110 protein-coding genes, 1 pseudogene and 1 riboswitch (1 of these 112 running past the window's edge) are annotated in these 115,343 nt (G+C 41.2%); of the genes and pseudogenes, 14 read left to right on the top strand and 97 right to left on the bottom strand.

The annotated features are described in order from the left end of the window. Positions 1 to 37: 37 nt before the first annotated feature. The 33 genes from BLR93_RS08020 to BLR93_RS07865 form a co-directional block, all read right to left on the bottom strand. Positions 38 to 1,150 carry an AI-2E family transporter gene (locus BLR93_RS08020; protein ID WP_093213059.1) on the bottom strand — a complete coding sequence of 371 codons (1,113 nt, stop codon included), beginning with the start codon at positions 1,148 to 1,150 and terminating at the stop codon, positions 38 to 40. A gap of 157 nt (positions 1,151 to 1,307) precedes the next feature. Beyond that, positions 1,308 to 2,406 (bottom strand): peptide chain release factor 2 gene (gene prfB, locus BLR93_RS08015; protein ID WP_245690092.1). Its coding sequence is split into 2 segments (ribosomal slippage): positions 1,308 to 2,342 and positions 2,344 to 2,406, totalling 1,098 coding nucleotides; the frame shifts between segments, so codons are not numbered across the junction. A 97-nt stretch (positions 2,407 to 2,503) separates the two neighbouring features. Next, positions 2,504 to 5,014, bottom strand: coding sequence for a preprotein translocase subunit SecA (secA, locus tag BLR93_RS08010; RefSeq protein ID WP_093213057.1), 2,511 nt, complete (start codon positions 5,012 to 5,014; stop codon positions 2,504 to 2,506). Positions 5,015 to 5,308: 294 nt separating this feature from the next. Next, a complete protein-coding gene (locus BLR93_RS18000) occupies positions 5,309 to 5,476 on the bottom strand; it encodes a hypothetical protein (RefSeq protein WP_175559294.1) in 168 nt (55 codons plus the stop codon). A gap of 395 nt (positions 5,477 to 5,871) precedes the next feature. Then, the gene (gene hpf / locus BLR93_RS08005) at positions 5,872 to 6,444 is read right to left on the bottom strand and encodes a ribosome hibernation-promoting factor, HPF/YfiA family (RefSeq protein WP_093213055.1); all 573 of its coding nucleotides are present in this window, start codon (positions 6,442 to 6,444) and stop codon (positions 5,872 to 5,874) included. 327 nt (positions 6,445 to 6,771) lie between these two features. Further along, positions 6,772 to 7,125, bottom strand: coding sequence for a flagellar protein FliT (fliT, locus tag BLR93_RS08000; RefSeq protein WP_093213053.1), 354 nt, complete (start codon positions 7,123 to 7,125; stop codon positions 6,772 to 6,774). Then, on the bottom strand, positions 7,125 to 7,526 hold the full coding sequence (gene fliS, locus BLR93_RS07995) for a flagellar export chaperone FliS (protein WP_093213051.1): 402 nt from the start codon (positions 7,524 to 7,526) through the stop codon (positions 7,125 to 7,127). Before fliS ends, fliT begins: the two co-directional genes overlap by 1 nt. A 32-nt stretch (positions 7,527 to 7,558) precedes the next feature. Continuing rightward, the gene (locus BLR93_RS07990) at positions 7,559 to 9,067 is read right to left on the bottom strand and encodes a flagellar hook-associated protein 2 (RefSeq protein ID WP_342720353.1); all 1,509 of its coding nucleotides are present in this window, start codon (positions 9,065 to 9,067) and stop codon (positions 7,559 to 7,561) included. Between the two features lie 18 nt (positions 9,068 to 9,085). Further along, positions 9,086 to 9,463 carry a flagellar protein FlaG gene (gene flaG, locus BLR93_RS07985; protein WP_093213049.1) on the bottom strand — a complete coding sequence of 126 codons (378 nt, stop codon included), beginning with the start codon at positions 9,461 to 9,463 and terminating at the stop codon, positions 9,086 to 9,088. A gap of 131 nt (positions 9,464 to 9,594) precedes the next feature. Beyond that, positions 9,595 to 10,656 (bottom strand): NAD(P)/FAD-dependent oxidoreductase, encoded by a 1,062-nt coding sequence (locus tag BLR93_RS07980; protein ID WP_093213047.1) that lies wholly within the window; start codon positions 10,654 to 10,656, stop codon positions 9,595 to 9,597. A gap of 221 nt (positions 10,657 to 10,877) precedes the next feature. Further along, on the bottom strand, positions 10,878 to 11,933 hold the full coding sequence (gene pseI, locus BLR93_RS07975; RefSeq protein ID WP_093213045.1) for a pseudaminic acid synthase: 1,056 nt from the start codon (positions 11,931 to 11,933) through the stop codon (positions 10,878 to 10,880). A gap of 33 nt (positions 11,934 to 11,966) precedes the next feature. Then, the gene (locus BLR93_RS07970) at positions 11,967 to 13,082 is read right to left on the bottom strand and encodes a D-alanyl-lipoteichoic acid biosynthesis protein DltD (protein WP_093213043.1); all 1,116 of its coding nucleotides are present in this window, start codon (positions 13,080 to 13,082) and stop codon (positions 11,967 to 11,969) included. 38 nt (positions 13,083 to 13,120) lie between these two features. Continuing rightward, positions 13,121 to 14,332: an ATP-grasp domain-containing protein gene (locus tag BLR93_RS07965; protein WP_093213041.1), complete on the bottom strand. Its 1,212-nt coding sequence runs from the start codon at positions 14,330 to 14,332 to the stop codon at positions 13,121 to 13,123. Beyond that, positions 14,325 to 15,377, bottom strand: a complete 1,053-nt coding sequence (gene pseG / locus BLR93_RS07960; protein WP_093213039.1) for a UDP-2,4-diacetamido-2,4,6-trideoxy-beta-L-altropyranose hydrolase — start codon at positions 15,375 to 15,377, stop codon at positions 14,325 to 14,327. Before pseG ends, BLR93_RS07965 begins: the two co-directional genes overlap by 8 nt. 58 nt (positions 15,378 to 15,435) lie before the next feature. Beyond that, positions 15,436 to 16,167 carry a cytidylyltransferase domain-containing protein gene (locus BLR93_RS07955; protein WP_093213037.1) on the bottom strand — a complete coding sequence of 244 codons (732 nt, stop codon included), beginning with the start codon at positions 16,165 to 16,167 and terminating at the stop codon, positions 15,436 to 15,438. A gap of 12 nt (positions 16,168 to 16,179) precedes the next feature. Further along, positions 16,180 to 17,379: a UDP-4-amino-4,6-dideoxy-N-acetyl-beta-L-altrosamine transaminase gene (gene pseC / locus BLR93_RS07950; RefSeq protein ID WP_093213036.1), complete on the bottom strand. Its 1,200-nt coding sequence runs from the start codon at positions 17,377 to 17,379 to the stop codon at positions 16,180 to 16,182. Then, complete coding sequence (gene pseB, locus BLR93_RS07945) at positions 17,380 to 18,351, bottom strand: UDP-N-acetylglucosamine 4,6-dehydratase (inverting) (RefSeq protein ID WP_093213034.1); 972 nt, start codon at positions 18,349 to 18,351, stop codon at positions 17,380 to 17,382. Then, entirely contained in the window at positions 18,335 to 20,221 is a 1,887-nt protein-coding gene (locus BLR93_RS07940; RefSeq protein ID WP_093213032.1) for a motility associated factor glycosyltransferase family protein, read from the bottom strand. Before BLR93_RS07940 ends, pseB begins: the two co-directional genes overlap by 17 nt. Further along, positions 20,211 to 20,819, bottom strand: a complete 609-nt coding sequence (locus BLR93_RS07935) for a hypothetical protein (RefSeq protein WP_093213030.1) — start codon at positions 20,817 to 20,819, stop codon at positions 20,211 to 20,213. The genes BLR93_RS07940 and BLR93_RS07935 overlap by 11 nt, the downstream gene beginning before the upstream one ends. 151 nt (positions 20,820 to 20,970) lie before the next feature. After that, complete coding sequence (locus tag BLR93_RS07930; protein ID WP_093213028.1) at positions 20,971 to 21,792, bottom strand: flagellin N-terminal helical domain-containing protein; 822 nt, start codon at positions 21,790 to 21,792, stop codon at positions 20,971 to 20,973. A gap of 129 nt (positions 21,793 to 21,921) precedes the next feature. Continuing rightward, positions 21,922 to 22,152, bottom strand: coding sequence for a carbon storage regulator CsrA (gene csrA, locus BLR93_RS07925; RefSeq protein WP_093213026.1), 231 nt, complete (start codon positions 22,150 to 22,152; stop codon positions 21,922 to 21,924). Positions 22,153 to 22,156: 4 nt separating this feature from the next. Continuing rightward, a complete protein-coding gene (gene fliW / locus BLR93_RS07920; RefSeq protein WP_093213024.1) occupies positions 22,157 to 22,603 on the bottom strand; it encodes a flagellar assembly protein FliW in 447 nt (148 codons plus the stop codon). A gap of 16 nt (positions 22,604 to 22,619) precedes the next feature. Beyond that, a complete protein-coding gene (locus BLR93_RS07915) occupies positions 22,620 to 23,210 on the bottom strand; it encodes a DUF6470 family protein (RefSeq protein WP_093213022.1) in 591 nt (196 codons plus the stop codon). Positions 23,211 to 23,284: 74 nt separating this feature from the next. Further along, entirely contained in the window at positions 23,285 to 24,157 is an 873-nt protein-coding gene (gene flgL, locus BLR93_RS07910; protein ID WP_093213020.1) for a flagellar hook-associated protein FlgL, read from the bottom strand. Positions 24,158 to 24,167: 10 nt separating this feature from the next. Next, positions 24,168 to 25,700: a flagellar hook-associated protein FlgK gene (gene flgK / locus BLR93_RS07905; RefSeq protein WP_093213018.1), complete on the bottom strand. Its 1,533-nt coding sequence runs from the start codon at positions 25,698 to 25,700 to the stop codon at positions 24,168 to 24,170. A 21-nt stretch (positions 25,701 to 25,721) separates the two neighbouring features. Then, positions 25,722 to 26,219: a flagellar protein FlgN gene (locus BLR93_RS07900; RefSeq protein ID WP_093213016.1), complete on the bottom strand. Its 498-nt coding sequence runs from the start codon at positions 26,217 to 26,219 to the stop codon at positions 25,722 to 25,724. A gap of 14 nt (positions 26,220 to 26,233) precedes the next feature. Continuing rightward, on the bottom strand, positions 26,234 to 26,503 hold the full coding sequence (gene flgM, locus BLR93_RS07895; RefSeq protein ID WP_093213014.1) for a flagellar biosynthesis anti-sigma factor FlgM: 270 nt from the start codon (positions 26,501 to 26,503) through the stop codon (positions 26,234 to 26,236). An 84-nt stretch (positions 26,504 to 26,587) separates the two neighbouring features. Continuing rightward, positions 26,588 to 27,004, bottom strand: a complete 417-nt coding sequence (locus tag BLR93_RS07890) for a TIGR03826 family flagellar region protein (RefSeq protein WP_093213012.1) — start codon at positions 27,002 to 27,004, stop codon at positions 26,588 to 26,590. A gap of 120 nt (positions 27,005 to 27,124) precedes the next feature. Next, positions 27,125 to 27,814, bottom strand: coding sequence for a ComF family protein (locus tag BLR93_RS07885; RefSeq protein ID WP_093213010.1), 690 nt, complete (start codon positions 27,812 to 27,814; stop codon positions 27,125 to 27,127). Beyond that, positions 27,815 to 29,320: an ATP-dependent helicase ComFA gene (locus BLR93_RS07880; RefSeq protein WP_093213008.1), complete on the bottom strand. Its 1,506-nt coding sequence runs from the start codon at positions 29,318 to 29,320 to the stop codon at positions 27,815 to 27,817. A gap of 71 nt (positions 29,321 to 29,391) precedes the next feature. Continuing rightward, positions 29,392 to 30,234, bottom strand: a complete 843-nt coding sequence (locus BLR93_RS07875) for a DegV family protein (RefSeq protein WP_093213006.1) — start codon at positions 30,232 to 30,234, stop codon at positions 29,392 to 29,394. Between the two features lie 203 nt (positions 30,235 to 30,437). Beyond that, a complete protein-coding gene (locus BLR93_RS07870; protein ID WP_093213004.1) occupies positions 30,438 to 31,118 on the bottom strand; it encodes a response regulator in 681 nt (226 codons plus the stop codon). A gap of 281 nt (positions 31,119 to 31,399) precedes the next feature. Continuing rightward, positions 31,400 to 32,566, bottom strand: a complete 1,167-nt coding sequence (locus BLR93_RS07865) for a sensor histidine kinase (protein ID WP_093213002.1) — start codon at positions 32,564 to 32,566, stop codon at positions 31,400 to 31,402. 241 nt (positions 32,567 to 32,807) lie between these two features. Between BLR93_RS07865 and BLR93_RS07860 the strand changes: the two genes are divergently transcribed. Further along, entirely contained in the window at positions 32,808 to 33,440 is a 633-nt protein-coding gene (locus BLR93_RS07860; protein WP_093213000.1) for a YigZ family protein, read from the top strand. A gap of 95 nt (positions 33,441 to 33,535) precedes the next feature. On the opposite strand, the gene nagB is transcribed toward BLR93_RS07860, so the two are convergent. Beyond that, positions 33,536 to 34,267 carry a glucosamine-6-phosphate deaminase gene (gene nagB / locus BLR93_RS07855; protein ID WP_093212998.1) on the bottom strand — a complete coding sequence of 244 codons (732 nt, stop codon included), beginning with the start codon at positions 34,265 to 34,267 and terminating at the stop codon, positions 33,536 to 33,538. After that, positions 34,227 to 35,450, bottom strand: coding sequence for an N-acetylglucosamine-6-phosphate deacetylase (gene nagA, locus BLR93_RS07850; RefSeq protein WP_245690091.1), 1,224 nt, complete (start codon positions 35,448 to 35,450; stop codon positions 34,227 to 34,229). The genes nagB and nagA overlap by 41 nt, the downstream gene beginning before the upstream one ends. 210 nt (positions 35,451 to 35,660) lie before the next feature. On the opposite strand from nagA, the gene BLR93_RS07845 reads away from it, so the two are divergent. Next, positions 35,661 to 36,383, top strand: coding sequence for a GntR family transcriptional regulator (locus tag BLR93_RS07845; protein ID WP_093212994.1), 723 nt, complete (start codon positions 35,661 to 35,663; stop codon positions 36,381 to 36,383). Between the two features lie 499 nt (positions 36,384 to 36,882). On the opposite strand, the gene BLR93_RS07840 is transcribed toward BLR93_RS07845, so the two are convergent. The 6 genes and pseudogenes from BLR93_RS07840 to sinI form a co-directional block, all read right to left on the bottom strand. Next, positions 36,883 to 37,413 carry an AAA family ATPase gene (locus tag BLR93_RS07840; protein WP_093212992.1) on the bottom strand — a complete coding sequence of 177 codons (531 nt, stop codon included), beginning with the start codon at positions 37,411 to 37,413 and terminating at the stop codon, positions 36,883 to 36,885. A 50-nt stretch (positions 37,414 to 37,463) separates the two neighbouring features. Then, positions 37,464 to 38,168 (bottom strand): annotated as a pseudogene (locus tag BLR93_RS07835) (IS1595 family transposase); the annotation flags it as partial. 84 nt (positions 38,169 to 38,252) lie between these two features. Beyond that, the gene (nagE, locus tag BLR93_RS07830; protein WP_093212990.1) at positions 38,253 to 40,190 is read right to left on the bottom strand and encodes an N-acetylglucosamine-specific PTS transporter subunit IIBC; all 1,938 of its coding nucleotides are present in this window, start codon (positions 40,188 to 40,190) and stop codon (positions 38,253 to 38,255) included. Positions 40,191 to 40,546: 356 nt separating this feature from the next. Further along, positions 40,547 to 40,693, bottom strand: a complete 147-nt coding sequence (locus BLR93_RS17995; RefSeq protein ID WP_175559272.1) for a hypothetical protein — start codon at positions 40,691 to 40,693, stop codon at positions 40,547 to 40,549. A gap of 500 nt (positions 40,694 to 41,193) precedes the next feature. Next, positions 41,194 to 41,532 (bottom strand): helix-turn-helix domain-containing protein, encoded by a 339-nt coding sequence (locus BLR93_RS07825; protein ID WP_093212988.1) that lies wholly within the window; start codon positions 41,530 to 41,532, stop codon positions 41,194 to 41,196. Between the two features lie 78 nt (positions 41,533 to 41,610). Further along, positions 41,611 to 41,745, bottom strand: coding sequence for a DNA-binding anti-repressor SinI (gene sinI, locus BLR93_RS07820; protein WP_093212986.1), 135 nt, complete (start codon positions 41,743 to 41,745; stop codon positions 41,611 to 41,613). Between the two features lie 24 nt (positions 41,746 to 41,769). After that, a riboswitch (cyclic di-GMP riboswitch) is annotated at positions 41,770 to 41,855 on the bottom strand. 368 nt (positions 41,856 to 42,223) lie between these two features. On the opposite strand from sinI, the gene BLR93_RS07815 reads away from it, so the two are divergent. Beyond that, a complete protein-coding gene (locus BLR93_RS07815; protein WP_093212984.1) occupies positions 42,224 to 42,823 on the top strand; it encodes a class D sortase in 600 nt (199 codons plus the stop codon). A gap of 187 nt (positions 42,824 to 43,010) precedes the next feature. After that, positions 43,011 to 45,029 carry a penicillin-binding transpeptidase domain-containing protein gene (locus BLR93_RS07810; RefSeq protein WP_093212982.1) on the top strand — a complete coding sequence of 673 codons (2,019 nt, stop codon included), beginning with the start codon at positions 43,011 to 43,013 and terminating at the stop codon, positions 45,027 to 45,029. Positions 45,030 to 45,080: 51 nt separating this feature from the next. On the opposite strand, the gene BLR93_RS07805 is transcribed toward BLR93_RS07810, so the two are convergent. The 28 genes from BLR93_RS07805 to BLR93_RS07665 all read right to left on the bottom strand — a co-directional run bounded on the left by BLR93_RS07805 (position 45,081) and on the right by BLR93_RS07665 (position 74,398). Further along, positions 45,081 to 45,707: a bifunctional 4-hydroxy-2-oxoglutarate aldolase/2-dehydro-3-deoxy-phosphogluconate aldolase gene (locus BLR93_RS07805; protein WP_175559293.1), complete on the bottom strand. Its 627-nt coding sequence runs from the start codon at positions 45,705 to 45,707 to the stop codon at positions 45,081 to 45,083. 91 nt (positions 45,708 to 45,798) lie between these two features. After that, positions 45,799 to 46,362 carry a 6-phospho-3-hexuloisomerase gene (gene hxlB, locus BLR93_RS07800; RefSeq protein ID WP_245690090.1) on the bottom strand — a complete coding sequence of 188 codons (564 nt, stop codon included), beginning with the start codon at positions 46,360 to 46,362 and terminating at the stop codon, positions 45,799 to 45,801. Further along, positions 46,363 to 46,980: a 3-hexulose-6-phosphate synthase gene (hxlA, locus tag BLR93_RS07795; protein WP_093212978.1), complete on the bottom strand. Its 618-nt coding sequence runs from the start codon at positions 46,978 to 46,980 to the stop codon at positions 46,363 to 46,365. It abuts the gene before it with no gap. Between the two features lie 44 nt (positions 46,981 to 47,024). Next, positions 47,025 to 47,978 carry a sugar kinase gene (locus BLR93_RS07790; protein ID WP_093212976.1) on the bottom strand — a complete coding sequence of 318 codons (954 nt, stop codon included), beginning with the start codon at positions 47,976 to 47,978 and terminating at the stop codon, positions 47,025 to 47,027. Positions 47,979 to 48,057: 79 nt separating this feature from the next. Then, positions 48,058 to 49,338 (bottom strand): TRAP transporter large permease, encoded by a 1,281-nt coding sequence (locus BLR93_RS07785; protein ID WP_093212974.1) that lies wholly within the window; start codon positions 49,336 to 49,338, stop codon positions 48,058 to 48,060. After that, positions 49,335 to 49,829 (bottom strand): TRAP transporter small permease, encoded by a 495-nt coding sequence (locus tag BLR93_RS07780; protein ID WP_093212972.1) that lies wholly within the window; start codon positions 49,827 to 49,829, stop codon positions 49,335 to 49,337. The genes BLR93_RS07785 and BLR93_RS07780 overlap by 4 nt, the downstream gene beginning before the upstream one ends. A gap of 231 nt (positions 49,830 to 50,060) precedes the next feature. Continuing rightward, entirely contained in the window at positions 50,061 to 51,071 is a 1,011-nt protein-coding gene (locus BLR93_RS07775) for a TRAP transporter substrate-binding protein (RefSeq protein WP_175559292.1), read from the bottom strand. Position 51,072: 1 nt separating this feature from the next. Continuing rightward, positions 51,073 to 52,080 carry a LacI family DNA-binding transcriptional regulator gene (locus BLR93_RS07770; RefSeq protein ID WP_281241692.1) on the bottom strand — a complete coding sequence of 336 codons (1,008 nt, stop codon included), beginning with the start codon at positions 52,078 to 52,080 and terminating at the stop codon, positions 51,073 to 51,075. A gap of 793 nt (positions 52,081 to 52,873) precedes the next feature. Beyond that, positions 52,874 to 53,038: a dihydrofolate reductase family protein gene (locus tag BLR93_RS18265; protein ID WP_245690104.1), complete on the bottom strand. Its 165-nt coding sequence runs from the start codon at positions 53,036 to 53,038 to the stop codon at positions 52,874 to 52,876. Between the two features lie 82 nt (positions 53,039 to 53,120). After that, the gene (locus BLR93_RS07760) at positions 53,121 to 54,371 is read right to left on the bottom strand and encodes an RNA polymerase sigma factor (RefSeq protein WP_093213473.1); all 1,251 of its coding nucleotides are present in this window, start codon (positions 54,369 to 54,371) and stop codon (positions 53,121 to 53,123) included. After that, a complete protein-coding gene (locus tag BLR93_RS07755; RefSeq protein ID WP_093212964.1) occupies positions 54,368 to 54,805 on the bottom strand; it encodes a YciI family protein in 438 nt (145 codons plus the stop codon). The genes BLR93_RS07760 and BLR93_RS07755 overlap by 4 nt, the downstream gene beginning before the upstream one ends. A gap of 349 nt (positions 54,806 to 55,154) precedes the next feature. Further along, on the bottom strand, positions 55,155 to 55,826 hold the full coding sequence (locus tag BLR93_RS07750; protein WP_093212962.1) for a class I SAM-dependent methyltransferase: 672 nt from the start codon (positions 55,824 to 55,826) through the stop codon (positions 55,155 to 55,157). Between the two features lie 51 nt (positions 55,827 to 55,877). Then, entirely contained in the window at positions 55,878 to 56,852 is a 975-nt protein-coding gene (locus BLR93_RS07745; RefSeq protein ID WP_093212960.1) for an ABC transporter ATP-binding protein, read from the bottom strand. Further along, positions 56,845 to 57,831 (bottom strand): ABC transporter ATP-binding protein, encoded by a 987-nt coding sequence (locus tag BLR93_RS07740; protein WP_093212958.1) that lies wholly within the window; start codon positions 57,829 to 57,831, stop codon positions 56,845 to 56,847. The genes BLR93_RS07745 and BLR93_RS07740 overlap by 8 nt, the downstream gene beginning before the upstream one ends. A gap of 2 nt (positions 57,832 to 57,833) precedes the next feature. Continuing rightward, positions 57,834 to 59,036 (bottom strand): anhydro-N-acetylmuramic acid kinase, encoded by a 1,203-nt coding sequence (locus BLR93_RS07735; protein ID WP_217629279.1) that lies wholly within the window; start codon positions 59,034 to 59,036, stop codon positions 57,834 to 57,836. 5 nt (positions 59,037 to 59,041) lie between these two features. Next, positions 59,042 to 59,950, bottom strand: coding sequence for an N-acetylmuramic acid 6-phosphate etherase (gene murQ / locus BLR93_RS07730; RefSeq protein ID WP_093212954.1), 909 nt, complete (start codon positions 59,948 to 59,950; stop codon positions 59,042 to 59,044). Positions 59,951 to 59,974: 24 nt separating this feature from the next. Continuing rightward, positions 59,975 to 60,802 carry an ABC transporter permease gene (locus BLR93_RS07725; protein WP_093212952.1) on the bottom strand — a complete coding sequence of 276 codons (828 nt, stop codon included), beginning with the start codon at positions 60,800 to 60,802 and terminating at the stop codon, positions 59,975 to 59,977. Between the two features lie 35 nt (positions 60,803 to 60,837). Next, complete coding sequence (locus BLR93_RS07720) at positions 60,838 to 61,782, bottom strand: ABC transporter permease (RefSeq protein ID WP_093212950.1); 945 nt, start codon at positions 61,780 to 61,782, stop codon at positions 60,838 to 60,840. A 57-nt stretch (positions 61,783 to 61,839) separates the two neighbouring features. Continuing rightward, entirely contained in the window at positions 61,840 to 63,402 is a 1,563-nt protein-coding gene (locus BLR93_RS07715; RefSeq protein ID WP_093212948.1) for an ABC transporter substrate-binding protein, read from the bottom strand. Positions 63,403 to 63,431: 29 nt separating this feature from the next. Then, positions 63,432 to 64,478 carry a serine hydrolase domain-containing protein gene (locus BLR93_RS07710; protein WP_175559291.1) on the bottom strand — a complete coding sequence of 349 codons (1,047 nt, stop codon included), beginning with the start codon at positions 64,476 to 64,478 and terminating at the stop codon, positions 63,432 to 63,434. A gap of 16 nt (positions 64,479 to 64,494) precedes the next feature. Next, entirely contained in the window at positions 64,495 to 65,340 is an 846-nt protein-coding gene (locus BLR93_RS07705; RefSeq protein WP_093212945.1) for a MurR/RpiR family transcriptional regulator, read from the bottom strand. 665 nt (positions 65,341 to 66,005) lie between these two features. After that, entirely contained in the window at positions 66,006 to 67,016 is a 1,011-nt protein-coding gene (locus BLR93_RS07695) for a Gfo/Idh/MocA family protein (protein WP_342720338.1), read from the bottom strand. Between the two features lie 66 nt (positions 67,017 to 67,082). After that, a complete protein-coding gene (locus tag BLR93_RS07690) occupies positions 67,083 to 67,853 on the bottom strand; it encodes a carbohydrate ABC transporter permease (RefSeq protein WP_425440931.1) in 771 nt (256 codons plus the stop codon). 50 nt (positions 67,854 to 67,903) lie between these two features. After that, on the bottom strand, positions 67,904 to 68,902 hold the full coding sequence (locus BLR93_RS07685; RefSeq protein ID WP_093212937.1) for a carbohydrate ABC transporter permease: 999 nt from the start codon (positions 68,900 to 68,902) through the stop codon (positions 67,904 to 67,906). Positions 68,903 to 69,083: 181 nt separating this feature from the next. Further along, positions 69,084 to 70,376: an ABC transporter substrate-binding protein gene (locus BLR93_RS07680; protein ID WP_093213471.1), complete on the bottom strand. Its 1,293-nt coding sequence runs from the start codon at positions 70,374 to 70,376 to the stop codon at positions 69,084 to 69,086. A gap of 149 nt (positions 70,377 to 70,525) precedes the next feature. Next, entirely contained in the window at positions 70,526 to 71,950 is a 1,425-nt protein-coding gene (locus BLR93_RS07675) for a response regulator (RefSeq protein WP_093212935.1), read from the bottom strand. Further along, entirely contained in the window at positions 71,925 to 73,403 is a 1,479-nt protein-coding gene (locus BLR93_RS07670) for a sensor histidine kinase (RefSeq protein WP_093212933.1), read from the bottom strand. Before BLR93_RS07670 ends, BLR93_RS07675 begins: the two co-directional genes overlap by 26 nt. After that, a complete protein-coding gene (locus BLR93_RS07665; RefSeq protein WP_093212931.1) occupies positions 73,400 to 74,398 on the bottom strand; it encodes a sugar-binding protein in 999 nt (332 codons plus the stop codon). The genes BLR93_RS07670 and BLR93_RS07665 overlap by 4 nt, the downstream gene beginning before the upstream one ends. Before the next feature lie 525 nt (positions 74,399 to 74,923). On the opposite strand from BLR93_RS07665, the gene BLR93_RS07660 reads away from it, so the two are divergent. The 3 genes from BLR93_RS07660 to BLR93_RS07655 all read left to right on the top strand — a co-directional run bounded on the left by BLR93_RS07660 (position 74,924) and on the right by BLR93_RS07655 (position 75,982). Next, complete coding sequence (locus BLR93_RS07660) at positions 74,924 to 75,361, top strand: NAD(P)-binding domain-containing protein (protein WP_093212928.1); 438 nt, start codon at positions 74,924 to 74,926, stop codon at positions 75,359 to 75,361. Positions 75,362 to 75,461: 100 nt separating this feature from the next. Continuing rightward, entirely contained in the window at positions 75,462 to 75,752 is a 291-nt protein-coding gene (locus tag BLR93_RS17750; RefSeq protein WP_139184403.1) for a hypothetical protein, read from the top strand. 23 nt (positions 75,753 to 75,775) lie between these two features. Continuing rightward, a complete protein-coding gene (locus BLR93_RS07655; protein ID WP_093212926.1) occupies positions 75,776 to 75,982 on the top strand; it encodes a hypothetical protein in 207 nt (68 codons plus the stop codon). A 330-nt stretch (positions 75,983 to 76,312) separates the two neighbouring features. Here BLR93_RS07655 and BLR93_RS07650 read toward each other — a convergent pair whose 3' ends face one another. The 3 genes from BLR93_RS07650 to BLR93_RS07640 all read right to left on the bottom strand — a co-directional run bounded on the left by BLR93_RS07650 (position 76,313) and on the right by BLR93_RS07640 (position 78,680). Further along, positions 76,313 to 77,158 carry an aldo/keto reductase gene (locus BLR93_RS07650; RefSeq protein ID WP_093212924.1) on the bottom strand — a complete coding sequence of 282 codons (846 nt, stop codon included), beginning with the start codon at positions 77,156 to 77,158 and terminating at the stop codon, positions 76,313 to 76,315. A gap of 96 nt (positions 77,159 to 77,254) precedes the next feature. After that, positions 77,255 to 78,046 (bottom strand): SDR family oxidoreductase, encoded by a 792-nt coding sequence (locus tag BLR93_RS07645; protein WP_093212923.1) that lies wholly within the window; start codon positions 78,044 to 78,046, stop codon positions 77,255 to 77,257. Positions 78,047 to 78,227: 181 nt separating this feature from the next. After that, positions 78,228 to 78,680 (bottom strand): IDEAL domain-containing protein, encoded by a 453-nt coding sequence (locus tag BLR93_RS07640; RefSeq protein WP_093212921.1) that lies wholly within the window; start codon positions 78,678 to 78,680, stop codon positions 78,228 to 78,230. 259 nt (positions 78,681 to 78,939) lie between these two features. On the opposite strand from BLR93_RS07640, the gene BLR93_RS07635 reads away from it, so the two are divergent. The 4 genes from BLR93_RS07635 to BLR93_RS07620 all read left to right on the top strand — a co-directional run bounded on the left by BLR93_RS07635 (position 78,940) and on the right by BLR93_RS07620 (position 82,542). Then, on the top strand, positions 78,940 to 79,995 hold the full coding sequence (locus BLR93_RS07635; protein WP_093212919.1) for an aromatic acid exporter family protein: 1,056 nt from the start codon (positions 78,940 to 78,942) through the stop codon (positions 79,993 to 79,995). Positions 79,996 to 80,123: 128 nt separating this feature from the next. Continuing rightward, a complete protein-coding gene (gene pxpB / locus BLR93_RS07630; RefSeq protein WP_093212917.1) occupies positions 80,124 to 80,825 on the top strand; it encodes a 5-oxoprolinase subunit PxpB in 702 nt (233 codons plus the stop codon). Next, complete coding sequence (locus BLR93_RS07625) at positions 80,816 to 81,778, top strand: 5-oxoprolinase subunit C family protein (RefSeq protein ID WP_175559290.1); 963 nt, start codon at positions 80,816 to 80,818, stop codon at positions 81,776 to 81,778. Before pxpB ends, BLR93_RS07625 begins: the two co-directional genes overlap by 10 nt. 2 nt (positions 81,779 to 81,780) lie before the next feature. Then, positions 81,781 to 82,542, top strand: a complete 762-nt coding sequence (locus BLR93_RS07620; RefSeq protein ID WP_093212913.1) for a LamB/YcsF family protein — start codon at positions 81,781 to 81,783, stop codon at positions 82,540 to 82,542. Between the two features lie 64 nt (positions 82,543 to 82,606). On the opposite strand, the gene BLR93_RS07615 is transcribed toward BLR93_RS07620, so the two are convergent. The 12 genes from BLR93_RS07615 to xylA form a co-directional block, all read right to left on the bottom strand. Beyond that, positions 82,607 to 83,356, bottom strand: coding sequence for a SurA N-terminal domain-containing protein (locus BLR93_RS07615; RefSeq protein ID WP_093212911.1), 750 nt, complete (start codon positions 83,354 to 83,356; stop codon positions 82,607 to 82,609). A gap of 259 nt (positions 83,357 to 83,615) precedes the next feature. Then, positions 83,616 to 84,959: a GH1 family beta-glucosidase gene (locus tag BLR93_RS07610; protein ID WP_093212909.1), complete on the bottom strand. Its 1,344-nt coding sequence runs from the start codon at positions 84,957 to 84,959 to the stop codon at positions 83,616 to 83,618. A 106-nt stretch (positions 84,960 to 85,065) separates the two neighbouring features. Beyond that, complete coding sequence (locus tag BLR93_RS07605) at positions 85,066 to 85,671, bottom strand: YesL family protein (RefSeq protein WP_093212907.1); 606 nt, start codon at positions 85,669 to 85,671, stop codon at positions 85,066 to 85,068. A gap of 1 nt (position 85,672) precedes the next feature. Then, on the bottom strand, positions 85,673 to 86,713 hold the full coding sequence (locus BLR93_RS07600) for a LacI family DNA-binding transcriptional regulator (protein ID WP_093212905.1): 1,041 nt from the start codon (positions 86,711 to 86,713) through the stop codon (positions 85,673 to 85,675). 35 nt (positions 86,714 to 86,748) lie between these two features. Further along, positions 86,749 to 87,531, bottom strand: a complete 783-nt coding sequence (locus tag BLR93_RS07595) for a carbohydrate ABC transporter permease (protein ID WP_425440930.1) — start codon at positions 87,529 to 87,531, stop codon at positions 86,749 to 86,751. A 78-nt stretch (positions 87,532 to 87,609) separates the two neighbouring features. Continuing rightward, a complete protein-coding gene (locus BLR93_RS07590; RefSeq protein ID WP_245690088.1) occupies positions 87,610 to 88,572 on the bottom strand; it encodes a carbohydrate ABC transporter permease in 963 nt (320 codons plus the stop codon). 63 nt (positions 88,573 to 88,635) lie between these two features. Continuing rightward, the gene (locus tag BLR93_RS07585) at positions 88,636 to 89,925 is read right to left on the bottom strand and encodes an ABC transporter substrate-binding protein (RefSeq protein WP_175559289.1); all 1,290 of its coding nucleotides are present in this window, start codon (positions 89,923 to 89,925) and stop codon (positions 88,636 to 88,638) included. Positions 89,926 to 90,255: 330 nt separating this feature from the next. After that, a complete protein-coding gene (locus tag BLR93_RS07580; protein WP_093212899.1) occupies positions 90,256 to 90,612 on the bottom strand; it encodes a DUF779 domain-containing protein in 357 nt (118 codons plus the stop codon). Positions 90,613 to 90,640: 28 nt separating this feature from the next. Then, positions 90,641 to 92,161 carry an aldehyde dehydrogenase gene (gene adh, locus BLR93_RS07575; protein WP_093212897.1) on the bottom strand — a complete coding sequence of 507 codons (1,521 nt, stop codon included), beginning with the start codon at positions 92,159 to 92,161 and terminating at the stop codon, positions 90,641 to 90,643. Between the two features lie 231 nt (positions 92,162 to 92,392). After that, positions 92,393 to 92,575, bottom strand: a complete 183-nt coding sequence (locus BLR93_RS07570) for a cold-shock protein (protein WP_093212895.1) — start codon at positions 92,573 to 92,575, stop codon at positions 92,393 to 92,395. 203 nt (positions 92,576 to 92,778) lie between these two features. Further along, positions 92,779 to 94,278 (bottom strand): xylulokinase, encoded by a 1,500-nt coding sequence (gene xylB / locus BLR93_RS07565; protein ID WP_093212893.1) that lies wholly within the window; start codon positions 94,276 to 94,278, stop codon positions 92,779 to 92,781. A gap of 39 nt (positions 94,279 to 94,317) precedes the next feature. Continuing rightward, positions 94,318 to 95,640 carry a xylose isomerase gene (gene xylA / locus BLR93_RS07560; RefSeq protein ID WP_093212891.1) on the bottom strand — a complete coding sequence of 441 codons (1,323 nt, stop codon included), beginning with the start codon at positions 95,638 to 95,640 and terminating at the stop codon, positions 94,318 to 94,320. A gap of 305 nt (positions 95,641 to 95,945) precedes the next feature. Between xylA and BLR93_RS07555 the strand changes: the two genes are divergently transcribed. Then, a complete protein-coding gene (locus tag BLR93_RS07555; RefSeq protein WP_093212889.1) occupies positions 95,946 to 96,551 on the top strand; it encodes a YesL family protein in 606 nt (201 codons plus the stop codon). A 65-nt stretch (positions 96,552 to 96,616) separates the two neighbouring features. Here BLR93_RS07555 and BLR93_RS07550 read toward each other — a convergent pair whose 3' ends face one another. From BLR93_RS07550 to BLR93_RS07535, 4 genes are all read right to left on the bottom strand, one after another. Next, positions 96,617 to 98,728 (bottom strand): glycoside hydrolase family 52 protein, encoded by a 2,112-nt coding sequence (locus BLR93_RS07550; RefSeq protein ID WP_093212887.1) that lies wholly within the window; start codon positions 98,726 to 98,728, stop codon positions 96,617 to 96,619. A gap of 46 nt (positions 98,729 to 98,774) precedes the next feature. After that, positions 98,775 to 99,596 (bottom strand): carbohydrate ABC transporter permease, encoded by an 822-nt coding sequence (locus BLR93_RS07545; protein ID WP_093212885.1) that lies wholly within the window; start codon positions 99,594 to 99,596, stop codon positions 98,775 to 98,777. 20 nt (positions 99,597 to 99,616) lie between these two features. Then, complete coding sequence (locus tag BLR93_RS07540) at positions 99,617 to 100,495, bottom strand: carbohydrate ABC transporter permease (RefSeq protein WP_093213467.1); 879 nt, start codon at positions 100,493 to 100,495, stop codon at positions 99,617 to 99,619. A 459-nt stretch (positions 100,496 to 100,954) separates the two neighbouring features. Then, complete coding sequence (locus tag BLR93_RS07535; protein WP_093212883.1) at positions 100,955 to 102,256, bottom strand: extracellular solute-binding protein; 1,302 nt, start codon at positions 102,254 to 102,256, stop codon at positions 100,955 to 100,957. Between the two features lie 150 nt (positions 102,257 to 102,406). Between BLR93_RS07535 and BLR93_RS07530 the strand changes: the two genes are divergently transcribed. Further along, entirely contained in the window at positions 102,407 to 103,609 is a 1,203-nt protein-coding gene (locus BLR93_RS07530) for an ROK family transcriptional regulator (RefSeq protein ID WP_093212881.1), read from the top strand. A gap of 226 nt (positions 103,610 to 103,835) precedes the next feature. On the opposite strand, the gene BLR93_RS07525 is transcribed toward BLR93_RS07530, so the two are convergent. The 7 genes from BLR93_RS07525 to gntK all read right to left on the bottom strand — a co-directional run bounded on the left by BLR93_RS07525 (position 103,836) and on the right by gntK (position 112,979). Further along, the gene (locus BLR93_RS07525) at positions 103,836 to 105,416 is read right to left on the bottom strand and encodes a glycoside hydrolase family 43 protein (protein ID WP_093212879.1); all 1,581 of its coding nucleotides are present in this window, start codon (positions 105,414 to 105,416) and stop codon (positions 103,836 to 103,838) included. A 682-nt stretch (positions 105,417 to 106,098) separates the two neighbouring features. After that, positions 106,099 to 107,247, bottom strand: a complete 1,149-nt coding sequence (gene dgoD / locus BLR93_RS07520; RefSeq protein ID WP_093212877.1) for a galactonate dehydratase — start codon at positions 107,245 to 107,247, stop codon at positions 106,099 to 106,101. Positions 107,248 to 107,283: 36 nt separating this feature from the next. Then, the gene (locus BLR93_RS07515; protein ID WP_093212875.1) at positions 107,284 to 108,291 is read right to left on the bottom strand and encodes a 2-dehydro-3-deoxygalactonokinase; all 1,008 of its coding nucleotides are present in this window, start codon (positions 108,289 to 108,291) and stop codon (positions 107,284 to 107,286) included. A gap of 24 nt (positions 108,292 to 108,315) precedes the next feature. Beyond that, the gene (locus tag BLR93_RS07510; RefSeq protein WP_093212873.1) at positions 108,316 to 108,951 is read right to left on the bottom strand and encodes a bifunctional 4-hydroxy-2-oxoglutarate aldolase/2-dehydro-3-deoxy-phosphogluconate aldolase; all 636 of its coding nucleotides are present in this window, start codon (positions 108,949 to 108,951) and stop codon (positions 108,316 to 108,318) included. A gap of 28 nt (positions 108,952 to 108,979) precedes the next feature. After that, the gene (gnd, locus tag BLR93_RS07505; RefSeq protein ID WP_093212871.1) at positions 108,980 to 109,876 is read right to left on the bottom strand and encodes a phosphogluconate dehydrogenase (NAD(+)-dependent, decarboxylating); all 897 of its coding nucleotides are present in this window, start codon (positions 109,874 to 109,876) and stop codon (positions 108,980 to 108,982) included. A gap of 27 nt (positions 109,877 to 109,903) precedes the next feature. Further along, positions 109,904 to 111,253 (bottom strand): GntP family permease, encoded by a 1,350-nt coding sequence (locus tag BLR93_RS07500; RefSeq protein ID WP_093212869.1) that lies wholly within the window; start codon positions 111,251 to 111,253, stop codon positions 109,904 to 109,906. 169 nt (positions 111,254 to 111,422) lie between these two features. After that, positions 111,423 to 112,979 carry a gluconokinase gene (gene gntK, locus BLR93_RS07495; protein WP_093212867.1) on the bottom strand — a complete coding sequence of 519 codons (1,557 nt, stop codon included), beginning with the start codon at positions 112,977 to 112,979 and terminating at the stop codon, positions 111,423 to 111,425. A 244-nt stretch (positions 112,980 to 113,223) separates the two neighbouring features. Between gntK and BLR93_RS07490 the strand changes: the two genes are divergently transcribed. Next, entirely contained in the window at positions 113,224 to 114,081 is an 858-nt protein-coding gene (locus BLR93_RS07490) for a MurR/RpiR family transcriptional regulator (RefSeq protein ID WP_093212865.1), read from the top strand. 101 nt (positions 114,082 to 114,182) lie between these two features. Here the strand turns inward: BLR93_RS07490 and BLR93_RS07485 are convergent, their stop codons facing one another. Together BLR93_RS07485 and BLR93_RS07480 are read right to left on the bottom strand one after the other, a co-directional pair. Further along, complete coding sequence (locus tag BLR93_RS07485) at positions 114,183 to 114,986, bottom strand: alpha/beta fold hydrolase (protein WP_093212863.1); 804 nt, start codon at positions 114,984 to 114,986, stop codon at positions 114,183 to 114,185. Positions 114,987 to 115,185: 199 nt separating this feature from the next. Continuing rightward, positions 115,186 to 115,343: the 3' portion of a hypothetical protein gene (locus BLR93_RS07480; RefSeq protein WP_245690087.1), read on the bottom strand. It continues 295 nt past the right edge of the window; only the last 158 of its 453 coding nucleotides appear in the window; its start codon lies beyond the right edge, outside the window; it ends in the stop codon at positions 115,186 to 115,188.

The raw sequence follows: 115,343 nt of genomic DNA, 5'->3' as shown, positions 1-115,343 counted from the left end.
GATTTAACTTTACAAACTTAAATCGGTGTTTAAGCAATCAGAGCCGATTTGCGGCTTCGTATTTCGCTTTTCGGCGGATTAAGATGAAGCGGTACATGTTGACAACGATTGTTTTACCGACAGCATAGACAGGAACACCTAAAATTAAGCCGATGATGCCGCCAAAATTGGCTGCCACAAGCAAGATTAAAATGACAGTAAGCGGGTGGATGTCCAATTTTCTCCCCATCACTTGCGGGGAAATGAAGTTACTGTCGATTTGCTGTACAATAACAATCACTACCAATACCAGCAGTCCCTTTAGCGGCGATTCAACCAGTCCAACGATGACAGCTGGCGCCGTTCCGATAAACGGTCCGATAAAGGGAACGACATTGGTCACAGTGGCCACTAAACCTAAAACAAGCGGATATTTCAAGCCTAAAATAAAGTACCCAATCGTCAGCAGCGTACCGACACACAGGCTTACTAATAGCTGCCCTTGAATATAGGAGCTTAAAGCATGGTCCATATCTTTTAATACTTTTGCTCCTTCATCCTCATATTTGTCTGGAGTGAAAGTCAGCAAACGTTTCGGCAGTTTATATCCTTCTTTCAGCATATAAAAAAGAATGAACGGCACTGTGACAATCAATACAGCAATATTTGTTATCGTACTGATCACATTAATAATATTGGCGCCAATCGATTCCAGGGAAGTGCTCAGGCTTTCAGCCGCCCTGCTGGCCAATTGATCAGAGGACATATTCCCGTTCTCTTGGAACCGTTGGATCCAGCTGTTGTTTTGCACACTCTTCAGCCATGCCTGGACACCATCGATAAATTGCGGGATATTATCTATTAATGTAGAGAACTGCCGCTGCAGGGGCGGCCCTATGAGAAAAACCAACCCGGTCAGAAAACCAGCAGCTAACAAATAGCCTAATAAAATCGCCAGTGACTTTGGCATATATCTATTTGCCAAAATAACAACCGGCCTCATTAAATAGTAAAGCACGCCAGCTACAATAATCGGCGCAGCCAAGGTAGTGAAAATAATCGCCAATGGTGTAAATATGTAACTTACTAAATCAAGCAAGTAAATAATTAATAATAAAAGAGCAATGCCAACTCCGGGAACAAACCACTTTCTTTTCGTTAATTCAGTCACTATACCACTTCTCCTGTCTTATTTGCCAAATAGAATTATATTGCTTTACTACAATAAATAGCCTTAATGGAGAACTTATAAACGTTTTTGGCAGGGCGAGCTTTTATAAAAAAAGAGACCGGAGAATGCCTTCAAGCATTTTCTCCAGTCCCCTTTTTTACATCTGTGAACGCAGGTAAGAATCGATAAATGGATCCAGATCGCCATCCATAACTCCTTGGGTATTGCCGATTTCATGATTGGTTCTATGGTCTTTGACCATAGAATATGGATGGAAAACATAGGAACGAATCTGGCTGCCCCATCCAATTTCCTTTTGTTCCCCGCGAATTTCATTCAATTCTTGCTGCTGTTTTTCAATTTCAAGCTGATACAGTTTTGCCTTGAGCATTTTCATCGCTTGCTCTCTGTTTTTAATTTGTGAACGCTCGGATTGGCAGGTAACCACCGTGTTCGTCGGAAGATGGGTAATTCTTACCGCCGAGTCCGTCGTATTGACGTGCTGTCCACCTGCACCGCTGGACCGATACGTATCAATTTTTAAGTCCTCTGTTTGGACTTCGATATCAATCTCATCATCCAGCTCCGGCATTACTTCACAGGAAACAAACGATGTGTGCCTGCGTCCGGATGAATCGAATGGCGATATCCTTACCAATCGATGAACGCCTTTTTCGGCTTTTAAATAGCCATAAGCATTGTGGCCTTTGATCATTAAAGTCACACTTTTTACGCCTGCTTCTTCCCCTGGCAGGTAATCCAACGTTTCCACTTTGAAATTTTTCCGTTCCGCCCACCGGGTGTACATGCGCAGAAGCATACTTGCCCAGTCCTGTGACTCTGTACCACCTGCCCCGGGGTGTAACTCAAGGATGGCGTTATTTTTGTCATAAGGCTCTGATAATAAAATAAATAACTCAAAATTATTCAGTCCTTCTGTCAACTCGAGAACCTCTGATTCCAATTCCTCGCGAAGATCAGCATCGTCCTCTTCTTTAACCAGTTCGTAGGATACTTCAAGGTTTTCGTGTTTTTCCTGGTGATCATCAAATGTATGAACCAATTCTTTTAATCCGTTGGCTTCATTAATTACTTTTTGGGCCGTTTGCTGGTCATCCCAGAAGGCAGGATCGGTCATTTCTTCTTCCAGCTCGGCAATACGGGCTCTCTTTTGTTCTAAGTCAAAGAGACCCCCTGAAGTCCGCTAAACGTACAGCCATTTTATCTAATTCTTGCTTTATCTCTACTAATTCCATTTTCGTCACCTCTTGGATAGTTTGCCTACTGTCTTGATACGATAGAGGAAAAACACTCCCGCAAAGGAAGTGTCTTCCGTTTATATCTGCCTGTTTTTTAACGTCCGTGGCAGTTTTTATATTTTTTGCCGCTGCCGCATGGACAAGGGTCGTTTCTGCCGACCGATTCTCCTTTGACAAAAGGCTTTTTCACTTTCTTCTTTTCTTCCTGATTCCCCGAGACAGCCTGCGTATCTTTTACCACTTGCTCACGCTGGAGGTTTTCTCGTATCTGGGCCTTCATTACATATTTAGAAACCTCTTCTTCAATAGCGGCAATCATTTGTTCAAACATTGCAAAGCCTTCCATCTGATACTCGCGCAACGGATCATTCTGTCCGTATGCCCGCAAATGGATACCTTGGCGCAATTGATCCATTTGGTCGATATGGTCCATCCATTTCGTATCAACGGAACGAAGCAAAATAACCTTTTCAAATTCCCGCATTTGTTCGGAAGTAAGCTCTTCCTCTTTTAAGTCGTATCGTTTTTTGGCTTTTTCAATAATTATATCTGTCATTTCCTCTGGATCCTTGCCAGCAAGCTCATCGACAGAGATATCCTCTTGCTCCAGCAAATTGGCGTGAAGATATTCAACAAGCGATTGTAAATCCCAATCTTCTTCTACCTCATCTGCTGTATAAGATTGAACAGTACGTTCAATGACAGACTGCATCATTTGCTCAATGATTTCTCGCAAATTATCGGAATCAATTACATCAAAACGCTGCTTATAGATGATTTCACGCTGCTGACGCAGGACATCGTCATAAGAAAGGATTGTTTTACGGGCATCAAAGTTATTCCCTTCGACTCGTTTTTGGGCAGATTCTACAGCACGCGACACCATCTTGCTTTCGATCGGCTGTGTATCGTCCATCCCGAAACGCTCCATCATGGCTTTCATGTTATCCGATCCAAACCGGCGCATCAATTCATCTTCCATGGATAGATAGAATTGTGTTACACCTGGGTCCCCTTGCCGGCCGGAACGTCCGCGCAGCTGATTATCGATCCGCCGCGATTCATGGCGTTCCGTGCCAATAACAGCAAGTCCGCCAAGTTCTTTTACACCATCACCTAGTTTAATATCAGTACCGCGGCCAGCCATGTTAGTGGCAATCGTAACAGAGCCCTTTTGCCCGGCACCTTCAATGATTTCTGCTTCACGGTAATGATTTTTTGCATTGAGGACATTATGGGTAACGCCAGCCTTTTTCAAAAGCTTGGAAATTAATTCAGACGTTTCCACCGCAACTGTACCAACTAATACCGGTTGTCCCCTTTCATAGCGTTCCTTAATTTCCTCTACAACAGCATGGAATTTGCCCTGCATAGATTGATAAATTAAATCCGGCCTGTCATCACGGACAATTGGCTTGTTTGTTGGTATCGATACAACATCCATATTGTAAATATTCCGGAACTCTTCTTCCTCTGTCTTTGCTGTACCAGTCATACCGGCGAGCTTTTCATACATACGGAAAAAGTTTTGGAATGTTATCGAAGCCAGGGTCATGCTTTCATTTTGAATTTGCAAGCCTTCTTTTGCTTCAATTGCTTGATGCAGTCCATCGCTGTAACGGCGGCCCTTCATCAGGCGGCCAGTGAATTGGTCAACAATTACCACTTCATTGTCTTCAACAACATAATCGGTGTCACGGTGCATCGACACATGGGCTTTTAAAGCCTGGTTAATATGATGCGTTAATGTGACGTTATTCAAATCAAACAAATTTTCAATGCCAAAGAAACGCTCTGCTTTATTGATTCCTTCTTCCGTCAGCTGGACGCCTTTGGTCTTTTCATCATAGGTATAATCATCTTCGTTTTGCAGTGTCCGTACATATGCATTCGCCTGTTGATACAAGCTCGCTGATTTCTGGGCAGAGCCCGAGATGATCAATGGTGTTCTAGCTTCATCAATCAGAATAGAATCTACCTCATCGATTATTGCAAAATGCAATGGACGCTGTACCATCTGTTCTTTGTATAACACCATGTTATCTCTCAAATAATCAAAGCCATACTCATTGTTGGTACCATAGGTGATATCTGCATGGTATGCTGCCCGCTTTTCCTCTTTATTCATGCCATTGCCATTGATTCCAACGGTCAGCCCCAGAAATTGAAAAAGTTCTCCCATTTGGTTAGCATCACGTTCTGCCAAATATTCATTAACGGTAATGATGTGCACGCCTTTTCCAGTTAATGCATTCAAGTAAGCAGGCATAGTCGAGGCAAGTGTTTTACCTTCCCCTGTTTTCATTTCAGCAATATTACCTTCATGAAGAGCAACTGCTCCTAACAGCTGGACATTAAACGGGCGCATACCTAATACTCGTTTTGCCCCTTCTCTGACAACTGCATATGCTTCAGGCAATAATTGATCCAAGTCCTCGCCATTCTGGTACCGCTCTTTAAATTCTTCCGTTTTATTTCTTAACTCTTCATCGGTTAGTTTCTCATAATCAGGTTCCAGCGCTTCTATCTCATCTGCGATTTTTTGCAGACGGCTAAGTTGACGTTGGTTACCATCCCCGAAAACTTTCTTTAGTAATCCACGCATGTAAAACGCTCCTCTTTATTTAGGAAAGCTTAATAGCCTTCTTTGTTCTCATTTTTATAAAACTCTTAATATAAAGTAATAGTATAGTCCAAACTTAATAATAACACTAGCACATAACGATGACAAGAAATGCCGAAGTACACGTTTTAGATACTGTTACGTTTCCCGAAAGATAAAGGGAAAGAACGAGTGAACGGCTAAAATAAATAAGCAGTCCGAGGATGGACTGCTTATTTAGACGAGGCGAATGGCGGCAGCTTGCGGAGAAGATGAGGATACTGTAAAGCGGGGAAATTATAGCTGGAGGGCTTGCCCCTTGTCATGCGCTGTGTACTTATCATCCAACTCAGATAGCTTTCGATTAGTAACAGCAATAATCTCTAACAACTGGGTAATGGTGTGTTCATGCTGCTTGAGGATACGAGTGACTTGCTCACATTGTTGACAATGGTTACCTGCCAATGATTATTGCCCCTCCCTTTCAAATAGTTAACCACGCTTGCATAGAGAAAAAAAACCTAAGGAGTCAGAAACAATGCTCAGGGCCGGGGTCCCTCCTAAAACTAGTGTTTAGAAGGCCGGCCAATGGTTATTTCCAGTGTTAAGTCATTTATAACACACTATTTAAATTCCATCTATTTCCTATTTTTGTGTAACCAGTGGTAATCAACTCTATAAAATTCTATTTTCATCCATGGAATGATTAAAATTGACCAGAGGACACGCCTCCATTTTCAAAATATATCCAAATAGCAAAAAAAATAAAAAAACGATCCGCAGCAACAATGCCGGATCGCTTTTACTTATATTTTACACTCTCTTTATATTAACTTCATTTTCTTTCTTTATAATAATATTTAAGCCTCAGTAGGTTCGATTAGCCCATACCGTCCATCTCGGCGCCGGTAAACAACATTCGTGTCACCAGTAACTGAATTTGTGAATACGTAGAAAGCATGGCCAAGCATATCCATCTGCAGTACCGCTTCTTCAGAATCCATTGGCTTTAAATCAAACCGCTTTGTCCGTACAATTTCAAACCCTTCATCGTCAAGTTCCTGTTCTTCATTCAGTTGGCTTTCCAATGCTTCCTGCTCCAATTCAGCGAAAACATATTTGGGAGCACCATTTTGCCTGGATTTGCGGTTTACTTTTGTTTTGTATTTTCGGATTTGACGTTCTAATTTATCGACGACAAGGTCAATGGCAGCATATAAATCCCCATGTTGCTCCTCAGCTCTCAGCAACAAGTTTGTCATCGGGATAGTTACCTCGATTTCCTGCTCATCATTATAGACACCTAGATTAACATATACATCGGATGTTGGCGGTTTTTCAAAGTACCGTTCTAGCTTACTGATCTTCTTTTCCACATAATTGCTGATGGATTCAGTCACTTCTAGATTCTCACCACGAATGTTGAACTTCATATCAAGTGTCCTCCTTTTCATCCTTATGTATTTACTATTCCACCATACCCCGTCCAATTCCTGCTTAAACAAAGAAAAAATTTGTCGAACTTGTGTCGAAAAAGATGAAAAACAGCAATTCATGTAGATGGAAATGCTGTCTGCTAGCATTCTGCCGAGCAACTGACCGTTAGCCAGTAAACCTAATACTCCATCCCCACTATATATGTGCCAAAAAACAATCCTATGCCTTTCTGGGTTCAGGTAAACAAATGCTAAAAAACCCACCTGCCTTCTAGCAGATGGGTTCGTGTATGATTTGAAGAGTGGTATAAATTGATTGCACATTTATTTTTTATGGTCTAAAAACATGCCATCAAAGTTTGATACGTTTTTATATGGGTTTTTATACTTACTGCTTGAACTTCTTTGTTTTTTAACTGTCTTCATTTCCGTCCGCAAAAGAATCAGCAGTTGCTTTAATTTATCTTGAATGTCTCTGTTCAATGGCAGGAGCGCCCGTCCAGTCTCCATTTCCTCTTCAGAATATGGGGGTTTAATGTCTTTTAACAACTCTTCTCGTTCTTCGAGCACTTGTTCTATCCTGGCAATTGCTTCCTCCCGCTTGTCAATAGGAATATCATCGCTTATTTGTTGATGAAGTTCCTCTGTCACATCATAAAAAGACTGAAGTCGGTTCATCAAATATTAGCACCTTGCCCATACTGTTTCTGGCGGTTTAGCTTAATTACTTCCTTCCAAGTATCTCTGAATTCAGTAACAAGTCCCGAAGCTTCCTCCAAAATCGCTCGATCGTTATTGATATTAGCCTCCATTAAACGGTTATTAATGTAGTCATAAAGCGGCATAATTTCCTTCGTAATTTCTGCTTTCGGATCCAAAGTTACCATCAATTCCTGAATAATTTTCTGGGCTTTTTGAATGTTAACATTCTTTTGCTCATGATTGTCCTTTTCAATATTACGAGTGGCCTGCTTAATAAACTTAAGACAACCATTATAAAGCATCAGCGTCAATTCTCCAGGTGACGCTGTGGTCACAGAATTATTTTTGTACGTTTGATACTGCTGTTGTATAGACATTCGCGAAAAAACACTCCCTATTTTATTACATGTTAACCATTGAATTGCTGCATTAAGTAAGATGATTGTTCATTCATCCGCTGAATTGCTTTTTCCATCGCGGTAAACTGTCTCCAATAACGATCCTCAATTTGTGTCAGCTTGTCTTGAAAACGGTCAATCTGGTTATCCACATCTTTTAACCGTTTACCAAGGGTGTACTGCTCTAGTGTCTGCAGGCCTCGCCCTGCCCGTTCCTCAATACTTCTCATGGTTGAATTGATAGCATCATCCATCCGGTGCATAATACCGCGGCCTGCTCCCTCTGTATCATTAGAAAATAGCTGATAAACGGAATCAGAATCTTCTTTTAACGCATCGCGCAGTTTATCTTCATTCACAATTAACTTCCCTGCATCCAAATAGTTGGAAGATGTCTTAATGCCAATTTCTGATAAATGGGAGAACTGGCTGCCATTATCCACTTGCGCATACAAGCCTTGCCTCATATCAAATAAACCAGAAGAAAGCATTGATTCGCCTTTGAGCAGTCCGCTCTTCGCCTTTTCTTCCCAAAGTTCAATTTCTTTTTCGGACATATCTTTCTTTTGAGCTTCTGTTAAAGGCTTATAATCGCGGTAGCGTGGTTCATTTAAGCTTCCGTTCACTTTTTCGATAACTTCATTATACTTATCGACAAACGCCATGATTTTGTCCACAGAAGCATCTACGTCATTGCTGACAGTCACCTGGGCAGCACCCGTCGTTTCTTCAAGAAAGTTAAAGGTAACTCCATTAAGAGTTGTCGAATTTGTTTTTGACGTCAGCTCTACTGCCCCATTATATATAAAGGTTGCATCTGTACCATTTTGCTCCCCTGCTTGTGTTAACTGCAGCGTATCTGTAAAGAAACCAGAATTACCGTTAAATACAATTTCTTCTCCACCCGGGTTGTAGTCTCCGGCTTCCGTTCGTTCAAGGACAACCTTATCCGTTTGCACATCATAGAAAGCCCGTACGCCATTATCTTGATCCGTTACTTTCGTTAATACACTACTAAGCGTATCTCCTGCTTCAATGGCAATTTGGTGGGTTTCCTCTCCATTATGATAAGTGGTGAACTCCAACGTATCCGGTACTGTTACTCCACCAGCAAAGTTTTGCTCAGACAGCTTCCCTAAAGGGTCAATTTTAGCGGTACTGTCTGCAGAAATTCCGGTACTACTAACGTTTATTGCAGCTGTTGCCAGCTGCGTTACCTCCATAGTATAGGTACCACTTGATGCGCTAGCTGACGCAGTTGCCGTTACTCCACTTTGCGAAGAAGATGTCTCCTTCGTACTGTATGTCTTTTGCAGTCTCATATCCCTGACCAAATCATCCAGTTCTGAAAGACTTTTACTTACATCGCGGAATGCATCACGCTGCCAAGTCATCCAGGCTTTGTCCTGTTCCATTTTATTAAGCGGAATTCGTTCCGCTTCCATTAAATCGCTGACTATCTGGTCGATGTCCATTCCGGAAGCAAGACCGCCGATCCGCATGCTATTTACACTGTTCACCATATGTTTCACCAGCCTTTAGATTTTTTCATCTACAATGAAGCCCATGAACTCAGCCATTGCTGCATAGACATCAAGAAGCTTCTTCGGAGGTATCTCCTTGATAACTTCCTTGGTATCCGTGTCTATTACTGTCACATAATATTTATCAAGCTTATCATGTATTTCAAACTTGAGTCCTGTATGCGTCGGTTCTAAAAATTCATTCATTGCTTCCATTGTTTCTAATACTCGTTGTTTTTCGATTGTTTCTTTTTCGGTACCATTAATTACTTCTACGCTAGTTTGGTTATTATTAAATTCATTAATGGATCTTTCTCTTGCAGTTGAAGGAATCTCGGGATGATTAGTCTTTTGCAGGAGTTGGGATCCAGATATCATCTTCCCAACGTTCATGACAAAAGCCAACTCCTATTCTATGTATTTTCTTTTTATATCGGTCATAGCAGAAACAAAGTGAAGGAGACTGCATAAAAAATTTCTATAAAAAACGGATAGTCTGCTGCTATCCGTTTTGCTCTATGCTATCAATGTCGTTTGTTCAGCCACAAAACACCCGATTTGGCCAGACGCGGCAGCAACCCTGTCACTGGCTGTTGCATCATGTTGCCGAAGCCATCTGATTTCCCTAAAGAACCGAGGGCGCCTTTCAGTTTGATTTCCTTTGGTTTTTGCGGTGCATTATCATTCAATATTGCTGATAAAACATCAGCAATTTGTTCCCCCTGTTGGCCTGCCAACTGAGCGCTTGGAGAATGGATAGAAGAAGCGCAGTCCCCTACCACATAAACTTCAGGATGGGAAGGAACCTGGTAAAAGTCGTTAAGGATGACTTTATCCTGACGATCCTTTGCAAAAGGAAGCTCCCTTACCAAATAGTTAGGCCGGACTCCAGCAGTCCAAACCGTGACGTCATTAACAAAGCAAACTCCATTGTTGCAGACCCCATCTTTTTCTACATATTCGACGTTTGCCTTGTGAATAACTTCTACATCATTTTTGACAAACCATTCTTCCACATAATTTTGTATTTTTGTATCAAATGCACTTAATACTGTTTCCCCGCGGTCAAGCAGCCGCACATTCAAATCAGGGCGGCTCTCCCTTACCTCGGATGCGACTTCAATTCCACTTAACCCGGCTCCGACAATAGCTACCTTTCCATATGCCTTCAAATCACCGACGGCTAGGCTGGCATACCGTGCACGCGATATTGTCTGAACGCTTTCCGTATATTGCTCTGCTCCCTCAATGCCATGGTAATTATCTTCACAGCCCAGGCCAATAATCAAAAAATCATATTCGACAGGTTCATCGACATCTCTCAATTCGATATGTCGATGATCGACAGCAATTTTTTCAACTTCTCCGTACACATAATCTACTTGTTCATGATCAGGAAATTCCATTCGTACTTCTCTATCTGCTTTCGTACCGGCAGCTATCGCATAAAATTCTGTCTTTAAAGAATGGTAGGGATTCCGGTCAACCAGCGTTATCCGGATATCATCAGGCAACCCGCCATCCAGTAATTTATTGAGAATTTTAACCCCTCCGTAGCCGCCTCCTAATATCACTAATCTCCTCATAGATTTACCCCTTATCTTTTCTAATCATAGCTAATAAAACGACTAATCAATCAAAAGCGCTTACAGTATTACCCCACTTAAAGACTACCAAAAAAGCTGTCGAATGACTACAGGAAAATGAAGATTAAAATAATATTAAAAGATACTATGCATTGATGAATTTTATTGTCTTCTGCTTAATACCATCTGTCCTATTAATCCATATTATTTTTTAACTAGAGTTATTCTAATAAATATTCCCACTGTAACGGAGTGCCCTTAACAGCACTTTTTTGGGCTTTTTTTCCTAGTACTAAATCATAATATTTTGGAGGGATTCCCAATCCCGGTCGGATAGCTTTCAAATTCTCTTTGGTAAATACATCTCCTGCTTGTATGTCCTTCGTTATATATAATGATCTCCTCCGGGTGCGCGAGCTTTTTTCTTTCTCAGAGGGACCAAAAGTAATCTGCCCTAAAGCTTCCCAAGCTTTATTTGTTTCATTTACTAATTGCCTTAATTCTTTTGGTTCTAATGAAAAAACAGAATCTACACCACCATCTTCACGCGATAATGTAAAGTGTTTTTCGATAACTGTTGCTCCTAAAGCTACACTTGCAATTGCAACACCTATTCCTTGCGTATGGTCAGACAAACCGACGTTGCTATTAAATACCTGGCTCATGTATGGAATTGTTTTAATATTGGTGTCAATAGCAGGAGCTGGATAAGTACTGGTGCATTTTAATAAAATTATGTCTTTACAACCGGATTCTTTTACAGCCCTTATAGTTTCATCGAGTTCAGATAAAGTTGCCATCCCTGTGGAAATTATTACTGGTTTTCCTGTACTGGCAACTTTTCGAAGAAGTGGCATATCCGTATTTTCAAACGAAGCTATTTTATAACATGGAACATCTAACTCTTCCAAAAAATCAACCGCAGTTTCATCAAAAGGACTACTAAAGACAATTAAATCCAGTTCTCGACATCTATTAAAAATGGCTTCATGCCACTCCCAAGGTGTGTGGGCTTCCTGATATAAATTGTAAAGACTTTTCCCATTCCATAAGTTAGCGGGATCATTTATAACAAATTCTCTCTCGTCTACATCTATTGTCATTGTATCAGGTGTGTAAGTTTGTAACTTCACTGCATCAGCGCCTGCTTTAGCTGCTTCTTCCACGATTTTTAAAGCATTATCTAGAGATTGGTTATGATTTCCAGACATCTCAGCAATAATAAAAGGAGGGTAGCCAGGTCCAATTTTTCTATTTTCTATAATTACTTCCTTCATATATTGGAACAACCTTTCAGTTAATCTAAATATTTATATCAGTTTATTTATTAATTGAGTTACTTTATAGGCGCCACTTTGATTTAAGTGATGTACATCAAAAAAATCACGGTCAGATACTACATCTGAGTCAAATAAATCTATCAAATCAAAAGAATGGTCTTTATTCAGTTGTTTAAGATAGTCCGTAATGTTTTCTCTTATCGTTTTAGAGAAATATGTTGTATAGTCTTTATGCTGTGGAAGAATAACAATTATAGGTTTTATTTCTTCTTCTTTTAGTAAGTTTAAATACTGCTCTAGTATCTGGGCATTTTTTTCAACAGTCTTTGGATAGTTTTTATTAGAATGTCTTAATGCTAACCGTTTCCTCTCCAATTGAGCAATGTTATTATCTTTTTTATACTGATCTTCAAAACTATCAATATGCTCTATATAATTATCTATCAGAATAGTATCTAATAAAGTTTGTAAGTGGGGAACCTTATTCATGAATTTATCATCAGCAAAAACGGTGCGTAAATCCTTATACGTTTTGTAATAATCTTTATCATCCTTTAATTTCTCTTCTATAGGATGGTATCTAGTAACTAAATGCTTTTCACGTGATTTTATCAGTTCAAATTCAAGACTATAATTAGCCAATCCTACAATGATTGTTTTAATACTAGCAAGTTGGTTTCTATTGCTTAAATACTTTACGATTGAATAATCATGGAATAAATCTTGGCTGTTTAATGCAAAGTTAAAAGCTTTTCTATTTAATTCCTTAAGATCTAATCCATATTTTGCATATGACATACCAGTAATTAAACAATTGTATTCAGAGAAATCTTCTGAGTATTTCTCTAATTTTGTTTGTAAGGAAATGAAATTATGATACTTATAGTATTCAAGTATCTTTTCTTCTGGTATACCTATTTTTAAAAGCTGTTCCCTTATTTCTTCAAAATAAATACTGCCAATTAATATATAATCGTACTCTTTACTTTTAAGTTCCGAAGGCGAAATGACTGGTATATCTTTAATTCGACTGCCGACCTTATCTTTATTATTATCTGCATAAGCGATAATCTTTACTTTATGTTTATTGATTACTCTTCTAATCTTTTCCGCACTACTCCCACTCCCGAAGATAATAATATTCACTATACTCTCACCCCCCGAATCCGAAAACTAAATGATGATTATTTAAGATAAGTTAATCCAGACTTGATTATACCCATTAACTCTGCACAGTTCTCTTCAGCTTCCAGCGAGGTCTCACCTGTACAAATCACATGACCATAAACGTCTACACCTGAATTTAACGGGTGAACAAAATTATTTTCGGGCAAACTAATATGATATTCTAGTGGATTATACGGTTCAATTGCTTCTTTCATTTTTTTACTATTATATTGGATTTCAGAACATGTATTAAAGTAAAGCATTTCAACTGCAACGGGTTTATTTTTTGCCGTTGGCAAATTTATCTTTTCACCTATCGCCATTCTAATTGCTAATTCGATGAGGTCAATACCCGAATTATATTTAACTATTTCAGGAAGTTTGGTTGCGCCAATTCTTGCTCCTATTTCTATAATATACGGGGTGCCAAGATGATCAATAATAATATCGATATTACTTGGACCGTGAGTTATCCCAAGGCTTGCTAAAGCCTTTTGGCATTCCTTCTTAATTTTTATTATTTGTTTTTCGTTAAGAGAAGCTGGCAGGGAATGACCGATCGGTATCATATTTTCGGACAATTTGTCATTATGTATAAAACATAGCTCCATTTCACCGGCAATAGATAAACTTTGTGCTCCTATTTCTAACCCTTGTATAAATTCTTCTATGATGACCATTTTATTACGGGAAAATTTTTGAGCATATTCAATTGCCGCCATTAGTTCACTCATACATGTTATTTTTTGTACTCCCCTGCTTCCAGAACTATCAGACGGTTTTACTATCAACGGGTGTTTTTCCAATATAGGTTTTACTTTATCTTCAATTTCTAAAGGACTATCTTCTCTTGTAACAATGTAATATTCTGGAGAAGAAACCCCGGATTTCTTAAACAATTCTCTCATGACTGTTTTGTCAGTAACTGCTTTAGCGATTCCCCATCCTTGATTAGGAAGCCCTAACTGCTCGTTCACATAACACACAACTGGTACCGCAATGTCACTTGAAATAGTTAATATACCAGATATCCCGTAATCTCTAGCAACCTTTTCAACCCCAAGAAAATCTGTTGTACTAACCACTTCATAATAATCTGCATAACGAAAACCAATGGCATTTGGATTCATATCAACTACCAGTGTGGTTAGGCCTAGTCTCTTTGCAGTCTTAATTGCTTCTAATTGTCCATAGCTGCCGCCTAAAATCATTAATACCTTTTTATTCAAGATTATCACTCATTTTAATATTTAATTTTTCTAATATTCGTTCATTTCCTCGGCCATCTATTAAATTTTGTCCGTTAATAGCCATCTTCTTTCTTACATTTAAGTCATTTATTATCTGTAAAGCTTCTTCGAAATCATGCTGTGTAATCGTGGTATCTCCCCCTAAATACAAGCAAGTTTGATATCTTTCCGCTAAGATTTTAGCCGACTTTTGGTTTTCGGCGATTTGGATAACTATGCTTGGGAGTCCCATGTATGCCATTTCGAAAAGTGTCGTTCCTCCTGCAGTTATAGCAAAGTCAGCCCAGTTTAGTAAGGAAGGCATATCCTCGTCATCTTCTACTATGTGAAGATCCAACTTGGATTTCGTTAAGCTAGCATTTATACGATCTTTGTGATTATTAGCAGGACCAAGTAAAACCTTTATTTCCCTGTTGTAATCATTAACTTTTTCTAACATCCTAATAATGGAGAGTGTGACATTATTAGGATCAGCCCCTCCCATAGAAATTAAAACGTTAGTTGGAGTTGTCTTTATCGCAGGCTTTACACCTTGCCAATTCAGAAATTCTTTACGTAATGTTGTGAATTGTGGACCGATTAACAGCTGCGAATATGTTTCTATGTTTGTGTACATCTCTTCATTTACAAAAGTACCTCTGTTTAAAATTATATCAGCACAATAATAATCAAGGTTAGCAAAATCATCGAAAAGTAACACTTTTAAACCATTTTTCTTCAATTCCGTGATATAACTATCATTAAAATGATAGCCATCAAGGATTATCCAATCTACCTGCTTAATTTTTGCTATCTCTATGGTTTTGTTTAAATCTTCTTCACTGCCTGGAGTGGATGGAAGAACATCTAAACACACATTTTCTTTGTTCAATAGTTTTATAAGACCAGTAGTGATTTCTGAACATACAAATTGGATAGAAGAATATTTTTTTAACGATTGAGCAAGTGCTAGAGTTCTCATGATGTGTCCTGCGCCTATTGCATTTGAAGCATCTGCTCTAATAATAAATTTTACTTTCTTCATGGAACCTCCCTACGGAATATGCAAGTTAATTAGTCCTTGTTAAAGATTGCCCCTTTTATTAAATTTTTTTCTGTTCAACATTCTGATTAATAGTAACGATGGAAGGATGTTGCTTCAAGTACGTTACAATGTCATTCATTTTCAGGTACGAGTTTGCCTTATATAAATTTTCCAGGATGTTAGCTACAACTTCGAAATCCTCTTTTGTATCTACTGTTAATCTAAAATGACTAAAATCCTCTTCGTTTTTTACAGCTAATGTTTTATACTTCCCTGGTACTCTATATAAATATGAAGTCACATGCTCCCTATCACTATCACTAGTTGCATACCTATTAATTTCCTTTAATGTTCTGTAGGATAGAACACCAGTGTCCATTCCTCTTGGGTATGTACGTTCTATCGTGTTCGATACATAATCATAATTCTTTTGATTTTTTAAATACTCTCGAACAACCTTGTCAATTACAAGGGGATCAATTAATGGACAGTCAGAAGTCAATCTAACGATGACATCTCCTTTATACTCGGTTGCTGCTTCATAATATCTAGATAATACATCTTCCTCAGATCCTCTAAAAGCTGGTATGGAAAGTTGCTTACACAAGTCTATAATTATGTCATCCGTTTTATTTTTAGTAGTGGCAACGACTATTTGATCGATTAAAGCAGCCCTTTTCACCTGTTCAAGCTCATATTCCAATAAAGTTTTATTCATTACCTTTTTCATAATCTTCCCCGGAAGTCTGGTAGATCCCATCCTGGCCTGAATGATAGCAATAACTTTCATTATATCCCCCTATTACTTGTTGGAATAATTCAACATAACCTTTTTGACAGCCGTAATAACATCTTCTGCATCTCTTTCTGTCATTGCCGGGAAAAGTGGTAAAGATATAATGCTTTCATACAAATTCTCAGCGTTTGGACATATACCTCTTTTATACCCAAGCTCACTGTAATACGGCTGGAGGTGTACAGGAATATAGTGCACGTTAACACCAATATTCTCGTTTTGCAATGCTTCGAAGATTTCTTTTCTACTACCACAGAGCTTACTTAAATTTAATCTTATTACATATAAGTGCCAGCTGGATTCTATCATCCGATTCTGAAACGGAGTATCTAACATATCCATCCTTGAGAATGCTTCATTATACATAGCAGCATACTTTTTTCTCCATTTCAAAAAACGCTCATTTTTTGTAAGTTGGCTAATACCCAATGCTGCCTGTATATCTGTCATACGATAATTATAGCCAAGAAACTGCATTTCGTAATACCATGGTCCGTGACTATCTTGTACTTTGCTTTTATCCCTGGTAATACCATGTGAGCGAAATTGCAATAACTTTTCGTAAAAAACTCGATTATTGGTAGTAATTATTCCGCCCTCACCAGTCGTTATTTGCTTAACAGGATGAAAACTGAACATTGTCATATCGCTTAATGATCCTACTTTTCGTCCTTTGTAAGTTGCTCCTAAAGCATGGGCGGCATCTTCAATTACAATTAGGTCATTTGCTTTAGCAATCTCAAGAATTTCATCTAAGTCTGCCGGTTGGCCGGTAAAATCAACAGGAATGATAGCTTTCGTCCGGTCTGTGATAGATTTAGGGATCTTTTTTGCATCAATATTATACGTATCTTTATCAATATCCACAAAAACCGGAGTTCCACCTTGATATAATACACAATTAGCGCTAGCTGCAAAGGTCATTGGTGTAGTTATTACTTCATCTCCATCCATAATTCCAGCCGCAAAACAAGCACCATGCAGTGCTGCTGTCCCACTTGAAAATGCTACTGCATATTTGGCATCTACATACTTCGCTATAGATTGTTCAAACTTTTCAATATAGGGGCCAGTTGTTAGGTAATCCCCTCGCAGCACATCGACAACAGCTTGTATATCTTCTTCACTAATCCATTGTTTGGAATAAGGCAAATAGGCCTCACGTGACTTATGATCTTTATGCACGAATTCATCCTCTGAAGACATTTAATTGACCTCTTCCACTAATATTTTTAAATCATCAACTGACAACCAATCCGTATTTGTATCACTAGTGTACTTGAATCCTTCAGGGAGTTTCTCTCCTTCAAGTTCATAAATATTCGACCACCATGAAAACTCCGGTTGAATTACATAGTAAGAATTATACTCCAATGTTCTTCGTGCATCGTCCTCGGTAATCATTGTTTCATGAAGTTTCTCACCAGGCCGAATGCCTACATATTTGATTTCACAATGTGGGGCAATACTTTTAGCCAAATCTACTACATTCATACTTGGAATTTTGGGAACAAAAATTTCTCCTCCCTGCATTCTTAACAGACTGTCTAATACAAATTGCACGCCTTTATCTAAAGTGATCCAGAATCTAGTCATTCTGGCATCTGTAATAGGTATCTCACCTGTAGCTTTAAGTTGTTGGAAAAATGGTACTACGCTGCCTCTGCTACCCACTACGTTTCCGTACCGAACCACCGCAAACCTAGTATCCTTGTCGCCCGCGTATGAATTAGCTGCTACAAACAACTTGTCCGAGGCTAACTTAGTCGCGCCATATAAATTCACCGGGCTAGCTGCTTTGTCAGTGCTTAAGGCAATAACGCGTTTCACTTTACAGTCAATTGCGGCTTCTACAATATTTTGTGCACCGTGTATATTTGTCTTCACGGCTTCAAAAGGATTATACTCACAAGCTCCAACGTGCTTCATAGCAGCAGCATGAATAACAATATCCACTCCGTCAAAGGCCCTGTATAATCTTTCTTTATCCCGAACATCTCCAATAAAAAAACGGATTCTTGAATCTGAATACTCTTGAGCCATTTCATATTGCTTAAGCTCATCGCGGCTAAAAACAATTACTTTTTTCACGCTTTGTTTTAGGATGTTTGAAATAAATTTTTTCCCAAAGGATCCAGTTCCACCTGTAACTAGAATCACTTTATTTTTTAAGTTCATATATATTGCCACCTCGAGTTTTTTTATAGCTTTGTTCCAACGTTGAATAGACAGGTGATATGTTATGAGAATCTAATTTACACTCAGATAAAAACTTATCAAAAATCTTCACAGTGGTTTCACCTTTAATAAGTTGGTCTTCCATAAACCTGATAGATTGTATCTTTTGAATGGTTAACTCCAATGAGATTCGCACCATAGGATTTATGAAAACTTTATAATATTGATTATCTCTAAATCGCTTAAACTCTTTATCAAGTCTATTAAACTGTCTTTCCAGATTGCTCACCTGCTGTTTACTCACCAGTAAGTTTATTTGTTGTAATATTTTCTCTAAATTACCTAAAATAACTCCGAATTCTTTAAAATTAGAGTTCATCGTTTCCTGTTTTTCTTTTACTTTAGCAACGTCATAGTTAATATTAAGCTTTTCAAACCAGTTATCATCTACAACTGGTAAACATAAATGATTTAATATTAAATCATGTAGACGAATGAAAGTAGTTCCTTTGATGCAAGCTCCTCCGACAGTTGTATTAATAACTTTTATATTTGTTAATGAGATATACTGTTCCAGTTCTTGCTTCATGTCGAAGAAACCTTTACTAGTTAAAATGTCATTTCCATTCACATCTTTTATAGTAATAGCTTTATTTTTAACATCCTGTGTTATGGAGTAATCCTTCCCCATGTTACTGTAATCAATTCCTTTGGAATAAAACTCGCTATCTTTATATGCAAGGTTTTGTCCAACAAGGATAATAGAGCTCACTTGCAACTTAACTAATAATTGCAGAGTAATAATCGCTATGGAAGAAGCATCGTTTATTACAGCATCTGTTGCTTCTTCTCCTAAGTAATACTGTGAAACTGTGTCCTGACTCGTAATCATATGGGCTTTTGGTCCTGAATACTTCTTGATGGTTTCATAACCCACACTGCTTCCAAAAATAAGAGGGATTTCCAATCCCTTTTTAATTATCTCTTCGAAAACTTTATAATTATGGCCTTGGGGGTCATAAGTACATACCGCATCAGGAAGGATATCATTATTGATTAAAGCTTTATTGGCTGAACCGACAGCGAAGATGTAGGCCAATTTGTTTTCTTTAATATATCGGAGGTTTTCTATTTCGTTATTCAAAGAAGGCCCAGCAGCAACTAAGATAACCGGTAGTCCCTTTATTATATCTGAATTTCCGGCTTGTAAAATATTTGGCGTATTTAAAACGGCTGGAAAGTTTTTCATACTGTTAATTGTCCAACGTTTTTCAAATGCTAGATTAGTGAAAAATGTGGTGTTCTTATCCTTCATCTTTTTTTTGAATTGAGTTAAAAAGAGTTGATACTCTTTTTGAAATATCTTTTCATAACTAGGAAGGGATACAAAAAGCACATTATCATCCAACTGATTAACAAACTGGTTTAACATTAGATTTTTTTCATTTTCGGATGTTTCTAAATAAATATCTTTTATTTGTTTTTCATTAAGATCTTCTATTTTTTTGTTTGCGAGAAAATGATAAAAAATAGCTGGATTTGGTTCATATAATGTATAAGTAAGGTTGGGGTATTTTTCCATAAATGCTTTCACATGATAGCCGAGCCCTATTCCATAGAAAAAGACTTGTTTATATTGATTCATATCTTCTTCGTATTTACTAATTAATCGCTGTGCTTCTTTTTCAGGATCATACTTGCTATGAATAGAAACTGTTCCCGTTTCAACCGTTATTTCTAAGGAAAGCTGTCCTGTTTTAGACTTCACCACATATATAGGCTGGGTCAATATATCCTCTTCGTTATCTTTTAAATAATCTCGGATTGGTCGATAATATTTTCTCAAATAATTTATATTATCAATTAACATTCAAACGTTCCCCTTGTTGATCAATTGTTGCTGTTGCCTCACCTTTTAAGGATGAAAGGATTTCTAAAATTTCATATTGTAAAATATCGGCAATAAGAATTTGGTCATTTGCCTCCATCGCTGCTTCCAAAGCTGTTAGTTCATTTTCCAGCAAGTTAATAAGCTTCAAATACTTGCTCCAATTATAGGGTTGATACTTACCATTGGCTATTACATCAAATAGCTGGTTAATCCACTGCAGCCCTTCCAGTAACTGTCCAAGCTTTTCCCATGAACTGCTAGTTGGTCCCTGGTATAATTCGTCAATGAGTATTTGAAGTTCAGGAAGTGCTCCGGTCAAGTAACTTTCAGTAGATAGTAACAAATCGTTGACAAACTCCCTGACTGTTTTCATAATTACCTTTACTTGGCTAATGGAAGTGATTTTTTCCTCGAGTTGAAGCTCAAACTGGTCATAAATATCTTCTTCATCTATTATTAAGTGGCTGAAAAATAAACCTGATTCATTAACCTGGTTTTCGATTTCTTTTACTATGAGTTCAATAGAAGACTTCGTGTTTTCAAAATTATAGCTTTTTCCATTTATTTCGACTATCATTAGACAACCTCCGCTTGTAATGACTTTGCTTTTAATTATATTATTTATATCGGCAAAAAACGACACTTTTTTAATGGTCTCAGCCACTATTCCATCTAAATACCCAAATAAAAAAGCCACCGTCTAAATGACGGTGGCTTCGTTTTTTTTCTTATTGAAGTAGTTGTAAAACGCCTTGTGGCTGTTGGTTAGCTTGAGCCAGCATAGACTGGGAAGCTTGAGAAAGGATGTTATTCTTAGTGAATGCCATCATTTCTTTTGCCATATCAACGTCTCTGATACGAGATTCAGCAGCTGTTAGGTTTTCTGAAGAAGTACCTAAGTTATTGATCGTATGCTCTAAACGGTTTTGGTTAGCACCCAACTTAGCTCTTTCAGAAGATACAGTTTCGATTGCTGTATCAATAGTAGAGATTGCAGCATTAGCTCCAGATTGAGAAGAAATATCTACAGCGCCTACTGAAATACCGCTAGCAGACATGTCACTGATTTCTAAAGAAATGTTTTGGTCAGCGTTAGAACCAATATGGAAAGTAACTGCTCCGCTTCCAGCAAGGTCACCATTAAGTAGGTTTTTGCCGTTAAATTGAGTATCGCCTGCGATACGATCGATTTCATCTACTAGCTGATCCACTTCTTTTTGAAGTTCTGCACGGTCTTGTGTGCCGTTCGTGTCGTTGGCAGCTTGAACAGAAAGCTCACGCATACGTTGTAAGATGTCATGAGTTTCGTTTAAAGCACCTTCAGCAGTTTGGATCAAGCTAACGCCGTCTTGAGCGTTTTTAGAAGCCATGTCCAATCCACGGATTTGTCCACGCATTTTTTCAGAGATTGCTAGACCTGCAGCATCGTCTCCTGCTTTATTAATACGAAGTCCTGAAGAAAGTTTCTCCAAAGAATTTTGTGTAGCACCTTGGTTGCTTGATAGTTGGCGGTGTGTGTTTAACGCCGCAATGTTGTGATTAATTCTCATTGTTTATTTTCCTCCTTGAATTTTAAAAAGTTTCCCACATCCTTGTGGTTGGCACCGCCTGAACCAAAGCGGCCGTCTCTGGTTTCATTTGGTGTTACACTTATATTATCGGAGCATTTTAGCGGATGTTTAATCTTTTTTTGTATTATTTTTCAATAAATTTAGCAACTCTGTCGAAACCTGCGCCGCTTCGCTGTTTTCACGCTGTATATCTAAATAAACTTCCTTGCGGTGGATATCAATATGCTTCGGTGCTGATATCCCCAGTTTGACTTGTTCGCCATCAATTTCCAGCACTTTCAACTCAATGTCTTCACCAAGCTGAATTGCTTCATTTATCTTTCTAGTCAACACAAGCATGGTTTTAATCCTCCTTCTTAGAGGATGCTGCAGCTGCAAGAGGTTCTCTTGTACTATAGCTTTTGTGGTTAGTAATATACTGTTTTCCTCTTTGATTTTTCAAGTTGATGACGATTGGCGCCTGTAGGTTCATTGTGCTTTGTTCAAACGGATCCTTCAGTGACAAAATAGAAAATATTGCAACGTCTTGTTGTTTTTCTATTTCCAATGCCCCTAGAATACTTTGATCCAATTCGAATTCATAGTCTTTTCTAAACTGATAAGGATTCGTAACAATAAATGCTAAACTTTGCCTGCCAACAGATTGCAGAACATGAAACACTGGATTATCCGGCAAGTCTAATAAAATAAACTCCTTTTCCTCATTAAATCCGGGAATTCCCTGAGGAAAGAAAATTGCTCTACTGCGGTCTATTTCTAATTCTCCAAAGTACTTTGTAGGTATTTTCATCATATCATTCCTTTTTTCATATCATCATTTCAAAATTGGCACCAGTGAACTTTAAGTTGGTAAAATCAATTTCCAGACTTTCTTTTTGTAATAGACTAGTTTCCACACCGCCAGGCTGATAACCGATTATCGGCTTGTTTGCTCTATTTTCAATAATTGGGGCGTTGGTTTGGACATTAATATCCAATTGGGAAGGCTGGTAATCTGTTTTTACAGCAAAATGGGATGGTATCCAGCCGATATTAAACTGTTTCTCCGGCTTGTGACCGTTTTGTTTAGCCTGAATGGCAAGCGGATTACCGCCATTTTCAATTTTCATCAGCTGGGCGCCCTGCTGGACTCTTCTTCTCATACCTTCAAATACTGCTGATTTGCCTTTTTGAGCTGCTTCTGCAATACTCTTCGCTGCACTTTTTAAATTCATGTCTTCCCAGGCCTTTGATTGATCGATGGTCATGCGGGAAGGAGTACGCCTGATCGAAATCTCGGCGCTCGGCTGGTGGATCGTCTGATCTGCATGCGGCTGCTGTATCGTTTGCCTTGCAGGCGTTTGATTGATTTGGATTTTTGCCTGCTGGGACTGCATCCGCACTTGAGGTAACTGCATGAAACTCACTCCTATTCCATGATAGTAAAAAGCCTTGCCACTCAAACAGAGGACAAGTGCTTTCACGTAATGTATTATCTTAAAAAGTCTGTCAATGTAGGCTGGATAATCCGTGAGCCAGCGCTAAGCGCCGCCCGGTGTATGCTTTCTTGAGTGGTCAGGTTCATGATCACTTTTTCAATATCAACGTCTTCATTATCCGACATGATTTTATTAGCAGTAACTTCTTGCGAAGATAAACGATTTTCAATCAATTCCAATCGATTCATCCTTGCCCCTAAATCGGCACGCTCGTTGACAACTTTATCGATATGACCATCGAGCAATCCAATATTAGCCCCCAGATCTTCGTCAGGTACGTCTGACTTAAGAGAATCGGAGAAAGCTTGAATCTCCGCAAATAAATCTTCGCTGAAAACACTGCCCGCATCAATGTTTGCCTTCAACTTCGTACCGCTTGCTACCTCAATTAAGACATCACCGCCAGCATCCCGCAATTGACCATCATCTGTAACAGGTGCTACGTCCGTTTTTGTCCCGTTGAAAATATATTTACCATTAACTTTCGTGTTGGCGATATCGATTAAATGGTCACGTAGTTGGTCAACTTCATTAGAAATATTTTCCCGCTGTCCTTCTTCATATGTACCATTACTGGATTGTACCGCTAACTCGCGGAGCCGCTGCATCGCCTGTGTCGCTTGATCCATCGCGGAATCCGAGTTATCCATCCAATTGTGCACTTCACTGGTATTACGCTGGAATTGTTCAATCTCTGTTACCTGGGTACGGTAATTCATTCCTTTCATCGCCACGACAGGGTCATCAGAAGGACGGTTGACTTTTTTTCCAGTTGACAGCTGATCCATATATTTCCCCAAACTATTGTAGCTGTTGCTTAAGTTTTTCAACATATTATTCGATAACATACTTTGTGTTACGCGCATTTAAAGCCACCTACCTTCCAACTAATCCCATATTGTTAATGATTCTGTCAAGCATCTCATCTACGGTCGTCATATTTCTGGCTGCTGCATTGTATGCATGCTGAAATTTAATCATATTGGTCATTTCCTCATCCAAAGATACCGCACTGACCGACTGTCTGTTTTCATCAACTTGGTCACGAAGAGTGGTAGCGTTGGTCTGCATACGGGCTGCTTCCTGAGAAATAACAGCCATTTCGCCTATCATTCCTTCATAATATGTTTGGACGGAGGCATTATCTCCTAAACCATCAATGCCTTTTTTCCGCATTGTTTCCGCCAAGGACAAAGCATTTTCACCGTTACCGCTGTCCCCATTTGCACTGGCAGCAATTAAATTGCTGTTTTCCTGAATAGCTTGGGAAACTCCCATGGTTGCAGCAGCGTTTTCTGTATCATCAATGGTAAAGAAATCCTGTCCTTGCTGGCCTTCCATGTCAGTGCCCTGGGTATGGACCTTATTAAATTCTGCTACAAAGGATTCTGCCAAAGTATCGATATCTTTCAGCATATCGGTGTACTCGCCGGAAATCTCGCCATTCCCATCAACATAACCATTAGACTCCATCAATGCTTTTAATTTGCCTTGCGAAGAAAAATCAGCAGCCGCAATTGCTGGTGCGGCAGTTTCATTGCCGTCCCTGTCGACGTTGGTAAACTCAAAGCTGCTTACATTTTCGTTGTCATCATACGCGATGGATAGTTGCTTATATTCACCAGTAGGTTCAACAAGTGTCGTTCCGGTACTTTTCCCCTGGGCATCCGCCAATTCAATCTTCGCTTTTCCCATTGCAAGAGCGCTTGGCTTGCCGCCGCTGCTTTCATACGATACGTTGATGTCTACTAATCCAGAAAGCTTATCAATATAACGGTCACGTTCATCGTATAAGTCGTTGGGAACATAACCGTGTGGTTCAATCTCGCCAATTTGTTTATTGACATTATTTATTTGGCGGACGAGTGAGTTAATTTCTTTTTCGGTAACATTCATCTCTTCCTGGAGATTACTTCTGACGGCATTTAGCGAATCTGATACATAATTAAATGTTTCCGCTACAGCAAGTCCCCGCTGTGCTACAACGGATCGGGCCCCTTCATCCGGGTTAGTCGCTAAATCCTGAAGCGACTGCCAAAAGCGATCCATTGTTTTTGCCAGTCCTTGTTCAGATGGTTCATTCATGATGCTTTCCATCTGCTGCATGGCTGCTGCTTTTGATTCATAATAGCCGAGCTTGGCATTTTCCCCTCGAAATTGTTTATCGAGAAACGAGTCTCTTATTCTTTCGATTGATCCTGCCTGTACTCCGCTCCCGACCTGTCCTGGAATTTCCGGACGGTTTCTCGATGCAGGGGGGTAAGGAGACGTTTGCTCGAAATTAACCCGCTGCCTTGTGTACCCGTCTGTATTCGCATTGGCAATATTATGACTGGTTGTATATAAGGCGGACTGCTGGGTGGTCAATGCCCGTCTGGCTACCTCTAATCCACTAAAAGTTGAACTCACACTGGTTACTCCTCTCTCTTGCTATGCCTTCGAATCGAACAGCGATCGTTTATTCGTCTGCTGTGATTTTGCTTGGCTAGTGTTTCCGTAATTCATATTTTTAAGTGATGGATCCATCATATCAATTGAAATTTCGATGAACTGCAATGACTGTTTTGTCAGTTCCTGATTTAACTTCTCTTGCTGCTTTAGTTCAACCAGGACATTCGTCAATTTTAAGAAATGGCTCTCCAAATCGAGTTTATCTTGTGGATCTTCCATCCGCTCAAGCATCCCGGTTACAGTTGCCTTGTCAGTTGGCACATTATTGCTTTCCGACCAGATTTGGACGATTTGCTGCCGCTTTTCTTCCATCTGGTTAATGGCCTGCACATGTTTCCTCTCTTTAAGCAGCAATGCCTGCAGCTTTTCCGTATCGCCTGCTTTCAGGCATTCCGTTTTTTCGATCGATAATGAGAGTAAGCTTTCGTGCAGTTTAGTTATTGATTCTAAAGATTCAACAATGGGTTGAACGGACATCGGGCGTCCTCCCTTTACGGTTGGTTGTTCCAAAACTCGACCATCTTCCTTGCTGTCTGTTTTGGATCTATTTTGTACTCACCGGATTCGACAGCCTGTTTTATTTCCTGCACCCGCTCTTGGCGTGCAGGGTCTGGTTTAGCCGTTTCCTGCAGTTGTTTTGCTTGGTTGGATATTTGCAACTGATCTGCTTGATTCGTCAATTCCTTTTTTAAATCCGCTTGTTTTTGCATCTGTTTTTGATACGGATTAAAGTTGGAATGATTAGGACCTTGAATTTTCAAGATTAAGCACTCCTTTCATGGATAAAAACGCACACGCTCTTAATTGTAATATCGGTTAAGATTCAGCAATGTTTAATAAAGATTTTAATGTTTTTTTTCGACTGTATAATACGTATTTGCTTGTTCTTTCTCTTTGTTGCGTTTCTCTATATCATTAATTTTCTGCTGTTCAGATAAAGCTCCGGTAATATCTGCTGAGCAATTTTTGCACAGGTTTCCTTCCGCTATTTCCGTTCCGCACCGATCACAAGGATAGCTGAGATTCGGGAACTGGGAAGCCCGCAGCCTTTTTTCTTTCACAAATTTATATATCAAACCTTCATGTACACCAGTAGCCTCGACAATCTCCGGGATGGTAGCTTGTCTGTTTTTCCTGGGGCGCAAATAATTATAAACGGTCGTATAGGCACGTTCCTCTTCTTTGTAACACTCCTGACAAATCGAACGCATTCCAGAAACAAACAAAGCATCACATCTTGGACAGTTAGCTAATTGTCCCATCACCAATTCCTCCCAAAAGCAATTTTTCGTCCATTATAGCACATCCCTTTCTGTTTGAGATAAACCATTTTTTCGAGATGACCGATACTTATCCCAGTTATGGGAATACCCAAAACAGACTCAGCCTCTTGCGAGGGTAAACGCAAACACTTGAGGGCACCTATGTTCTTTCAGCGTACGGGCAGCATGGCGCAGAGTGGTTCCTGTGGTGTAGATGTCATCGATAAGGATAGCTGGCTTGTCAAAAACCGATTGTTTGATGGCAAAAGGATTCTTTGAGGCAAGCCGTTCTTTTCGTGATTTTTTCGACTGTTTCTCTCCATACTGTCTTGACAACGCATTTTCAATCGGTGTTTCTAATAACTCAGCAAGGGCCTCTGCCTGGTTGAAGCCGCGCTCATACAAACGGGCCGGACTAAGCGGAATCGGTACTAATATGGACTGCTTGCGCAACGTTTTACTGAATACCTCATGAAAACGTTGATAATAATCGGGTTGAAAGGCTTCACGCAGCTTATAATCGCCGCGGTACTTCCACTTGGCAAGCATATCCTGCATCCGCTGATTATACACATATACCGAATGATTCTTTTGCAACGACCCTCTCCATTGCGGCTGTGACTCCCAATGCTGGCAATCCGGGCATACCTTGAAAGAAGTACGCCTTCCGCACATCATACACAAGCTCCCCTCCAACTTATCCAACTCAGCCTTGCAAGGGCTGCATAAATTGACAGCAGGTTCAGGGATTAGAAATGTGTTCCAATCTACGACCGGAAGGATTTCTTCGTCACACCATAAACAATGCATTTAAACCTCCCTCGCCTTCTCATTCATCGCTTTCATTGATTTCACCGCGGCAGCCATGGCAGCTGTCTTTCCATCGTGATAGAAAATGACTTCGCCTTCCGGGTCGTATGGGCTTCTTCCAGCCCTTCCGGCAATTTGAATCAGTGCAGCCTGATCAAAAACAGGATGGCCAGCATCGAAAACGATCACATCTACTGAGGGAAAGGTGACACCTCTTTCAAGGATGGTAGTCGTAATTAATAGCATGATTTTTTTATGACGAAAAAGCTGCACTTTTCTGTCTCTGTCTGGATCAGATGCATGGACAGAAGCCATCTTCTTCAGGTCTCCAAGGTATTCCAGATTGTGATGGCTCCTATATTGCTTCAAAGCTGCTTCCATGTTTCGAGCGAGGTTTATGTTGGGAACAAAAATCAACAGCTGGCGATCGGGCTTTTTTCGTTGTTTCATCCATGAAAAGAAAGCAGCTGGCGGCATATGCTTTTTTAGTGCTTTTTTTAGAGAACGAGGCATAATAAGCTGGGGAACCGGTAACGGATGCCCATGGTAGCGAACGGGTACAAACACGGAGGACAGTTGGCCAAATTGTAAGCGCCGGCGCTGTTCTTTTCTAGGTGTGGCGGTTAAATATATGCGGGCAGCTTCCGGCCTTGCTGCCCTGTAGGCCGCAAAAGGCAGTGAGGGATCGTTATGAAAGGGAAAAGCATCAATTTCATCAATCACTATGACATTGAAGGCTGACGCAAAACGGAGCAACTGGTGAGTGGTGGCAATAACTAGCTGCCCCTCCCCTTTGTCCTTACTGCCGCCGTACAAACCACTAATAATTGTGTTCGGATAGGCATGTTGAAATCTTGACAGCAATTCTTTGACTACATCAGTTCGCGGCGTAGCGATGCAAACCCGCTTTCCTGCTGCTAACGATTTGCTTATCCCTTGAAACAGCATCTCTGTTTTTCCTGCTCCACAAACGGCCCAAACCAAAAGCTCGGCAGAACCGGCTTGCATTATCGATTTAATTTTATCGGAAGCTGCTTGCTGGTGAGGCGTTAACTCCCCTTGCCACCTGCAAGGGTTGATCTCTTCTATCCATTGAGGATTTGGTCCTGTCCAGAAATAGAGCGACTCGCATTTGAGCACCCGGCCCATGGCAATACACTTGCGGCAGTACACGTGTGTACGTCGGCAGCGGGCACAGGGGAGATTAGCAAACTGTCTCTTTGCCCTGTTTCCGCAGCGTCGGCAGTGCCAGCCCCGCCAGGTTGTTTGGATTGACTGAACAGGTGTGAATAAGTGGAGAAGGAGCAGCCTTTCAAATATAGAAGGTTCCAGGGGGATTTCTTCCTGTAAAAGGAGTTTACCGGAGAAACGGGTGGCGAGAGCCTTAACGTCAAGCTGATTATATTCATCAGAAGGAAGTGGAGGATTGGTTGATGAAGGGAGCCAGTCATAAGAAGGATGACCGGAAAACCGGAGGAATGCAGGTATCTTGCTAATTGAAATCATCTCCTTTTTTTATAGAGGGCTGACCCTGAATGATCAGGGGCAGCTTTAACATAAGGGTATAATTGCTAAGACTATTTGAAGTACCAGCCAAGGCCAATAGCGCCTTCGCCGAGATGAGTGCCAATTACCGGGCCGAAATAGCTTACTTGGACTTCAGCATTAGGGAACGCTGTTTCAAACTGCTGTTTCAATCCCTCTGCTTCCTGCTCCCGCAGCGAATGGATGACCACAGCCTTTATTGGCTTGCCCGTTTGGGCATCAGCTGAAAACAAATCTTCCATCCGTTTTAGTGCCCGTTTTCTTGTACGGATTTTTTCAAAAGGTACAATCTTTTTATTTTCAAAATATAACAGTGGTTTCACCTGGAGCATGCTGCCAAGAATTGCTTGTGCACCATTTAAACGGCCTCCGCGATGCAAGTTACTTAAGTCATCTACCATAAAATAAGCGATCATTGTTTCTTTCATATTATCAAGCCGCTCCAGAATTTGCTCGACAGTTGCCCCATTTGCTGCCACTTCAGCAGCTTCCAAAGCATAAAAACCTTGAACCATACAACTCATTTCTGAATCGAATGGATATACATCGATTCCCTTGACCATTCTTCCGGCGGAGCTGACAGCCTCAAAGGTACCGCTAATCCCGCTTGACAAGTGGACAGAAATTACAGCATCGTAATCCTCAGCAAGTTGTTCTAACTTCACTGTTATCAGGCCAATCGATGGCTGGGATGTTTTTGGGAGTTCATCGGCAGCTTGGACCATAGGATAAAACTCTTCTGTAGTGATATCTACTTCTTCCTGATAAGATTTATCTTCAAAAATCACATTAAGAGGAACCATATGGATATTCTTCTGAGACCGGACATCAGCCGGTATGTAAGCCGTACTATCAGTCATTACAGCAATTTTCATATCATCGTACCTTTCATGGTCATTTTTACTAGTATTCCTATTCTCTATTCTACAATCAGCCAGTGAGAGAATCTACCGGAAATTTTCTAATTGGTAATACAAGGATGTACAGGATCCCATTTTTTCCACAGGTGCGGATTAACATTTATCGACCTGAGTAAAAACAGCATAAAAAATCCGGGTGCCAATCACCCGGATTTTCCTTACAACACTTCGACCCAGCCGTTGCGTATTGCCGAAACAACAGCTTGTGTCCGATCGTTCACATTCATCTTTTGCAAAATATTGCTAACATGATTTTTCACAGTTTTTTCACTAATATACAAGGATTCAGCTACTCCACGGTTACTCTTACCGTCAGCGAGCAACTGGAGAACCTCGCATTCTCTTCTAGTAAGTAAGTGTAATGGTTTTCGGTAATCTACTTGTTTTTCTGCTGGTTTGTTGGCATTTTCTTCTGCCAGCCTGCGGTATTCCAATACAAGATTGTGGGTTACTTTTGGATGGAGATAAGATCCGCCTTCACTGACGACCTTAATGGCATCGATCAATGCATCGGAGTCCATTTCTTTCAACAAGTATCCTTGTGCACCCGTTTTTAGTGCGTGGGTCACGTAGTTCTCGTCATCATGGATTGATAAAATAATCACGCTGACTTCCGGATGCTTTTCAATCAAATCAGATGTAGCTTGGACACCATTCAGGTTAGGCATGTTAATATCCATCAGGACAACATCAGGGTTATGCTCTTCTACCAATTTTACTGCAGTAGAACCGTCATCTCCTTCGGCGACAACATTGAAAGAAGGCTCGAAATCTAAGATGCGCTTCACACCTTCGCGGAATAACTTGTGGTCATCGACTAATAATATGTTGGTTGTCATACTCTGCTCCTCCTAATTCCAATAAGTGAAACTTCCTTTAGCAGGAATGGACCCGCTAATGGCAAGAATCCCCAAGGCCCGCCTGCATCCCGTTAAAGGCTTGTGCAGACGTATTAGCCATGGCAATTCTCCGTGCTAAGATAATTGCTATAGTTTATTCCCCTACCACCAGTTAAACTAAACCTTTCTGCTGTCGCAGCAGTTCTCTATCTTTATTATACATGATATTACTAGATTTGTATTATTTTGTGCAGGTTAAGATAAAATAAATCCTCTACAAATTATGGCGTACTATCTTCCTCCAATTGATCAGCCTGGTTTAAAGGCACATTGATTATAATGGACGTTCCTTCATTCACCTTGGAATAGATATCTATTTCCCCATCAAGCATCTCCACTCGCTCTTTCATTCCGATAATCCCAAATGACTTTTCTCTGCGCTGAGACATATCAAAGCCCTTCCCGTCATCCTTGATCACTAATCCGACTTTATCTGGCATAACTTCCATTTTCACTTGTATTAAGGAAGCCTCGGAGTGTTTGACGGCATTTTGCACCGATTCCTGCATTAATCGAAATAAGGCAACTTCATATTTCGAATCCAACCGTCTTTGTTCTCCCATCGAAACAAATTTTATCTTCACCCGATTGTATTCTTCCGTGTTAGCCAGGTATTTTTTCATCGTCGGTACCAGGCCAAGGTCATCTAGAGCCATCGGCCGTAAATCATAAATAATCCGGCGGACTTCTGATAAAGAAGTATGTACCATTTTCCGCATGCTTTTCATTTCCTGGATAGCTTCTTCTACGCTCCGCTCCCGGAAAGTCCTATCCACCAGTTCAGAACGCAGAAGGATGTTGGCCAGCATTTGTGCTGGTCCATCATGCATTTCCCGTGACAGGCGCCTTCGCTCCTCTTCTTGTGCTTCGATAATTTTCAATCCGAACTCCTGCTTCTGCTGTGCATCCTGCAGTACCTCAGATACTTGCTTGAAATCGTCATTCAAATAATTTAAAACAACGGATATTTTCCCCACCAATCCTTCTGCCCGCTTTACGGTCAATTCTAAGGATTGCAGCCTGCGTTCAATTTCGTCTCTTTTTTCACGCAAGTTTTTTTCTTTTTCCCTTTTCATGGTAAGCTCAGACTGCATCGTATGTGTCTGATCATAAACTTCCCGAATTTCTTTTTCCGTAAAATTATCAAAGTGTTTACTTACTTCAGATAGTCTGATTCTGGAGAAACGTACTTTTTGTTCGAGGTCATCTCCTTCTTCAATAACATGAATGACTTTACGCTTGGTTTCTGCTAATTCGTTTTGCAGCTGCTCGTATTCATTCCGTGATTCCTCACCTATATAAAACACTTCATCTTTGCTGTTTTCCACCGTTTCAATCATTTCAGTTATAATATGGTCCAATGCTTTCTCATCTGCTTTCTTTGTCATACTTTCTCCACCTATCTCCCCATAGTACATTCGAAGGATAATTATGGTTTATGGGGGTAATATTCCCAAAACACTAGAAAATTGCCGCCCAAAAAGTCCTTCTTTCTCTTTAAATTAACATAATCATTCGCTAAGGATAAACCGCGCAATAAAGCCTTGATTGGAAGCTTAAAAGATTCTTAATTATTTGCGGTGTTTTTACTTACTTAATATAATGAAGTTTTAGGAGGTTAAATGCAAGATGCTAAATAGCTATTTTACCGTGAAATCAGAAGGTTACGATGAGCTCACTATTCAAAAATCACGCTTTATTGGATATGTAAAAAGAGTCGAAACAGAAGAAGACGCACAAGCATTCATTAAAGAAATCAAGAAAAAGCATCATGATGCCACTCACAATTGCTCTGCCTATATGATTGGAGAGACAAATCATATTCAAAAAGCTAACGATGATGGGGAACCAAGCGGCACGGCAGGTGTGCCGATTTTGGAAGTGCTGAAGAAGATGGATTTAAAAGATACTGCTGTAGTGATCACCCGTTACTTCGGCGGAATTAAATTAGGCGCTGGCGGCTTGATCCGCGCATACTCAAGTTCTACTTCACAGGCAATTGAAACTACTGGCATCGTTAAACGACAATTGGTGCAAAAATTCATCGTTACTGCTAATTATTCACTTCTAGGAAAATTAGAAAACCAATTAAGAAATTCCAGCTATCTTTTAGACGAGATTAACTACCAGGAAAATGTAGAATTTTCAGTGTATGTAGAAGCCGGGCAGGAAGAACCGTTCACAAAATGGATAGTCGACCTCACCAGCGACAATGCCACTGTTACACCAAATGGTACAGCTTATCTTGAAATTGATGTATAAGGCGATTGCTACATATTTCGACAACAGCCGTTTTATTTCCCGGGTAATTTTTACACAAAACAGGCAATCCGCCCGTAAGCAACGGGCGGATCGCCTTAAACACGAACCTTGGATAAAGCTGCCTTGTCAGCAATGATTTTAACGTTATCATGTGTTTTTAAGATGGACGCCGGAAATTCCTCAGATACTTCCCCATGAAGCAGCTGATCCAATGCCTTCGCTTTCCTTTCCCCGGAGACTAGCAGCAGGATTTGTTTACTATTCATGATTGTTTCAATGCCCATTGTAATTGCCTGATTCGGTACTTCCTCTATACTGTCAAAAAATCTGGCATTAGCCTCTCTTGTAGATAGAGCTAAATCAACCACATGTGTTCTTGTTTTAAACGAAGTACCTGGTTCATTGAATCCAATATGGCCATTTAAGCCTAAACCAAGGATTTGCAGATCGATTTCCTGGTTATCTTCAAGCAGCTGCTCATACTCCCGGCATTCTTTTGACAAGTCCGTGGCTTTCCCATTTGGAATGAAGGTTTGCTGCTTCGGAATATCAATATGATTGAATAACCTATCGTTCATGTAATAGCGGTAACTGTTAGGATTGTCACCTGCTAAGCCTACGTATTCATCAAGGTTAAAGGTGCACGTATCACGAAATGTGACACGGTTGTTTCTGTTTTCTTCTCTTAAGTAATTGTAAACTCCTTCAGGTGTAGACCCTGTCGCCAGGCCAAGCACAGGATTTTGCAAGCTGTTCACTTTATCAATGATTGCATCGCAAGCGTATTTACTCATTTCCTGGTAATTTTCCACTTGTTCTATCTTCATGTTTATCCTCCTTAAAAGCCATAACCCCGCGGCAAAATGTATATTTAATCTGCACTTGATCGTCCACAAGCAATATATCTGCGTCCTTGCCAGGTGCGAGGCTCCCTTTTCTATCAAATACATTAACCTGTCTGGCAGGATTAACTGCTGCCATATTGATAACATCACGCAAGGTGGCATCAGTGATTTCCAGCATATTTTGTGCACCCTTATACATTTTTAAAATGGATCCCGCTAAAGTTCCATCGCTTAATGTTGCCCGGTCTTCTGTCACAGTGGCTTCCTGGCCGCCCAGGTCATATTTTCCCGGCGTTAAACACTTCGCTCTTAACGCATCAGTTATTAATATCAATCTTTCACTGCCAATGTTTTCATATATAAAATCGATCATTTCCGGTGAAACGTGAATCTTATCTGCAATTAATTCGCTCCGCAGCTCCTTAAGCGTCAAGGCAGCTCCTACCACGCCGATGTCCCGGTGATGAATAGGCGACATCGCATTGCAAATATGAGTTACTTGGCTGACTCCATATTCGACAGCCTTTCGCATCTCCTCTATACCAGCAGCGGTATGTCCTGCTGAAACATTGATTCCATGGCTAGCTAAGTATTGAATCAATGCCCCGTCTTCATCCTTTTCAGGAGCCATCGTTACTGTTTTAATCCGGTGGCCTGAAATTCTCTGCCACTTCTCAAACTGCTCTACCTCAGGAGTAAGAATATGCTCTTTCGGCTGGGCGCCTGCCTTGTCCTCTTCTATAAACGGCCCTTCCAAATGAACCCCGATAATTTCTGCGTATCCTTGTTTATTTTCGTATTCGGCTATATTGGCCAGCGCTTTATGGATGTTATTAGCGGATTGAGTAATGGTTGTAGCCAAAAAGCTGGTAGTACCTTCATAAGGCAGGATGGATGCCATCGTATCAAGGGCTTCGGAGGTTGCATCCATGACATCGGCACCATTAGCGCCGTGAATGTGGCCATCGATGAAGCCGGGGATAGCATTAAGTCCAGCCCCGTCGATGATAGTTATGTCTTCATCCAACTTGGTTATATCCATATCGCCGGTCTTGCCGATTTCTTCTATCTTTCCATTATCCAGCAACAAATATCCAGAGCTTAGCACATCGTTTTCCGCAAAAACTTTCACGTTTTTTATTAGCAAAGCATGCGAATCTGCCACTTTTTTTCGCCTCTCTTCCTTCATTCTCTTTGTTAGATCGACCTTATGATACCAATAAAATAACACAATGATATATAGTTGTCTATACATTAATATAAGTATATACATCATCAGCTGTTTTTGGTAAAATTTTTATAATAGCTTTTCTTGTTTTCACTGAAATAATTCGTAAACAAACGACAAAATAAAGTTAAATGAAAGGAGATTGACATGGTCGATAAAAATTCGCCCTTACCTATATACTACCAATTGGAAGAAGAAATAAAACAGCTGATCAACTCGGAACAGCTTAAGCCTGGGGAACTGCTGCCATCCGAGCGTGAGTATGCAGAAAAACATAACATCAGCAGGATGACAGTCAGACAGGCAATCAATAATTTAGCATCTGAAGGTTTGTTGTTTCGCCAAAAAGGCAAAGGGACATTTGTAGCGGAACAGAAGTTCGAGCAAAACTTGCAGGGATTGACGAGCTTTAGTGAAGATATGCGAGCACGCGGTTTACAGCCATCCAGCAGACTGGTCAGCTTTGCAGAGAAAAGTGCCGATGAAAATATTGCTGCAAAGCTGCAAGTCAATCAAGGAGAAGCTATATTCCAAATAGAGCGCATCCGTATGGCCGATCAATCTCCTTTAGCAGCCGAAACGATATATACACCAAAAAAAATTGCCGGAAACATGACAAAACAGGATTTCGCGCCTTCGTTTTATGAATATATAGAGAACACGCGCGGTTACAAAATTAAGCACGCCAATCAGGAAATTGAATCTGCTTTAGCGACTCAAAAGGAAATTGACCACTTACAACTTGAACCAGGCGATCCAGTCTTATTGATTGAACGTCTAACCTATTTAAATACAGATGAACCCTTTGAATATGTTATTTCTGCATACCGTGCCGATAAATACAAATTCAAACTGCAAATGCCCCGCTGACAAAGCCGGGCGAACCAGTTTAGTTAGAAATACACTAAAAAGACCCGGAATACAGGGGCTTCAGCTTGTAGAGAAAATCTGGGTTTTTCTGCAAGCTATTGTATTGCCCTACCGTCCTTGGGAGTGAATTCTACTCGCTTTCCGCGGACGAACGCCCGAGCCTCCTCGCGGGAAAACCACCCGTCTGCAGGTTCTAGGTTCTCTGTCGATCGTTTTTCCGCAGGAGTCCCGGAAACTTCACTCCCAGGGTCCAATATAATGAAAAATCATGACCATGCCATCTAATTCTCGGATAACAAAATCAGGCAGTTAATTCGTTTATTTCTCTAAATAAAAAAGGATCTGTTAAAGTTTAATGTTGATATATATAGAAAAGAGAGGACTTCTAAATACTTGGAAGTCCTCTTTGGCATTATTGTCTTTATTGAACTAACGCAGCCGTAGCTTAATAAGAAACGAGCTTTTATTAGCTGCTTTTGTTGAAAAACAAAATACTTTTTTAGGGTAGATTTAACTTTTCACCTATATTGTCAACAACGGTATTTATGCTAACGTTCTCAGTGTCTATGTACTCTCCAAAATTGTATTCGTTATATGCTTTTAAACACTTATCAGTTTGTTGAAAACACCAATTTCCTTCTTCTTCACCACGTTCCCGTAGCCTTTCATAAATAGTATCTTTACTAGCTGCTAAACAGAAATGATATGTATGTTCATCAGTACTGTTAAACCCATTAAAAATATAGTTAAAGTATTCCGGCTTTCTAATAGTCATAGGTACAATTAAGTTAACATTGTATTTAGATACTATAAGGCTAGCAACCTTAACTGTTAACTCTCTCCATAGTTGTAAGTCTTGGAAATCTCCTGTCTCTGCTTCAAGTCTTTTTATATCTTCAGTTAAAACATTCCTTAACAAATAGCCTACTTCTTCAGGGTCATATAATATACTGTTTTCAATAACTTTCAGAAGTTCATTTGAGATAGTGGTTTTACCGACTCCGAAAGCACAATTTATCATTACTATCATTAGTATCACTCCTATCCTAATAGTTTGTCTTTTATCTAAGTTATTCTTATTCAACTCTCCTGCTCGGTTAATTTAATAAAGTAGCAATATTTACCCTTAAACTTAGATAACCTAAGTGTATCATAGACTTCCGTACTTGGAATTAAATTCCTTTTTATTGTCATGTCGTTGATTGGAACTTCATTTCGCTGATGATGGATGCTCTCTAACACTTGAAACCAGGCAAAGTAATTGTTCAGATACTTGGTCGCCACTCCGTTAAATCGCTGTATCCATCCTTTAAGCCTTCGGTGGTAGTTGTTGACATTCTGGATGTGATAAAGCCCCTTGGTGCGAATGTTACCGTCAGGTTTGAACTGGTAAATATTCATCCCTAACGTCTGGAAAAAGTAACCTTGTCATGGTCTCTTACGACCAATAAAACACACCTGCCCCTTGCTTATCCCACGTTTCTTTGCGGCACCGCCTCGTTTACTTGGCTTTCTATCCTTAATCTTCCTTTGTCCTTTTTCAGCGTACAGGAAATAGGTCTCGTTCATTTCAACGATACCTTGGAAATTTGTCAGTTCCATTCTGCTGATTTACTAAGGGAATACCCCTCTATCATAATCGACAAATTTCATCCAACGATTGAGATGAGGGGTTCGATACAGTATGGTATTGGTGAGGTCCGTAAAAGTCTTTCTGCAAGCCTTGCAGCGATAACGTTGTTTCTTCATTTCTTCACCATCTACGATAGTGAAGTATTTTCCAAACCAACAAACTTTAACAAGATCCAAATAGAAAAGGCTGTCGAGAAAGTCTCGACAGCCTGGAGACCCGGAATACCGGGTCTTTTTTTATTGTTTATGAAATTCGATGATATTCGTCTGGTTCTTTTGAATCTCGCCAGTGTGAGTCAACTTCACATGATTTTCTTCGCCAAGATTGGTAAAGATAATCGGTGAAATAGCTGAGGCAGCATTTTCTTTCACATAATCGAGATCGACTTGTAATAGCTTGTCGCCTTTCTTGACACGCTCCCCTTCACTAACGAATACATCAAAGCCTTTCCCGCCTAACTGTACAGTCTCTAACCCAACATGGACTAATATTTCATGTCCGCTCTCTGCTTTTATACCTATTGCATGCTTTGTCGGGAAGACGTTAATAACTTCCCCATCAACAGGGGCAACAAATAATCCGTCAGCAGGATCAATAGCGAAACCCTCACCCATCATTTTTTGAGAAAATACTTCATCTGGCACTTCTGTTAAATCTATAATTTTTCCTTTGGCAGGCGCTGCAAAATCTTCCTGTGCCAGAGGCTGAAGTGTCTCCTTCGGTTCTGGCTGCTGCTCTTCTTTTGCGTTTTCACTGCCGCCAGGTGCCTCCATGTTGTTGTTCTCCATTCGTTTTCTCATAGCTTCTGCAAGAAAATCGACTGTAGTACCAACAATCACATGTAAGTTCTTCTTATTCAATTTCATGACACCATTGGCTCCCTGCCTTTTTAATGCCTTTTCATCTACCTGTTCCATATTATTCATTTCAAGTCTGAGCCTGGTTGCACAGTAGTCCAGCGTCTTAATATTATCCGGGCCTCCCAGAGCTTTTAAATAATGATAAGCTTTCGAATCATAAGTATTAGCTCCTTTATCGGCTATGCCGCTTTCCTCTGCATGCTCTACATCCTCATCTTCTCGGCCTGGTGTCTTCAAATCGAGTTTAATAATCAGGAAGTAGAAGATAACAAAGTAAATGGCTGCAAAAACCAGTCCTTGTACAAACAGAATTAATGGATTTTGAGCGATTCCAAAGTTCAATACATAATCAATAAAACCAGCTGAAAAACCGAATCCATGTCTGATATCAAGCCATAGCGCAACCATCATTGAAATACCTGTTAATACAGCATGAACAAAGTAAAGCAATGGTGATAAAAACATAAATGAAAATTCAATCGGCTCTGTAACCCCAGTTAAAAATGCTGTAAAACCGATACTGAACAGCATTCCGCCAACAGCCGCTCTTCTTCCTTTTTTTGCAGCTGCATACATTGCTAGACACGCTGCCGGCAGACCAAACATTAAAATCGGGAAAAAGCCTGCCAGGAATGTTCCAGCAGATGGATCTCCCTGCAGGAAGCGGTTAATCTCGCCTCGAACAGCCTCATCGGCTCCTTCAGGTACAAATGATCCAAAGTCAAACCAGACAAGTGTATTAATGACATGGTGAAGTCCGATTGGAATCAGCAAACGGTTGAAGAAACCATAGGAGCCAACACCTAGTGCTCCAGCACCAAGCATCCATTCTCCCAATCCATTGATCACTGATTGGATCGGCGGCCAAATGATACCGAAAATACCTGCTAAAATCACCATGACGACCGCAGATATAATCGGCACGAATCGCTTGCCGCCGAAAAATGCCAGCCAATCAGGCAGTTTTATATCGGAATACCTGTTATAAAGCAAGCCGGCAACAATACCAGCTATTATCCCTCCAAATACTCCCATATCTAAATCATCGCCAAAGGATTGTACTCCGCCAGTCAGCACCAAATAAGCTACGGCCCCTGACAGGGCTGCTGCGCCACTTGCATCACGGGCAAACCCCATAGCGACACCAATCGCAAAAATAAGTGCGAGATTTTGTAAAATGCCATTACCGGCTTGACTGATAAACTGGATATCCAGCAAATCCTCGGCTCCCAGTCTCACTAACAAAGCAGCTGCCGGCAGCATGGCAATAGGAAACATTAATGATTTACCAATACGCTGCAAAAACGCTAACATTCTATACACTCCTCTAAAAATTATGCTATGTGAAAACGTTATCCAAAGTATAACACCAATCATATATAGTCGTCTATACCAATTTTTGATAGAAGAATTTCCCTGCTAACCGAAAGAATTATTTACGGTAGATAGGAGGACTCTCCTTAGGTTGTTGAAAAAATAATTTTATATTCTACATTCTCTGCACTATTTTGCACAAACTGGGGCTCTATTATTAGTGCAACTTGTTTTTTATGTACACTGTCTGCACTTGCTAAAAAGCATACATTCAGCTGCTGCCCACCGTAAAATGCATGAGAAAAAGCGTTGACTTATCAACGCTTTTTCTAAAAAATGCTTTCATTAGTTTATAATTACGCATTGTTTGTTTTTGCGATCTGATGCTGGTTAAGTTCTTTAATTAAGTGCTCGATAAATTCATGAGAGTCATTTATTTGGGAATTCTCGGTTTTATCAATTAATTTAGTCAACACATTTTTATACATTTCTTGTTCTTTCATTCAATCACCTCGTTTTAAACATTTTGGCTATCTATTCTATTAAATTAAATGGCGGAATCTTCAAAAAATAAACTTTCATTTTTTTCTCAATGTTTATACTATACCATCATTCATAGCCGTAAGCGATAACTTTTTTCATAATCTGACAATTTTTTTAAGCAGGTTTCTCATAACAACTAGCAGTCAGCGGATTCGTCAAATGATAAATATCTCTAGGAAAAACACCCAGTTCGGAGAAGGTAATTTCCTAAGCGGCCATATTAAAGAAAGGCCAGAAGGCGGATTATTTCTTACCAGGAATTCTATAAACCCATACCCGTGAATAGCCCTTAATAACCATGCAAATGATAATTATGAAAATAAAATCCCGCTTTGTAGCCGGGCCAACAGTGAGGTCATTGTTTCGTAATGGTTGAAAGCCTCTTAATCGTCCGGGAAGATAATAGAGCAAAAAAAATACCCTCCAGCAATCGCTTTCGGGTATTTTCGGCTGTTCATTATTATTCATTATTGTTTTGGTTAATTCTCCAGCGGTTAAATTCGAGAAATTCTCTGAATTGTTGTTTGGACACCCCTGAATCCATGGCATCTTGAACGAGTTTCAGCCAATCTTCATCCAGCTGCTTTTTCATTTCTTCGCTGTCTTCCTTCATTAACAGGTCATTGATAGATACGCCTAATACAGCACTGACTTTTTCAATGAATTGAATCGATGGATTTGTTTGCAGGTTGCGTTCAATCGAGCTCAAATAAGATTTCGCCACACCCGCTTGATCTGCCAATTCAGATAAGGACATTTTTTTCTCTTGACGCAGTTGCTTGATTTTTTCCCCGATCAAGGCCATTCACCTTCTTTCACAAGGATTATATCATAAAAGAGGTGAATGGTTCTATATAAAGCACATCTACATAAAAAGTTATTCTTCCTCCATGGACGTGTTCTGTAAAATGAATACCCTTATGTCTTCTACTTTTAAACCGATGCTCTTTGCTTCTTCCATTAGTTGAACCCAATCTTTATCTAAAACGGAGCTATCCAGCGTTTCCAACATTAAATTTTACCCTCCAATTTTCTGTCAGGCAGCACAGCCATCCTTGCACACAGGGCTTTAGATCTGTTGCTTTGCGTCCTTATTTTTCAATAAGTTTGCCTTTTTACTGAAGAAGCAATTTTCGTTATGATAAATATACTATATTCTTAACTCGTATGATACGGTTTATTTTGTCTAATAAGAACTAGTTTTGCAGGCAATACAATCGCCAATCGGCAAAAACAAACGCTCCCTTTTTACAATTTCTGTCATAAAAGTCGACCAACCGTGTATGATAGTGCCAGTTTTTCAGCTGCACACGTGCCTCCTGTCTTTATAAAAGCCGGTATATCAATAAATTTTTAGATTTTGCGCAGTTTTTGTCTATTGTTTTAGCAGGTGAAAACTGATAAGTTTGACCTGAATAGATAGAAAATTATAGTGGCGACGAATCCATTCTCAGAGATAAGTATAGATAACAAGGAAGAGGGCGTTTTGGATGAAAAAAATCTCGTTGTTATTAATGGTAGCCGGTTTAGCCTTGTTAAGCTACGGCTTTTTTCAGTATGTTAAAGCAGAGCGTGCGCAACAGGCTAGTTTGGCAGAAGCCCACAGTCTGCTCGATAAAGGGAAGAATGATTCGCTAATAAACAATGGCAAGAAAGACCTTCACCCGGAAAACCATACAGCATTCCTCCCATCTCTGGGAGAAACAGTTGGTATCCTGTCTATTCCAAAAATAAACGCCGAACTTCCAATAGTAGAGGGCACAGATCCTGAGGAACTGGAAAAAGGCGTCGGTCATTACAAGGGAACGGCCTACCCTATGGAAAATGACCAGATCGTTTTATCAGGACACCGGGATACGGTATTCAGACGGATGGGTGAAGTAGAGGTTGGGGATATTTTCATTGTCGAACTCCCTTATGGACAATTTCGCTACCAAATGGAAAGTTCGAAAATCGTGGATGCCGAAGACAGATCTGTGATTGTTTCAACGGCCCCAAAAGAAGTATTAACGATAACAACATGTTACCCTTTCTCCTATGTGGGCAACGCCCCCGAACGTTACATTATTACCGCAGTGCCTATCGATTAATTAGCCAGCGGTTATCCTTCCAAGTTCTTAGACGAAGATTTAGTTATAAGGTATAATAGTAGCTGGAATCTTTTTACTATAGGGAAGAATGATTTCCATTTCAATCAAGCTGATTCCTTAAGCAGGCTCATGCTTTTTATAAAACAAATAGAAACAGGTATATAGAGGGAAAGGAAGGTCTTTCATTATGAAAAGAATTTACAGCATTTTGGCCATGATTGCTTTAGCTGCCACATTGGCTGCTTGCTCTGATGACGAGGTAACTCCTGAGGAACGGGTAAAGGAATTTGTCAGTCATTGGAATGAGCAAGATTTTGAAGCAATGTATGAAATGGCGTCTTCAGAATCTCGTGAAGCATATCCTACCGAGCAATTCGTGGACCGCTATCAAAAAATTTATAGTGATTTGAATGTAGAAAATTTAAAGGTAAGCTATCAAGCTCCGGATGAAAATGAGGAAGAGAGCTCAGAAGAAGGTACTGCTTCCTTTCCAATCTCTGTCGAAATGGATACAGTGGGAGGACCAGTTTCTTTCGAATATGAGGCTTCTTTAACGAGAAAAGAAAATGAAGATGGAGAAGCCAATTGGTTCGTTGAATGGAATCCTGGTTATATTTTTCCTCAATTAAAGGATGGAGGGGAGATATCCTTACAGTCAGAAGCTCCTGTCCGCGGCGAGATTTACGACCGGAATCAAAACGGATTGGCCATAAATGAAGAGATTTATAATATCGGCGTCGTGCCTCAGGAATTCGGAGACGATGAACAGGAAACAAAAGAGAAAATTGCTGAATTACTAGCAATTGATGTAGAAACGATTGATACAGCACTTGATGCCAGCTGGGTACAGCCAGACTCCTTTGTTCCATTGAAAAAGGTTCCAAAATCAAACGAGCAATTGGATAAATTGTTTGCTTTAGCGCCAGTCGTACAGCAATCAACTACCGGAAGAGTGTATCCATACGGCGAAGCTGCTTCCCACTTAGTCGGATATATTGGAAACGTAACAGCAGAAGAATTGGAAGAAGCAGATCCAGGAGAGTATTCCAATGGAGACTTGATCGGGAAACGTGGATTGGAACTGCTTTTCGAAGATAGGCTGAAAGGAAAACCTGGAATGAAGATAGTCGTCACTAAAGAAGGAGAAGACGAGCAAATCCTTACCGAAACAGAGGTGGAAGACGGAGAAGACATTACCGTAACCATCGACGGTAAACTACAACAGACAATATACGAAGCATACCAGGACAAAACCGGTACGGCAGCCGCTATTCATCCACAAACCGGTGAAACAATGGCATTAGTGAGCGCTCCCGGATTTGATCCAAATGAGTTAGCTTATGGAATTAGCTCGGCCCGATTGACAGAATTACAGGAAGACGAGCAAAAACTACTGCAAAACAGATTCAGCGCCACGTTCGCTCCTGGTTCGGCAATCAAGCCGATTACTGCCGCCATTGGATTAGAGAATGGGACAATTGATCCAAATGAAGCGATTGAAATAAAAGGAGAGACGTGGCAGAAGGATGAATCATGGGGCGATTACCGAGTACGGAGAGTCTCCGAAGGCAGTCCAGTTGATGTCACGGATGCGCTTATTCGATCTGATAATATCTATTTTGCCCAGAAAGCTTTAGAAATGGGATCAGACAGCCTAATCAGCGGACTTCAGCAATTTGGTTTCGGTGAGGATTTTCCATTCACTTATCCTATTGAAGGATCCACTATTTCCGGTTCTGGGGAAATTGACAGTGAAGCATTGTTAGCCGATACCAGCTATGGCCAGGGACAAATGGAAATGAGCTCCTTGCATATGGCAGCAGCTTACACTGCATTTCTTAATGAGGGCAATATGATAAAACCAACTTTGGAAGATAAGGAAGACGACAGCCAGGTTTGGAAAGAAAGTGTTGTATCCAGTGAACAAGTTGGCGTTATCCGGGACGCCCTGCGCAAAGTAGTGACAGCTTCCAACGGTACAGCCCACAGCGCTGATATGGAAAATATCCAACTATCTGGAAAAACTGGTACCGCAGAGCTAAAACAGAGTCTCGATGATGAAAATGCGGAAGAAAACGGCTGGTTTGTTGCTTATCCACAACAAGAAGACTTGCTCATCAGCATGATGGTTGAGCACGTGAAGGATGAAGGCGGCAGCCACTTTGTCGTTGATCGTGTTCAGGAAATATTCCAGGACTACAGATAAGATAAAATAAAGAGAGCCTTCTCCTGGATGGAGAAGGCTCTCTTTATTTTTTTAAACTTGCATCCACTTTTCTGCAGCTGCAGTCAATGCCCCCCAATTCTTCGTTTCTATATATTGATTGTTTATCAAAGCGCCGCCTGCGCCAACTAGCGTAGCTCCGGCCTCGAAAAAATCTGCAGCATTGGTTAGATCTATCCCGCCTGTGCACATAATCGGAATGTCACTTAAGGGGCCTTTGACGTTTTTGATGAAGTCAGCACCCAGTGTTCCTGCAGGAAATACTTTAACCATATTTGCACCTAATCGGATAGCCTCCACCATTTCTGAAGGCGAAAAAACTCCAGGTATGACAAGTAAACCACGGGCTTTTGCTGCAGTAACCACTGCTCGATCAAAATTTGGCGATACAATGAATTCAGCTCCCGCCGAAACTGCCCGCTCAAAATCATCCATATTTATTACTGTTCCAGCGCCTATCACTGCTTGTTTCCCGTATCGATCCTTTGCTTCTTTAATCAATTGGTCTGCGGACGGACTATCCATCGTAACCTCGATAGCGGAAATACCGCCGGAGATTAATGCTGTAACAATAGCATGAAAGTCTTCAACAGGTACTTTTCTTACGACTGGTATTACCTTTGCTTGATATAAACGGTCAATTGTTTGTTTTGTCTCCATATACATCCCCCTTTTAGCAGTAAAAATATAATATACGGAATTTCCTATCATTTAAAGCAGTTTGCTGTTTAAAAGGATAAAGCTTTCCCCGCTATTCCAAGTTAGCGTGCTGTTGTTTTAACGATTCATGTGACGTATGCTTGAATTTTTCTATAGTGAAGATGACAGCAGCGTCTAAAACTAAATGTAAACTTTGATCAAACTGGTTGCCCAGTGGTTGAATTGTCGCAGGCTCATGAGCCAGTCTTTTTTTGGTAGCTGTCGGCAGATAGACCGATACATCCGCCAGCCTGCTTAAAGGCGATTCCGGATTTGCCGTGACAGCTGCTATCCTTGCTTCAGCAGCTCTTGCTTTTTCTGCTTTTGTATAAGTACCACCGGTCGAACCGGAACCCGATAAAGCTACATATAAATCCCCTTTCGATATGCTTGGGGTTATCGTTTCCCCTACGACATAAACCTCAAAACCGGCATGCATCAGCCGCATGGCAAAAGCCTTTCCCATTAGGCCAGAACGTCCTTCCCCATCGATAAAAATGCGTTTGGCACTGTTCAAATGGGTGGCGAACTGTTCCACACGTTGACTATCGATATTAGTAAGCACACCGGAAATCTCTTGGCTTACTGTTTGAATAATTCGTGTTATATCTGTCATTTACATCATTCCTTTTATGAGTTGTGCTGCTTTTCCCCGGTCTTCTGCTTTGGTAATTGCACTACCGACAATAATCACATTTGGCCGATACGTTAAAAAGGCTGGAAGGCTGACTTGATTAATGCCTCCCGCCACTGCCGTTTCCACGTTGTCCAATCCTTCGACAAGCTTGAAGTGGCCGGCATCTAATCCACCATTGCTCTGCTCATCTTTGCCGATGTGCAGCGATAGTAAGTCCGCTCCATTGGCAACGAGCTCTTCCACCTTTTCCCTGCTCCTGATACCAAGCAAATCAACCATGATCCGCTTGTCTGCTTTCTTTGCAGTCTGGATACAATCCTGGACGGTTTGCATGGGGGCAAAGGCCATGACTGTGGCGATGTCCGCTCCGGCATCCAGCGCCAGTGCAGTTTCATGCTTGCCAGCATCACAAATTTTCATATCTGCGACAACTATTTTGTCTGGATATTTCTGCTTCATTTCTTTTATGATTCCCACACCGAATTCTTTGATTACCCCTGTACCGATTTCAATGAAATCAACAGATTCCTCGACTGCTTCTACAACAGCGAAGCATTCCTTTCTTGGTAATCTGTCGAGTGCTACTTGCAGCTTCATTTTTTCACTCCCCTTTTCACTAAATCCTGGCTAATAAAATGCATTTAGCGCTCGATCACCTTTTTCTCCCCTAGTAATTCCAGTACTTCATCTTTATCAGGCAAGCCTTCATTGTCGCCAGCTACTGAGACTACCAGTGCTCCTACCGCATTTGCAAAAGTGAGCATCCGTTTCGGTGCCCAGTCCTGTGTACAAGCATAAATAAAGCCAGCATCAAAACCGTCTCCGGCGCCAACCGTGTCTACCACTTTTCCGACTGAAAATCCTGGGACTTCGCAACGTTCTCCCTGAATATAGCCGACACTGCCAGCTGACCCTTTTTTAATAATGATTGATTCGATATTAAATGGCTGCAATTGTTCGACGAGAAGCTTTTCGTCTTCTTCCAAATCGAATAAAAAGCTCAATTCTTCTATACCGGCCAATAAAATGTCTACATCAGGAAGAAACGACGTCAAAACCTCTCGCGCTCTTGCTTCGCTCCAAAGCTTCAATCGGATATTTGGGTCAAAGGAAACTTTTAAGCCATGTTTCTTTGCCAATGAAACAGCTCTTCTTACCAATTCAATGTTTTTATCAGATATAGCTGGAAAAACCCCTGTGATGTGGAGGACTTTTGCCTGCTTAATGTAGTTTTCTTTGATATCCTCCATAGTCAATGTTTCTGTAGGAGACTTTTCCCGGTAGTAAAAAGTTTTTCCCTCTCCGGACTCTCTGATTTCTTTAAAATTGACAGAGGTTGGATATCCTTCTACCAGCCGGGCTTCTGTGACATCGATACCTTCGCCGCGCATAAAATTCAGTACATACTTGCCGAACTCATCCTGGCCAAGCCGGCTGATCCAGCCGGTACTTAACCCAAGCCGCGCGCAGCCAACTGCAAAGTTGAGCTCTGCACCGCCAACCTTTCGCTCAAATTCGTTAACAAACCGCATCGGTCCTGTGTTTTTGGGATTAAAAGTAATCATCCCATCTCCTATAGTTATAACATCCAGCATGCTAAACACTTCCTTCTACGATGATACGAAAAGCAGCCGAACATGTAGCTCGATGTTTTGGCTGCTTTTCGATTGCTTATTAAAAATCAAACATTTCCGGGAGCCACATGAAAATGGCTGGTACAAATGCGACTGCCAGGATGACAACCAATATTATTCCGATATAAGGCAATACAGCTTTGAACGATTTGCCAATTTGCAGTTTGGCTATCTGGCTCGCAAGTAGCAGACATAAACCGTAAGGCGGCGTTACTAAGCCGATGGCCAAACACATCATGATGACAACCCCAATATGAATGGGGTCAATACCTAAAGTTAATGCTGTCGGCAAAACGATTGGCACGAATAAAATGATGGCTGGAACCGTATCGAGTATCATCCCGATTAACAAGAATAAGAGAATGACCGCTACAATAAACATCCATTTATACGGCATGTTTTGTGTGAAAAAGTTGCCGATGATAACTGGAACATTATAATAACTAATCAATCGACCGAGCGCACTTGCTGCCGCTAAAGCAAACAGTGTCAGTGAGCTTAGCTTTAGGGTATCGTAAAGGATCGGCATCAAATCTTTTACCTTGATTGTCCGGTAAAAGAAGAAGGATAAAATAAACGCATACAGACAAGCGATAACAGCTGCTTCTGTCGGTGTAACAATTCCCCCGACAATCCCGCCTAAAATGATTACAGGAGTAAGCAGCGGCGGCAGGCTTTTGATTCCTTCTTTTAAAACCTCGACCATTTTCAAACGTTGATGGCTTGGATAACCGTGTTTCTTTGCAACAAAGTTTACGTAAATCATTTGGGCAACTCCGATAGCAACCCCTGGTATAATCCCCGCCATAAACATTTTTCCTACCGATACGTTGGCGATACTTCCATAGATAACCATCGGGATACTCGGAGGAATGATCATGCCCATGGTGGAGGATGCTGCTGTAACAGCTACAGAAGTTTCCTTGCTATAGTTTTCCTTTAACATGTTCGGAATCAAAATTTTCCCTACACCCGCCGTATCGGCTGTCGATGCGCCAGAAATCCCGCCAAAAAACATGGATACGACGATATTCGCTTGTGCCAGTCCACCCTTAATGTGGCCTACGAGCGATACAGCAAACTTGATCAGCATGTCTGAAATTTTTCCCTGGTTCATAATATTGGCCGCCAGAATAAATAAGGGAACAGCCAGTAAAATAAATGAATCCAATCCGGAAAACATCCGCTGTACTACTGTGGTCATTGGAATCGTATCAAGCATGGCAATTCCTGCATAAGCAGTAACAGCTATAACAAAAGCGATCGGCAGTCCGATAACCAACAATACAGCAAATAATAGTACTAACAGCAGTCCTGTCATGCTTGATACCCTCCTTTATGTTTACGATAGTTAAGAATCTCTTCTATCAAACTCTCTAAAGCATAAATAATGAAAGTTATACCTGTAATAGGTAAAACCAACCAGATGTAGCCTTGTTTAAGCTGCGGCATGCTGTTAACTGTCCATCCCCAAAATTGCTGGCTGATTTGATAACCATCCGTTACCATTACATAACCGAACCAGATCAAAATCACCTGGATAATCATCTGCAATACAAGCAATGGAAGCCCTCTTAATTTATCCAGCAGTATCGATAACTTAAAATGTTCTTTATCCCTCAGCGTTATCGCTGCCCCGAAAAAGACCATCCATATAAACGAGTAGGTAGCAATCGTTGATGCCCAAAAAACTGCAATTCCCGGGATATATCTGGAAGCAACTTGCAGAATGACACAAAAGATAAATACGATGAAAAAGATTGCCGCTAATACTAATTGAGCTTTCGCTATCCCATTGATGACTTTTTTCATTTACAACACCTCTTCTCTACTTAAGAAAACGAATAACTTCTAATTAGAATGGGACAGCCTCCGCTCATGGACAGATGTCATTCTTGCCCATGGAGGGACTGTCCCCTGACATGCCTTGTTAATGTCCCCCGACAATAAAGGCTAATTGGTTTGCATTTCTCTATTTATACAGCTATATCTGCTAACCCCTTTGTTTGGCTTTCCCAGCAGAGCTTGTACTTTTTTGCTTGCTTATTTTAAGTCTTGTACTTTTTGATAAAGGTCTTCCATCCCTAGATCCTTGACAGCATCTTGTCTGATTGGTTCAGTTAAATCAACAAATGGCTGTTTATCTACTTCATTTACTTCTACTCCTTGTTCTTTCATAGCTTTCAACGATTCTTCCGCTAATTCATCGTCAGCTTTTAGTGCTGCCTCTGTAGCTTCAGTTGCCGCTTTTTCAAATGCTTGTTTTTGTTCGTCATTTAACTGGTCATACACTCTGTCAGCAGTAAAGAACAAGCGGGTAGTGAAGTCGTGCTCCGTTTCGGAAATATACGTTGCCAGCTCATGATGGCTTGCTTGGTAAATATTAGTAAAGTCATTCTCTGCAGCATCAATTACTTTGTTTTGCAAAGCCTGGTACATTTCATTCCACGCAACGTTTGCTGGCTGTGCGCCAAATGCTTTCCAAGTATTTTGTACGACGGGCGAATTCTGGACACGTACCTTCACGCCTTTTAAATCTTCTGGCTGTTCAATCGGCTTGAAGCCATAGTAATTACGAACACCAGCAGACCAGTAACCTAACATTTTGAAGGACGTATTCTCTTCGATTTTGCTAAACAATGTTTCACCAACTTCGCCATCAACTACTGTTTTCCAATGGTCACGGCTTTCGAACAAGTATGGAAGAGCAAAGAAGTCAACCTCTTTTACTGCCTGTGTCATAAACCCAGGAGATGCTACGACCAAATCTACGGATCCTGATTCCAAGTTTTGCACTAATTCGTCTTCATTCCCGCCTAAAGCACCGTCTGTATGAATTTCGACAGTCACATCGCCATCTGTTTCCGATTCAATAACTTCTTTAAACTTTTCGAAACCCACAGCAAACGGGCTATCCGCATCCAATTGAGTAGCTGCAATTAAGTTAACGCTTCCATTTTCTGCGGCATTGCCATCTTCTGTATCAGCCCCGCCGCATGCTGCCATTACACTCAAAACGATTGCAGAGAATAAAATTCCTAAGCGCTTTTTCATATTATAAAACCCCTTTGTTTTGTAGTTTTGCTTCACTTGATTCTCGTATATTAATAGATGCCTCATAAAGATATTTTTTGTTTTCTACTTCTTTTTTGTTAATTAAGTCCATCAGTAAACTGGCTGCTTTCTGTCCCATATCATAAAAAGGCTGATTAATTGTGGTAATTGGCGGGTCATGGAATTCAGCTAAATGCACTTCGTCAAATACCATTAGAGCAACGTCGTCAGGAACTTGTATCCCTTGCCGGTTGATATACCGGATGATTTCTATTAAAACCAAGTCACTGGCTGCCAGAATTGCTGTTGGAGGTTCAGTGAGCTGGCTCATCTGTCTGCAAACTTCCTGCACGTCATCCATTTCCACATGGTGAACGTATGATTCCTGAATGGGTATGCTTGCCTGCTGTAAGGCCCGCTTATATCCTTCCATTCTCTCTATTCTTGTACTAACATTCATTGGAGCGGAGATCAAAGAGATTCGGGTATGCCCAGCTTCTATCCAATGATTGATCGCCTGCTCTGTGACATCCTGGTTATCAACTACAACTGTTGGAATAGCCAATCCATTAACATAGCGATCAAGAAATACCACTGGGATATTTCTATGAATCAAGCTTTGATAGAGCTCCCGATTATGATTGGTAGGAACGATGATTAATCCATCAATTTGCTTTGCTAACAGCATATCTACATATTTTCGTTCTTTTTCAGGATTGTCATCCGCATTACAAATAATTGTATGATATTCATAGTTATAGCAATAATCTTCAATAGATCTGCTGACCACTGTGGAGTAGCGGTGCATAATGTTCGAAATGATCACGCCGATGGTAAGCGTTTTCTTTTGTTTTAAACTTCTTGCCACCGTATTAGGCTGGAACCCCAATTCTTCAATGGCCTCAGCAACTTTCTTCTTTGTCTCTTTTCCCATGTAATGGAATCGCTTATTTACATATTGGGAAACCGTACTCGGTGACACTCCTGCCCTTTGGGCTACATCTTTAATGGTGACGGTTTTTATAGCATTTGCCCCCTCTCCTGTATCCCATCCACCTTCCCTCTCGAAAATTAGATAGGAACTCAGTAACCGTTTTCATATAACTTATTACTAAAACGGTTTAGTAAATCGATTTAGTTAGAGTATAATGTAAACGGATTCAAAAATCAACCCTAAAAAATAATTGGAACTAAAAAAGGATCACCCTTAAAGTGTCGGATAACATGGGTGATCCTTTTAAACCTCTTTATCAAACGCTCCCTATTGCGGAAGACAAGAATTTCCCTCTCACTTTCTCATCATAGGGAATGAGTAAATTTTAACAATTTAATCACTCTTATTTTGATTAACCGTTTTGATATCGTTCATTGTAGGCGTCCTTTCACAGAGGCTGTCCTGCGGATTCCCCGGTTCGTAGGTGACAGATCGGCCTAAGTCGGGGGTGTCATAACGAATAAAGAATCGAGAACCTGCTGCAAGACGCTCGTAGAACACGTCCTCCCACCAGTGCATAGAGCAAGCCAACGGAGTACATACGAGATTACTGAAAGTCTCGACGCAGAGGTTCACCCCGTTATTTGTCATACTTTTTGACGCCGTCTCAAGTTGAATACAAATCTCCAGTTTTGTCTTGTTTTCCTATTGGGTAAGTAGCACCGTTTCTAAATGAGATACTTAAGGTTCCCGTCCGACAATATCGTCAGAACCCGTCGATCAGCTCGAAGACCGACTTTGTCCCAGCGCACCGAAAAACTTAATATTTATCAACCCTAACCACTTCTTTGTGGATTTTCCACATTCCTTACTGGTTGATATGTATGAAGTACGGCTCCTTTTTTGCATCAGACAAGTCCTTGAATAATGGTAATCCACTTCCAAACGCAATAGGATTAACAATCAATCGATATTCATCGATAAGGCCAAGTCTTGAAAGGATCTGTACGAATCCCGCACCACCGTGTGCCATGATTTCCTTGCCGGGTATACAGAGGCGGGTGTAAATAGCAGGAAATACACTGATGCAGTAAAAGCGTATAGGAAACGATGCTTCAGGACTCACATTCATTTGCCCGGTTCAGTAAAAGCTCTTTCTCACGGTCATTCCGGGTCATCGACGCCGCACGTTGAAATTCTGTACGAGCTTCACCGAACCGCCCTAGCTTGACCAGAAGATCGCCGCGAACGCTAGGCAGTAAATGATATCTCTTTAGGGAAGGTTCGCCACTCAGCTCGTCGACAATCTGTAGTCCGAAAGAGGGTCCAAATGCCATTGATATGGCAACCGCCCGGTTTAATTCGATGATTGGCGATGGAGTTGCCCTGGACAGTGCTTCGTAAAGGGCAGCGATACGGATCCAATCGGTCTCATCTGCAGTAGGAGCTTCCGCATGACAAGCAGAAATCGCAGCCTGCAACGCGTATGGACCGAGTGTGCTTCCAAGTTCCTGGCTGCGTTTAAGTGCCGCTAATCCACGACGGATCAGCAGTCTATCCCACTTTGCCCGATTTTGGTCCATCAAAAGTACGGGTTCACCTGTAGCGCTAACCCGAGTTTTAAAACGCGAAGATTGAATCTCCATTAAGGCAACCAGTCCGTAAACTTCTGATTCATGTGGTGCGATCTCGGAAAGTACGCGTCCGAGTCTCAGTGCCTCCTGACATAGCAGCGGTCGAATCCAGTGATCCCCAGAGGTTGCTGAATACCCTTCATTGAACATCAGGTAAATCACCTCGAGTACAGCAGACAGACGTTTTTTACGTTGTTCTCCCGTAGGTACCTTAAAAGGAACCTTCTCGGCCCTAAGGGTTCTCTTGGCCCGAACTATCCGCTGTGCAATCGTCGATTCGGCAACGAGAAAAGAACGTGCGATTTCATCTGTAGTAAGTCCGCATAACAGGCGAAGCGTTAGGGCAACTCTGGCATTTGGTGATAACACTGGATGGCAGGTCATAAAGACCAGACGAAGGAGATCGTCACCGATTTCCCCGTCCAAAGCCTGATCTATATCTTCCTCCTTATATTCCATACCGCGGGCGATCTCTACATACTTCTGATCACGCAGCTTCGTCCTGCGCATAAGATCAATCGCGCGCCGCTTCGCCGTTGTCATCAGCCAGGCACCCGGATTGTCTGGAATGCCGGTCTCCGGCCATCGTTCTAGGGCAATTACCAAAGCATCCTGGGCAAGATCTTCTGCAACACCCACGTCCCGTAGCATTCGGGTTAAACTCGCAATTAGCTTTGCCGACTCCATTCGCCATATCGCATCAATGGTTCGATGTGTTTGGGACAACGTCACCAACCTTTTTTCTGCTCCTTAACTTGTTTGCGAAGTGTTGCTTCTTTTGCCAGTGATTCAGGATTGGCCACAACGTCCTCCAACTCGAACACCTGCCTGAGTTCAATCTCGCCCTGTCCATATCCGTGGGGATCCGGCATGCGAAGAGCCCATTCAATAGCTTCTTCCCTCGATTTAACTTCAATTAGCGTATATCCCGCGATCAACTCTTTTGCCTCAGTAAAAGGCCCATCCATTACCTTTGGTTTTTCTCCGGGCTCCGGATAGGAAATCCGGATTCCACTTGAGGTAGGCTGCAGGCCATCAGCTGCGAGTAACACACCGGCCTTTACCAATTCCTCGTTATACTTTTGCATAGCATCAATAAGTTCCTGGCTTGGCATAACCCCCGCTTCTGAGTCTGTTGTAGCCTTGACAATCATCATAAATCTCATATGTTTTTACCTCCTATTTTATTGTGAAGCTTCGTGTACCGATGTAAAAACCTTTTGGGTAATCCCGCTTCTATTTATACGACGAACTAATCTTGACTGAATCGACAGCGATTATAAATTTTTTTCGGTCTCCCTAATACTTTCGTCGGCTGAAAGTAAAATCCTTTTATGAACAGACTGTACATTCAATGCGGAGAGCAAGTTATCAGAGAGATGGCAAAGTCTTCTTCACAAAATTCAACATTAATTTCAGTCTATTTGTGTCACTAACAGATCTATAATACACTGCACAGTTTAATATAGTTACGAAACAAAAAACCACTTAATATTAAGTGGTTTCGTTACATTCTTATTTAAGCTTCATTGTTAAAATGAGCGATAAAGGCTGCCCTGTTTCTGGGTGGATTGGTTCTTTGCACGCATACAACCCATATCCGCTTTCATTGATGACGTCTATCCAACTCGATATTGTTCGGAAGTACCATGGCATTGATCGGACATAATCATCGCCCATGGTTGAAAAATCCTCTTCACGCCAGCCGCTTTTATAATTAGATGATTGACTGTTGAAGGGGTGGACTGTCTGGATAATGATCGTTCCATCGGAATCCATTATTTGGCTGCAAGCTTTCAGGATCTGTGTAATATTTTCCGATAAAAGTGAAAAATTGAATACTACCACATCATATGATTCTCCTATTGATTTAGGATTATTTATAAATTGATCATAGGTAAGCAGATGAAAGGTGCCGCTTCCTTGCTCTTCTGCGGTCTGAATTAGTTTTTGGCTTCCATCAATTCCTACGGTGTCCATTCCTCTGCTCGTTAAAGAACGTGCAAGCCAACCTTCGCCACAGCCCATATCCAACACCTTTTTCGGAGAGTACGCTAGGACGTTGTCGATAATCGCTTTTTTTGTTGATAAGTTTCTGCTTTCGATTTTGTTCCCTTTTATCGTTTCGATCCATGCTTCCCCATTAACTTCCCAACTCTCGATTAAAGCTGATTCCAATTTTTCCATCGTTAGCTCTCCTTTAGTACGACAAGTGATTATTCGCTTTTTTTCGCTCTGCTAATCATATAAATGGCAAGCAAGCCAATGATTGGGTTCCCTTTCAACAAAGGCAGGTTTTTCTACCTTACAACGTTCGTGAGCTTGCGGGCATCTTAATCTAAACGGACAGCCTGAAGGTGGATTAGACGGGTCCGGAACATCCCCCTGCAAAACGATTCTTTCCTTCTTTACGGTTGGATCATGGGAAGGTATTGCAGAAAGAAGTGACTGTGTATAAGGATGCATCGGTTTTTGATAAAGGTTTTCGGTGGCAGCCATTTCTACCATCTGCCCCAAATACATTACTCCGACACGGTCACTCACATGCTTTACTACATTTAAATCATGGGAAATAAAAATATAGGTTAATTTCAGATCCCTTTGAAGCTCAATTAACAAATTTAAGATTTGGGCTTGGATCGAGACATCTAGGGCAGAAACAGCCTCGTCCAAAATAATTAACTTAGGATTTAATATCATTGCTCTTGCGATGCTTATCCGCTGCCTTTGTCCCCCGCTAAATTCATGGGGATGACGATGGATCTGCTCTTTTGTCAAACCAACTTTCTCAGCGATACTTAACACTTTTTGCTCGGCTTCTTTCTTGTTATAAATCCGGTGTGTTAATAACGGTTCAAGAAGTAAATTTTTCACTGTCATCCTGGGGTTCAGTGAGCTATAAGGATCTTGAAAGATTAATTGCAAATCCTTTCTCACTTTTCGAAAGTCTTTTTTGGAGTATTCCAAAAGGTTTATACCATTATAGTAAACTTCGCCTTCTGTCGGTTCCAGCAGTCGAAGAATAGAACGGCCTGTGGTTGATTTCCCACAGCCGCTTTCCCCAACTAAAGAAAAGGTTTCTTGTTCTCTGACTTCAAAGCTAATATCATTCACTGCTCGAACATAATTTTTGGTTCTTTTAAATACCCCTTCTTTAATAGGAAAATATTTTTTAAGGTTCTTCACTTCCAACACTACCTGTTGTTCAGCCATTGATAACTTCCTCCTTTCCATAGAGCCAGCATCTGCTTTGATGGTCTGTTCCGACAGAAAATAAAGGAGGGGCTTGCTCCCTGCAAATTGCAGTGGCATAAGGACATCTCGAAGCAAATCTGCAGCCGCCTGTTAATTGCTTCGGAGTAGGGACTGTCCCAGGAATGGAATATAAATCCCTTGTTCTGTCTCCCAGCGACTTTACTGATTCCAAAAGTCCTATCGTATAAGGGTGGGTTGGGTTACTGAATAAATTTTCGACAGTAGTCTCTTCGACAATCTCACCGGAATACATTACTGCCACTCGCTCGCATGTTTCTGCTATGACTCCCAAGTCGTGGGTTATCATTAAAATGGAAGTATCATAGTTTTCCGTCAAATCGCTCATCAAGTCTAATATTTGCGCTTGAATTGTTACGTCTAAAGCGGTGGTCGGCTCATCTGCGATCAGTAATTTTGGATTGCAGATGAGCGCAATAGCAATCATAATTCTCTGTCTCATTCCGCCGGATAATTGATGAGGATACTCGGCCATTAGTTGCTTTGGTCTTGATATTCCTACCTTTTCCAGCATTTCTATTGCTAATTCCTTCATTTGCTTTCTGCTATAGGTTCCATGGAACCTAAGCACTTCCATAATTTGATGTTCAATGGGATATAAGGGGTCCAACGCTGTCATCGGCTCCTGAAATATCATGGAAATATCATTCCCTCTGACCTTAAGCATCTCTTTGTTGGGCAATTTGGTCAGATCCTTAGACTCTTCAAATAAAATCTTTCCTTCTCTTATGTTCAATGGGGCCGGGAGCAGGTTCATAATGGACAGGGAGGTTAAACTTTTGCCGCTTCCGGATTCCCCCACGATTCCATACTTTTGCTTTTTATTAATAGTTAGATTGACATTGTTTATCACATTGAATTTTTTTCGGTCCGCATGTAAATCAATCGACAGATTTTTAATTTCAAGCACAGGATTCATATTTAATTCCCCCTCCATGAGAAGACCCGCTTGTAGGCGCCCGGTTGAGTATAAGCTACTTTCCCCATTATCACAGGATTTTTAGCACCTGTAGCAGAGGGGGATTGATTGTACTGGCCTTGAAGGCAATGATAACCCAGAACTGCAAAGGCTACAGCTTCTTTCAAATCACTGGATATTCCGAAATGCTCATGCGTGTAGACATTTTTTTCTGGAAGGTTTTCTTTTATCTGCTTCATCAAAAAAGGGTTATAACTTCCTCCCCCACCAATTATCACTTCATCCAAATTATTTCCATCTACTTCCAGAAAGCGCTGGTAACTGTCTGCGATTGTTCGGGCACTCCATGCTGTTACAGTGGAGACTATATCCTCGCTTGGAAGGTCTCCTGCCATATGAATAACTTTGTCTACAAAATCAGCCCCGAATAATTCACGTCCTGTTGTTTTGGGCGGCTCAATTACTAAATACGGATGGTCCAGCAATTTGTTTAGGAGCTTTGTATTAATATTTCCCTGGAAAGCAAGTTTTCCGTCTTTATCATAATTTTCTTTTCCATTGCTGATGCGCGTTACAACCTCATCAATCACCATGTTTCCCGGCCCTGTATCAAAAGACTGGACATCTTTATCTGTGCCGTCTTTAGGTAGATATGTAACATTTCCAATACCCCCTATATTTTGAATAGCGCGGGAATATTTCTCACTCTTAAACAGGATATAATCCACAAAAGAAACCAATGGTGCTCCTTGGCCTCCGGCTGCCATATCAGCGGTGCGGAAATCACCTACAGCTGTAATGCCTGTAACTTCTGACAAAACCGACAAATCACCTATTTGCAGCGTTCCAGGGACTGCTGTCAATCTTTTACCGCCAGCAGGGTTGTGGTAGATTGTCTGTCCATGAGAGCTAATATAAAGAACATCCTCTTTTTGTTTATTTGCCTTCACCAGTAAATCATTTACGATTTTCCCCATTTCTTTCCCAAGGTACATATTCATCGAACAGATATTTTCCAATGAAGCAGTTAATGGAGAACATAATTCTTTTAACTCCTCCCTTAGCTCCTTCGGGAAGGAAAAAGATAGTGAATCTATCACGTTTACTTTTGTCTCTGTGTACTTCCCGCTTATTTCAACAAGGACAGCATCAATACCATCCAGAGATGTACCGGACATTAAACCAATACCTAGATGTTTTTCCACTCTCATCACCTCTGTTCAGCCGAATTTATCGCCCTGGCTACAAACCCTTCATTTTCCAGCAAGCTTTTTTGGGAAGCCGTTCTATCCACTTTTGCCTGGAGCATCACTAATGCTTCCTTTATATTCCAGTCTGTTTCTTTTAATATTTGGCACGTGATAGCTTCATCCGCTGATGTCAGCTTGTTTAGGATACTGGAAGCCCTTTTTTTCAATTTATTATTCGATGCTTGCAGATCAACCATATAATTTTTATAAACTTTGCCCAACTTAATCATCGTTGTCGTACTAATCATATTTAAAACCATTTTCTGGGCGGTTCCAGCTTTCAGACGAGTCGATCCAGTAACTACTTCCGGTCCTGTAACTGTTTCTATTGCAATGTCAGCATAACCAGAAATTAATGAGTTGGGATTGCAGGAAATGCTGATCGTAGCCGTCCCGAGAGAATTCGCATATTTCAATGCTCCTGCCACATAAGGGGTTGAACCACTCGCCGCTATCCCTACTACTACATCTTGATTATTTAATGAATAATCCTGCAAATCAACGGCCGCCTGGCTCTCCTTGTCTTCGACTCCCTCAAGCGCATGAACCAAAGCAGGATAGCCGCCAGCAATGATGCCATTCACTAATCCAGCAGGTGTGTTATAAGTTGGAGGGCATTCTGAAGCATCCAAAACACCTAATCTCCCGCTTGTCCCTGCTCCAATATAAAATATCCGTCCGCCCCTTTTAATAGCGTCCACAATTTTATCTACGGCTTTATGAATCGTATGTATCTCTTTTTTCACCGAATATGCAACAGTAGTGTCTTCTTCATTGATAACAGTCAAAATTTCTTCGGTGCTCATTTGATCGATATTCTCTGTGGATGGATTACTCTCTTCCGTTATTAGCTTATTTGTTAAATACATATACTCCGCTCCTACTCTTGTTTACTATTTCATTTTTGGATCGAGGATATCTCTTAAACTATCACCGAAAAGATTGAAACAAAAAATCGTAAATACGATGGCGATTGCTGGAAATAATATCGTCCAAGGGGCAAACTCCATATACGTACGGCTTGCGTCCAACATGACACCCCATGAAGGGTTTGGCGGCTGAATGCCCAGCCCTAAGAAACTCAAAGCAGCCTCTGTCAGGATAGCCCCGGAGAGAGCAAGTGTTATTTGTACGATAAAGGGGGCCAATATGTTGGGAGTGATGTGCCTGTAAATTATTTTTATCGGTGGTACTCCTATAGCAGTGGCACTGGTGATGTACTCATTTTCTTTGACAGCGATTACAGCCGCTCTGACAGTTCTGGTAAACACCGGCGTAAATACGATCCCTATTGCAATCATCGTATTGGTTAAACTAGGGCCAAGCACTGCCACAATCGCAAGAGCTAGCAATATATCAGGAAACGCAAAAAATATGTCCATGATTCTCATGATGATTTGATCTACTTTTCCTTGAAAATAACCGCTTATTAATCCAAAAACCAATCCACAGCCGGCACCTATGCCAACTGCAATGACACCAACTTGTAAGGAAACCTGCGTGCCGAATATGATTCTGGAAAAAATGTCGCGGCCGAACTCGTCTGTCCCAAAAATAAATTGGCTGCTCGGACCTTCCATTGTATGGTCAGTGAACATTTCTTCAGGGCTGTAAGGAGCGATCAGAGGGGAGAATACCCCTACCAAAATGACTATAATAATTCCCGTAAATCCGATTAACCCTACCTTATCTTGTTTTAATCTGGCTAAAAATTGTTTCATACAACCACTCTTTCTCCTATTCTTTAACAGAAATATTATTTATAAGTGATTCTAGGATCTAAATAGGAATAAATAATATCAACGAGTAAATTGATCATGACGAAGACAAAGGCAATAAACAATACCGCACCCTGTACAACCGTGAAATCGCGTTGAGTTATTGCTGTTAGTACAAGCTGGCCCAGACCTGGAAGCGAGAAAATCTGCTCGATGATAACCGTTCCCCCAAGCAGTGTTCCAATTTGCATTCCGATGATTGTGAGAATTGGAATCATGGCATTACGCAAAGCGTGTTGAAAAATCACAACTCTTTCCTTCGCACCTTTTGCTCTGATCGTACGAATAAAATCCTGTCTTAAAATTTCCAATATAGACGATCGCGTCATCCTCATCACAGCCCCCGCCATGGCAGTCCCAAGGACAATAGAGGGAAGGATCATTATTTGCAAGTTCTTAACCGGATCTTCAAAAAAGCCTACATAACCCACAGGCGGGCTGTAAGAGAAGAACAGTGCCAATACAAGGATTAGTACCGTTGCCAACGCAAAGTTTGGTACCGATACTCCTAACAGCGAAATAATCCTTACGCCAAAATCTGTACGTGTGTTTCTTCTCACAGCAGCAATCACCCCTAAAGGAATCGCTATAATCCAGGAAATAACAGCTGATATTAAAGTTAGTTCAAATGTTAATTTAAAGCGGCTTAAAATATCTGGAAGCACTTCTTTCCCGGTTCTCATCGACTCTCCAAAGTCCCCGGTAAGCACTCCGGTTATCCACTGAATATACTGCTGGTAAATCGGCAGGTCCAAACCAAAGTCTTTCCTTAATTGCGCCAGAGATTCTGGTGTAGCATCTGTTCCCAGAATAGTCATAGCTACGTCCCCTGGCACGATTCGCATGATTACAAAGATAAACACCGATACGCCAAACAAGACAGGTATTAATAATAAAAGGCGCCTCATGATATATGCGTACATTTTTCTATTCACCCTTTATGTGAGAATAGAGGGCTGCATCAGCAGCCCCTCTATTAATTATTTTTTAAAAACTTCTGTAATTTCTTCACCATTATGAGGATATGGCGTGAAGCCTTCTACGTTATCTCTCACGGCTACATAGTTCATTGGAGAAACAAGGAATAAATTTGGTGATAGATTAATAATTTCTTCTTGAGCTTCCACATAAATCTCTTTCCGTTTCTCTATATCCAGTGTCTCCCTGCCTTTTTCTACTAGTTGATCAAAATTATCATTCGAGAAGTTCCATACATTGGCTGATCCCTCTGTATTGAAAAAGTAATTTAATGAACGGTCAGGGTCGGTACCAGAACCATTTCGGCCTACTAAAATATCTGCTGATGTATTTGACCAGGTATCGATATATTCTCCCCATTCGATCTGTTTAATTGTGGCTTCCACTCCAATATCCTTCCATTGCTGCTGAAGCAGCTGAGCTGTATCCACCATGTCAGGATAAGTAGAAGCAGTTGTAATTTCTGTAGTGAACCCATCAGGATAACCAGCTTCAGCTAGCAGTTCTTTAGCTTTGTCTACATTTCTTTGGTAAAGTTCTTCTTCCGTCACATCAATTGCCCAATCCCCCATCGACGGTGCAACTGGACCGGAAATGACTGCATCGCCATCCCATACGATATCAGCGATACTTTGCCGATCTGTTGCTAAACTTAGTGCCTGGCGTACTTTTTCATCGTTGAAAGGTTCTTTATCCACATTAAAACCGACATAACTGTATTCAAGAGACTGGTAATCCAGGATATTCAGGCCTTCCTGATCTTCTAATAATGAAGCGGACTTCGCTGACAATGTTGTCATGTCTACTTCTCCGGTCCGAATGGCAGAAAGCCGGGACGACTCTTCTTTCATCGTATTGTAAACAACTTGATCCAGCTTTGGCTGGTCTTCAACATAGTAATCTTCATTCCTAACTAAGGTTACATGGTTATCAGGAACCCATTCTTCCAGCTTGAATGGTCCTGTACCGATTGCCACCTGCTGCAAATCTTCATTTTCTTCTACAGTTTCTTGTGGTACCACTACAGCACTGGCATTGGTCAAATACGACAAAAATGTAGCATCCGGCTCACTTAAAGTGAATTTGACTGTATATGTATCTTCTGCTTCTACCGTTTCCACATTCGAAAAATAAGAAGCAATATGTGAGGCAGTTTCTTCGTCCAATATTCTTTCAAAGCTATAGACAACATCGTCTGCCGTCATTTCACGGCCGTTATGGAATTTCACACCCTCTTTTAAGTGAAAAACGTAAGAAGTATCATCTGGCTGTTCCCATTCCTTTGCCAATTGGCCTTCAATTTCCATATTTTCATCGAATCGAAGCAATCCTTCATAAATCTGTGAATAAATTCTAATGGAAGAATGCGCCGGTGTTTTATGTGGGTCCAATCCAGCAGGTTCCTGGTCGTTAGCAATGTTTAATACTTGTTCAGCAGCCTTTTCGCCTTTGGCTTCATTTTCATTGTCTCCGCTATTCGCCTCATCAGTATCTGAACAGCCTGCAGTTATGATTGCTGCAAAGAGAATAAACAGCAACACTAAGAAATTTCTTTTGTTTTTCATCATTAATCCCCCAGTTTTTTTATTGGTTGCTAACTAATCATTGCTTCAAAGATGGCTCTTCTAAATGGAAGAACATTTTTCGGAAAATCTGTATGAAGTCTATTTGTCAGTAGTCCCACAACCATCTCTTTTTCGGGAACCACCCAAATAGATGTACCGGTAAACCCTGTGTGGCCGCAGCCCTCTGGAAATACTCCGCCTATTTGCCATCCCAGCCCCCTGCCATCCATTTGATTTTTCATTGACCTTTGTACCAAACCACTGTCTATCAGTCGTTCGTTTTTATACACGCCCCCCTTCAAATACAGATTGCCTATTTTGATGAGGTCCTCCACACAGGAAAACAACCCCGCGTGCCCAGACTCACCTTGAAAATAATAATAAGCATTCCCGTCATTCACTTTTCCAACAATTGGTTCGTTTGTATTACGCCAACCTTCAAAGGATACACCTATTTCTTTGCACATCGCCATTTCCGTTTTATTTCCAAATTCAGTAGCGGCAATGTTTGATTGATTCCTAGGATGATAAGTTAATGTGGACAATTCCAGTGGATCAGCCAAATACTTTTTTATCGCGTATTCTAAATGATCTTTCACTAAGTATTTAATTACTTCACCAAGTAAAATAAAATTCAAGTCACTATAAACAACTTTTTCATCACTATCATGAGTGAGCTTTATGTCTTCCAGCACTTTAAATAAATCTTTATTTGGTAAATGAGCATAAAATGGATGCCACGCTTTCAATCCTGAAGTATGTGTCAAAAGTTGTTGGATCGTGATTGGTGAAAGTATTGGATTGATGGAAGTGTGAGGCAGACAGTCCCTTAAACAAGTGGCAAGGGAAAGTCTCTTGTTAGTTATTAATTGTAGAATCATGGTGGTGGTTATTATCTTGGTAACACTGGCCAAGTCGAATATTGTATCTTTTTTCAGTTTTGTTTGGTTGGTACGGTTAGCTAATCCGTATGCCTTATGGAAAATGATATTTCCTTTTACTGATATACAGCATACCCCGCCAGCAAAATAATCATCTCTAATATATTCAGCAAAGATTTCGTCTAAGTGGTTCATAACTACGCTCCCAACATCAAAATCGATTGTGGATGACATCTCTTGTCTTGTCCAAAAAGTTAATGGACTCCTGATAGTTTTGCGATGCAAGTCCAGTAAACAAAATATCGATGATATTCAATTGTGCGATTCTTGAAGCTGTTGCCCCGCTCCTAATATTTTGCTCTAAATTTGAAGCATAGAGATTAATGGTCGATAATTTTTGTACCTGGTTGCTCCCATAGCTAGTTATTGAAATGACTGGTGTATTATTTTTGTTTGCTATTTTGATGGTATCGACAATCTCTTTGGTTTCCCCCGAGTAAGAAACAGCGATAACGACATCTTTCGACGTTAAATGTACAGCAGAAGTGAGCTGTGCATGACTATCAGTCAGGGCTTCACACCATTGGTTTATTCTTTTGCATTTTTGCTCAAAATCTTGTGCAACAATAGCGGACGCTCCTACCCCTATAATGAGGATTTTTCTAGCATCAGCTAAACATGCAACTGCCTTTTCCATAGAATCTTCATCGAATACAGATAATGTGTCTTCTATCGAACGTAAATTATTATAAGAGACGACTCTGCTAATCTCCTTAATACTCGCTTCGGCAGAAATATCCCGATATCTATCCGTTGAAAAATCATTGTTATTGACTGAAGCAGAAACACTCAGCTTTAACTCTCTAAATCCTTTAAATTGTAATGACCTGCACATACGGATAATTGTGGCTTCACTAGTCTGACATTCTTTTGCCAACTCGGAAATCGGCATGATTAATACCTTTTCCGCGTTTTTCAAAATATAATTAGCTACCTTTCTTTCCGAAGGTTTAAGTGATGTACTTCCCTGGCGGATTCTTTCTATTCCATTGTTCATGTTTATCTCCCCTGTAGGCCAAAGCGCCTGATAACTTGATGTAGTTTTATTTCATATAAATAAATAAAATATGTAGTTAAACTACATATTAATAAATTTCCCGCCTTCCGTCAATGGAATGGTTTAAATTTTCTAAATTTTAAATTACTTTCTACTAAAAAACACTCCCCTGTTACGAGGCCACTGAAAAAGTCCTTTTTACATTTAAAGGGGCTGTCAAAGTTTGTTGTTGATTCCACGAATCGCTTGTCGGTGGATGCTTGCCGCGGGCATGGCACCAGCTAACCTGGTCAAGAAGATCACTTGACCAAGTCGATCTTCGCCTCGTGCTGTTTCCGCAGGCGTCACCACCGATTGCCTATCGCGGAATCAACAGAGGCCAATTTAAAAAGAGCGAATGGAAGCATAGACTCGGATATGAGGTCGCCGCATCTTCGGGTCTCGATAGACGAAGGCATGTGTATTCAAGTGGCGATGGCAATTTTCACGGCAAATGTGAAACGAATCGTTAAACTCATGAAGGAATGGAGGCACAAGCCTCTTCAAGTTAGACGAAAAGCGGTCTGTATGGAAATTAAATCCCACACAGACCGCTTTTTTTAAATTCTACCTATCATAGAGCTTCCGTTTTTCAGTGCCCGCGCCAGGAGCCGGGGGTTTTTTGATTAACTTCTTTCCTCGGCTATTCGTACCACTTTCCCTGTATGAATAGATTGATAGCAGGCATCGATAACTTTCATGTTAAGCAACATTTTCTCATCGGAATAATAAAGAGGTGTATCCTCTAGTATGGATTTAGAAAAATGTTCAACCTGGCTTCTGTATTGATCTCCCGGAATTCGCTTTTCTATTAGTTCTCCGCCTGCTTTGGTAAGCCGGATCAGACCTTCGCCGTCAGGATTTTTATCAGGGCGATAGGCATTTATTACTTCTATTTTTCCAGCGGAACCTACTAATTCATATTTATTTTCCGGAAACTGATCAAAGCTGCAATCAAAGCCTGCCTCGATACCACTGGCGAAAGACATGGTCCCGGCGACTGTCGTATCGACGTTCAAGTGGTCATCCCATTTTGCATGGGCGTGAATTTGCACAGGCTCCTCTCCAAGCACTGTTCGAATCGAATGGAGGCAGTAACAGCCCACATCATATACAGATCCGCCGCCAAGTGCGTTATTCAATCGGATATTTTCCGCATCCTTTTCCAGCAGGAAGGAGAAGCTTGCTCTCACAAGGGATAACTCCCCAATTTCCTTAGCGTCTATTAATTCTCTTACTTTCTCATGCAATGGATGAAATTGATACATGAAGGCTTCCATGAATTTTACGCCATGCCTGCTGCAAGCTTCTATCATTTCCTGTAATTCTTCCACATTCAAAGCTGCTGGTTTTTCACATAGGACGTGCTTGCCATGCCTGGCTGCTTCTATCACCCACTGTTTGTGAAGACTGTTCGGCAGCGGAATATAAACGGCGTCTATTTCCGGATCCTGCAATAGTTCTTGATAACTAGTATAAGCTTTAGCGATATTATGGCGGACCGCCGCTTCTTTAGCTTTATCTCCTCGGCTGGCAATCGCAATGGCTTCTGCATTAGCTGCCCGGCCGATGGCAGGAATCACCTGTTTTTGCCCTATACCAGCCGTGCTTAAAATTCCCCATTTCACTTTTTCCATGATACCCGTCCTCTCGTCGAATTTGCCCTAAAGGTGTCTGTCCCTGGTTAATGATCTACTAATAGTTTAGCCTTTGACAGAGCCTGCAAGCAAGCCGCGGACGAAGTATTTCCCTAACAAGATATACACGAGGAGTGTCGGCATGGCTGCCAGCAATGCCCCAGCCATCTGCACATTCCATTGGACAATTTGGCTGCCCGATAGGTTTTGCAGAGCAACCATGATTGGCTGGCTGTCCGAGTTTGTAATGGTAACTGCGAATAGAAACTCATTCCAAATATTCGTAAACTGCCAAATAGCAACGACGACGAAGCCGGTGATTGACAGCGGGATAATGATATGTCTGAATATCCCCAAAAAGCTTGCTCCATCGATTTTTGCTGCTTCCAGCATCGTGTCAGGAATGTTGGCGTAAAAGTTTCGGAACATCAATGTCGTAATCGGCAGACCATATACTACATGGGTCAGCACTAGTCCGGCAATGGAGTTGTACATTTCAATGTTGCGCAAAAACTGGATCAAAGGAATTAATATACTTTGGTAAGGTATGAACATACCAAACAAAATGACGGTGAAAATCAGTTCAGATCCTTTGAATTTCCACTTGGAAAGCACATACCCATTCATAGCTCCCAACAGAGCAGACAGCAATGTTGCCGGTATTACTAAATAAATACTATTCATAAAGTTCGGGGCAAGTTCCGAGAATGCATGGGAATAGCTGCTAAAATCAATAGCGGTAGGCAATGCCCACATATTGGCTAATGAAACCTCATCTAAAGGCTTTAAACTTGTTACAACAATTACGTAAATCGGCGTTAAAAAGATGATAGCCATGATAGTCAAAATCAAGTATTTTATCGGTTTCCAAATATTAAATGCAGCCATTAGTTACCACTCCTTCTGTTGGTCAATAGATACGGCACAATAAAGACCGCTACAAGAAGCAACATGATAATCGCAATAGCCGCACCATTTGCATAGTAGTTGCCGCGGAAGGTTGTTTCAAACATATAGACACCTGGAACATCGGTAACAAAGTTTGCTCCGGACCCAGTCATCGCATAGATCAAATCAAATATTTTCAATGAGATGTGTGCCATGATGATGACAACACTGACCGTAATCGGCATTAACATTGGCAGGATAACTTTTTTATAAATCTGCAATTCAGAAGCTCCATCCATTCGTGCTGCTTCCCGCAGTTCATCCGGAATGCCGCGCAGACCCGCTAAATACATTGCCAAAGAAAAACCGGTCATTTGCCATACAGCAGCAATAACGACAGCAATGATAGCGACAGGAAGTCCGAATTCAATACTGCCCCATTCAAATCCGGCCAAAATATTTGTGTCGGTGTACCATTTTGGCTGAATGCCGAAAACCGCCAGAAATTGATTGTACCCAGTGGACGGATTGAGCAGCCATTGCCATACAACCCCTGTAACTACAAAAGACAAAGCCATTGGAAATAAAAAGATATTGCGGAAAATGGATTCCCCTTTTAATTTCTGGTCGATCAAAATAGATAAACCAAGCCCCATAACAATGACTAAGCCAATAAATAATATAGTGAAGAATACCGTATTTCTTAAGTCTGCCTGAAACCTGTAATCATTAAAAAGATAAATATAGTTCTTCAAGCCTGCAAACGAAAAATCCGGAACTAGTGTATTCCAATTACTAACAGATACCCAGCCTGTCCAGCCGATGAATCCATAGACAAAGATAAGCACCAATATAAAGGATGGTGCCAGAAACCCCAATGCCACCCATTGGTCTTTTGATATTTTTCTTCTTGGTTTTTTTCCAGGATCAGCCTGAACGGCCGTCTTGTTTCTTTCCGTATAATCGTGCTCTTCTCCTTTAACTGCTTGTTCCGCCATGTCATCATCCTCCTGTCAAAAGAGGGTAGGTTAAATTAAGAAAGAGGCTGACTCGAAGACAGGCGAGCCTATCTCATAACCTATCAGGCAGATCCGCCTTCAGGCTGTAGAGGAGCTTGAACCATAATGTTCTGAGTCAGCCGCTTTTTGATTAATTTTAAAATTACCCTGTGACTATTTCTTACAATTCATTTGCTGCGTTTTTCAACGTATTGATAAAGTTTTCAACATCAAGTTGTGTAACGAATATGTTTACTGCTTGATTTGCTTTAGTGACAAATCCTTCTGCAGCTGCAGATCCGTGGGCAAGACTCGGAGTCAGATTGGAATTATTAAAGTCTTCCATCGCATCCTGGCCGTACTCGTCGTATTTAGAAGTATCGGCATCAACACGTGCAGGGATAGAACCTTTTAACGGGTTGAATGCATCCTGACCTTCCTGTGAACCAAGAACACTTAAGAATTCTTTGACATCTTCAGGATTTTCCACGCCTTTAGGTAATCCAAATGTGTCGGTAATAACCATGAAATCTCCGTCTGTCTCCGGATAAGCAAAGTAACCAAAGTCGACATTAGTCTCCAGGTTTAAGTCATTAGAGAAATAACCTTTCGCCCAATCACCCATATTGATCATAGCTGCTTCCCCATCACCAACTAATTGAGCAGCATCCTGCCAGTTGCGTGAAGCATGATCTTCATTAACATAGCCAAGCACTGTCTTGAACTTTTCAGCTGCTGCAACTACTCGCTCATCATCAAAAGCGATGTCGCCATTCCACAAATTCCGGTAATCTTCAGCACCTAATTCTCCCAGAAGAATGTTTTCAAAAATTTGTGTTGCAGTCCAAGCTTCTTTATCACCTAAAGCAAGCGGAGTAACACCAGCATCTTGCAAGGTATCAGCAACTTCAATAAACTCATCGTAAGAAGTCGGTACTTCTACTCCATTTTCTTCAAATACTTGTTTGTTATAAAATACAACATTACCTCTATGGACGTTTACTGGAACAGAATAGATATTTCCATCCTTACTTACCAAGTCAATCAAATCTTGTGGAAACTTATCCATCCATCCTTGCTCTTCATAAAAATCGTTCAGCGGTTCCATTTTGTCAGCTGCAACCCAGCCTTCGTTCAACTCTGCTCCACCATGCACTTGGAAAGTCGATGGCGGATCGTCCCCCTGCATACGGGTAGCCAACACTGCTTTGGCATTTGTACCGGCTCCACCAGCTACCGCAGCATTATCTACCGTAATATCGGGATGCTTCTGCTCAAACAAGTCGATTAATGCCAATAATCCATCTTCTTCACCGGCGCCTGTCCACCAGCTGAAAATTTCCACTGTGCCGCCGTCTCCATCAGATCCGGCTGCTTCTTCTGAATCGTTTCCTTCTGATGCACTAGCATCTTCTCCATCATCACTTGATGATGAATCAGAACTACAAGCTGCAATCACAAGTGCCATAACCATTAATAATAAAATTCCAAAAATCTTCTTCACTTGTAAAGCCCCCTTTGTTTAACTTATAAAGCGTTTTCTGTTACCGCTTACATTACTTATTATAAGAAAGACTCCACAGGAAAAGGGAGCCGTTTTTCTGTAATATTTTATGATTTTCTTCATTTTTTTAAGATTTTCTTTTGATATTGCTTCGGTGATAGCGAAAAATACTTTTTAAAAACCCGGCTGAAATAATTCGGGTCTTTATATCCAACCATAAAACAAATTTCCTTAAGGCTGTATTTATTAGACTGTAAAAATTCTTTCGCCTTTAATAACCGAATATGGGTTAAGTAATCAATAAATGTTTCTCCAGTTGATTCCTTAAATAAATTAGAAAAGTAATTAGGGCTTAGTTCTGATCGGAAAGAAACATCCTCCAGGCTAATTGGCTCGTGGTAGTGGTCATGGATAAACTTTTTTGCCCGCTCTATTTTATCCTGTGATTGAAAATGGTGCTGGACATTCAAGCTGGCCAGTTTGATGTATTCTGCCCAGTCCTGGTAGGAATCCATGTCAGGCATGGCCGTTTCGGGCGGTTGGATATCCCGCTTCTGCAGTTCTTGTTTTAGGCGGAAAAACAGTTCCTGCAGCAGTTCTGTCTTTGCATGTTTGTTCTGCCACATTTCCGCTAAAAAATGCTGGGCAATTGTGTCGCTCCCGCTGACGACCTCCAAGAGGATATCTTCCAAAATGCTGTTTCTGCTAAATTCAACAGGCGGAAAGCCGAATTTACTATTGCCCATCTGCTCTAAGTGCTTGACTGCCTGCAATGCCTGGTGATAGCAATTAGGCAAATCTTCCAGCCTTTCCGCTGGATAACCAGCCCCCACATAAGCGTCGTCTCCCAGCTGCATTTGCAGCCTTCGGGCAAGTTTTAAGACCGCTGCTTTGTCTTTAACAGATTCAGAGATAACCGCAATAATCAATTGGCCTTCTTCGAGCCTATATATCCATTTATCATCCGTTATCTGGCTTATCCACTCATCAATCGCTTTCCCGGATAGACGTTCATCACTGGCAGCAAGGAAAAAAGCCGATCGGAACAAAGGGAATAGCGTCTGCTGTAACTCTTTGGTGTCATTCCCGATTTCGTTCTTCATCAGTTTAGTCAAAAACAATTCTTTGGCTATCAAACTGGAATTCCTTGTCCGTTCAGTTCTAGCCTGTTCTTCCTTCACTTCTTTTTTTACACGCAATACCGCCCGGATCGTTTCCTCTTTTTTACTAGGTTTTAAGATATATTCTTTTACGCCCATCTTCATTGCTTGTTTGGCATAGGCAAAAGAATCATAAGCGGAAACAAGGATGAATTTTATTCCAGGGTTCTTTTCATGTATGGATTCTATTGCTTCCAATCCGTTGATGCCAGGCATTTTGATATCCATCAATATTACGTTAGGCTGCAGTTCTTCTGCCATTTCAATTGCCCTTCTCCCGTTAACTGCTTCGCCAACCACAGTTAAATCAGTAAAATTATCTTCAAGGAATTTACGCATCGCTTTTCGTTCCAGCAGTTCATCCTCCGCTATCAGAACTTTCATGAGATCCACCTCCTCGATTTTCCCCAGCCGGAATATTTTGTTTTGGCAGCAGTAATTTGATTTTCGTGCCTTGGCCAAGCTCCGAATCGATTTCAATAACGTGCTCTGTCCGATAGAATAGCTGCAGTCTGCGAATCACATTGGATATTCCCAGCCCTGTTGAATGGCCGACATGGGACGATCCTTCCTCCTTAGAGAAAGAAAGAATTGCTTCTATCCTATCGGCGCTCATTCCTTTTCCATTGTCCTGGATTTCTACAATGGCCGCTTCACGCTTCTGATATATATGTAATTGAATCGTTCCGCCTTCCTCCTGTTCTTCCACCCCGTGGATAAAAGCATTTTCTACTAGAGGCTGCAGCGTCAGACGCGGAACAGGTAAATCAAGGCAGCTTTCATCGACATCGACCGTAAATCTAATTCGTTCAGTAAACCTCGTTTTCTGGATTGTTAAATACTCTTCCACGGCCCGGACCTCCTCTCGCAATGGAACATATTTATCAATATCGCCCAAACTATATCGCAATAGGGCCGCAGTAGAATCTATCAGATTGGAGGTAGACTTAGCGTCTTCTAAATAGGCCATTTTTGAGATAGTATTCAAGGTATTAAACAGGAAATGTGGATTTACCTGGTTTTGTAAATGCTTCAATTCTAATTCTTTCATTAACCTTTCTTGTTCTGACTGGTCTTTAATTTCATTAATCAGCTCGTGGATATTTGCCCTCATCTGATTGAAGGAGCTCCCCAGCAGTTTTAATTCATCATTGGAACGGACATCGACAGGATCTCCAGCAAAGTCTCCCCTGGAAACCTCTCTGGCAGCTTTGGTCAGCGTCTGAATCGGTTTGTTGATTCCATTTGAAAACCAAATAGCGAAAAAAATCGCCAGCATGACAGTGGTCGTGAACACAAATAAGGTGAACCAGCGGAATGCTTCATTGCGGTCTTGTAAATCAAGGTATAACGATTGATATTCTGTAAGCTCCAAATCAATCAAATGCAATGTCGTTTCCTGGATATAAGATGCGGTGCTTTCTGTTTCTTTTAAATGAGCGGTATATCGCTCAATATCATCCCTCAATACAAATCCAGTAGTAATCTCACTCTCATAAATAATATTCTCTATTAAATTAAGGTAATTTTTTGTTTGAATTTGTTCATCATCAGCAAGGATGGATTGAAGCTGCTGCTCGTTTTCCTTCATTTGTTTTCTCGAAGCATAGTACGCATGGCTATTTTCTTCAGACTGCTCCATCACGTAAGCCTTGGTATCTTCGTATAGCTTGTTCGCCGACTGGGAAATAGTATTAAGCAGTAAAAACCTTTCAAAGCTCGAATGATAGGAACTAGTCAGCGTATTGGAGCTAACATAAATGGAGACAGAAACAATGTTAAACAAAACGACAAAGACAAAGAAATAAACAATCAATTTACTGCGGATTGTCTTCATGATTCGTCACCTTTTTTTATGATTTCTCCATTACTGATGTCTTTGTTACGGATGATTCCTGTCTCGGTGAACTGCAGCTGCTCTACCTGCCTGCCAGTTTGTAAATCAACCATATGCCTGACAGCCAGCTTTCCCATTTGGGCAGGGTACTGGGTAATAGTCGCATCAATCTTATCCTGATCAATCAACTCCAATGTCTGGGGAAGAATATCAAACGCCAAAACATACGGCTCTACAGTAAGATGGATTTCTTCGATTCCCTGGACAATCCCCATCCCATCCAATGCACTTGTCCCTACTAGTGCATTAATTTGCGGATGTTCTTTTAGTAAGGAATACGCTGCTTCAGCAGCTCCAATTTCTGTAATATTCGATTCCTTTACGTCAGCTAAATGAATCCGTTTTTCTTCAGCAATTGCGTCGTTAAATCCCTTCAGTCTGTCCTGCTGGTTGAGAGCATCCAACAAACCGATAACGACGCCAACATGGACTTCTCCTTCCGTATCATTAATTAACGCTTGTCCTGCCAAATAGCCAGCCTGGTAATTATCCGTGCCTACATATACCTGCCGCTCACTGTGCGGCACATCCGTATCAACGGTAATTACTTCAATCCCACGCTCAACCGCTTTATGGACTAAAGCTTTAAATCGTTCGCCGCCAATTCCCTGGGTGATGATCCCATCTACTTTTGCAGATATCATACGATCAAAAGTCTGCAATTTTTCTTCATTATCGCTTTTCCTTGGACCTATATACTCCAGGTAAACATTGTGTTTCGCTGCTTCTTCCTTTGCCCCGTTCTCTATCAATCTCCAATAATCATTGCCAACTTCCTCGGTGATAAGCGCAAAATGGTAATCATATATTTGCTGGGAAGATAGTTTCTTCTCCACGTAAAATGTTTCTTTCCCATAATAAAGCATCGAGCAAAAACTAATAAGAAACACGACAATTACAGCGGCATAAAGGGTGTTTCTTGGTAACCTCTTCATGGTATCTCCCCCTGCCTTTAATGAAAGCGGTTAACTAAAACTGTTACTATACGATGAATTCTACTTCCTAGAGTATCTTATTCCCTGAAATATTTCATTAATATTATTTAAAAACATACGCATCAGAGCTTACCATTTTTTCAACGGAGCAACGAAAAGTGCTAGATAAACAAATATAACACCCAGAAAGCCTCCTCATTGAGATTAACATTCAATCATCACTATATCACTTGCATCCGGTTGAAAGAAATCCAAAAGAGAGAATGAAGTAAATGAATTTACTCTACTATCATAATTGGATAAACCTAAATCTATTCTATCAATCTATTATTTAAGTTGCGTGATATTCATTCTTAATTTAGCTTGCGTTTGCTTCAAAAAACATCTCGCGATCTATTTTACATTGATGGTTAATAATGCAGAAATGTTTTATCCCTTGTTAATCAATTTTTTTTGATGTATTATGGATATATCAAAAAAAATTGATTAAATGAATGGAGGATTTTATGATTCCTATGACAGTTGATGTACCACATATTTAAATATTATGAACAAACATTTAAAGCATTATCTGATGAAAAGAGGCTGCATATCCTATATTTATTGGCAGAATTACCAATTGTCGTTATCGGTTCAGGCCCGGTAGGACTCGCAGCTGCTGCCCATTTAAATAAATATAATCAACCATTTCTTATTTTAGAGAAAGGCTCTAAGATAGTAAGTAACATTCTTGAGTGGAGAAACGTCCAATTATTTTCCCATGGGAATTCAATATGGATGAGGCTGCCAAACAGTTATTACAAAAGACTGATTGGGTTGAACCTAAAGCTGATAAATTGGCCAACGGGTAAGGAGCTGGTGGAGGAATACTTAGAACCATTAGCCAATCATCCACAGATAAAGGAAAGGATTCTTTATCAAGCTGAAATTTTGAATATCACCAAGAAGAACTGGATAAAATGAAATCCCATTCCTGTGAACAAAAGCCTTTCATTATTTATGTAAAACTTAATGGGAACATGGAAAAAATAGCCACGAAAGCTGTAATTGATGTAACTGGAACTTGGATAACCCTAATCCTCCATTTGCTGATGGGGTGTGGATTAATCAAGAGCTAAAAAGGAATTTGTACACACATATTTCCAATATAGTTGAAGAGGAGAAAACTTTTAAAAACAAGCATGTAGCTGTTATTGGTATTGTTGCCCACCTTGCGGGGGATGAGGAAGAAGCTAGAAAAGTAAAATTGAAATTACCAGAAACAGGGGTTTGTCGAGTGGGGCCCTCTGCCACACCTTTAGAAATAGATGGTTTAAATACAGCAAGTAATTGTTGTAGAACGAGTTGTAACTAAAAAAGGGGAAAGGGGATGTTTACATGATCATTAATCATGGTGGAGTCTTGCGGAAAGAGTATTTTGTTTCCTACATGAATTTAATTAGGAATGCTATGGAATGCTCTATCGAAAAAGCAAGAGATATTACTTTTCAACGATTATTTAGAAATAATGTAAAGACACTAGGCGAAACAAGCTATGAAGAATTCCTTCTGGCCTACGAGGAGTTACAGAAATCAAATTATTGATTGTTTTTCTTAATAAACCAACCCTCAACGAACACAAGCTATCATACAATTTGTTGATGATAGCTTCTCTGTACGTAAAATAAGTAACAAAAAATGCGCAATTTAAATAATAAATCGATAACCAATCCCTTTTCAATGTCTGGCAAATTGGGTTGTAATAAATTTTTTGTATATTGTTCATCTATAATTCCCGGTTAGTTTAAGAGCAATCATTCATCTACTTTCCGGAAAAATATAGTAAATCAGCTAATCGACCAAGAAAGTCTCCGTTTCAGGAAGCACCGGAGGTTTTACATTTTAGCCCAAAAAAATAATTGCTTTATCATTTATTTATTTTCCGATTTCCGCTGCCTGCAATAGCAGCTGCTCATCAACTTCCTTATCCAGTAATTCTATTTGTCTCTGAAGCTTCGCTGCATTTTTGGCTCCGATCAATACTGAATTAATCGCTTTGTTGCTATACAAAAACTGGAGAGCAAGGCTATGTAGCTGCTCCCTGTCATGGTTGGCTAAGGAAAGCAACTGTTCCAACTTCGGTTTATATGGCGTGTGTTCACCGTGCAGTTCCGCAGATTGTTCTGTCAGAAGTGTTCCTGCCAGGCCTCCCCGAATGAGGACGCCGATCCCCTTTTCATTCGCTAGCGTGATATTGCTTTCATTTTGCTGGTTTAGCAAATTATACTCCATTTGAACGACATCAAAATCATTGGATAAAATCAATTTTTCGGCATCATCCCCATCAATAGAAGCTCCCAAAAACTGAATTTTACCTTCATTTTGCGCTTCCTTGATTGCTTGCAATGCTTCCCCTTCGCTAAGGATTTTCTCCGTTTCGGCTCCGAAATGGATGTGCATGATATCTATTGTGTCCGTTTTGAGTTGGAGCAGGCTCTTGTCGATCGATTGCTTAATTGCCTGGTATGAGTATTCCTTATATGTATAGCGCTTCCCATATCTACAAGATATCATATATTCATCCCGGCGATCAGCTATTGTTCGTCCAATCCATTCATTGGCATCAGAGAAAGCGCTTGCTATATCAATCAAATTTATGCCATTATCAAGCACTTCATGGAGGAAGCTGCCGTCCATTGCAATCGGTGAAGCACCGAGACCAAAAAAGGTCGGACTAGCATCCATTTTTGTAATAAATCGCTTGTGCAAGGCTTTTTCCATTCGAAAGACATCCTTTCTGTTCCTTGTTCTTTCACATTATACTACACAATTCTTCCCTTTTTGGAAATTTTTATCACAAATATTTTAATACCATAATTACAGTGCCTTAACTAAGCCGCCATCAACCAACAGGGATTGTCCCGTGATATACGTATTTGCACCAGAACCAAGAAACACAACTGCTTTAGCAAATTCTTCCGGTGTACCCGACCGGCCGAATGGAATTGCCTGCACTGCTTCTGCCTTTACTTGGTCAAGGGGGATACCGCTCTTATCCGCCTTCTTTTGATTAAGCTCCGTGACCCTCCCCGTTTCAATTCGGCCTGGTCCGATTGTATTTATCAGAATGTTATCAGAAGCGAGTTCTTGCGATAAACTTTTCGCCAATCCAGCAATCCCTGGTCGCATCGTGTTCGATAGAACAAGGTTGTCCAAGGTTTGTTTAATAGAAGATGAAGCTATATTGACAATACGGCCGCTTTGCTGTTTTTTCATATAAGGAACTACTTCGCGAATAGATCTGATAAAGCTAAGTAAATTAAGTTCAAATGCATGCTGCCAATCTTCATCTGAAAAATCAAGAAAGCTCCCCGCAGGAGGGCCTCCGGCATTATTAACAAGCACGTCTATGGAGCCCGTCCAAGCCGCTGCTTTGTCGGCCATATTCCGAATATCCGCTGGCTCTTTCATATTACAAACAACAAAATCGACGTGGGGATTTCCAGTTTGCTGCTTAATTTCTGCAACTACTGCTTTTAACGTACTATGGTCTCGGCTGGAAATCAGCACATTGGCTCCTTCACGGGCAAATTCCATAGCACTAGCTTTCCCGATTCCTTTACTGGACGCAGTTACTGCAACTGTTTTTCCTGATAAATGAAGATCCAATATTCCTCTCTCCTTTGAAATAACTTTCTTGTATGTTATACCTTTTTATATAGACAATCAAGAAATGGAAAAAAGCCAATTTTCCTGTATAGGATAAGTGGCCTTTTATATGCTAATATACGATTTATTCAAATATAGATGGGCGATTGCAGTTACTTTAAAAGTTCATGTACTAGGTAAACTAGTTTGATTTCTCGAATTCATTGATAAGTGTATTGGTGAATCTCTCAAATTCACCTTTATCGCCGGCTTCCAAAGCCTTGTCTATCAACCTTTTTAAGTTTTCTTTCTCCAATTGTTCAATGATTGACTCTGCTTCATCCATAATTTGTGGAGATTTCAGTAAGTAAGGATGTATGATTGTGTTAAGTTGTGTTAAAAAGTCTTTCAACCGAATTAAGTCGGAAAGCGGCAGGCGATTGTATTCCTTCCCTTTTTGGAAAACAAATACGTCATCTTCGTTTTCTACTTTGCGTGTTTCACGGTTCACTCTTATTTCACGTGCCTCCAATGGCACAAATTGATAAACTTTGTCGTCCAGCAACAGTGAAAAATATTGATATGCCAATACCACCCTTATACAATCGCGCTCTTCTTTAATATAGTAAGGTTTGAATCTTTTAACAGACAGCATACAAACACCCCCTTGGATTGTTGGACCCCTAATGGCTTCACCTGATGTAGTTAAAATATTATATGACAGCGGTGTTGAAAAAGTGAAACGTTCATCGTGGATTTAGAAACATATTTAATGATTATTATTAATAATACCATATTATGATAACGCTTTCATTAAATATTTATGTTATCGGACGAGCAGCCTTGCTGCTGCATTGGTAGTCCTTCCTTTTAGTGATATACTTTACTTAATATGGTTGTAAGGGTGCATTCTAATGAAAAAATTTAAAGTCCTCGGCGGAAGAATTGTCAAAACGGGAATTGCCGTCTTTTTAACATCATTGATTTGCCAATTGCTGAATTGGCCGGCTGTATTTGCAGTGATTACCGCGATTGTAACGATTGAACCAACAGCTGCTGACTCTATTAAAAAAGGGTTGATCCGTTTACCCGCCTCTGCTATCGGCTCGGCGTACGCGGTATTATTTATCTTTCTATTCGGAAACTCTCCAATTACCTATACAGCTGCAGCTGTATTTACCATTGTTACCTGTTTCCGTTTGAAGCTGCATTCCGGCTTACTTGTAGCAACACTGACATCTGTTGCTATGATAGAAGTTATTCACAGCAATTACCTTATCTCTTTCTTCATTCGCCTTGGAACTACCTCCATCGGACTGCTAGTTTCTACGGCAGTGAATATGTTTGTATATCCTCCCAATTATTCCAGCCTTATCCTTAAAAATATACACTCGCTGGCTAGAACAACCGGCATAGAATTGGAAAATATTTTAAAAGCTACACTAAACGGCCAAAAACCAAAGGAGAAGCTAATTCGGGATACATTTTCTCAATTGAAAAGGCGACTCGATAAAACAGAAATGCTCATACGTTTCCAAAAAGAGGAATCAAAATATCACCGTTTCGATGAACAAGCAAAAAGAGTCTTTTTAAGTGAGCAGGAAAAACTGGCAGCTCTAAGGCTTATTCACTATCATATCGGGAATCTAATCAATACGCCGTTGGATACATTGCTGTGGAGCACAGAAGAAAAAGAAAAAGTGTTGGAAACTGTTGAGTGCTTGGCTGCTGCCTTAAAAAATTCCGATAAATTCAATCCGGAGGAACACCGCAGACAAATCCAAGCTCTAATGGCCCAGTTTTGGAAAAGCAAAAAAGAGGCTGCCAAACCCGATAGCACGGATCATCCAACCTTTTTCACTTCTGAAATCATTATCCTGTATGAACTATTGTCAATTTACAACCTAGTAGAAGACTTACTGAAGGAGGAGGCAACAAGCGAGGATATGCCTTCCCCATCCAACAGCTGATCATAACAGCAGGCAGCGACCGACCACCTGCTGTTTATTCCTGATTTCCCCAGACAAGTCCTCTTTCTTAACCTATTTTGCCTATTTGCGTTACACTATCAAAAAGACTGTTTATAGAAGGTGAAACGATGAATAATTTGGCATTTTTTCCATTAAGTGAAAACGCGATAATGATCGACTATGGAGAAGAAATCAGACCGGAAATCAATAAACGCATCCACCAGCTTTCGTCTGCTATTTCAGCAAAGCCCTTTCCCGGCTTCATCGAGTCTGTTCCGGCCTATACTACCTTAACTGTTTATTACAATCCCCTTGCTATTAATAGCAGGCAGCCATATGAGCAGGCTTGTTTCTATATCGAAAAATACCTCCCATTTATACAGGAACAAAGCCTTGAGTCAAGAACCGTCCATCTCCCTGTTTGTTATGATGAAGAATTCGCTCTCGACTTGGCTGAAGTAGCCGACCGTAATAACCTGTCTGTAAAGGAAGTTATCAAGCTTCATACGAATCAGGAGTATTATGTGTATTTTATCGGCTTCGCACCTGGGTTTCCTTTTCTTGGCGGATTGGATCCATCCATAGCAGCCCCCCGCAGACGGACCCCGCGCAGGAAGACACCCGCCGGTTCTGTCGGTATTGCCGGACGGCAAACGGGGGTATACCCATTAGACATTCCAGGTGGATGGCAAATAATCGGCCGTACGCCAAAGCGCCTTTTAAACTTACAAAACAGCCAGCCGGCATTGCTGCAGCCTGGAGATCAAGTCAGATTTCAAGCTATATCTAAACAAGCGTTTCTTTCATGGGAGGAGAAATCATGGCATTAAGAATTATTGAAGCAGGATTACAAACATCTATTCAGGACAGCGGCCGCCATGGTTTTCAATCTTCAGGCTTTTCCATCAGCGGCGTTCTGGACTCCTGGGCGGCACAGCTAGCAAATATCACTGTTAACAACCGGCCAGGCGAGGCAGTCCTGGAAATGAGCTATGTCGGTCCCAGCATCACTTTCGAAGCGGATATGGTGATAGCCTTAACAGGGGCAGATATGGCGGCAAAAATAGACGGCAGGCCTATCGCTTTAGGAAAGCCGATACCCGTAACCACAGGGGAAACACTTCAACTGCGCACAGCACGCAAGGGATTGCATTGTTACCTTTCAGTAAAAGGGGGACTTAATGTGCCGAGTTTCTTAGGTTCCAAAAGTGCCTCATTAAAGGACAATCTAGGCGGCGATTTTACGGGAAGACTGCGGGTCGGGGATTCCATTCCAATTCATACGCCCTTAAAGAGCAAACCTTTTTCCTGGCAGCTCAGCCCGGAGTTGTTTGCCTATATTAATAAGAATGAAAAGAAGATTCGTTTTTTGCAAGGCAGGCAAATAGATTGGTTTTCACAAGAAGCAATTAGCCGTTTTACTTCTACTCCCTATAAGTCTTCACCGCAATCCAATCGGATGGGATACCAATTACAAGGATTGCCGTTAACAACTAACAAAAGTAAGGACTTAACCACCGAAGCCGCTGCCTTTGGCACCATTCAAGTTCCACCAGATGGACAGCCGATCGTTTTAATGGCAGAAAGTCAGCCGACAGGTGGTTACCCAAAAATCGGCCAAATCATCCAAGATGACCTTCCTGTTTTAAGCCAGGCAGCACCTGGTCAGCCTATACTATTCCAAACTGCAAGTTTAGCGGAAGCACAAAGGGAATTAGTAAGGAATAAACACTCTTTAACCGCTTTACGACTATTTACCGAAATGAAATGGAAGGAGTTTTAAGCATGTTCACTGCCGATTTAAACTGTGATATGGGGGAAAGCTATGGTCCGTATACCTTAGGTAGTGATAAACAGCTGATCCCCTTTATATCATCGGCCAATATTGCTTGCGGTTATCATGCTGGTGATCCACAAATCATGGAAGAAACCGTCAAACTGGCTATTGATAACCAGGTGAAAATCGGGGCCCACCCCGGGTTTCCAGACTTAAACGGATTTGGCAGGCGCTTTTTGCAAGTTACCCCGAAACAAGCCTACCAAATGGTTATTTATCAAATAGGCGCATTGAGCGGGTTTGTACATGCAGCCAAAGCTTCTCTTTCCCATGTGAAACCCCATGGCGCTCTCTACAATATAGCTGCACAAGACAAGGAAATTGCCAGGGCTATTGCACAGGCAATAGCTGATTATAATCCGGACCTCACTCTCTATGGTCTGGCAAATAGTGAGCTGACAAAAGCAGGTGAACGAATCGGATTAAAAGTGGCGCATGAGGTTTTTGCTGATCGAACATACCAGGATGACGGCTCCCTAACCCCGCGTGACCAGCCGCATGCATTGCTGCCCGATGAACAGTCAGCGGTCATTCAGGTAATCGATATGTTGAAAACCGGTACGGTCGCCACGGTTCAGGGAGCACGGATTCCAATCAAAGCTGACACCATTTGCATCCATGGGGATAGCCCCTATGCCGCTGCCTTTGTCCGTAGGATCCATCAACGGTTTGCAGAAGAAGGCATTCATTTGAACAAAAACAATAGTTAAGCAATTTTTCCAATGCTAAAAAAGCCCAGGCATCTGCATGAGCCTGGGCTTTTTTAGCTATCGCTTAAATTCTTGTTTCTACTTCACTTTCCTCTTTCAATTGTGCCAATAGCTTAGTTATTTCTTCGTTTTGTTTTTGCTGTACGAGAATATCTTTTATTTTATCTTTAGCTTCTTCAAACTTCGGTAAATCATCTCTTTGGCTGGAAAGTTCATCATAATATTGTTGTACCTCTTCATCAGACACCTTTGTTTCCGGAATTTCATTTTGCAAGTACATTTGCATTTTCACTTCCTTGGCAAGCGACTTTCTAATAGACTCTTCCGTATCACCATTTTTTTCTAAGGATGTCTGGAACTTTTCCTCACTTTCAAACTGCGATTTATACTGTTCAAATGATTGGTCGACTTTTTCTTCAGGAGCTTCAATCTCCTGTTTCGCAATTTCTTGCATGACAAGCTTCTGGTTGACAAGCATATCAACGGTTTTCTTTTTCACTAGTTCTTTATCATCGGTTTTTTGTCCGCTCTGCTGCAGGCTGTAGATTGTTTGCGGAAGTACCTTATTGTACTCTTTTCCTTTTATTTCTTCCCCATTAACAACAGCTACTACTTCGCCCTCGTCCACTTGTTGTTCTTCTAACTGCTTTTGCTGTTCCTTCTGCTGCTTAGCTAACTCCTCTTGCGCTTCTTGGTTTGCTTCTTGATTTTGGTTTGCTTCCTTGTTGCTTCCTTCAGCATTTTCCTTATCATCGCTGCATGCTGCTAATATACTTATCAAAACCATCATTATTAGTAAAGTAATTTTCTTCATAATGCCAGCCTCATTTCTTTAATATTCTTCCCCCTTTATACATCCTTTTCTTTCAGGATGCAAGCAACCCCACAAGCGAAGTATTGGCAATTGCGCCCGGGCCAGGGTTTACGGAGATTATTACAAGTTGTTTACAATCCTATCTATTTATGGAAGAGGGGGATGACCGGAGAGGAAGGTTCCGTGGGAGAAGAAGGTGGATGATTAGCAAAAAAACCGCCGCCCGGTAAAGGGGAGGCGGTCCGAAGCTTATAACGGCTTACACTTCCAGCCAGGAATTTCCGATTACCTTTTGGTACCAGAAGAAGCTTTCTTTTTTTGTGCGTTCCAATGTACGATAGTTGACATGGACGATGCCAAAACGTTTACTGTAACCTTCAGCCCATTCAAAGTTATCGAGCAGGGACCAGGTGATATAGCCTTTTATATTTACGCCAGATTTGAGACTGCGTGCAACAGCAGCGATATGTCCTTTTAAGTAATCGATCCTTCGTTGGTCATTGACAGTTCCATCTTCGACCCCGTCATTGATACAGATGCCATTTTCGGTAATATAGATCGGTATTTCTCCATATTTATCAGCAATAAACGTGAGAACATTATAAAATCCTTCCGCATTGATGAACCAGCCGATATCGGTTTTTTTATAACCCATGTCGACACTTTCAACTTCAAGCATTCCGCCTTGCGGATTATGCCTTCCAACATTCGATTCATAATAATTAATGCCGATAAAGTCTACCGGCTGTTTAATCCACTCCATATCGCCATCCTTGATCTGCAAAGGAGCCTGATTAGCTGCAAACCAATCAACCATGAATGCCGGGTAAGTCCCTGTAAAAATGGGGTCCAAAAACCAATCAACCATCCAGCCCATCCCTCGGCGGCAGGCCTCTACGTCTTCCTGATCACGGCTGTATGGTTCCAGCCAAGTCACATTTGGTGCAAAGCCTATTTTTCCGGGAATGTCCAAATCTCTAAATCTCGCAACCGCTTTGCCATGAGCCAGTAATAAATGGTGGGAAATATTAACCGCCAGGGCGAGGTCCTGGTTTCCTGGCGCATGAGCACCGATGAAATTAGAAAGAAAGGAAACACACCACGGTTCATTAATTGTTAACCACGACTTTATCTTCCCGGAGAACTCCTTAAATATTAACTCTGAATAAGCCACAAACGCTTCCACCGTTTCGCGGTTATCCCAGCCGCCCTTGTCTTGCAAAACCTGCGGCAAATCCCAATGATAGAGTGTACACATCGGTTCAATTCCATTTTCCAGCAGTTTGTCTACCATACGGTGATAAAATGCTAAACCTTCTTTGTTTACCTTGCCAGTTCCTTCTGGAAAGATTCTCGGCCAGGAAACAGAAAACCGGTAAACGTTAACCCCTAGTTCTTTCATCAAGGCAATATCCTCTTCATATCGATGATAGCTGTCACAAGCAACATCACCATTATCCCCATTGAGAACTTTTCCAGGGGTATGGGAAAATGTGTCCCAAATCGACGGTCCCCTGCCCCCTTGACGGACCGCTCCTTCAATTTGGTAAGCAGCTGTAGCAACCCCCCATTTGAAATCTTCCGGAAATTGAATATATGCCATTGTAATTCCCCCTTATGATTAAGAAAGGCTATTCCTCCCCCCTGCAGCAGTTCATGTTGGCTTAGTATTCGATTAGCAAGTTGGCAGAGACAGCCCTATCCCTTTGTTATTCGGTTACTGGTTGGTTAATTTGGTCAGTAAGTCTATGGAAAATCTGGTACATGATAAATGCTTGCAGGCTCCCAGCGATGAGCAGGAAAAATGGAAAAAAGTAAACAATCGTCAGGACGCCAGCTATGATGGCAAGGTAGGACAAAGTGTGAAAGATTTTGCTGATGGAAAGAAAAAGTGCATTTTTTAACGTATGTAAAATCGACAGCTCATAGTTTACCATCATGAAAAACACATAGATAACCGTAAAAAAGTAGAGCATACCGGCAAAAATCAGCAGAGCCAGTAAAAACATACTGCCCTTAAATGAAACATGCAAAAGGATAACAGCATCCATATATATAACCGCCCCTGCTGCTATCGAGATTAGCCCAATGACAAAACTCTTTCTGAAGTTCTCTTTAAATTTATCTATATAAAGAGTAAAAACACCTGCTTCAATTCCCGATGCCGTCCATTTTCTGGCCACTGCAAACAATGCTGTAGTCGCTGGAAAAATAGTGACAATCAGCAAACAGCTAACCATCCAAATAACATTCAATAATAAAAAGTGGGTGAAAATATCCATCACTCGCATAAAGGTATTTTCTGATTTTTGCATGCTAGCTCCCCTTTATAGACAGTTTTTCAGACACTAATGCTGACGAACCTCTGATTACCAGCTCTGGATCTACAAGGATAGAACTTGGCTCTGCATTGCCATTAATTAAATCATGCAGCATATAAGCTGCCAGCTTTCCGATTTTTTCCTTATCCTGCTTTACTGTACTTAGAGTGGGGTCGCTGTAACGGCAAGCTTCAATATCATCACAGCCAAGCAGCTTGATATCCTCAGGAACACGGAGACCCGCCTCTTTAATGGCTTTCAAAGCACCCAATGCCATCATATCCGAAGCAGCAAATACTGCTTTCGGATAAGGACGATCGGTAAGCATTGCCTGCATTGCTTCATACCCACTATCCTCAAAGTAATTTCCATACTTGATCCACTCTTCATTTATTTTGATTCCGAACTGGTTCATACTATGGATAAAACCGTCTTTACGAATGTTAGATATTACCGAATCTCTTTGCCCGCCAATAAAAGCGATATCTTTTACGGAATGTAAATAAAAATATTCCACAACTTTTGCTGCAACTTTGCTATTATCTGTTGTCACATAACTGGACTGGGGTCCGGTCAATTCAATATCGACTCCTACACAGGGCACCGTGCTTTGGTCAAGCTCATAGACAGAGTCTTCGATATGTTCACCCGCGACAACAATGCATCCATCCAACTGAAAATGTTTACATCTTGCTAGATAATCCTCTTTATTTTTGCTAAATTGATTGTTGGAAAACACAAGAATATCATAGCCCAGCTGGCCGATTGTTTTGCGGAAGGCATTGATTACCTGGTTGAAGAAGGGATGGTTGAAATCCACATCTACTTCACCCGCATATATAAGCCCAATTAAATTCGATTTCTTTGTAGCTAGTGACTTTGCCGAAAAACTAGGCTGATAACCTGTTTCTTCAATTATCTTCATAACTTTCTCTTTTGTTTTATAGCCAATGCTTCCTGTATTATTGATGATTTTAGAGACCGTGCCAGGAGAGACATCAGCCATCTTGGCAATATCCTTGATTGTCAGTTTCATTAATAATCCCTCAGTCTTTTTGATATACTATTGTTTTAGCTCTTTACTGCTCCTTGTGTCAAGCTTTGGATGAACAACCTGTTAAACAGCAGGAAGATGATAATTAGCGGAACTGTTGCCCAGAAAGTACCAGATAAAATCATGCCATTATCCCGGACATAATTATCAATTAAATTCCTAAGCGCTATTTGAATAGTATAAGAGGATTCATCACGGAGTACGACCAGCGGCCATAAGAAATCATTCCACATATACATAAACTTAATAATAGCCAATGTAGCAAATGCCGGAATGATAACAGGCACCGTGATGTTCCAATAAATTCTGAAGTTGGAGCAACCGTCTATTTTTGCCGCATCCATTAATTCATCAGGGACATTGCTGCTAATATACTGTCTCATCCAAAAGATGCCGAAAGCGTCGATCATCCCCGGGATAATGATTGCTTTCAAGTCATTGACCCAGTCAAGTTTGGTTATAATATAATATTGCGGGATTAATCCCAGCTGCGGCGGCACCATCATGGTTACCAGCAGAAATACAAACAATACGTTTTTGCCTTTGAATTGAAACTTGGCAAACGAAAAGCCTGCGAGTGAACACAAAAACAGAACACCTAACGTTGTCAACGTTGACACGATCAAGGAATTCCACATAGCCCCGAAGAAGTCAATATTACTTAACACATTTTGAAAGTTTGTTACCAATTCTTTTCCCGGGATAAACGCAGGAGGAACAGAGTTAATTGCACTATTATGGTTGGTCGCCATTACAAACATCCAATAAAACGGGAAAATAGATAGAATGGCGGCAATCATAAGCACTCCATACACAATTATGTTGGAAAAAGTAATTTTTTTCGCTTCCGTTTTTCTACTACCCATTTGCCACACCCCTTATTTCCCAATTCGATTAGTGAAAAATACATTAATGCTCGACAAGACAATAATAATAACAAATAAGATAATCGCCGTAGCTGATGCTGTTCCAAAAGCCATGTTTGAAAAGGCTTCTCGATATAAATAAAGCACTACGGTGATGCCCTCTTCTCTAAAACTTCTTCCAAGGAATACAAGTGGTTCCGTAAATAACTGCATGGCCCCGATTGTTGATAAAAACACAGTCAGGATAATGATTGGCTTCAGCATTGGAATGGTAATATACTGAATTTGCTGCCTAATACTTGCTCCATCAATTTTGGCTGCTTCATATAAATCGTTTGGTATTCCCTGCAGCCCAGCCAAATAGATAATTGTATTGTAGCCAACCCATCGCCAGAAGACCATCGTAGAAATCGCCAGTTTCACTCCCCATTCCGATGTGCCCCAATTTACAGAATCGAACCCAAGCCAATTGAATACAACGTTCATTAATCCGAAGTCCTGATTATTGAACATAACGCCAAACACGATAGCGACTGCGACTGTAGAAGTAACATAAGGCATAAAAATCGAAACCCGGAAGACACTCTTGAACCTGATTAGTGCTGAATTCAATGCATAGGCTAAGATAATCCCGATTAGTAACTGCGGCAGGGTTCCAATGACCCCGATGACTACTGTGTTAAGTAATGACTTCCAAAAAATTGGATCTGCAAGGACAAATTTAAAGTTCTGTAATCCTACATACTCCATTTCTCCTAAGCCGTTCCATTTTTGAAAACCGAGGTAAAAACTGAACAACATAGGAAACAGACCAAAGATAGCAAACAATATATAAAATGGTGATATATACAAATACCCGGAAATAGCGTCTTTTGTTTTCTCACTGAAATGAAAAGGCGACCGTTTCTTTTTTGGAGAAGGTTTCACCGGTTCGTGTTTTGTATCTGCATCAGGCTGGATTTGAGGTTGGGCCACTATTCTCTCCCCTTTCATTAAATAAGCGGTCCATATAAGACCCTGGACCGCTTAGTAAAATCCCTACTGTCTGGCCAATTGATCCTTAATCCTTTTCACTGCTGCATCCCATTCCTTTTGAGGGTCAGCTCCTTCTACTGCTACATTAGTCAGGGCCAATATTAATTCATCCTGGACAATTGAATAGTTTACGCCCATATGAATAGGCTGGACAGATTGGGCTGCCTCGGCAAATATTTTTGCAGTTGGTGCATCACTAAAATACTCGTCACTAGTAGCGAGGAACTCTTCATCTTCATAAACGGCAGGAGTTGAAGGGAATAAACCATTGTTATGGAACGATTTCAATTGGTTTTCCGGTGAAAGGAGCCATTCGATAAAATCATACGCTTCCTGCGGATGATCAGACTCTTTAGGAATTGCTAAGAAAGATCCTCCCCAGTTCCCTGCTCCTTCCGGAATAGTAGTCAATGACCAGTTACCGCCAGCATCTGGTGCGTTCCCCTTCACATTGGCAATCATCCATGCAGGAGCACCAATCAATGTAGCGTAACTGCCATCAGCCATCGCGCTTCCCCATTCAGGGGTCCAAAGGGAGTTCTGTCCGACCAATCCTTCTTCAATTAATTGAGTTGTGTAATCATATGCTTCTTTTACATATGGAGAAGTCTCTATGATTAATTCATTTTCTTCATTAAAATACTGTTCAGGTGCCTGGTCTCTTAAAGCGGAAAACATTAGTTCAGGGCTATCGGTTATTGGCTTGCCAGTCTTTTCTTTCACTTGTTTAGCCGCTTCATGGTAAGCGTCCCAGTCATTAATCTGTGCAGCCAATTCCTCTGGATCTGTCGGTAATCCTGCTTCTTCCATAACATCGGTCCGATAAAACATGGTTGTCGGTCCAATATCTGTCGGCAATCCTAATTGAAAGTCCCCATCCACGCTCTGTGCCTGCTGCCATTTCCAATCCAGATAATTATCCTGGACATCCTTGGCGCCATAATCATTCAAGTTGTAAAACTGATCATTGGCTTGCATGAACTTGGCGATTTCGCTGACCTCGATCATGGTAATATCTGGTGCACCGCTTCCGGCAGAAATCGAGGTAAATAAATTATTATGGATGTCCGCCATTTCTCCTTCATTTATGTTTATTTTCACGTCAGGATGCTCTTCCATGTACTCTTCTGCCAGCACGTCATAGCCGGCACTGCCAAAAACCCAGAAATCCAATTCCACTTTACCGCCGCTTGCACCGGACTCCCCATCGTCAGATGCTTTACTATCATCGCTGCATGCTGCCAGCATCAAAAGTAGTGCCGCAAACACAATCATCGAAATCCATTTTTTCATCATCTTTACCCCCATTTTTTTGTTGTTTCGCAGAATCAGGAAAGGCTGGTTTTTCATTCACCCCCAGGACCGTTTGGAAACCGAATAGATATGATGCCATAAACACATTTAGCTTAAGTTAGGAAACCGGTTTCGTTATCGGTTAAAAAAATACACATAGGATCAGAATGAAACTATATGTAAACGCTTTCTGACATGATTATATTACTAATAATTAACAAAATCAACCTATTTTTTTAAATTTTTAGATATTATTTTTCTTTTCAAGGAAAACGGTTTCTTTTAAGTTTAAAAAAACTGGCAAGCCAAAACCGGCCGCCATTATAATCTTTATTCCGCCAAAGCCTTTCTCTCTTTCTCCGTAAACACCCGAGATCTGGTTAGAAACCTTTTTCCTTCTGGACCTTCCAACGAAAACATGCCGCCTCGTCCGTCGACGACATCGATAATTAATTGTGTATGTTTCCAATATTCATATTGATCCTTGGAAATGTAAAATGGAGAGTCTGCAATCCATCCCAGCAGCACATCGGCATTGCCGGTACGAAATTCATCCCGGCTAAAACACATTGGGGAACTGCCGTCGCAACAGCCTCCTGACTGGTGGAACATCAGCGGTCCATGCCTGTCTTTTAAGCTTTCGATCAACTTTACTGCCTCATCGGTTGCTGTCACTTTGTCGACCATGCTCTCACCCTTCCTCTTGAAAATGGCACTAAAATAAACCAGCAGGATCGGTACTATAGCTTACCAGCAGATTTTTCGTCTGTTGATAATGATCAAGCATCATACGGTGATTTTCCCGGCCAATTCCCGACTTTTTATATCCACCAAATGCTGCATGGGCAGGATACTGATGGTAGCAGTTCGTCCAGACACGCCCTGCCTCAATCCCCCTGCCAAAGCGGTAAGCCGTGTTAATGTTTCTGGACCACACACCAGCACCCAGACCGTATAGGGTGTCATTGGCAATTGCCATCGCCTCATCCTCATTTTTGAAGGTTGTGACGGACAAAACAGGCCCAAAGATTTCCTCTTGGAATATTCTCATGTCATTGCCGCCCTTGAAAATCGTCGGCTCCACATAATAACCATTAGCAAGTTCACCAGCCAGGCTGTTTCTGTTTCCGCCAGTTAACAATTCCGCTCCTTCCTGCTTTCCTATATCCAGATAAGAAGTGATCTTTTCCATTTGCTCTAGCGAAGCCTGTGCCCCCATCATCGTTTCTGTGTCTAACGGGTGCCCGATTTTAATTGCTTTCACCCGTTGAACTGCCCTCTCCATGAAAGCTTCATAGATAGATTCATGAACCAATGCCCGAGAAGGACAAGTGCATACTTCTCCCTGATTAAGAGCAAACATTGCCAGACCTTCTACTGCTTTATCAAGAAAAGAATCGTCCGCTTCCATTACATCCGCAAAGAAGATGTTTGGCGATTTCCCGCCAAGTTCCAAGGTAACCGGAATAATATTTTCTGAAGCATACTGCATGATTAAACGTCCTGTAGTAGTTTCACCGGTAAAAGCTATTTTGGCAATCCGGCTGCTTGAAGCAAGAGGCTTTCCTGTTTCCACACCAAAACCATTAACAATATTGACTACTCCCGGTGGCAGCAAATCATGGATCAACTCCATAAGTACATGAATCGAGGCAGGTGTTTGCTCTGCTGGCTTAAGTACTACAGCGTTCCCCGCAGCTAAAGCAGGTGCCAGCTTCCAGGTCGCCATAAGAATAGGAAAATTCCATGGGATGATTTGTCCTACTACGCCTAAGGGCTCATGAAAGTGATAGGCTACCGTATCATCATCGAGCTGGCTTAAGCTGCCTTCCTGCGCTCGGATCACTCCGGCAAAATACCTAAAGTGATCTATGGCCAGCGGGATATCTGCGGCCAATGTTTCCCTGACAGCCTTTCCGTTATCCCATGTCTCGGCTACAGCTAGCACTTCTAAATTTTCTTCCATTCGGTCTGCTATCTTATTAAGTATGACAGCTCTTTCAGCAGGTGACGTTTTCCCCCATGCTGTTTTGGCTCCATGGGCCGCATCAAGGGCCAATTCTACATCCTCTGCAGATGAACGGGCTATCTGGCAAAACACTTCACCAGTCACAGGGGTGACATTATCAAAATATTCGCCTCCGATTGGTTCCTTCCATTCCCCTCCAATATAATTTCCATACCTTTCTTTAAAGTTAACAACCGCTCCCGTACTATTCGGCATTTCATACTTCATTCCAAAACCCTCCTTCGATTATTTGTAATCGCTTTCATTTATGGAGTTTTAAAATCTTGAAGTAGTGACTCTATATAAAGAGTATAGCAAAAATTGTATTTATATTACAAATATTCAAAAGGTTATCAAAGCCGTGTCTGAAAGAAAAGCCATCAGCCCTGTTAAACAGGGCTGATGGTTATCACGTGATTACTTTATTTAATTGCTTCCTAATCGCTGATTGTAGGTATATTAGTTAATCTGTGGTAAAGTTTTTACGCCTTTTTCCATTTTTGATTGACATAAGGGACAAGCTGGAGTTTCTTCAAAGGTGAAATCTTCCCTCATCCATCCTGCGCAATCATCGCTAGTACAAGACCAAATGTTCGTTTCCACTTCCGGGGTTGGTTCTTTCTTGTTGTTATAATAGGCCATAATCTAATCCCCTTTCTGATTCCTAATACCATTATACCCTATTTTATGGCAAAATAATATAGGATAGGGAGATATAGTTTAAAATACGGACAGAATAGGATACCACAAGCGCCGAGAAATGGCCAGCCGTAAGAATACACTTTTTGTATGAACGTTCGCTATAGAAATAAGGCTGCAAAACAAAAACCGGCATATTTGTTAAGCTATTGCCGGAACTTCATTAACTGCTGATTCATGTCAGCCGTTTGGCTGTAAACAGCTTTGTATATGTTAAACAGTTCCTGATATCGAAGGGCATTTTCTTTTATTGGCAAGTATTCCACCGATTCCTTTAAAAATTCACCGGCGCAGTCGACAAGAGAATTGAACCAGCCACAGCCAAATGCAGCAAGCATTGCTGCCCCCATTCCCGGCCCCTGCTCACTCGATAGCTTTATGATCCTGGCATCAAAAATATCTGCCTGCATCTGCAGCCAAACTTCGTTTTTGGCACCGCCGCCAATCGATACGATTGTATCGATCTTCTTGCCATTTTTCCTGAAGATATCAATGGATTCATTCAGGGAATAAGTAATCCCCTCCAATACTGCACGTACAAAGTCTTTCCGCTGGTGAGAGCTGTCCATCCCGATAAAGCTTGCTCTGATGGCAGGATCAGCATGCGGAGTTCTCTCTCCTGCTAAGTAAGGCGTGAATAGTAGTCCGTTTGCACCGGGCGGGACGTCCCCAATTTCAGCAAGCAGCTCTTCAAACGATTCATTTTCGGCAAATACGTCTTTGAACCAGCTAAGGCTATGACCTGCTGAGAGGGTTACCCCCATTGTATAGTAAGCATCCTCTGCCCCATGATTAAAGTAATGAACAGTCCCTGCAAAATCTTTATCTTTACCCTCCTCATAGGAAAGGACAACACCGGAAGTCCCAATGCTGCAAAGTGTTTTGCCTGTTTCTAAGATCCCTGATCCTATCGCACCGCACGCATTGTCTGCACCACCTGCAAAAATGCGGGTGGACCGGCTTAAACCTGTGGCCTCAGCAAACGAAGCGGAAAGGGTTCCCACTTCCGCATGAGACTCCACCAAAGGAGGACAAAGATTAATATCTAAGCCAAGCAATCCACAAATTTCCCTGCTCCACTCTTTTTTGCCGATGTTGAGGAGCAGTGTACCGGCAGCATCGGAATATTCCATGTGCAGCTTGCCAGTAAGCCTATACCGCAAGTAATCCTTGGGAAGTACAAACTTCTTCGCTTTCTGGTAGATTTCCGGCTCTTGTTCTCTTACCCATAATAGCTTTGGAAGGGTAAAACCTTCCAAAGCAGGATTTTTAGTTAACTCCAGCAACCGTTTTTCCCCAACGGCCTCGTAAATTTGCTGACATTGCGCAGTTGTTCTTGTGTCATTCCATAGAATCGCATTGCGTAACACCTGGTAATTTTCATCGAGCAAAACAAGTCCATGCATTTGGCCGGAAAAGCTGATACCTTCAATATCAGCTGGTTCTACTGAAATGTTATCTAGAAGTTCGGTCAGCCCTGCAGCCGTTTGATCCACCCAAACATTTGGATCTTGTTCACTATATCCGGTTTTTTCTTGAATTAACGGATAAGATTTAGAAACTTCTTGTGCGACTTCGCCATTTTGATTAACCAAAAGAATTTTCACGGCACTTGTACCTAAGTCTACTCCAATGACGTATTTCATCATTCCACCTCTTTTAAATAAAGTGATTGGATGCTTTAATTAACGTGCAAATGCTTGCAGCATATATTGGTTAATCGTCGCTTTAATTTTCTCCAGACGGCCTGATTGATGTTTTATTTCTTTTAATCCGAGAGCATGTTCTTCAAGCTTATGGAAATCAGTCCTACCTTCAACAATTTCAAGGCCGATTCCATCTTTATAACTGCTGTAACGGTCATCGATGATGTTTTCCAAAACTTTGTCATCAAATAATTTTTGGGCAACCTTTAGTCCAACAGCAAAGCTATCCATACCAGCAATATGTGCATGGAACAAATCTTCCGGCTCAAATGAACCTCTTCTCACTTTGGCATCAAAATTGAGGCCGCCTTTTCCCAGTCCACCGTTTTTAATAATTTCGTACATTGCCAGAGTAGTAGAATACAAGTCTGTCGGGAACTCATCTGTGTCCCAGCCCAGCAGTGGATCTCCCTGGTTGGCATCGACAGACCCGAGCATGCCATTGACACGGGCATAGTGCAGCTCATGTTCAAACGTATGGCCGGCTAAAGTAGCATGGTTTGCCTCAATATTAAATTTAAAGTGATCTTGCAAGCCGTAGTTCTGCAAGAAAGCATAACCTGTTGCTACATCAAAGTCGTATTGATGGGTAGTCGGCTCTTTCGGCTTTGGTTCAATCAGGAACTGTGCATGAAAATCGATTTCCTTCGCATAGTCTACAGCCATGTGGAAGAAACGTCCTAAATTGTCCATTTCTAATTTCATATCGGTATTTAACAGCGTTTCATAACCTTCGCGTCCGCCCCAAAATACATAGTTTTCTGCACCAAGCTCTTTGCCGACTTCCAAGCCCTTTTTCACCTTCGCTGCAGAGTAAGCGAAAATATCAGCATTATTGGAGGATGCAGCACCATGGATAAACCGGGGATGCGTGAAATTGTTTGCTGTATTCCAAAGGAGCTTTGTCTTGCTGTCTTTCATATAATCTTTAATCATTGCCACAATAGTGTCTAGATTTTGGTTCGTTTCTCTTAAACTGCTGCCTTCTGGAGCAATATCAACGTCATGAAAACAGAAATAAGGCACGCCAAGCTTTTCAAAAAATTCAAATGCCGCCTCTACGCGGGCTTTTGCTAAATCCATTCCGCTGTATTTGTCCCACGGCCGTACCATCGTACCTGCACCGAATGGGTCTGAGCCATCCATAGTGAATGTGTGCCAGTAAGCAACCGCAAATCGGAGATATTCCTCCATGGACTTCCCGCCGACTGTTTCTTCAGGATTGTAAAATTTAAACGCATATGGATTGGTTGAAGCCGCACCTTCGTATTTGATTTTGTCGATATCCGTAAAGTATGTCATCAATATAACCTCCCAAGATATGTGTGATCTAAGATTAAAAACAAATCGCTGGTACTATCCTCCTTTGTTTTCAAAGTCGCATAGTATGTAGCTGTCCAAAAAAATGTAACTGCTTTCAATATTCATTATATCAATCCGGTTTTAGTTTGTCTATTAAATAAACAAAGTTTATAATGAAATTAGCAGCAAGAAAATAGTAGATTAAGGTGTTATTTATCTAAGTTTTTGAGATAATATATGCTGCCAAGCATTACATATTTGCCAGACTTTTAAAACAGCACCATTGCAGATTGGAGGCGCTGCCATTGAACACCAGTGGAGCTATTTACAATATTTTAGAATGGATCACTAGATTCGCATATATCAATCTTTTATGGATACTTTTCACTTTAGCCGGCGGAGTCGTTTTCGGTTTTTTTCCTGCTACATTGGCAATGTTTGCCGTTGTCAGGAAATGGCTGACCGGTAAGGGAGACCTCCCTGTGTTTCCTTCTTTTTGGATGTATTATCGTAAAGACTTTTTAAAAGGTAACCTGTTAGGTTTGTTTCTTACGGTAACTGGGATTCTTGTTTTTCTCGATATTCGTTATATTCAAGTAACAGATTTTGAATGGATTTTTGCTCCATTGTTTGCTTTTATGTTTTTATTTTTATTATTCACCTTTTACATTTTCCCTGTTTTTGTCCATTACGATCTCCGTATCGGGCAAATGATCAAAAATGCGTTTTTAATTATGCTGGTTAATCCAGTCAATACTTTCTTCATGTTGGTTTGCCTTGTCTGTGTTTACTTTGTAATGCGGTTTTTCCCAGCTCTGTATTTTATTTTTGGCGGTAGCGTCTATGCTTTCATAACAATGTGGCTTAGCCTAAATGCTTTCCATAAGGTTGCTGCAAAAATGGATAATTAACTTTAAAAGACACCTTCTCCCCCATTTCAGGTGACAGAAGGTGTCTTTTATAATCCCGCTGGTGTCTAACGATTTTCTTCCTCCAGCCATAAGATGCTGGTAACCCCTCTTGGATAATACTTACTTCCAGTAATTTCCCCGGAAATGATTTGATCACTCCAGCTCCATACGGATAGCTGCGGGTGAGTTAACCACTTAACATGCGCCTGATCAGCTTTGGCGCCATTCTTGTCGTCGTGCTTTAATATGTGGCGGGCAATGAACTGGCTTAAATAAATTTTACTTAGCCATGAGTTATTGCTTGTAGAAGAGATTTTCCAGCCGCCATCTTCGAACAGACAGACACCTTCCTTTAAAACCGTCTCCAGGTGGGTTTTGAGCACTTTTATATACTCTCCGAACCTTCCTTCAGGCTCTAAAGCTTCGTGGTTATTAGTGAAATATGGGAAAACTAAGCCTTCGATTGCCGGAATGATTTTTGAGTCATTGTTCTCTCCAATTACCGCTGGCACATACCCTTGGCCAGTCACATTTTCTACGATTGTATTAGCACTTTTGTCCGCCTGCCGGCCTGCTAGTTCAGCTAAAGAAGCCTCGCGGTTATCGCGGAAAATCTTTTCTAATGCAACATAAGAAGCCCATATTTTTCCGCCAAGGTAAATATTGTTTCGCGCCTGGCCCAAGGAAACATCAAGACTGTCATAGGTGGTAATTTCCGCTCCGCCCATTACCCTGGTGGAGTCAAGTCCCATCAGCCCATTACGTTTTTCAGGCTCTGGATGATCCCGATTGAGTAAGCTTTCAAAACACTGCTTAAATATCTCCATGTTTTCTGAAAGCCATTGTTTATCTTCTGTTTGCTCCACGTAGACGGATGCTGTCAACAGCCAGTTAACCAACTGTTCGTGAGTCATGTGGGAAAAACAGCCGTCGATTCCATATAACTCATAAGAGGAGTAATGCGGGCGGCTGATCGTGTTCGCCACTCCCATGTCATGAGTGAAACTCAATCCCCCTGGATAAACCTTTTCGTCATTCGGAAAACGGACTCCATCTTCATAGCTGAAGCGTTCGACAAACATATCCAATTCGTTTTTGACTGTCCAGGGGTTCATTTTCAATTCAAAGAAAAGCTGGTCAACTGTTAAATCAAAAGTATTCATCATCCGGTATTCACCCTCATTTACTACCCAGAAAGGTTTGCCTTCCCTTTCCAACAGCTGCGTACAACCGTAATAACTGCGGATAGAATGAGCCATCATGAACTTTTGGTCCTCAGATAAGCTTGTATCTGTTAGTAAACGGTCAGATGCCAATGCTCTATCTTTTATTTTGTCAAAGTTCTTTAAAGCATATGATGCAGCCTCTTCAATATTTGCAAAGAACTTTGTATAGTAATAGCTAGTGTCCATCCCGGCAGTAACTATCCCACCCCTGTAAAAACAAACGGCAAATTGATAAGTAGCTGTTTCACCCGCCGGTACATCCATTACTAACGATCCCACTGTCCCCAGGCCAAACGTCCAGTTTTCCTCTAAAGGCGAGGTTAGAATATTTTCCTGGCTGAAGTGAAGGGCAGACCTGGCATGTTGGTTGGCCGCCGCAATCGCAGTGATCCGCCCTTCCCCAACTCCTGGCAGCTCTGACGTATCATCCAGCCTTCTCATCGAACTATACGGATCACTGCCTTCATATCCAAAGAATGCCCGCCGGCTTCTTTTGCCTTTGCTGTTATCGATGGTCAGCTCAGCAAGAACTGCAGGCACAAGCGTTAATTTAAGATCTTCCTCACTTGCTGATTCAGGGTCAGCAACTGGATGAACTTGTGAATACAATCTGAAGGTGATATCGCCTGCTTTCCAGGTATCTGTTCCCAGTTTAAAGTCTCTTTCTACTTGTTCCTTGGAAAATGGATGGATGATATTTGGTTTATCTGGTTCTGGATCTGGATTTTCAATATCAAATCTGCTGCTTTCATCCGTTTCCGTCCCAAAGAACGGCAGAGCATCATAGACTCCTGGTTTGTCGGCGTTTTCCACGCCTATGTATATATTTTTACGAGGCGACCGCCCTAGTTCCAGGTCCAGCCCCCCGCCGTTTCCGGTAAAACCTAAGGTAAAGCTTGAAAATGAACCGATAGGCGAGTGATGAGCGTTAAAGAATTTATTTACTGCCATATTGCCATCCCTTCTTTCTTATAAGATTTGCTTTCCTATTTAGCTATCAACCTTTTACTGCACTTGAAGAAATCCCTTCTACTACTTTATTGCTAAAGAAAATAAACGCCAGCAGAATTGGCAGCACGCTGATGATCAATGTGGCTCCTATCGCTCCCCAATCTGTCATATACTGGCCGATGAAATTCTGGATGCCAACCGTCAATGTTTTGTACTTATCGGAACTGATAAACGTATTGACAAATACAAATTCATTCCAATTATAAATCATGTTGATAATTACCGTTGTTGACATAATCGGTGTTGTCATTGGCAGAATGATCTGGAAAAACAAGCGATGAATCGAGCTACCATCGATAATTGCCGCTTCCTCTATTTCCCGCGGGAGTGTGTAGTAGAAACCAAGCAGGATCATCATAGTAATTGGCAGGTTATATGCCGTATAAGTGATAACGATCGACAACGGATGGTCGATTAAATTGACACTCAAAAACATGCTGAAAAGCGGTATTAACGCTGAATGAATCGGAATCATCAAGCCAACCATAAACAGTCCTAATACAAATGTATTCAGCTTCCAATTCATCCTTGTTATAGCAAAAGTCGCCATACTTGCAAGCAATACAGTCAAAACAATTGCCAGACCGGTTATCCATATACTGTTAAAGAAGTAAACGCCTATGCCGCCTTCCCAGACCTTTTGATAATTCTCCCATTTTAATTCAGATGGCAAGGCAAACGGTGAACCAGAAAATATTTCCCGATTGTCTTTCAATGAGAACAAGAAAAGCCAGAGAATCGGAAAAATCTGAAACAAAGCAACAAGCGAAAGGCATATATATAGAATTGCGTATCCGAAACGGTTCATGGAATATTCCTCCTTCTAATCTAGTATTGAATTTCTTCGTCCGAAGCAGTTAATTTACGGATAATTACTGTGACAATTAGCGTAATGACCAGTAACAGGAATCCGATAGCGCTTCCATAACCGAAGTCATTCATAGAGAATGCCAATTTATACATATAAGAAGCCATAACTTCACTTGCACCATTCGGCCCACCGCCGGTCATTACATAAATCAAATCGAAGTATTTCAGTGATCCGACAATCGCTAAAACGATGGTTACTTTGATGACGCCCATAATCAACGGCAATTTAATCTTATAGGCAATTTGTAAAGGTGTTGCCCCATCTATTCTGGCAGCCTCGATTAGAGATTCCGGAATGTTTTTCAAGGCTGCATAATAAATCAAGATATAAAAACCAGCATACTGCCAAAGAATAGGAATGAAAATCGCATATAAAACGATAGATGGCTCTGCCAGCCAAGCCGGCGGGTTCTCTACTCCTATTCCAGTCAGGATACTATTCAAAATTCCGTTATTTGGATTATAAACCTTGATCCAAAGCTGAGCGATAGCTACCGAAGACAACAGCATCGGTATTAAATAGATTTTTCTGAGTAAGTCAGCACCTTTAATCTTCGATGCCAGGATAAGCGATATTGCTAAATAAACAATCAAGCTAAGGGTGGAAAACAGTGCAAGCAGAAATGAATGAAAGGCACTTTCCCAAAACTTTCCGTCCTGCAAGCCATTTATATAGTTCTCCAGACCGATGAATTCCATATCTCCAATGCCATTCCAGTCCATCAATCCATAATAACCTGTAAGTATTAACGGAATGAAAATCAATACAGCGATTAACAAAAGCGCAGGTAAAACATACAGCGCAACCATCAACTTATTAGACATCACTTTGTTCATTGCATTCAACCCCATCCTTTTAATAAATAAAGGATTTATCACCATTTCCTATGGGTAACCCTTTTCGATTATGCCTTAACACGAATGTCATGATTGCAAGGATATCACCTCGGGGATCTTCCTTCTTGGACAAATGACATTTGTGACCTCATACTATTTTAATAGATAATTAATGTACAAATCTCAAAAGCTATCTTTCTGCTGCGTCTTGAGATAAGTTAGATTAACAGAAGTGACAACCATATGTAATCGCTTTCTTTACTCGCCAATTAATCACTCCTTTATAAAATGAGCAGAGCTTTTCAACTCCTAATAGCCAGTTTTAGAATAGCAGATTCCTCCTCGTTTGTCTAGTGGATAAACTAAGTTTCGCTGGATAGTCTATTTCAATTAAAAAAAGTTCAAAAAGAAAGAGCCCCCCTGTTTGACAGGGACAGCCCTTTGGATTGCCTAATCTTACTATTCCTCTTCGGAAAGAGCTTCTTCATGCTCCTTCGCGAATTCTTCCGGTGTAACTTCATTGCCAAACAATGACTGGATCATGTCTAAATGAACTTGCGCTACGTCCGGGCTCATTTGTACGTCGGCAAATAACGTAATGTTGCTGGCATTATTTAGTTCGTCTAATACATCAAGATACATTTGAGGAAGATCTACTTCGTCAGGATTTACTTTTGTAGCCGGAATCACGCCAGCTTGGGTTACCGATTTTTCACCCCAGTTTTCCGCGAAATATTTTACGAATTGCTTAGATTCTTCTTTGACATCTGAGTCCTCTGCAACAAATAACCCAACACCAGGACCGCCTACAAAACTATTCATATCTCCACTGCCTTCAACGGTTGGAAAATTAAAGAAACCTACAGAATCTCTGAATTCCTGAGGAACATCTTCATTTGTTGTATAGTTTGGCAAATCCCATGTTGCGATTAAGTACATAGCAGCCTGTTCGTTCATAAACATGCTTTTTGCTTCTTCATCTGCAAGCCCGTTAAAACCATTGATAAATGTATCGTTGTTTACTAATTCCTGTACTTTGTCAGCAGCATCGATCAAGGCAGGGTCCTCAAATGAACCGGAGCGGTCGATAGCCTTGTTTAGTACATCAGCTCCACCGATACGGTCAGCTAAGTACATATACCAAAGGGAACCTGTCCAGCGGTCTTTGTTCCCTAAAGCAACAGGAGCTACGTCATTATCTACTAATGTAGAAACGACATTCTGGAATTCTTCATACGTTTCTGGAACTTCCAATCCATATTCCTCAAAGATTGCTTTATTGTAAAATACTGTCGCAATGTTCAACTCAAGCGGCAGACCGTACGTACTTCCATCTACTTGATATGCTTCTGTGGTTCCCGATACAAAGGAATCTTTCAAGCCGTCATCCAAAACGTCATCAAGCGGGGTAAACATTTCTCCTTCCACATAAGGCTCCAGATAACCAGCAGGCCATGTCATGCCTACATCAGGAAGTTCTCCCGAAGAAGACAATACTTTTATTTTATCTTTATATTGTTCATTACTAAGTACTTCAAGATCAACAGTTACATCAGGATTTTCTTCTTCATAATCAGCAATGATTTCGTTTACGATTTCGTAGTGATCTTTAGAACTGCCTTCAGGCCATAAGTGCATAAACTCAATTGTTTTGTCATCGGAATCGCCATTAGCCGAATCACTCGAACCTGAACAGCCAGCTATCAGCAATACAGAAGCAAAAGCAGCAGACAAAATTGTAATCGCTTTCTTTTTTACCATAAATAAATCCCCCTCTTTTTTAGGTACAACTTAGTGTGAAGAACTTCTGTAATTAGAATACCAAAACGAACCTTGTTTGTCTACTGAATAAACAAAGTTTCTTTCCGGTAGCTTTATGTGATAAAATGAATAAAAAAGCAGAAAGAATGGATGAAGATGACAATCATTAATCAAACTTGGAATCAACATGTGGTAAAAAAAGGGAATAAATCGCTAGTATTGGAAACAATCAAAGACAACTACCCCATTTCGAGAGCAGAGACTGCTAACCGGACTGGCTTGAATAAGGGGACAGTTTCTTCGTTAGTAAGCGAGCTAATATCTGAACAATTAATTTCTGAATCAGGACCAGGAGAATCCAGTGGCGGTAGAAGACCAGTAATGCTGTTGTTTAACCAATTGGCAGGCTATTCCATCGGCATTGATATTGGCGTAAATTATTTACTTGGCGTTTTAACAGATCTGCAAGGGAATATTTGCAATGAAAAGCGGATGACATACAGTAAACTATCCTATGAAGAAATAAAAACGAGTTTATTTGCTATTATTGATGAACTAATCACTTCTGCGCCTCCCAGCCCTTATGGCATTATCGGTATAGGAGTCGGGGTACCCGGCACGGTCAGCAACACTGGTGAAATCCTGCTGGCTCCCAATCTGGATTGGAAAAACATCCACTTGCAGGCAGTGCTTGAACGGAAATATGAACTTCCGGTAGTCATTGAAAACGAAGCCAATGCCGGTGCTTACGGCGAAAAAAAATTCGGCGCTGGTAAAGATGCAGATAATATTATTTATGTAAGCGCTGGAATCGGGATTGGCGTCGGTTTGATTCTTAATGGCGCGTTATACAAAGGAAACAACGGTTTTTCCGGTGAACTAGGGCATATGACGATAGAAGTTGACGGAAATAAATGCCGTTGCGGAAACAAAGGCTGCTGGGAATTGTATGCTTCTGAACAGGCGCTGCTCACCAATGCCGTTCACTCGGACATCGATTTACCTGCGAAAGAAGTGACCCTGGAAAATCTGGCAAATCTGGCCGAGGATGGCGATGCGAAGACCATCGAATTATTCGAAACTGTTGGGGATTATTTAGGGGTGGGAATCAACAATATCATTAACATATTCAATCCCGAACAAGTAATCATTGGCAACCGGATGGCTACCTCTAAAAAGTGGCTTAGAGAACCGCTTATAACACGGATGGTAAACCAAACTCTTTGGTTTCAGCAGAAAGGGCTGCAAATTGACTTTTCCGAGCTTTCCACTCATTCCACCGCCTTAGGCATGGCGGCATTTTCAGTCGAAAATTTCCTGGAAGTAGATATCCAGCCTAAAGAAGTATTCTAGCATTGGGTAAATCTTGTCATCGATCGGAAAAAATAAAAAGCTGTTTCGTTGATGAAACTAACGAAACAGCTTTTATTCATCCAGCCATGTTCAACCTGTTATCCTCTTTTGGCGGGAAGACTTCTTTACCGTTGAAAGTACTGCTTAATATTCTACGCTTTACAAGTTGAATAAACGTGTGCTCATCCCCCTATAAGTTGGCCATCGCATCGGCAAGGTAGTTCAGTTAACTATCTAAGTGTTTATAGTGAAAATAACTAAAATCAGCATGCTCCTTGCTTCCACTTAAATCCTGGACACAGATGCCGACAAATGTGCCAGTAAACCGGAGTGAATTTAATTCAGCAGCATCATCCGCAAGGTGGCTAATATCAATTTCCCCTCCTGCCGATTCCCATGTTTCTCTATTCAATGAATAATAGAAAGTCAGCCATTCCCGGTGTATTTCAGCTTTCAAATAATAATAGGGCAAATCAGGCAGAGCAATATCAACTGGTAAAAGCTCATCATATTTACCAAACTTTGTTTGGATAATTCCGAGGCATTTGCCTTGAGTTTCATGGTCAGTAATCCGCAGGTACACATAGTCATCGGTATCATAGTAAATGATCAGCCCGGCCATTTGCTGAAAGTTCTCTGGCTGATAGTCAATTGCCGTTTCTATTTCAGTGTGAAAGCTCTCCAACCTTCTGGCAAGAAGACTTTGCCGATGCAGCGAACTCATCGATTCACCGCCCTTTAACCGCAGATGCCCCGCCCTTTCTGTTAAAGAAACCCAATCACCTGTAAACGGGCGCCTCAGGGAATTCCAGTATTTCTTTAAATGGACGTCATCGAAGTCATCAAGATTGCTCTCACTTTCGATAGGGAAAGGTTTTAAATCTGGTGCTGGCAATGTGAACTTGGGAAACTGTCCTCCTTCCACCCGCAGCCAATTATCTTCCGTCCAGTAACACTTTTGCAAAGCTGTTTCTCTTCCTAAAATGCACCGATTACCTTTCACCGGGCGGGCGCATAAGTGGGCGATATACCACTCACCATTCTGTGTTTCCACTAAACTGCCATGCCCTGCTTTTTGCAGCTGCTGTTTGTTGGTTTGATCCGAGGTCAAAATCGGGTTTTGGGGATCTGTATAATATGGTCCTGACAGGGATTCTGCGCGAGCCATCGTAATCGCATGATCATAACTGGTGCCCCCCTCAGCCGTCATCAAAAAATAATATCCGTCCTTTTTGTAAATATGCGGCGCTTCAGTGGCCCCCAGCTCTGTCCCTTTAAAAATATTTTTTATCGGTCCCACCAATTTCTGTTCGCTCTCGGAATACTCCTGCAAAGCAATACCGGCAAACGAATTGGTTCCTTTGCGGTGATCCCAAATCATATTGACGAGCCACTTTGTGCCATCTTCCTCATGGAATAGCGACGGATCGAATCCGCTGCTATTAAGGTAAATCGGTTCAGACCATGGACCTGTGATGTTTTCGGCGGTCACCAAATAATTATGTGTATCCTTGAAAGCTCCGCTGCGGCTTTTGACATCCGTATAAATTAAGTAGAACAAGCCATCCGAATAACTTAAACAAGGTGCCCAAACACCACCAGAATTAATATTGCCGATCAAGTCCAACTGCGAAGAACGGCTCAATGGATAGGTAAGCAAATTCCAATGCATTAAATCTCTTGATTGATAAATTTGCACACCCGGAAACCACTCAAAAGTGGAAACGGCTATATAATAGTCGTCATCTACTCTTAAAATGGATGGATCTGGATGGTAGCCCGGTAAGATAGGGTTTATTATTTGCAATTTATCGCTTCCTTTCTTTTACATTCTTTGTTAAACCGAATGTTCACGTTTTAACAACTCAACTGTACTTAATTATCATAGGTTGATGCCCCCTCACTATCCTTTAAGGGACGAAAATATGATAGCGCTCTCATGAGTATTCAAAAAACTACCTGCATTCATCTATTTTTTCCAGCTTGTAACAGCCGGAAATTACTTAAAATAGTTGGGATAGCGTGTTTTTAAATCTTCTTTTTCAAAATGAACTAATCTTAAATGCTTGCTCATAGCCGCTTCGGCTAAATCAGCCTCTCTATTAGACATGTGTTCAAAAATCTCTTTATGTTGGGATAAGACCACCTTTCCTAATTAATTATTTGTTCTTTAATCGTTTCGTGAAAGCCAAATCCCTTATTGTTCCATTTTCTCGTTTTGTTGTTGAAATATCTCTCACCTCCTATTTCCTTTACAAATCAATTTCCTAAAAGTGATATACTAGTATGGTAGTTATCACAATTATATATTTAGTTTGTTAAATATCAATCCAAACCAAGCAGGAAATAGTCTTTCGCAAAAGAAAAACCCCATCGAATTAGTGCACTTCACTAATTCGATGGGGTTTTTCTATCTAATATAAAGCAGTACCAAAATGGCACATCCTTTTACCTAGGTTTCCCTTAGCGTTCATTAATGAGCTGTACGATCACCATTCAGCCAAACTGCCATCTTTGTGGCGCCATACCGGATTTCTCCAATTATGGCCTTCTTCTGCTCTCTTCCGAACGTATTCTTCATCCACTTCTATGCCCAGTCCGGGACCATCCGGGATAGCGACGTAACCTTCTTCGTATGCAAATACACTTCTATCCTTTATATAGTCGAGAATGTCATTTTCTTTATTATAATGAATACCAAGGCTTTGTTCCTGAATAAATGCATTATGGGAGCTAGCATCGACCTGAAGACAAGCTGCCAAAGCGATTGGTCCTAGTGGACAATGCGGTGCTAAGGCTACGTCATAAGCTTCAGCCATCGAAGCAATTTTTTTACACTCCGTTATTCCGCCAGCATGGGAAAGATCTGGCTGAATAATATCGACATACCCTTCGGCAAGCATATGTTTAAAGTCCCATCTGGAAAACATTCTTTCTCCAGTAGCAATCGGAATATGGGTATGACGGGCAATTTCTTTAAATGCCTCTTCATTTTCTGAGAGAACAGGCTCTTCGATAAACATCGGCCGGTATTGCTCCAGTTCCTTGGCCAGCACTTTTGCCATTGGTTTATGGACCCGGCCATGAAAATCAATGCCGATGCCGACTCCGTGCCCAACTGCTTCCCGAACAGCTGCAACACGTTCAACGGCCTGGTCAATTTTTTCATACGAATCGATGTATTGAAGTTCTTCTGTTCCGTTCATTTTAACTGCTGTAAATCCCGTATTAACCGCTTGCTTGGCTGCTGTTCCGACATCCGTGGGGCGGTCGCCGCCTATCCAGGAATACACCCGGATACTGTCCCGGCAGCGCCCCCCCATCAATTGATGGATAGGAGCGTTGTAGTACTTTCCTTTTATATCCCATAAGGCTTGGTCAATACCGGCTATAGCGCTCATTAAAATCGGGCCGCCTCGATAGAAGCCAGCGCGGTACATAACATTCCAATGATCTTCGATTTGAAGAGGATCTTTATCCACTAAGTATTCCATCAATTCTTCAACAGCAGCTTTCACAGAATGCGCTCTACCTTCAATAACAGGTTCACCCCAGCCAACGATACCTTCATCGGTGCTGATTTTTATAAACAACCAGCGAGGCGGTACTTGAAATAATTCATAACCAGTAATTTTCACAATAATTCCTCCTCTGCTTTATTACCTCTGCCGAAATTAACGATCCGTGGGGAACAGTAAGCTTCCTATTTCCCAGGCACCTAATACTGGTGCCTTGTCTACCTGCTTGTCCGTCGCTTCGTATACTTTCCAATCCGGGAAGATTGTTTTGAGCATCTGCACAAATGCCTGCCTCAGCGGATTGGACCCGCCGACAATCACCCAATCAGGCTCCGCACCTAGCTTTGTTATTCGACGCAACGCTTCTAAATCCTCATGCAAAACAGCACCGACAAAGTAATTTGCCCGTTCATTTCGACTCCATTCAGAAAATAAATCGAACAGTCTAATATGGTATAGGCTGCGCGTCAAGCCGTTTTTTTCAGCTGCCCGGTAGCCGGCTTGAAGCTTGGCGGGATCCACCTGCTCTATCAATTGATCTGATAATGAGCTGGATAAAATGGTTTGCTGATTAGCAGCTTGGATCAATTCTCCGCCCAGGGTCGATGTACAAGAGCGTAATGTTCCTTCCTCTACGTCAACATATTTGGTATGTGAGCCAGGCAAAACCATTAACCCACGGCCTGTCTGCTCCAATTGATTCAACAGGCCGAAAGTTTCCACTTCCTCTCCACGCATGACGTCATAACTATCAACGGTCGTTTCATCTGCGCAATTCTCCTCAGTCACATCGTTTTTCATTCCAGGAATATAAACAACCGGTATCGATAAAAAGTCTGCCGTTTTAACTACCTCGGCGTGTGAGACAAAGTCCGCTATTTGGACCGGTGCTTGGACATGCGGTACTTCATGCAATCCCAGACCGGAAGTAATCATGCCCGAGGCTGCAATATATTTCACTTGAGAAGGCTCAACTCCTTGAAGATTCAGGACTTGCTCAACACCCTCTGCCAACTTTGCTTTCAACTTGTGGTTATTACCCTCTATAGCTGTATTTTTTACCCCAACGGAAATTTTTACCGTTTTTTGAATTTCCATTTCTTGTTCATTCAACAACCTAATGCGGGAATTTGTTGTTCCAGAGTCTATAAAAATAGTATACAAAGATTTCTCACCCCCGCTTGTCTGTTATTGAATATTTTCATCTCTTGCTTTGATATATTGTCTGGCGGATTGTTCAATTTCTTCAAAGCGTTTTTCCTTTACCAGCTGCGGATTAACCAGGGAACCGCCTATACCGAGTGCATCCCATCCTGCTTTTAAATATTCTCCTGCATTAGAAACCGATACGCCACCGACTGCCATAATCTCCGTCTGCGGCAAAGGTCCTTTAAGGTCCTTGGCAAAGGATGGGCCAAGCGAACGTACTGGGAACACCTTTACCATGCTCGCCCCAGCCTCTTGAGCCGTCAATGCCTCCGTAGGAGTCATCACGCCTGGCACTACTGGGACGCCATAACGGTTACCGGTCTCAATAGTAGCCGTATTCAATGAAGGGGCAAGCAAAAATTTCGCCCCGGCCCTAATAGCCGCAGCAGCAGATGAGGCATCGAGCACTGTTCCTGCACCTACTGTAATATCTTGTTCCATTTTATTTATTGTTTGGATAGCATCCAGGGCTCCAGGGGTATTCATTGTAACTTCGATTACTCTGATACCGCCGCGATATAAGCTTTTGGCAACTTCCTCAACCTGATCGGCTCCATCCAAGCGAACGATAGCAATAATTTTTTCTTTCTGAACTATATCGAGAACATTATTCAAGCTGTTTCCTCCTCATGCGCAGAATAATTTATTTCTTTTCCGTGGCATGACCGCCGAATTCATGTCTTAATGCCGAAACGACTTTCCCTGTAAAAGTGTCATCCTCCTGTGAACGATAACGCATCATCAATGATAGAGCGATTACCGGTGCAGCTGTCTCAAAGTCCAAAGCAGACTCGACTGTCCATTTTCCCTCACCGGAAGAATTCATCACCCCGCGGATTTTGTCGAGGTTTGCATCCTTTTTGAAAGCATCTTCCATCAGTTCCATCAACCAGCTTCTGATGACTGAACCATTGTTCCACACTTTTGCAACGGCTTCGTAGTCATAATCAAAGGGACTTTTCTCAAGTATCTCAAAGCCCTCGCCGATTGCCGCCATCATGCCATATTCAATACCGTTATGAACCATTTTCAGAAAATGACCGCTGCCGCCTTTGCCAGCATACAAGTATCCATTTTCTACAGCTATACCGGCAAATAATGGCTCGATTCGTTGGAATACATCCTTGTCTCCACCTATCATGAAACAAGCTCCATTCCTGGCTCCGGATACTCCTCCGCTTGTACCTGCATCGAAAAAGTGAATACCGTTTTCCTTAAAGCTCTCGTGATGAGCCAAGGTGGATTTATAATGGGAATTTCCTGCATCGATTACTATGTCGTCCTTACCCAATAATGCTTTTAATTCATCCAATACACTATCTGTGATTTTCCCTGCTGGGACCATTACCCATATTGTCCGCGGCGCTTCAAGGCTGTCTACTAGTTCACTTAACGAACCAGCACCTTCGCCCCCTTCCTCGCGAAAGCTATTTACTTGTTCCTCCTCAATATCATAGGCAACAACATGATGCTCTTTTTCCAATAAATGCGTCCCTATTTGGTAACCCATTTTTCCAAGTCCGACTAAACCGATGTTCATGGAATTTCCTCCTCTTTCTTTTTGAAATTAAACAAACAAGCTTAACAGCAAGGCGACACCGAAACCGACAAGACCAATAATTGTTTCCATTACTGTCCAGGATTTCAATGTTTGTTTCTCTGTCAAACCAAAGTACCGGTTAACCAGCCAGAAACCAGAATCATTAACGTGGGAAACAACGGTTGCCCCGGAAGCAATGGCTATTACCAACAAGCCTAACATTGGTTCACTGACATTGAATGAATCCAACAACGGTGATACTAAACCGGCAGCAGTAATCATGGATACAGTTGCCGAACCTTGAGCAATCCTAACTACGGTTGCGGTAATAAAGGCAAATACAATTATCGGCATGTTGGCGTCCTTCATAGCATCGGCAAGAATATCACCAATACCTGATTGAATGAGCATTTCGCCAAATACTCCTCCGGCACCGGTGACAAGAATGATAATCCCGGCTGGCTCCAAAGCTTTCGTAGTAATTTGCTGAATTTCCTCTTTTTTGTATCCCCGTTTAATACCAAAAATATAAAAGGTCAGCAAGGCAGCCATCGTCAGGGCGACGAATGGATGACCAATGAATGTCAATACTTCTCGCAATGTACTTTCTTCAGCTAGCACCAAGTCTGCTGTAGTATTAACCAAAATAAGGATTAATGGCAACAGAATAATCAATACTACACTTTTAAAGCTTGGCAGATCACGGTCGTAATCAACCTCTTTCATCTGTTCCAGCATGTACTCCGGTACGCCGACATGAATCTTATTAGCTATATACTTCCCGAAAACTGGTCCAGCTAAAATCATGGCCGGCAGACCGGCAAGAGCACCAAACAATATAACCCAGCCTAAATCGGCACCTAGTAAAGAAGCCACGGAAATCGGTCCTGGTGTTGGCGGAATAAATGAGTGGGTTACTGCTAGCCCCGCCATTAATGGGATACCGAAGTAAAGCAGTGACTTTTTTGTTTTTTGTGTCAAACTGTATAAGATCGGAACTAGAATGACAAGAGCGACATCCAGGAAAACAGGAATTGAAACGATAAAACCAGTTAAACCTAATGCCCAGGAAATATTTTTTTCTCCGAATTTATCCATCAATGTCAATGCTAAGCGCTCAGCACCGCCGGATACACGAAGCATTTCCCCGAACATCGCACCTAGGCCGATGATGACAGCAATAAATCCAAGTGTCCCACCCATTCCTTCTTCAATTGTGGTGATGATTTCTCCAGGCGGCATGCCTACTGCCAAACCAACAAGAAGACTAACGACTAATAGCGCAATAAATGCCTGCAGTTTCGTCCGCATAACCAAAAATAATAATAAAACGACAGCTAAAACAGCAACAATAATTAAACCAGGTGTAGATGTCATAATAATTTCCCCTTCCCTTTGTCTCACTATCCATCTGATGAAGACGGATACCTTTTATTTTCAATAAAAAAACATACATTATCGAAGCGATGAAGCGATCACATTCTAAAAACAAAATAGCAAGCTGTAGATTAAACCGTTTACAAAAAGTGCGGCGGAAAAGCAGGAATTATTTATGTGCCTGCTCTTCGCCAAATTGACGCTGAATATCCGAAATGATTCCAAAATCATACTGTAAATCTCTCGCCAGCCGGATAAATACTGGTTTTAATTTGTTATACGCATCCGCATTTTCCTTTACCGGTTCATGTTTTACTTTTGTTTTAACAATTTCTTTAATGCTGGATAAGTCAGATACCATTCCAAGTTTATGCATTGTTAGCCATGCTGCCCCCATACAAGAACTTTGATGGCTTTCCGGCACCATGATTTCCGTTTCAAATATATCCGCCATAATCTGCCGCCACAGTTCAGACCTGGCGAATCCGCCATTTGCCCGGTATTCAACTGGCTCTACGCCGGCTTCTATTAAGGCAATGATTACCGTATACATCTGGAACATGACACCTTCCAATACACTGCGAATCATATGAGCTCTGCCATGGTCCAACGTTAACCCGAAAAATACTCCTTTTGTATCTGCATTCCAATACGGAGCTCTCTCTCCTGTTAAGTATGGGAAAAATAACAATCCGTCTGATCCAGGCTGCACTTTTGCTGCCATCTTGGCCAAATCATCGTAAGGGTCCGTTCCTGAAGCCAATGCTTGTTTTTTCACATCAGGGAACAGCTTGTCCCTGGCCCAGCGGAATGTAATCCCGCCATTATTGATCGGACCGCCGATTACCCATAGGTTGTCTGTCAACGCATAGCAGAAGATTCTGCCTTTTGGATCGACTGCTGGCTTTGAAACCACTGTTCTTATTGCCCCGCTTGTTCCAATCGAACAGGCAATTGAACCGGGATCGATTGCACCGACTCCCAGATTGGCCAGGACCCCATCACTGGCTCCGATAACAAACGGGGTGTCCTCAGGAAGACCCAAGTCTTCTGCTAGTTTTTCATCCAGTCCCGTAACTTGATGAGTTGTAGCAACCGGTTCAGAAAGCTGGCTCTCCTTAATACCAGTCAATTCCAAAGCTTTTTGGTCCCAAGCCAGATTCTCTAAGTTAAACATGCCCGTGGCAGAAGCAATCGAGTAATCGACAACATATTGGCCGAACAAGCGATAAAATACATATTCTTTAATCGAAATCCATTTTGAAGCCTTTTCAAAAATATCAGGGCGATGGTTCCGGAACCATAACAGCTTTGTTAAAGGAGACATCGGATGGATAGGTGTTCCTGTCCGCAAATAAATATCATGTCCGTCCCCGTTTTTTAACTCTTCTGTTTCCTGTACCGATCGCTGATCCGCCCAAGTCAGGGAACCTGTCAAAGCATGCCCGTTTTTGTCCATGGCGATCAAGCTGTGCATCGCAGCACTAAACCCGATTCCAGCGGGCACGCCATTTTTTGCTTTAACCGCTTTCAAAACCTTTTTCAAAGTAGCTTTCAAGGCTGAGAATATTTCTTCCGGGTCCTGTTCCTTCCAACCGGGATGCGGAGAATAAAGCGGGTACTCCTGCTCCTCCTCGGCCCAAGCGTTTCCTTTGCGGTCGTAAGCAAGAATTTTCGTACTAGTAGTGCCAATATCTATCGCAATGATTATTTTCTCGCTCACCAAATTCCCTCCATTCTTTGACACCGTTTTTCATCAGTTCATAGCGCTTTCAATTTTCTTAATACTTTCTTTTCCCTAAATAATCTCCTGCAATAGCAAGAAAATTATTTTCTCGATTACCAATTATACATGAAATTTTTTTCACATCAATACATAAATAAATTTTTTTTCATTAGCTTCCACTTTATTATTAAAAAAATTTCCTTTAGTATAGAAAATAGCAGAAAAGGATGGGGAGGAAAATAATTTGAGTGATCAGTCTAATGTAAGCGTAACCAGACGTATTCGGTCTTCTTATAAGCAATTAAGCGAAAAAGAAAAACAAATTGCCGATTATATTATCGAAAATCCCGGAAAAATCATTCACTCGACCATTAATCAAGTATCCGATGATTTGACAGTAGCTGATGCTACCGTTTTTAGATTTTGTAAGCGGCTCGGTTTTAAGGGGTATCAAGCATTAAAAATCGCCTTAGCCTCTGAAATCGTGAACCCTATTCAAGACATCCACGAAACAATCAGTTATGAAGACTCAGAGGTTGAGATTGTCCATAAGGTTTTTCAATCTAATATTAATGCTTTGGAGTACACACGGGAAATCCAGGAATCTTCTAGCTTTCATAAAGCAGTCGAAATGATTGTCCAATCAAAACAAATTCACTTTTATGGAAATGGCGGCTCAGGAGTCGTTGCTCTTGATGGCCAGCACAAATTCATGAGAACCGGTCTGCCAAGTTATGCCCATACCGATACTCACATGCAATTAATGACGGTATCACAATTAGGTGAAAGCGATACGGTCGTGTTCATTTCGCATACTGGATCCAACAAGGATTTAATGGAAGTAGTGGAGTTAGCAAAGGAAAAAGGTGTGCAGACGATTGGTATAACCAATTTTGCGAAATCACCGTTAAATAAGCTGGCAGATGTCTGCCTCTACACAGCCTCCCAAGAAACAGAGTTCCGTTCTGAAGCATTATCGTCACGGATAGCAGAACTATCCTTGATTGATGCTTTATATGTCAATTACAGCATTAAAAAAGAGGAACAGTCCAAGCAAGCACTCACCCAGATACGCCAGGCAATCTCAAGAAAAAGAATTTAAAAACCAAAACCCCTGTCATCAACAAAATGAACGACAGGGGTTGCGCCAGTGGATGATATGTACTTGGGGAAAAACATACCGCTAAATAACATCCAATTTAGTCAAAGACTTTGAAAGAATTGATCCAGTTCCTTGTTGAACTTTGCCGGCTCTTCTAAAAACAAACAATGGCTGCTGTTTTCAAACGGGATAAGTTTTGCAGTCTGGATTCGCTTTTGGATATATTCTCCAGCCGCAATAGGGAAAAACTTGTCATCGCGGCCGAAACAAAGCAAAGCTGGAACATCTACATTAGACAGTGAGTCCCGGTAATCAACTGCCGTCTGATTGAAAACGATGGTACTTGCTATTACTGCCGGCAGCTTCATCATCTCCTCAAGTATCCATCGGTGTTGACCGGAATCAGGCGTATCTTTAAACATGCCATAAATAAAATCACTGTTGAATGCATGCTGGTCTTCCTGGATTGCCCGCATCACCTGCTTGATTGCCTCAAAGTCAAAGGCACCATAATCCCAGCCTTCCCATAAGTAATCCGAAGGCGATTGGTCCACAATCGTTAGAGCCTTAAGATTATCCGTTCCAAATTGATTTACATAGTCCCAAACGACAAGAGCTCCCATCGACCAGCCGACTAAAATGACATCCTTCAACTCCAGCTTCTCAATCAAGATCTTTAAATCTCTGGCATAGTTTGCTACTGTATGCCCATACGGTACTTTGCTGGAATCTCCGTGGCCCCGCAAATCAAAGGTTACCGTTCGATACTTTTCTTTAAAATATGGAAATTGGCGATGAAAAAATTTGCTGCTCATCATTACTCCATGAATAAAGATAACTGCCTGCCCTTTTCCTTCCTCTTGATAATAAAGCTTGGTTACTGAATCAATATCCAAATATGGCATACCCGCTCCCCTTTTACTAAATAAATTTTTTCATGGTAAGTTTGAATGAGGATTAACAGTAAGATAATTGATTAAGGATTTGATGATGTATTTATAAGAAGAAACTGGAAAATTATCTTGACGAAAACTCCATGTGGAAGGAAATACATAACAGTACGCGTTAAGCTTAACGGTTCGCGCAATAAGAAATCAACAGGAATCACTTACGGTAATTCCATAATATCGTCCATTTTCCATCATCTTTCGCTGCGTATACATCTTGAACCAAGCTAAAATTCCCATACGTTCCTTTAAAAACCTGCGTGACTGTTATCTTGTAAACTACTTCCAGAGGTTCAGCATCCTTAGACATTTTCC

Origin of the sequence: Sediminibacillus albus (assembly GCF_900101125.1) — a bacterium.
Taxonomy (GTDB): domain Bacteria; phylum Bacillota; class Bacilli; order Bacillales; family Amphibacillaceae; genus Sediminibacillus; species Sediminibacillus albus.
The sequence above is the reverse complement of the archived record's forward strand: the minus strand, read 5'-3'. Positions and strand labels throughout refer to the sequence as shown.

Excerpts from the sequence above, each read along its gene's own strand:
- secA (WP_093213057.1), bottom strand. The coding sequence starts at position 5,014 with ATGCGTGGATTACTAAAGAAAGTTTTCGGGGATGGTAACCAACGTCAA.
- hpf (WP_093213055.1), bottom strand. The coding sequence starts at position 6,444 with ATGAAGTTCAACATTCGTGGTGAGAATCTAGAAGTGACTGAATCCATC.
- fliT (WP_093213053.1), bottom strand. The coding sequence starts at position 7,125 with ATGAACCGACTTCAGTCTTTTTATGATGTGACAGAGGAACTTCATCAA.
- fliS (WP_093213051.1), bottom strand. The coding sequence starts at position 7,526 with ATGTCTATACAACAGCAGTATCAAACGTACAAAAATAATTCTGTGACC.
- flaG (WP_093213049.1), bottom strand. The coding sequence starts at position 9,463 with ATGAACGTTGGGAAGATGATATCTGGATCCCAACTCCTGCAAAAGACT.
- BLR93_RS07980 (WP_093213047.1), bottom strand. The coding sequence starts at position 10,656 with ATGAGGAGATTAGTGATATTAGGAGGCGGCTACGGAGGGGTTAAAATT.
- pseI (WP_093213045.1), bottom strand. The coding sequence starts at position 11,933 with ATGAAGGAAGTAATTATAGAAAATAGAAAAATTGGACCTGGCTACCCT.
- pseG (WP_093213039.1), bottom strand. The coding sequence starts at position 15,377 with ATGAAGAAAGTAAAATTTATTATTAGAGCAGATGCTTCAAATGCAATA.
- BLR93_RS07955 (WP_093213037.1), bottom strand. The coding sequence starts at position 16,167 with ATGAAAGTTATTGCTATCATTCAGGCCAGGATGGGATCTACCAGACTT.
- pseC (WP_093213036.1), bottom strand. The coding sequence starts at position 17,379 with ATGTCTTCAGAGGATGAATTCGTGCATAAAGATCATAAGTCACGTGAG.
- pseB (WP_093213034.1), bottom strand. The coding sequence starts at position 18,351 with ATGAACTTAAAAAATAAAGTGATTCTAGTTACAGGTGGAACTGGATCC.
- BLR93_RS07940 (WP_093213032.1), bottom strand. The coding sequence starts at position 20,221 with ATGTTAATTGATAATATAAATTATTTGAGAAAATATTATCGACCAATC.
- BLR93_RS07935 (WP_093213030.1), bottom strand. The coding sequence starts at position 20,819 with ATGATAGTCGAAATAAATGGAAAAAGCTATAATTTTGAAAACACGAAG.
- BLR93_RS07930 (WP_093213028.1), bottom strand. The coding sequence starts at position 21,792 with ATGAGAATTAATCACAACATTGCGGCGTTAAACACACACCGCCAACTA.
- csrA (WP_093213026.1), bottom strand. The coding sequence starts at position 22,152 with ATGCTTGTGTTGACTAGAAAGATAAATGAAGCAATTCAGCTTGGTGAA.
- fliW (WP_093213024.1), bottom strand. The coding sequence starts at position 22,603 with ATGAAAATACCTACAAAGTACTTTGGAGAATTAGAAATAGACCGCAGT.
- BLR93_RS07915 (WP_093213022.1), bottom strand. The coding sequence starts at position 23,210 with ATGCAGTTACCTCAAGTGCGGATGCAGTCCCAGCAGGCAAAAATCCAA.
- flgL (WP_093213020.1), bottom strand. The coding sequence starts at position 24,157 with ATGCGCGTAACACAAAGTATGTTATCGAATAATATGTTGAAAAACTTA.
- BLR93_RS07900 (WP_093213016.1), bottom strand. The coding sequence starts at position 26,219 with ATGTCCGTTCAACCCATTGTTGAATCTTTAGAATCAATAACTAAACTG.
- BLR93_RS07890 (WP_093213012.1), bottom strand. The coding sequence starts at position 27,004 with ATGGGACAATTAGCTAACTGTCCAAGATGTGATGCTTTGTTTGTTTCT.
- BLR93_RS07885 (WP_093213010.1), bottom strand. The coding sequence starts at position 27,814 with ATGCATTGTTTATGGTGTGACGAAGAAATCCTTCCGGTCGTAGATTGG.
- BLR93_RS07880 (WP_093213008.1), bottom strand. The coding sequence starts at position 29,320 with ATGATTTCAATTAGCAAGATACCTGCATTCCTCCGGTTTTCCGGTCAT.
- BLR93_RS07875 (WP_093213006.1), bottom strand. The coding sequence starts at position 30,234 with ATGAAAATTGCTGTAATGACTGATAGTACGGCTTACATACCGGCTGAT.
- BLR93_RS07870 (WP_093213004.1), bottom strand. The coding sequence starts at position 31,118 with ATGACAACCAACATATTATTAGTCGATGACCACAAGTTATTCCGCGAA.
- BLR93_RS07865 (WP_093213002.1), bottom strand. The coding sequence starts at position 32,566 with ATGACAAAGAAAGCAGATGAGAAAGCATTGGACCATATTATAACTGAA.
- BLR93_RS07860 (WP_093213000.1), top strand. The coding sequence starts at position 32,808 with ATGCTAAATAGCTATTTTACCGTGAAATCAGAAGGTTACGATGAGCTC.
- nagB (WP_093212998.1), bottom strand. The coding sequence starts at position 34,267 with ATGAAGATAGAACAAGTGGAAAATTACCAGGAAATGAGTAAATACGCT.
- BLR93_RS07845 (WP_093212994.1), top strand. The coding sequence starts at position 35,661 with ATGGTCGATAAAAATTCGCCCTTACCTATATACTACCAATTGGAAGAA.
- BLR93_RS07840 (WP_093212992.1), bottom strand. The coding sequence starts at position 37,413 with ATGATAGTAATGATAAATTGTGCTTTCGGAGTCGGTAAAACCACTATC.
- nagE (WP_093212990.1), bottom strand. The coding sequence starts at position 40,190 with ATGTTAGCGTTTTTGCAGCGTATTGGTAAATCATTAATGTTTCCTATT.
- BLR93_RS17995 (WP_175559272.1), bottom strand. The coding sequence starts at position 40,693 with ATGAAAGAACAAGAAATGTATAAAAATGTGTTGACTAAATTAATTGAT.
- sinI (WP_093212986.1), bottom strand. The coding sequence starts at position 41,745 with ATGTTGGAAACGCTGGATAGCTCCGTTTTAGATAAAGATTGGGTTCAA.
- BLR93_RS07815 (WP_093212984.1), top strand. The coding sequence starts at position 42,224 with ATGAAAAAAATCTCGTTGTTATTAATGGTAGCCGGTTTAGCCTTGTTA.
- BLR93_RS07810 (WP_093212982.1), top strand. The coding sequence starts at position 43,011 with ATGAAAAGAATTTACAGCATTTTGGCCATGATTGCTTTAGCTGCCACA.
- BLR93_RS07805 (WP_175559293.1), bottom strand. The coding sequence starts at position 45,707 with ATGGAGACAAAACAAACAATTGACCGTTTATATCAAGCAAAGGTAATA.
- hxlB (WP_245690090.1), bottom strand. The coding sequence starts at position 46,362 with ATGACAGATATAACACGAATTATTCAAACAGTAAGCCAAGAGATTTCC.
- hxlA (WP_093212978.1), bottom strand. The coding sequence starts at position 46,980 with ATGAAGCTGCAAGTAGCACTCGACAGATTACCAAGAAAGGAATGCTTC.
- BLR93_RS07790 (WP_093212976.1), bottom strand. The coding sequence starts at position 47,978 with ATGCTGGATGTTATAACTATAGGAGATGGGATGATTACTTTTAATCCC.
- BLR93_RS07785 (WP_093212974.1), bottom strand. The coding sequence starts at position 49,338 with ATGACAGGACTGCTGTTAGTACTATTATTTGCTGTATTGTTGGTTATC.
- BLR93_RS07780 (WP_093212972.1), bottom strand. The coding sequence starts at position 49,829 with ATGAAAAAAGTCATCAATGGGATAGCGAAAGCTCAATTAGTATTAGCG.
- BLR93_RS07775 (WP_175559292.1), bottom strand. The coding sequence starts at position 51,071 with ATGAAAAAGCGCTTAGGAATTTTATTCTCTGCAATCGTTTTGAGTGTA.
- BLR93_RS18265 (WP_245690104.1), bottom strand. The coding sequence starts at position 53,038 with ATGGCACACGGTGGTGCGGGATTCGTACAGATCCTTTCAAGACTTGGC.
- BLR93_RS07755 (WP_093212964.1), bottom strand. The coding sequence starts at position 54,805 with ATGAGATTTATGATGATTGTCAAGGCTACAACAGACTCAGAAGCGGGG.
- BLR93_RS07750 (WP_093212962.1), bottom strand. The coding sequence starts at position 55,826 with ATGGAAAAATTGGAATCAGCTTTAATCGAGAGTTGGGAAGTTAATGGG.
- BLR93_RS07745 (WP_093212960.1), bottom strand. The coding sequence starts at position 56,852 with ATGGCTGAACAACAGGTAGTGTTGGAAGTGAAGAACCTTAAAAAATAT.
- BLR93_RS07740 (WP_093212958.1), bottom strand. The coding sequence starts at position 57,831 with ATGAATCCTGTGCTTGAAATTAAAAATCTGTCGATTGATTTACATGCG.
- murQ (WP_093212954.1), bottom strand. The coding sequence starts at position 59,950 with ATGTATTTAACAAATAAGCTAATAACGGAAGAGAGTAATCCATCCACA.
- BLR93_RS07725 (WP_093212952.1), bottom strand. The coding sequence starts at position 60,802 with ATGAAACAATTTTTAGCCAGATTAAAACAAGATAAGGTAGGGTTAATC.
- BLR93_RS07720 (WP_093212950.1), bottom strand. The coding sequence starts at position 61,782 with ATGTACGCATATATCATGAGGCGCCTTTTATTATTAATACCTGTCTTG.
- BLR93_RS07715 (WP_093212948.1), bottom strand. The coding sequence starts at position 63,402 with ATGAAAAACAAAAGAAATTTCTTAGTGTTGCTGTTTATTCTCTTTGCA.
- BLR93_RS07710 (WP_175559291.1), bottom strand. The coding sequence starts at position 64,478 with ATGAACCACTTAGACGAAATCTTTGCTGAATATATTAGAGATGATTAT.
- BLR93_RS07705 (WP_093212945.1), bottom strand. The coding sequence starts at position 65,340 with ATGAACAATGGAATAGAAAGAATCCGCCAGGGAAGTACATCACTTAAA.
- BLR93_RS07695 (WP_342720338.1), bottom strand. The coding sequence starts at position 67,016 with ATGGAAAAAGTGAAATGGGGAATTTTAAGCACGGCTGGTATAGGGCAA.
- BLR93_RS07690 (WP_425440931.1), bottom strand. The coding sequence starts at position 67,853 with ATGGCTATCATCTTTTTAACGCCGATTTACGTAATTGTTGTAACAAGT.
- BLR93_RS07685 (WP_093212937.1), bottom strand. The coding sequence starts at position 68,902 with ATGGCGGAACAAGCAGTTAAAGGAGAAGAGCACGATTATACGGAAAGA.
- BLR93_RS07680 (WP_093213471.1), bottom strand. The coding sequence starts at position 70,376 with ATGGTTATGGCACTTGTGATTGCAGCTTGTAGTTCTGATTCATCATCA.
- BLR93_RS07675 (WP_093212935.1), bottom strand. The coding sequence starts at position 71,950 with ATGAAAGTTCTGATAGCGGAGGATGAACTGCTGGAACGAAAAGCGATG.
- BLR93_RS07670 (WP_093212933.1), bottom strand. The coding sequence starts at position 73,403 with ATGAAGACAATCCGCAGTAAATTGATTGTTTATTTCTTTGTCTTTGTC.
- BLR93_RS07665 (WP_093212931.1), bottom strand. The coding sequence starts at position 74,398 with ATGAAGAGGTTACCAAGAAACACCCTTTATGCCGCTGTAATTGTCGTG.
- BLR93_RS07660 (WP_093212928.1), top strand. The coding sequence starts at position 74,924 with ATGTACCACATATTTAAATATTATGAACAAACATTTAAAGCATTATCT.
- BLR93_RS07655 (WP_093212926.1), top strand. The coding sequence starts at position 75,776 with ATGATCATTAATCATGGTGGAGTCTTGCGGAAAGAGTATTTTGTTTCC.
- BLR93_RS07650 (WP_093212924.1), bottom strand. The coding sequence starts at position 77,158 with ATGGAAAAAGCCTTGCACAAGCGATTTATTACAAAAATGGATGCTAGT.
- BLR93_RS07640 (WP_093212921.1), bottom strand. The coding sequence starts at position 78,680 with ATGCTGTCTGTTAAAAGATTCAAACCTTACTATATTAAAGAAGAGCGC.
- BLR93_RS07635 (WP_093212919.1), top strand. The coding sequence starts at position 78,940 with ATGAAAAAATTTAAAGTCCTCGGCGGAAGAATTGTCAAAACGGGAATT.
- pxpB (WP_093212917.1), top strand. The coding sequence starts at position 80,124 with ATGAATAATTTGGCATTTTTTCCATTAAGTGAAAACGCGATAATGATC.
- BLR93_RS07625 (WP_175559290.1), top strand. The coding sequence starts at position 80,816 with ATGGCATTAAGAATTATTGAAGCAGGATTACAAACATCTATTCAGGAC.
- BLR93_RS07620 (WP_093212913.1), top strand. The coding sequence starts at position 81,781 with ATGTTCACTGCCGATTTAAACTGTGATATGGGGGAAAGCTATGGTCCG.
- BLR93_RS07615 (WP_093212911.1), bottom strand. The coding sequence starts at position 83,356 with ATGAAGAAAATTACTTTACTAATAATGATGGTTTTGATAAGTATATTA.
- BLR93_RS07610 (WP_093212909.1), bottom strand. The coding sequence starts at position 84,959 with ATGGCATATATTCAATTTCCGGAAGATTTCAAATGGGGGGTTGCTACA.
- BLR93_RS07605 (WP_093212907.1), bottom strand. The coding sequence starts at position 85,671 with ATGCAAAAATCAGAAAATACCTTTATGCGAGTGATGGATATTTTCACC.
- BLR93_RS07600 (WP_093212905.1), bottom strand. The coding sequence starts at position 86,713 with ATGAAACTGACAATCAAGGATATTGCCAAGATGGCTGATGTCTCTCCT.
- BLR93_RS07595 (WP_425440930.1), bottom strand. The coding sequence starts at position 87,531 with ATGATTGCCGCCATTCTATCTATTTTCCCGTTTTATTGGATGTTTGTA.
- BLR93_RS07585 (WP_175559289.1), bottom strand. The coding sequence starts at position 89,925 with ATGAAAAAATGGATTTCGATGATTGTGTTTGCGGCACTACTTTTGATG.
- BLR93_RS07580 (WP_093212899.1), bottom strand. The coding sequence starts at position 90,612 with ATGGTCGACAAAGTGACAGCAACCGATGAGGCAGTAAAGTTGATCGAA.
- adh (WP_093212897.1), bottom strand. The coding sequence starts at position 92,161 with ATGAAGTATGAAATGCCGAATAGTACGGGAGCGGTTGTTAACTTTAAA.
- BLR93_RS07570 (WP_093212895.1), bottom strand. The coding sequence starts at position 92,575 with ATGGCCTATTATAACAACAAGAAAGAACCAACCCCGGAAGTGGAAACG.
- xylB (WP_093212893.1), bottom strand. The coding sequence starts at position 94,278 with ATGAAATACGTCATTGGAGTAGACTTAGGTACAAGTGCCGTGAAAATT.
- xylA (WP_093212891.1), bottom strand. The coding sequence starts at position 95,640 with ATGACATACTTTACGGATATCGACAAAATCAAATACGAAGGTGCGGCT.
- BLR93_RS07550 (WP_093212887.1), bottom strand. The coding sequence starts at position 98,728 with ATGGCAGTAAATAAATTCTTTAACGCTCATCACTCGCCTATCGGTTCA.
- BLR93_RS07545 (WP_093212885.1), bottom strand. The coding sequence starts at position 99,596 with ATGAACCGTTTCGGATACGCAATTCTATATATATGCCTTTCGCTTGTT.
- BLR93_RS07540 (WP_093213467.1), bottom strand. The coding sequence starts at position 100,495 with ATGAACAAAGTGATGTCTAATAAGTTGATGGTTGCGCTGTATGTTTTA.
- BLR93_RS07535 (WP_093212883.1), bottom strand. The coding sequence starts at position 102,256 with ATGGTAAAAAAGAAAGCGATTACAATTTTGTCTGCTGCTTTTGCTTCT.
- BLR93_RS07530 (WP_093212881.1), top strand. The coding sequence starts at position 102,407 with ATGAAGATGACAATCATTAATCAAACTTGGAATCAACATGTGGTAAAA.
- gnd (WP_093212871.1), bottom strand. The coding sequence starts at position 109,876 with ATGAACATCGGTTTAGTCGGACTTGGAAAAATGGGTTACCAAATAGGG.
- BLR93_RS07500 (WP_093212869.1), bottom strand. The coding sequence starts at position 111,253 with ATGACATCTACACCTGGTTTAATTATTGTTGCTGTTTTAGCTGTCGTT.
- BLR93_RS07485 (WP_093212863.1), bottom strand. The coding sequence starts at position 114,986 with ATGCCATATTTGGATATTGATTCAGTAACCAAGCTTTATTATCAAGAG.